This window comes from Caulobacter sp. GW822-FHT07D08, assembly GCF_058798735.1.
In genome coordinates this window covers 54,054-163,518 of sequence record NZ_JBXAKU010000003.1, presented here as the reverse complement: position 1 = coordinate 163,518, position 109,465 = coordinate 54,054, and the positions used below count along the sequence as shown (strand labels likewise).

Here is a 109,465-nt window from a genome sequence, read left to right as displayed (position 1 = left end):
GATGGCGTTCTGCAGGGCCTCGATCTCCTCGTCCACGAATTCGACGACCTTGCCGGTCTTCATGTCGATCAGGTGGTCATGGTGATGATCGGGCGTCTCTTCGTAGCGCGAGCGACCGTCACGGAAGTCGTGGCGCTCGATGATGCCGCTTTCCTCGAACAGGCGGACCGTACGGTAGACCGTGGCGATCGAGATGTGCGGGTCGATGGCGTGGGCCCGGCGGTGCAGTTCCTCGACGTCCGGGTGGTCGTCGGCCGACGACAGCACGCGCGCGATCACGCGGCGCTGGTCCGTCATGCGCATGCCCTTTTCGATACAGGCCTTTTCGAGTCGATCCACGGCGGAGCTCCGTCTTGAGTCGCGGCAAGATAGGCGGTCGGCCCTTAAGTGTTAAGCGCCCGCCGCATGACAAGCGCGTCCTTGGCCCCATCCGGGTGGGGATAATAGCCCTTGCGCAGGCCGACCTTGGCGAAACCGGTCGTCTGGTAGAGGGCGATGGCCGCCAGATTGTCCGTGGCGACCTCCAGGAACATCGCCTCGGCCCCCGTCTCGGCGGCGATTCCGGCGGCGATTTCCACCAGCGCCGCGCCCCAGCCGCGACGGCGGGCGGCCGGATCGACGGCGATGGTCAGGATCTCGGCCTCGCCGGCGATCGAGCGGCACAGGATGAAGCCCTTGCTTTCGGCCGGCTCACCGGCCTCGCCCAGAACGGCGAAAGCGCCGGGGGATTTCAAAAGGTCGTCGAACTCCGGCGCCGTCCAGGGCCGGTCGAAGGCCTTGTCGTGGAGATCGGCGAGATCGAAAGCGGCTTCGGAGCCGACGGGACGCAGGTTCATGATTGGGCGGCCGGCAAGGTCGCGTAGGGCGCGCGCAGATAGAGCGGCCGGGGCGAATGGCTCGGCGTGGGCTTGGCGGCGGCCAGGCGTGCGACGGCGACGGGATCCGGCGCGGCCAGGGTCAGCACGGTGACGCCGCTCAGCGTGTCGGCCAGCAGCGGCGCGCCGGAGCCGACCAAGGTCGCGGGGCCGCCGGAATAGAGCTCGGCCAGGCGCGCGGCGGCCTCGCCAAGGCCCAGGGCGTCCGGCGCCATCAGCGAGGCGCCGTCGGCGAAGACCTGGATATAGACCTGGTTCATCCGCGCGTCGATGACGGCGGCGACGAAGCCCTTGTGGCCGAACGCCAGACTCTCCAGCGTGTTGACGCCGACACACGGGATCGACAGCGCCGTGGCCAGGCCCTTGGCGAAGGCCAGGCCCACGCGCAGTCCGGTGAACGAGCCGGGGCCGACCGTCACGCCGATGCGGGTCAGATCCGTAAAGGCCACGCCGGCCTCGGCGGCCGCCTCGCGCGCCAGGACGCCGATCCGCTCCTGATGGCCGCGGGTCATGGGCTCGCTTCGGGCGGCCAGCACGCGCTCGCCGTCCAGCACGGCGACCGAGCTGGCGCCGAGACAGGTGTCAATCGACAGGATCATGGATCAGCCGGCGCCGACGACCGCGCCTTCGGCCGGACGCCAGATGAACGCATTCAGCTGACCCTTGGCCTTCAGGGTCGCCTCGGGCGGCACGGCCTTGCCGGTGTAGCCGGGGACGCCGAACACGTAGGAGACGTTCGGGGCCTCGGGACGGACGCAGATCGTCTGGTTGATCTCGCGGCCTTCGCCGGCCCGGCACTGGTCGACGGTGAAGCCGAGGCCGGCCCACTTGGCCAGGAGCTGCTCGTCCTTGGGGCCCCGTGCATCGCCGGCGTCGACCCGGACATAGGCGATCTCGGCCTCGTCGTTCTTGCCGATCTCGGCCAAGGGCGTGTTGTCCTGCTCGACAGTGATGATCGGCTGGGCTGGGCCTTCGCCGAAGTGCATGAAGGCCTGCTCGACCTTGGCCTTGGGGAACAGCACCTTCAACGTGGCCAGATCGAAGGCGACCGAGCTGTTGATCGGACCGACACCGTCGTTGCCGACTTTCAGCGGGCCGCCGGCATAGGGCGCGATGGCGACACGCACGGGGGCTTTCGCGCCAGTCTCGGCGGCGGGCGTCGCGCCAGGAGCGGGCTGAGTCTCGTCCTTCTTGGCCGGCCCGCAGGCGGCGAGCAGCACGAGCGGTAGGGCGAGGAGGGTGTGGCGGAGGGTCATGCGGGCGTTTTAACCCGACGCCCCTCCGCCGTCACCCAACCTGTCGGCAAAGCCGACAGGAGGCTGTCACTTCAAAGTCAAAGAATCTTCGCCGCCTCGTCGAAGGCGAGACGCGGATTGCGCGGGAACAGGCCCTCGTCCGTGCCGTGGCCGATCGAGACGATGAAGTTGCTCTTGATGTTCGTGCCCGCGAAGAACTCGGCGTCGACGCCGGCGTTGTCGAAGCCTGACATCGGACCGGCGTCCAGGCCAAGGGCTCTCGCGCCCAGGATCAGATAGCCGCCCTGCAGCGAGCTGTTGCGCAGCGCGCCCCACTCACGGGCCGTCATGTCGCTGAACCAGTCCTTGGCGCCCGGGGCGTGCGGGAACAGCTTCGGCAGGGTTTCCGGGAAATCGAGGTCGTAGCCGACGATCACCGTCACCGGCGCCTGCAGGATCTTCGGCGCGTTCGAGCCCGACGCGAGCTTGGCCAGGCGCTCCTTGGCCTCCGGCGAGGTCAGGAAATAGAAGCGGGCCGGGCTGGCGTTGGCGGCTGTCGGGCCGAACTTCACCAGCTCGTACAGCGCGTGCAGCGTCTCTTCCGGCAGGGGGGTCGGGTCCCAGCCGTTGCGGGTGCGGGCTTCGGTGAACAGCTGGGCGAGCGCGCCGTCTTCGAGCTTGGCCATGATCGATCCTTCGGGAGGCTATCTGTAACTCTATGGGTTACGATATAGCCGCCCACGCGACGGGATCAACCCTTCGCGCTCAGAGCGTCTGCTCGACCCGGGTCACTTCCGGCACATAGTGCTTGAGCATGTTCTCGACGCCGGCCTTCAGGGTCGCCGACGAGGACGGGCAGCCCGAGCAGGCGCCGCGCATGTGCAGCCAGACCACGCCGGTCTGCGGCTCGAAGCGCGAGAAGACGATGTCGCCGCCGTCCTGGGCCACGGCGGGACGGATGCGGGTGTCGAGCAGTTCCTTGATCTCGGCGACGATCTGCGAGGTCTCCTCGTCATAGACGCCGTCCTCGTCGTGGCCGCCACCACCATTGGCGCTCTGGTCGAGCAGGACCGGCCGACCGCTGGTGAAGTGGTCCATGATGGCCGCCAGGATCGGCGCCTTCAGGTGCGGCCACTGGGCGTCCTCGCCCTTGGTCACGGTCAGGAAATCGGGACCGAAGAACACCCGCGTCACGTCGCCCAGGTCGAACAGGGCCTTGGCCAACGGCGAGACATCGCCCTCTTCCGGGGTGCGGAATTCTCGCGCGCCCCCGCCTGAAGTATTTGAGCCCAGCACTTCGCGGCCGGGCAGGAACTTCAGGACCTCGGGGTTCGGGGTGGTTTCGGTCTGAATGAACATGACTCTGAAATGGACCTCGCGAGGTCGTGACGCAAGACCGGCCGCCGCGTTCACAAGACCGTAGACCGGCGAATTTTAAAAGTGACACAGGCGTCATTTTCTGGCGGTATGGCGGAATAACAATGGTCCGCGGGAGGATCCTGAAGATGAGCGATGGTTCGGTTGACCTGAAGGAAGCCGCGCGGGCTGAAGCCTACGCGATGCCCCTGGAAGACATCCACGTGGCCAGCCCGGCCCTGTTCCAGGCCGACGCCATGTGGCCCTATTTCGAGCGGCTGCGGAAAGAAGACCCCGTCCACTATTCCAAGGGCGACGAGGAGACAGGCCCCTACTGGTCGATCACCCGCTACAACGACATCATGACCGTCGACACGACCCATCAGGTCTTCTCGTCGGACGCGCACCTGGGCGGCATCACCATCCGCGACTTCGACGAGGACTTCGTCCTGCCGATGTTCATCGCCATGGACCAGCCCAAGCACGACATCCAGCGCAAGACGGTCAGCCCGATCGTCTCGCCGCAGAACCTGGGCCGGCTGGAAGGCGTCATCCGCGAACGGGTCTGCCAGATCCTCGACAACCTGCCGATCGACGAGCCGTTCGACTGGGTCGACAAGGTCTCGATCGAGCTGACCACCCAGATGCTGGCCACTCTGTTCGACTTCCCCTGGGAAGAGCGCCGCAAGCTGACCCGCTGGTCGGACGTGGCCACCGCCTCGCCCGAGAGCGGCATCATCGAGAGCGAGGACGCCCGCCGCGCCGAACTGCTGGAGTGCCTGGGCTACTTCACCAATCTGTGGAACGAGCGGGTCAACCAGACCGAGCCGGGCAACGACCTGATCTCGATGCTGGCTCACGGCGAGGCCACCCGCGACATGCCGCCGATGGAGTATCTGGGCAACGTCATCCTGCTGATTGTCGGCGGCAACGACACGACCCGCAACTCGCTGACCGGCGGTCTCTACGCCCTGTCCAAGAATCCGCAGGAAGAGGCCAAGCTGCGCGCCGACCCCAGCCTGATCCCGAACATGGTCTCGGAGATCATTCGCTGGCAGACCCCGCTGGCCCACATGCGCCGCACGGCGCTGGAGGACTACGAGCTGGGCGGCAAGACCATCAAGAAGGGCGACAAGGTCGTCATGTGGTACGTCTCGGGCAACCGCGACGACACGGTGATCGAGAACGCCGACGCCTTCATCATCGACCGGCCCAGCGCCCGCCGTCACCTGTCGTTCGGCTTCGGCATCCACCGCTGCGTCGGCAATCGCCTGGCCGAGATGCAGCTGAAGATCGTCTGGGAAGAGATCCTCAAGCGCTTCCCCCGGATCGAGGTGCTGGAAGAGCCCAAGCGAGTCTATTCGACCTTCGTGAAGGGCTACGAGCGGATGATGGTGCGGATCCCGGAGCGGCTTTAGCCGGCCGCCGCGCACCTAAGGCCTGTCCCGTTTAGCGGAGCCGCCTAACGGGACGAAAGGCTATAGAATCAAATATTTATATCCCTTTAGCTTTAGGTGACGCCACCTGAAGCTAAAGGGCTCCAGGCGCTATTTCACGCAGGTTTTGGGCGACACGGCCTGACGCTCCAGGCCCGCCAGCATGGCCAGCGCCTCGGCCTTGGCGACCGGATGCAAGGCGCCGCGCCCCTCCGCGACCTGGTAGTCGCAATCGAGAAGCTCGAACGGCGGCTTCTCGTCGGTCGCATGCCGCTCCACCAGCATCCGGTCGGCGGAGATCCAGACCGAGCTCACGTCGGTCACCAGGGTCTGGCGGTCGGGCGACCGGAGCCAGGTCTCGCCCTTGCCGCCGACCGAGACCTGGTAGCCATTCGGCAGGACCTGCTTGCTGGGCATCATCGAGCCGACCATCGAGGCGATGAACAGCCCGACCACGACCAGGACGATCAGGAAGATTATCTTCTGCCGGCTCACGGGGTCTCCAGACGTCATGTCTCGCGCGGGGGTGCGCTCTCAGGTCGCGGAGCTATCGCGTTAACGCGGCGTTGACCATACTCGCCGAACCTCTGTTAACCATGTTACAGTTCGCGTCATGAGCAACGTTCGCCCGGCCGGCTGGCCGTCCGTCCCGTCGAAACCCGCTTCCGCCCCCGCTACGGGTCCGGCGGCGCAGACACGCGCGGCGTTCTTCCAGCAGGCCCTGGGCGACGCGGCCCCGACCCGTCCGGCCGTCGCGCCGTCGACGGTGCAGATGCAGACCATGGCCCAGCCGCAACAGCGCCAGGCGCCGCAGAAGCCGTTCGTGCAGCCGGACGCCCAGCCCACGAGGATCCTGCGCCCCGGCTCGCTGCTGAATATCGTGGTCTAGCCCAGAGAGGCTCAGGCCGCCTTCTTCGCGGCCTTGTCCTTCTTGGGCTTCTTGTCCTTCTTGGGTTTTTCGGCCTTCGGCTTCTTGGCCTTGGGCTCCGGTTCGGCCGGGTGCAGCTCGGCGCCGGCCATGTCCGACAGCAGATCCAGGAAGCCCTCGCGCTTGCCGGGCTTCAGCAGGGCCAGGATACGCGCGTCGGCCATGCCGACCATCGGACGGATGGCCTCCAGGGCCTCGCGGCCGGCGTCGGTCAGGCGGACGCTGTTGGCGCGGGCGTCCTCGCTGGAGCGCTGGCGCTCCAGGTGACCCTTGGTGATCATGCGGGCGACCATGTCGGCCAGGGTCGAGCGGTCGATGCCGGTGGCGCGGACCAGGGCCGTCTGGGTGACGCCCTCGTTCTCGGCCACGGCGGCCAGCACGGCGAACTGGCGCTGGGTGACCCCGGCCTCGCCGCACTCCTCGGCGTAGATGTCGAGCGCCAGTTGCAGGACCCGGTGAAGCAGGTGGCTGGGCGAGCGCTCCAGGAGACCCCCGACCGTCTTTTCGCCCTTGCTCTTGGCCATGCTCGCGCCCCGTTTCCGCAGGCCGTGCTCGGCCGACGGACGAACGGTAGCACCTTTACACGTCGATTTGACGACAACGGTCCGTGGACGGCGGAAACGGCGCCTCTAGAAACCGGCGTCCGGCGGCTCGACCGCGGCCGGCTCGTCGCCCTTGGCCATGTGTTTCATCATGAACGGCACCTGGGTGGCGACGAACACAAGCGCCAAAGGCAAGAGACCAAGGCGGAACTTCACCCAGGTGTCGGTGTCCTGGGTATTGCGGACGATCTCGTTCAACAGAGCCACGACGCCGAAATAGCCGCCGTAGCGCAGGGTCAGGGTGCGCCAGGCCGCGTCGGACAGGTGCAGGGCCTCGCCCATGATCAGCTTCAGCGGCTGGCGGCCGGTGAAGACGCCGCCGAACAGGAAGCCGGCCAGGGCCAGGTTGATCACCGTGACCTTGATCTTCACGAACACGTCGGAGTGGAAGATCAGGCCCAGCGCGCCGAAAATCAGCGCCATCCCGCCGAAGAACAGCGGCAGCAGGGCCAGGCGCCGCTCGACCGCGAAGCCGATGGCCAGGGCCGCGGCCGAGGCGGCGACCAACACCCAGGTGGCCTTCTGGAAATCCTTGGTGACGAAATAGGCGACGCCGAAGGCAATGGCCGCGCCGTAGTCGACGACCGTCCGGACCCAGCCGTTGCTCTTCTTCGGAGTCTCTGCGGACGCTTCGCTCACGGATCAGTCCTTCAGGCCGACGAGGGAGCGCGAAAAGGCGCGGGCGTCGAACGGTTGCAGGTCTTCCACGCCCTCGCCGACGCCGATCAGCTTGATCGGGCTGTCGGAGGCGCGCGCCACCGGCACCAGCACCCCGCCGCGCGCGGTGCCGTCCAGCTTGGTCATGACAATCCCGGACACGCCAACCTGGTTGCCGAAGATCTTCTCCTGGGCCAGGGCGTTGCGGCCGACCGTGGCGTCCAGCACCAGCAGGGTCTCGTGCGGATAGTCGGGATCGACCTTCTTCACGACACGGATGACCTTGAGCAGCTCGTCCATCAGGCCCTGCTTGTTCTGCAGGCGGCCGGCGGTGTCGATCAGCACCACGTCGTAGTGCTCGGCCTTGGCGCGCTCGACGGCCTCGTAGGCCAGGGCGGCGGCGTCGGAGCCGGTGGGCTTGGACATGAAGTCGGCCCCGGCCCGATCGGCCCAGACCTTCAGTTGCTCGACGGCGGCGGCGCGGAAGGTGTCGCCGGCGGCGATCAGGACGCGGGCGCCCTTCTCGGTCAGGTCGGCGGCGATCTTGCCCAGGGTGGTGGTCTTGCCCGAACCATTGACGCCGATGAACAGCACCACATAGGGGCGCGGACCGCTCAGCGGGTCGAAATCGCCCTGGCGATCGGCCAGCTCGGCGGCGATCAACTCGGCCAGGGCTTCCTTGACCTCGTCGTCGGTCGACGACTTGCCGAAGCGCGACTTGCCGAAGGCCTCGGTGATGCGGGCGGCGATCTGCGGACCGAGATCGGCCTCGATCAGCATCTCTTCCAGCGCGTCCAGCTGTTCCTGGTCCAAGGGCTTCTTGGTGAAGACCCCGGTGACCTGGTCCGTCATCTGCTGGGACGACCGGGTCAGGCCGGACGTCAGGCGCTGGAACCAGCCTTTTTTCTGTTCGGGCTTCTCGCTCATCCGCGCCCCTTTAGTGGAACGGGCGAAAGTGTAAATCAGAGATTACCGGCGCGAGGTTAGCGCGGTCGCGCAACGCGTGCGAAGAAAGGGCATGGACTTGCAACTTGACCCACTGGGCGCGGCGCTTTTCTGGCTCGACTACGCCGCCGTGGCCGTTTTCGGGGCAACGGGCGCCCTCGCGGCCGCCCGACGCAAGCATGACATCATCACCTTCGGATTCTTCGCCGCCATCACCGGCGTGGGCGGCGGCACCCTGCGCGACCTGCTGATCGGCGCGCCGGTCTTCTGGGTGCAGCGGCCGGGCTACATCATCGCCTGCCTGGCGGCCGCCACGGTGGTCTGGCTGCTGGGCAAACGCGGATGGCGGTTCCGCGCCCTCCTCTGGCTCGACGCTCTGGGCATGGCCGCCTACGCCGTGGTCGGCACCGCCAAGGCCCTGGGCCTGGGCGTCCACCCGTTCAGCGCCGTGGTCATGGGCGTGCTGACCACCGCCTTCGGCGGCGTGATCCGCGACGTCCTGGCCGAGGAGCCGAACCTGCTGCTGCGCCGCGAGATCTACATCACCGCCGCCTTGCTGGGGGCGAGCGTGTTCGCGGTGCTGCAGCTGCTGGGCGCGCCGTTCTGGCCGGCGGGCGTCACGGGGTTCGTCGCCGCGTTCGGGCTGCGGGCCTGCGCGATCAAGTTCGGCTGGAGCCTGCCAGGCTTCGCGGGAGAAGAAGAGGCCCGCGACGCCTGACCTCTGGCGGCCTCGACCGCCTGACCTGAAGCAGGATGTCCCTACCCCTTCGGAGTCAGCCTGAAGGTGACCTTGTAGCCGTTGTGATCGGACAGCACCGGCTCGTCCGCGCCATCGAAGGTGGCCTCGACCGCTCTGGGCGTGACCTCGACCGCGTCGCCGCCCAGGAAGCCGATCAGGTCCTGGGTGTTCAGCCACGGCGCCTCGCCCGTGTAGGAGATCTGGGTGTCGCACGCGCCCGGGTTCTCGTGGCACCAGCGGCTGACCACCACGAAGGGGTAGTCGCTCATCATCTTGTCGAAGCGGTCGGGCGAGCGGCGGACATTGAAGTCGCCGCCGACGATCAGCGGCGCGCCGGGCGTGCGGCTGGCCTGCAGGAACCGGCCCAGCTCCTGGGTCTGCAGGGCGTGGGCCTCGTTGTAGCGCTTGCGCGGCACCTTCGAAGCCCCGTGCGAATTCATGTGGGTGTCGGCGATCTCGACCGAGGTCGGCAGGCCGGCGACCTGGATCGAGACCAGCATCACCCCCTTGTTGGCCAGGCAATCCAGGCCCGCGCAGTAACGGTAGGCGTGCGACTTGACCCAGTCGATCGGATGGTTGGACAGCACCCACAGGCCGCTGGAGCCCCACTTGCCCCAGCCCTCGCCCTGGCGGCGATACTTCACGCGCCGGTAGTCGGTCTTCTCGCTCTTCAGGTAATTCTCGTCGCGCTGACCCTTGCGCGGCCCCCGCGCGACGTACGGATAGCCGCTCTCGTCGATCAGATCCCAGGTCTCGTCGCGAAAGCCCTCCTGGATCAGGACGACGTCCGGCTCCTTGCCCTTGGCGCGCATGGCGGCCAGCTCGTGGCCGATCTGCTTCAGCGCCGTCCCGCGACCCTTGCGGACCAGCGAGGGCAGGCCCTCGATATTGTAGGTCATGACGCTGAGCGTCACCGGCTTGGGCTCGTCGGCGCGCGCCGGCGCGGCCGTCAGCAGGCAAAGCGCCAGAAGGGCCCAGGCTGACCGGATCAGTTTGCACGCTCCGCTATGACGTGAGCCCCGTCATGGCCGGTGATCGTGAAGGTTACAATCTCGCCCAGCGGCGCGGCGCCGGTGAAGCGGATCTCGGTGAAGTCGTCGGCGCGGGCGACGCCTTCCCGTTCGACCAAGCCCGGCAGGGTGCGGCCGATCTGGCGTTGCAGGTGGCGCTCCAGGCCGCGCTGGCCGGCTTCGCGCAGGCGCTTGGCGCGCGCCTTGATCAGCGGACCCTTCACCGGCGGCATCCGCGCGGCCGGGGTGCCGGGGCGGGCGCTGTAGGGGAAGACGTGCAGGAAGGCCAGACCCGCCTCCTCGACCAGGTCCAGCGTGTTCTGGAACGCCTCTTCGGTCTCGGTGGGGAAACCGGCGATCAGGTCGGCGCCGAAGGCGGTGTCCGGACGCACGCGGCGCACCTCGGCCACCAGCTTCAGCGCGTCCTCCCGACTGTGGCGGCGCTTCATGCGCTTGAGGATCATATTGTCGCCCGCCTGCAAGCTGAGGTGCAGGTACGGCATCAGACGCGGCTCGGTCTCGAGCAGCTTGAACAGGTCAGGATCGATCTCGGCCGCGTCGATCGACGAGAGCCGCAGCCTGGGCAGGTCCGGGACCATGCGCAGGATGCGGCCGACCAGTTGGCCCAGGGTCGGCTGGCCCGGCAGATCCGCGCCCCACGAGGTGACGTCGACGCCGGTCAGCACCACCTCGCGATAGCCCTCGGCGGCCAGCTTGCGAACCTGCTCGACGACCTCGCCGGCCGGCGCCGAGCGCGAATTGCCGCGACCATAGGGGATGATGCAGAAGGTGCAGCGGTGATCGCAGCCGTTCTGGACCTCGACATAGGCCCGGGCGCGATCCTTCAGGCCGTCGATCAGGTGACCGGCGGTCTCCTTGATCGACATGATGTCGTTGACCCGCACCCGGGCGGTCGTGTCCGTCATCGCGCCCGGCGCGGCCTTTTCGGCGTTGCCCAGCACGAGGTCGACTTCGGGCATGGCGGCGAAGGCGGCCGGATCGACCTGGGCGGCGCAGCCGGTGACGATGATCCGCGCGCCCGGCCGCTCGCGGCGCGCCTTGCGGATCGCCTGACGGGCCTGACGCACGGCCTCGTTGGTCACGGCGCAGGTGTTGAACACCACCGCGTCGGACAGACCGTCGGCGGCGGCGCGGGCTCGCATGGCCTCGCTCTCATAGGCGTTCAGGCGGCAGCCGAAGGTGACGACGTCGACGCCGTCCGGGCCAGACATGGTCGTGGCTGGACCGCCCTCCTCGCCCGCTTCCGGCCTGGGCTTCGGCGTCGCCTTGATGACGGTGTAGGTGGTCATGACCTCAAGCCGCGACCCGCTCCGGCAGCTTGCCGGCGAAATCCATGCTGACCGGGCCGGTCATGATCACGTGACCGTCGCTCTCGCGCCATTCGATGACCAGCGAGCCGGTCTCGAACTGGACGCGCGCCTTGCGGTCGGTCAGGCCGCGACGCACGGCGGCGACCTGGGCCGCGCAGGCGCCGGTGCCACAAGCGGCGGTCAGGCCCGCGCCCCGTTCCCAGACCTTAAGCTGGATATGATCGCGCGCCGCGATGTGTGCAAAGCCGACATTGACGCCTTCCGGGAACAGCGGGTGATGCTCGACCAGCGAGCCCGTGCCCGTGGCGAAGGCGTCGCTGACCGGGGCGTCGACGAAGAACACCACGTGCGGATTGCCCATCGAGACGCAGACCGGCGTATGCACCAGCGGCGCGTCGATCGGACCGACCTGCAGCTCGACCCGCTCGGTGTTCATCTCTTCGGACAGTGGAATCTGCGTCCAGTCCAGGCCCGGGACCCCCATGTCGACCGTCACCAGCTTCTCGCCCGCCGCGACGCCAGACAGGCGGCCCGCCACGGTGTCGAACGCCACGGCGTCCTTGCCGGACGACTGCATCAAGAGCCACGCCACGCAGCGGGCGCCGTTGCCGCAGGCGCCGGTCTCCTCGCCATCCGAATTCCAGAAGCGCACATAGGCCGACGCGCCCTCCGCCTTCGGCGGATCGATGGCGATGACCTGATCGCAGCCCACGCCGCCGTCTCCCCGTTTGGCGATCGCGCGGATCTCCTCGGGGGTCGGTTCAAAGGACTGGGTCTGGGTCTCGATGACGACGAAGTCGTTGCCCAGCCCGTTCATCTTCAGGAAGGTGCGGCTCATAGCCGGGCTATATAGTGGAAAGCAGAGCGAAATGCACCGCGACGAACAGGACCACGCCGGCCTTCGCCTGCGCGCGCGATTGCGGGCCCTCTATCACGGCGCCTCGCCGGTCGCGGTGCGGTTCCGCTACGGGATCATCCTGATCGACCTGGCGATCATCGCTTTCTTCATCGCCGCCCCGCTGATGCAGCGGCACGGCCTGACCTTCTATCTGATCGACTACGGGGTGGCGGCCTTCCTGGCGCTGGACCTGAGCGCCCGCGCCGTTGCGCACGGGGACATCAAGTCCTGGCTCAGGAAGCCGATCGTCTGGCTGGACCTGTTCGTGCTGGCCACCCTGCTGTTTCCCGCCTGGCTGTTCAACTTCGGCTTCCTGCGGGTGCTGCGCCTGTGGACCCTGATCCACAGCGAGTTCTTCTGGCGCACGGTCGGACGGCGCTACGACGACACCCGGATCGAGGACATCACCCGGGCGGCCAGCTCGCTGGTCACCTTCGTCTTCGTGGTCACGGGCTTCGTTTATTCCAGCTTCGCCGGCCGCCACGACGGGATCGGCGGGTATGTCGACGCGCTCTATTTCACCGTCACCAGCCTGACGACCACCGGCTATGGCGACGTCACCCTGCCGGGCGTGTGGGGCAAGCTGTTGTCGATGGCGGTGATGCTGGGCGGCGTGTCGCTGTTCATCGGCCTGATCCAGTCGATCCTGCGGCCGCACAAGGTCGTCTATCAGTGCCACGCCTGCGGCCTGCGCCGGCACGATCCGGACGCCGTCCACTGCAAGGCCTGCGGTGTCCTGCTGAACATTCCGGACGACGGGGCGTGATCGGCTCGGCCTAGCTCTGGCGCGGGGGAAATTTTCCGATACCGTCCCGCGCCATGACCCTGCTCCGCACCTGCTCGGCGATCGCCCTGGCCTTCGCCCTCGCCGCTCCCGCCCTCGCCCAGGACGCCGATCCGCACCTGGCGCTGGAGGCGGTGGAAAGCCCCGACTCCCTGGCCTGGGTGAAGACCCAGAACGACAAGACCTTGCCGGTCCTGTCGGGCGACCCGCGCTATGCGGGCCTGCAGAACCAGGCGCTGAAGATCCTGTCGACCAAGGACCGGATCGCCATGCCGACCTTCATCGGCAAGACGGTGTTCAACTTCTGGCAGGACGAGACCCATGTGCGCGGCGTCTGGAGGCGCACAAGCCTGGAGTCCTACAAGACCGCCGCCCCGCAGTGGGAAACGGTCATCGACCTGGACGCCCTGGCCAAGGCCGAGGGCAAGAACTGGATCTGGAAAGGCGCCGACTGCCGTCCAAAGACCCACGACCGCTGCCTGGTGAACCTGTCGAACGGCGGCAAGGACGCGGTCACGGTCCGCGAGTTCGACCTGACCACCAAGAGCTTCGTCGACCCCGGCGCGGGCGGCTTCGTGCTGCCCGAGAGCAAGCAGTCGATCGAGTGGCTGGACCCCGACACCCTGATCCTGACCCGCGACTGGGGTGAAGGCACGACCACGAAGAGCGGCTACGGCTTCGTCATCAAGACCCTGAAGCGCGGCCAGGCCCTGGACCAGGCGGTCGAGGTCTATCGCGGCCAGGCGGCCGACGTCTCCGCGCGGCCGAACGTGCTGCGCGACGCGGCTGGAAATCGGGTCGTGCTGATCTCGCGCGCCACCGACTTCTTCCACGACGAGACCTATCTGTGGGACGGCGCCAAGGTTGTTCCCCTGCCCTTGCCGCAGAAGCTGAGCGTGCGTGGCCTTCTGGCCGGCAAGCTGATCGTCAAGACCGAGGAGCCCTGGACCGTCACGGTGGCCAACACGCCCCGGACCTATCCGGCCGGCTCGATCGTCGCCGTGTCGCTGAAGGTCCTGGTTCCGTCGACCGATAACACGCTGGTCATCAGCAATGACTGTGATCCCTGCCAGCTCCTGGCCCCGGGTCCGCGCCAGTCGATCGACCAACTCACCGTCACCGACAACCGCGTCGTCGCCGTGGTCTACGACAATGTGCGCGGCAGTCTGGTCAGCTTGCGGTTGCGCGGCGAATTCGGCGTCACCTCCCAGCCCCTGCCGGTGATCGACAACGCCTCGGTGGCCCTGGTCTCGCATTCCGACGAAGGCGACGACGTCTTTTACACCAACGAGGGCTTCCTGACGCCGACCGAGCTGAAGCTGGCCGACGCCACCGGGACCACCGCCCAGACGATCAAGGCCCTGCCCGCCCAGTTCGAGACCAAGGACCTGGTGGTCGAGCAGAAATCGGCGACCTCGAAGGACGGCACGGCCATCCCCTACTTCCTGGTCCACAAGAAGGGCTGGAAGCTGGACGGCCAGAACCCCACCCTGCTGCACGCCTATGGCGGCTTCAACCTCTCCAAGCTGCCCGTCTACGACCCCCTGATCGGCAAGCTGTGGCTGGAACGCGGCGGCGCCTACGCCGTGGCCAATATCCGGGGCGGCGGCGAGTTCGGACCGGCCTGGCACGAGGCGGCGCTGAAGGCCAACCGCCAGCGGGCCTATGACGACTATTTCGCGGTCGCTGAGACGCTGATCGCCGCCAAGGCGACCACGCCGCGCCACCTGGGCGCCTATGGCCGCTCGAACGGCGGCCTGCTGATGGGCGTCGCCCTGACCGAACGTCCGGACCTGTGGAACGCGGTGGTGGTCGAGAGCCCGCTGCTGGACATGATCCGCTACACCTACCTGCCGGCCGGGGCCTCGTGGATCGGCGAGTATGGCGACCCGGCCATCCCCGCCGAGCGCGCCTGGATCGAGAAGTACAGCCCGTACCAGAACCTGAAGGCGGGCGTGAAATACCCGCTGGCCTACATCACCACCTCGACCAAGGACGACCGCGTCCATCCGGGCCACGCCCGTAAGTTCGCCGCCAGGATGGACGATCTGGGGGTCGACCACCTCTATTTCGAGAACACCGACGGCGGGCACGCCAATGGCGCCGACCCCAAGAACAACGCCCGCCGCTGGGCGCTGCACTACACCTACCTGTCGCGCCAGCTGATGGATCACTAAGTGGGTAAGCTGCTGACCGTTCTCATGGCCTCCACGAGTTTGATGACCATAACCCCCGCGATCGCCGCCGAAACCGACAAGCCCAAGGCCGCCGAAGAAGCCCGAACCCCGCTGACCGAGCTGGGCAAGAACGATCCCTATCTCTGGATGGAGGAGATCGAAGGGACTCGCGCCATGGACTGGGCCAAGGCCCAGAACGCCAGGACGCTGCCGGTGCTGCAGGGCGACAAGCGCTATGCGGACCTGGAGGCCAAGGCCCTGGCGATCCTGAACGCCAAGGACCGCGTGCCCGGCGTTTCGTTCGCCGGCGACGGCTCCCTGCGCAACTTCTGGCAGGACGCCGACCATGTGCGCGGCGTCTGGCGCCAGACCACGCTGGAGAGCTATCGCACCGAGACGCCGGCCTGGGAGACGATCCTCGACATCGACGCCCTGTCCAAGGCCGAGAACGCCAACTGGGTGTTCAAGGGGGCCTCGTGCCTGCCGCCCGAGGACACGCGCTGCCTCGTGACCCTGTCGGATGGCGGCAAGGACGCCGTGACGGTCCGCGAATTCGACACGGCGACCAAGAGCTTCGTCCCGGGTGGGTTCACCCTGCCCGAGGGCAAGCAGAACTACACCTGGCTCGACAAGGACACCCTGCTGGTCGGCCGCGAGTGGAAACCCGGCGAGCTGACCAAGTCCGGCTACGCCTATGTCCTGAAAACCGTGAAGCGCGGCCAGAGCCTGGACCAGGCGGTCGAGGTGTTCCGAGGGGCGGAGACCGACGTCTCGGTCAATCCGTTCGTGCTGCGCGACGCCGACGGCAAGGCCGTGGCGGTGATGGCCGGCAGAGGCGTGACCTTCTTCGAGGCCGAAACCTATCTGCTCGAGGGCGACAAGCCCGTGAAGCTCGATTTGCCGCTGAAGAGCTCGGTCCAGGGCTATGTCGCCGGTCAGATGATCGTGCTGATGGAGCAGGACTGGAAGGGCTTCAAGACCGGCGATCTGGTCAGCTTCGACCTGGCCAGGCTGAAGGCAGCGCCGGACAAAGCGGTGGCAACCCTGGTCCTGCGCCCGACCGCCCGTCAGTCGGTCGAGCAGGTGACCACCACCCGCACCAAGCTGATTGTCGGCCTGCTGGACAACGTCAAGGGCGCGGCGCTGGTGCTGACCCACGGCCCGAAGGGCTGGACGTCGCAGGCCCTGGGCCTGCCGGCCAACAGCGCCATCGGCCTGGGCTCGACCGCCGAGACGGATGAGCGCCTGTTCGTCACCGTCACCGGCTATCTGGCCCCGACCACCTACTGGCTGGCCGACGCCGGCTCGCTGAAGCTGGAGCAGGTCAAGGCCTCGCCGGCCCGTTTCGACGCTTCGACCCACGTGGTCGAGCAGTTCGAGGCGACCAGCACCGACGGCGCCAAGATCCCCTACTTCGTCGTGCGGCCCAAGGGCGTCAAGTACGACGGCCAGGCCCCCACCCTGCTCTACGCCTATGGCGGCTTCCAGGTGCCGCTGACCCCAGGCTATTCGGGCGTGATGGGCAAGCTTTGGCTGGAGCGCGGCGGCACATATGTCGTCGCCAACATCCGCGGCGGCGGCGAGTTCGGCCCGGCCTGGCACGAGGCGGGCCTGAAGGCCAACCGCCAGAAGGTCTATGACGACTTCTTCGCCGTCTCCCAGGACCTGATCACGCGGAAGATCACCTCGCCGCGCCGCCTGGGCATCATGGGCGGCAGCAACGGCGGCCTGCTGATGGGCGTGGCCCTGACCCAGCGGCCCGAGCTCTACAACGCCATCGTCGTTCAGGTGCCGCTGTTCGACATGATCCGTTACAGCCAGATCGGGGCGGGCGCCTCGTGGGTGGGCGAATATGGCGACCCGGCCATCCCGTCCGAGCGGGCGGTGATCGCCAAGTATGACCCCTACTCCAACCTCAAGGCCGGCCAGAAGTACCCCGAGGTGTTCATCGAGACCTCGACCAAGGACGATCGCGTCCACCCGGCCCACGCCCGCAAGGCGGCGGCCAAGCTGGAGGAACTGGGCTATCCGGTGCTCTATTACGAGAACATCGACGGCGGGCACGCGGCCAGCGCCAACCTGGCCGAAACCGCCCGTCGCCAGGCTCTGGAATATGTCTATCTCAGCCGCAAGCTGATGGATTGAGCAAAACGGCGCGGCGTTTCGGATAACGCCGCGCCGTCAACCCAAACGAAAGTTATCGACGCCAAGATGCGCTTCGACAAAGCTGTCGGACCCGTCACAGTGCCCATCCAAGTCGTCAAAGCCCTTGACCTTTCCCCCGCCGATATCGCGCGGTGGATGGAGCTGCAGCGTAGCCAGGCGCGGCTGGACTCGCCGTTCCTGTCGCCGCACTGGGCCGTAGCGGTCGCCCGCGCCCAGGGCGACAAGGGCGAGGCCGTCAAGGTCGCGATCGTGCGCGGCGCCGAGGGCGAGGCCCTGGCCTTCCTTCCAGCCCGCATCCGCCAGGGCGTGGCCATGCCGGCCGGCGCTCCGATGTGCGACTATCAGGCCCTGGTTTCGGCCCCGGGCGTCGCGGTCAATCCGCGCGACCTGCTGGCGGCTCTGCACGCCTCGCGCATCGACTTCTGTCACATGCTGGCCGACGACGAGACCCTGGCCCGCCACGGGCGTGGCCAGGCGGACTCCTGGATCATCGAACTGCCAGACGGCTACGAGGCCTACGCCGGCGAGCGCAAGGCCGCCAATGTCGGCGTGCTCAAGGACATCGACAAAAAGCGCCGCAAGGCCGAGCGCGAGGTCGGGCCCTCGCGCTACACGGCCATGTCGGAAAGCCGCGGCGACTTCGACCAGCTGATCGCCTGGAAGCGGGCCCAACTGCTGGCCACCGGCCAGACCGACCTCTTCAAGACGCCCTGGGTCAATGACCTCGTCGAGGCGCTGTTCCAGAACCGCGCCCCCCACTTCGGCGGCGGGCTCTACACCCTGCATCTGGGAGACCAGCTGGCCGCCGTGCACCTGCACCTGCGCGGTGAGCACACGCTCCACGGCTGGCTGATCGCCCATAATCCAGAGCTCGAGCGCTATTCGCCCGGCATGCTGCTGTTTCAGGACATCCTGAAGAGCATGGACGGCACGGACTATTCGCGTCTGGACCTCGGCACCGGCGACTACCGGTTCAAGCGTGAGCTGTCCAACGCCCGTCAGACGGTGGTGTTCGGCTTCCTGGGCTCGCCCTCGCTGCCGACCCTGGTCCGCCACGCCGCCTACGGCATGCGCAGCGTCGCCGAATCCCTGCCGCTGGGCCGGATCTCCGAAATCCCCGGCAAGGCCATGCGCCGCATCGACCTGCTGCGCGGCCTGCACTAGCGGGTCCGCGAACCTCGTCCTTCGACAAGCTCAGGATGAGGTTCTCTATCGACAGGCCTTTATTCTGATCCTCACCCTGAGCTTGTCGAAGGGCTAGGATCACGCGCTTAGTGGACAGCGTTGATCCGCATGGCCCGCGGATCAACCGAACCGGCCGCCCAGGCTCGGGTCCAACCGTATTTCAGCTCGCCCTCGCGGAAGGCGAAGCGGTCCAGGTGCTTGGCCACCACGTCCTCAAGCCGGGCCAGGCCTTCGAGGTCGGCGGCCTCGACGGTGATGTCGAGGCCATCGGGATGAGCAACCATCCGGCAGGTTCCCAACGGCAGCGGGAACAGGGCCGAGGTCTCGTCATAGGCGACCTCGAACCTGTGGGCCCAGTGCTTGGCCAGCTGGGTCATGTAGCGGGCCGCCTTGTCGGTGGCGACGCGAGCGTGGCTTTCCATCGCCGTTCGTCCCCTAGATGGTCTCGATGACCGCCGCGGCGTCGTCCATCGCCTTGGCGATGGCCGCGATCTGCTCGGCGCTCAGCTGGCCGCCGTGCAGCTTGAGCCGCAGCGCGGTCTTGAGGTTCTCGCGAGCCCGCATGATCTGCGGCGAGAAGGCGGCGCTGGCGGACGCGGCCTCGGCCATGCGCTCGAACAGCGAGCGGACGGGGGCGTCGTTGCTGGCCAGGAACGCCTCGCCTTCCGGCGTGATCGTGTAGAGCTTCTTGCCGCCGCCGGCGTCGCTGGCGGTGACGTAGCCCAACTCTTCCAGCAGGGTCAGGGTCGGATAGACCACGCCGGGGCTGGGCGTATAGGCGCCGCCGGCCGCGGTCTCGATGGCCTTGATCAGCTCGTAGCCATGACTGGGCTTCTCGGCGATCAGCTTGAGAACCACGAAGCGCAGGTCGCCATGATCGAAGAACCGGCCCATACGGCCGCCGCGACCGCGCGGGCCGCCATGATGACCGGCGGGACCGCCGTGGAAGCCGAAGGGATGACGGCCGTGATGCTCGTCGGCGTGGCCGCGCCAGTGACCGCGGTGATGGTGATGTCGTCCAAACATTGTGTTTTTAGATCCTGTTTCGTTATATCGGATTTATAGATATATCGGATTGCGACTAGGTCAAGAGCTATTTTCGATATATCTGATTGTATCGGAGAACCCGGCGGCGCGGCGCCGCCCTTTTCGTGGCCCGCCGCTTCAAGTCAGGGCGATTTGAAGCAAGGCCGACCCAACGTGGCCGAAATACAACGTAATCAGTCTTGATACGGATTGCGGCGTGAATACATGCCGGCGTGTAGACGCAGGAGCACGGGCTTGAACGACCAGGATAACGGCCTCCGCCGCAGGGCGACCGGTCGGCGTATCGCCGCCATGGGGCTTGCCGCGGCCGCCAGCCTGGCGACGTTCTCGCCGGCCCTCGCTCGGGAACAGGGCGTTAAGGGCCAGTCGGTCGGAACCACCGCGAACGTCGAGGCGGCCAACGATCCGCTGGAAGGCTTCAATCGGGGCGCCTTCAAGCTGGGCATGGGCCTGGATCACGTGATCCTGGCGCCGATCGCCCACGGCTACATGGCGGTCACGCCCCGCGTGGTCCGCAACCGGGTCAGCTCGGCCGTCTATAATCTGGGCGAGCCGAACACCGTCATGAACATGGTGTTGCAAGGAAAGCCCAAGCGCGCCATGCGCTCGACCACCCGCTTCGTGGTCAATTCAACCTTCGGCGTCCTGGGCCTGTTCGACGTCGCCGCCAAGATGAACCTGCCGCGTCGCGACTCCGACTTCGGCCAGACCTTCGGCAAATGGGGCGCCAAGCCCGGGGCCTATCTCTATGTGCCGCTGATGGGTCCGCTGAATGTCCGCGACGGCGTCGGCCGCGCGCTCGACTTCGTCACCGACCCCGTCTCGCTGTATGTCGGCGGCCTCTCCACCGACTTCGGCAAGGCCCGTACGGGCGCGACCATCGTCGATCTGCGCTCGAACACCGACCCGGCGTTCCAGGCCTTGAAGGACGCCGCCGACCCCTATGTCACCACCCGTTCGGCCTACACCCAGTATCGCGAGGCCTTCGTCCGCGACGCCACGGGCGACGCCGAGGTGCTGCCCGACTTCGACGCGCCGCCCCCGGAAGCTCCGCCTCAGGACGCTTCACCCGCGACGCCCAAACCATGACCGGTAAGACCATGACCAACACCCCCTCCACCCGGCGCGGCGCCAACGCCGCGCTTTTGGCGTTCTTCGGGGCCGTCGCGATCGGCGGCCCGGCCCTGGCCCAGAACAGCGCGCGCGACGCCGGCGCCGAGGCCTTCGTCCAGGCCAAGGCCCAGCGCGTGATCACCGTTCTGGCCAACAAGAGCATGAGCGACGCCCAGAAGACCCAGGTCTTCCACCAGGCGGTGGACGAGTTGGCCGACGTGCCGCGCATCACCAACTTCGTTCTGGGCAAGTACGCCCGCACCATCACGCCTGAGCAGCGCGCGCGCTTCACGCCGGTGTTCCGCACCTATGCCGAGAACGTCTATCAGAGCCGCATCGACGACTATCGCGGCGAGCAGCTGAAGGTGGTCGGCTCGGTGGTCAACAAGCCGGGCGACGTGACGGTCAAGACCGTGATCTCGGGCGGCCAGATCACTCAGCCCCTGCCGGTCTCCTGGCGCGTGCTGGGCGGCGGCCAGACCTGGAAGGTCGTCGATGTCCAGTTCAAGGGGATCTGGCTGGCCATCACCCAGCAGCAGGACTTCGTCTCGACGATCGACAACGCCGGCGGCAACATCGACGTGCTGATCAATCAACTCCAGAAGGGCGGCTCGGCGCCTTCTGGCCGTCGCAAGTAGCGACGGGACGACACGTTAAGGACCAAGGGGATTTGGCATTGCGCGAACAATGGGCCGAGACAGCCATGGGCGTCGTCGTCCTCGCCCTGGCGGCGGGGTTCCTGACCTATTCGCTGAGCGTGGGCGGCGTCCACATGAAGCGCGGAAACTATGAGATCAACGCCAAGTTCGGCGAGGCCGGTTCGCTGGCCCCGGGCGCGGCGGTGAGCGTGGCCGGCGTCAAGGTCGGCACGGTCTCGCAGATCACGCTGGAGCCGAAGACCTTCTTGGCCGTGGCCAAGCTGAGCATCGACCCGACCGTCAAGCTGCCGTCGGACTCGACCGCCAAGATCACCAGCGACAGCCTGCTGGGCGGCGCGCACGTCTCGATCGCGCCGGGCGCGGCCATGGACGACATCAAGCCGGGCGGCCAGATCGAGAACACGCAAGGCGCCGTGGACATCTTCGGCCTGATCGGCTCGGTGATCCGTCCGCAGGGCGGTTCGGATGCGGCGGCCTCGTCGGACGCACCCGCGCCGGACGCCTCGCAGCCCGCCGCGAGCTACTGACATGGCCGCGGCCGAGGCGACCCGGCAGGTCGCCCCTCGTTCTCTTGCCAACCCCGTCCGGGCTCTGGGTCGCTCGACACTGGCCGCCGTGCGCATGGTCGGGTCGGTCGGCGTCTTCGCCGTGCGCGGCGTCGCCGCCGCCCTGACCCCGCCCTGGTTCCTCGGCCAGCTGTGGCGCCAGTTCGTGGCCATCGGCTTCTTCTCGCTGCCGGTGGTGGGCCTGACCGCCATCTTCACCGGCGCGGCCCTGGCCCTGAACATCTTCACCGGCGGCGGGCGCTTCAACGCCGAGCAGGTAATGCCGCAGATCGTGGCCCTGGGGATCACCCGCGAGCTGGGCCCGGTTCTGGCGGCGCTGATGCTTGCCGGCCGGGTCTCGGCCGCCATCGCCGCCGAGATCGGCGCCATGCGGGCGACCGAGCAGATCGACGCCATGCGCACCCTGTCGACCGACCCGTTCCGCTATCTGGTCGGCCCGCGCCTGCTGGCCGGCGTCCTGATGACGCCGCTGCTGACCGCGGTGGCCGACACCATCGGCGTCGCCGGCGGCTGGCTGGTCGCCACGCGGGTGCTGGACTTCAGCTCGGCCGTCTACATCCGCAACACCATCGACTTCCTGCAGAGCTGGGACATCGTCTCGGGCCTGATCAAGGCCGCGGTGTTCGGGTTCATCGTGGCGCTGATGGGCTGCTACCACGGCTACAACGCCAAGGGCGGTGCGCGGGGCGTCGGCCGGGCCACCACCCACGCGGTGGTCTCGTCGGCGATCCTGATCTTCGGCTCCGACTACCTCCTGACCACCCTCTTCACCCACGCCTCATGACCGACGTGACCCCGAAACTCGCCTGGAAGGGCGTCACCAAGCGCTTCGAGGGCCGCGCGGTCCTCGACGGACTCGACCTGTCGGTCGCGCCAGGCCGGTCGCTGGTCATCATCGGCGGCTCCGGCCAGGGCAAGTCGGTGACGATCAAGACCGCGCTCGGCCTGATGCGCCCCGACGCCGGCAAGATCGAGCTGGACGGCAAGAACACCGTCACCCTGTCGGAGGGCGCCCGCCGCAAGCTGTTCTCCCGCGTCGGCGTGCTGTTCCAGGGCGCGGCCCTGTTCGACAGCCTGACCGTCTGGGAAAACGTCGCCTTCCGCCTGATCAACGCCGACGGCGCGCCGCGCAAGGAGGCCAGGGAAAGGGCGATCGAAGCCCTTGAGCAGGTGCGTCTGTCTCCCGACGTCGCCGATCGCTTCCCGTCCGAGCTGTCGGGCGGCATGCAGAAGCGCGCGGGTCTGGCCCGCGCCGTCGTCGCCCAACCCGAGATCCTGTTCTTCGACGAACCGACCACCGGCCTGGACCCCATCACGGCGGCGGCGATCAACGAGCTGATCTCCCACCAGGTGCGGCGCCTGGGTTCGACCGCCGTGTCGATCACTCACGACCTGGCCTCGGCCCAGACCATCGGCGATGAAATCGCCATGCTGCACGGCGGCAAGATCATCTGGCGCGGGCCGGCCGCCGAACTGCGCACAACCGACAATCCGTATGTCCGCCAGTTCGTCGAAGGCCGCGCCGAGGGTCCGATCTCGCACGCGGTCTAGTGTCCCGATTCCGAAGTTCGCAAGCGCTTGTGGCAAGCTCCGACGAACTCCAAATCCAGCACACTAGGATGTCGCGCGCCGCCACGCCGGCGGCGCGTTAAGCTTCGGTTTCTCGCAGGGTCTCGGCCAGCAGCCGCCCTTCGACGCCACGGCTGGAGCCTGCCCGCCAGGCCACCACGATCTCGCGACTGGGATGCTCGGTCGCCAGGGGACGGATCGTCAGCGCGGTCTTGTCGGTCAGGCCCGCGTGCACCGCCATGGCCGGCAGGAACGAGACGCCCAGGCCCGAGCCGATCATCTGCACCAGGGTCGGCAGCGAGGTGGCGGCGAAGGTCTCGTCGTCGCCGACGCCGCGCGGCGGCTCCAGGCCGCAGGCGGCCAGGGCATGGTCGCGCAGGCAGTGGCCATCTTCCAGCAGGATCAGGTCGTCGCCGCGCAGGCTGTCGGGATCGACCCGGGTCGAGGCGGCCATCGGGTGGTTGGCGGGCGCGGCGGCCAGCAGTTCGTCGTCCTCGACATGAGCCCAGTCCAGGCCGGACATGTCGTAGGGCAGGGCGATCAGCGCCGCGTCCAGCGCCCCGCTCTTCAGGGCCGCGATCAGCCGCTGAGTCAGGTCCTCACGCAGGAACAGCTTCAGCTTCGGGAACCTGTCGCGCAGGACGGGCAGGGCGCGCGGCAGCAGGTACGGAGCCACGGTCGGGATCACGCCCAGGCGGAAACGACCGGCCAACGGCTGGCCGGCGCCGCGCGCGGCCTGCACCAGGTCCTCGGCCCGCGCGAGGATATCCTCGGCTCGCCGCACCGCCTCCTGGCCGGCGGCGGTCAGGATCACGCCCGAGCGCGCGCGATCGACCACCGACGCGCCCAGGATCTTTTCCAGTTCCTGGATGCCGGCCGACAGGGTGGGCTGGGTGACATAGGCGCTCTCGGCGGCCCGGCTGAACGAGCCGTGCTCCGAGAGGAGTTTCAGATACTGCAGCTGGCGAAGGGTCGGGAGAAGCATGGCCTAGATATAGGCGTGATCTATCGGAAAGCCAAAAACTATCGATTGGCTATCTGATCGGTCAGCGCATACCTCTGTCTCGCGGTGAAGTTCCGGCGTGTCTCCCCCCACCGACGCCGGGCCCCAACCCGTTGAACCCGGTCCGCCCGCGTCTCCCCCTCCCAGCGGCGCGGACCGGGACGAACCTTTCCCGCGATGCTAAGCCCGCTCCAGATCTCACGGAGCGTCCCCATGTCGATCGAGGCCCTACGCGCCCAGCTGCCCGACTACGCCAAGGATATCGGGACCAATCTGGGCGCCCTGGCCGGCGAGACCGTGCTGAGCGACCAGGCGCGCTGGGGCTGCTTCGTCGCCAGCGCCTGCGCGGTCGGCGAGCCAGAGACCCTGAAGGCGATCACCATCGCCGCGCATGAGGCCAACATCTCGTCCGAGGCCTTCACCGCGGCCAAGACCGCCGCGGCGATGATGGCCATGACCAACGTCTATTTTCGCGCCGTTCACCTGATGAAAGCGCCCGAATACGGTGCGTTGGCCTCGCGTCTGCGGATGAACCGCCTGACCCATTCCGGCGTGGCGGCGGTCGACTACGAACTCTGGTGCCTCGCCGTGTCGGCGATCAACGGTTGCGGCGCCTGCCTCGAAAGCCATGAGACGGAACTGCGGAAGCGCGGCGTGGCGCCCGTCCAGGTCCAGGCCGCCCTGCGCATCGCCGCCGTGGTTCACGCGGTCGGCCGGGTGCTGGCGGTCGAAACGGTGGATCGTCCCCAGTTTTCGGGGTTCTGAGGCCCATGCGCGACGCCAGGTCGCGGCGTCCGCCCCTCGACATTCACCTTGCCAATAAACTAAGTTGTTAACCTCTGGGTAAGAGATTCGCGGCGTCCGCAAGGCGACTTTTGAAGTCGCGCTGGGGCCGCACGGGGTGAAGGTGGGCGATATGAGACTGCTGTCGAAGAATCCTCGCGATAACAAGAACGGCAAACCGGCCGTTCTGGGTGAAGAGGCCCGGGTCGAGGCCGTACAGCACCAGATCGAATCCACCCAGGCGATCGGCCAGCGCTACGAGACCATTCACGGCGGTCTCGACAGCATCGGCCGCGTGATGGAGCACCTGAAGGCCATCGAGCCGCTGATCGCCGAGATCCGTGGTCCGGTCGCCCAGGAGTTCGAAGCCCGCCGCGCCGAACACGCCGAGCTGATCGCCCTGCGCGCCAACTACGAGCACGCCCAGCGTCAGGTCACCCAGATCCAGGCCGAGGAACGCGAGGTCAGCGCCCGCCTGGCCGCCGCCGAAACCGCTCTTGGAGAGTCCGACGCCCGCCGCCAGACCCAGGACGCGGCGCTGGAAGACAACGCCCTCGAAATCGACCGCCTGCGCAACGCCCTGCTGCAGTCGGATCTGAAGGTCTCCAGCCTCGACGCCAGCCTGCGCGACTCCACCGCCCGCATCGAGCACCTGGTGCAGGACGTCGAGGGCCTGCGCCTTCAGGCCCAGGACATCGACACCCGCCGCGGCGACGCCGAGGCGGCGCTCGCCCGCGCCAACCAGGACAACGCCCTGCTGGGCGACGAAGTCTCGACCCTGAAGAAGCGTGTCGACCAGGCCGGCCTGGACGTCGCCCGTCTGTCGCGCATCGAAACCGACCTCGAGGCCCAGCTGGCCGGCGAGCGCGCCCGCGTGCAGGCGATCGAGAACGCCCTTTCGGCCCACCAGACCGACAGCGGCCGCACCATCCGTAACCTGGAAAGCCAGGTCGAGGCGGCCCGCGCCGAGATCTCGGCCCTGCAGACCCGCCTGGAGACCGCCACCGGTCGCGCCGACAAGCTGGAAGAGATGAACGGCCAGATCTCGGCTCGTCTCGCCGAATCTTCCGCGCACCAGAAGGCGGTCGAGCGCCGCGCCGGCGACCTCAACGTCGCCCTGGAACGCGCCCTGGAACGCATCCGCACGCTGGAGGAGGATTCCGAAGGCCTGCGTCAGCGCCACGCCGGTGTCGACACCGCCCGCGCCACGGCGATCGAGCGCGCCGACCAGCTGGCCAAGAGCGCCGTCGCCCAGGAAAAGGCGATGAAGCGCGCCGAGGAACGGGCTCAGCAACTGCGCACCCGCCTCGACGGCATGCAGGAAGCCCAGGACCAGCTCCGTCGCGAACACGAGGACAAGGTCGCCGAACTCCAGGCCACGATCGAGCGCCTCACCTCGGAAGCCGCCCTGGCCGAAGGCGCCCTGGAAGCGGCCCGCCGCGACCGATCGCGCCTGCAGATGGCCCTGCTGGGCGCCTCGGACGACGGCATGGCGGAAAGCGCCTAACTCAGACGTCCGATCTCCCCGGCGTAAAGCCGGGACCCAGATGCGAAAGCGCCCGCGTTCCAGACAGGATCGCGGGCGTTTCTGCGTTCGCCTCACAGCCCTGCGATCCAGGCCCCGGCTTTCGCCGGGGAGATCGGAGGAGGGCGGGCTACTTCGCCTCCGCCGCCGCCTTCAGCCCGGCCACCTGCTGGCCTAGCACCCCGTCGACGGGCGCGGCGATCTTGTCGAGCCCGCCCTTGAAATAGCCGCCGACATCGTAGGTGACGGTCACCGTCGTCTGGCCGTCCTTCTCGGCGAGCAGGAAGGTCAGGGCCCCGCTGGCGCCGGAGCTCTGCAGCGGACCGAGCGCGCCGACCAGCACCAGCTTCGTCCCAGGCGCGGCGTTGACCGTGGTCATGTGCAGCGCCGAGCCGCCGTTCGGCAGCCGCTCGCAGAAGCAGCCGCCCGAGGCCGCGCCCAGCGACAGGTTGGCGGCCGAGCCCGACCAGGTGTGGGCCGAGGCCCACCATTTCGCAGGCTGCACCAGCGTCGCCCAGACGGCGCTGGCTGGCGCGGCGATCACGACCTGATGCCTGACCTCGAATCCGTTGGGCTGGGCGTCCGCGACCTCGGCCCGCGCCGAACCGGCGGCCAGCAGCGCCAGGGCGGCGGCGATCATCGTCTTCATGTGAGGTCCCTCCCCGCCCGAGGTTGAGGGCAGGGGCGGGCAGGCGTCAACGATCCCCTACTCGACGGGCGAACTCACCGTCGCGCCGCCAGCCTTCAGCCGGTCCAGCACGCCGTTGGCCGGCAGCAGGAAGCCGAGATCGACCACCGCCACCGTGACGCCGGGACGCTTCAGCGCGTCGGTCATGGCGTCCGTCGTCTGGTCGACACCCTTCTCCAGCAGGGCTGGCCCCCCCGGCGCGCGCAGCAGGCAGCGCTGGGCGCCGCTGGCGCGGTAGCGGGCGCGCACCGAGCCGAGGTCGCCCTGCGCCCAATCCTGGCCGATCGTGGTGGAATGGGCCCCGTCATAGGCGATCTCGTCCAGCGCCACCCGCAGACAGTAGAGCTGGTCCTCGGGCGAGAGCTTGGAGACGATCGAGGTCACCGCGCTCATCCGGTACTGGCCGACCGACTTGACCTTGAGCTTGCGGGCCTTGGCCATGCGCTCGACCGTGCTGACCGGCTTGGCTTCGGACAGGCCGGCCGCCTGGCGGAAATCCGACAGCAGCAGGAAGCCGGCCACGCCCGGCTTCCAGTTCTTGTACTCGCCCGCTCCCTTGCGGGCCTGGTTGCGGGACTCCACGAAGCGCGCCTTGAGGTCGGGCGGCAACTGGTCTTCCAGGTTCTTGCCCATCGGCTGGCGCAGCCCGCCGCCGAAGCTGAGGATGAAACCCGCCGCCTGGGTGACGCCGACCGCCGCCTGAGGCGGGACCAGCACCAGGCTGGCCTTGTCCAAGGCCCTGTTCAGGCGCGGGCTTTCCCATTTCAGCTGATGGGGCAGGGGCGCGGCCGAGCCGAGGATATAGAGCTTGGCCCCGTCCTTCTCGACCAACCAGATCGCCGGCCCCTTGGGCTTGGCCACCACGGTCAGTTCGGCGACCACCGCGCTCTCGTCCTGAGCCGGGGCCTGGCCGATGTCGACCACGGGCGGAGAAGGCGCGGTCTGGGCGAGGGCAGGGGTGGCGAGGGCCAAGCAAAGGGCCAGAGGTACGAGCTTGGACGCAGCCATAGATACTCCTTCAGCCCCCCAGCCCATTTAGCCCTTCTCCCGTGGCGGGAGAAGGGCTTGGGTCAGGCGCCTAAGCCCCTGCCGGGACCGGGAAGCCGCGCTTGCGCATCAGGGCCCCGATCTTGACGTCGCGGCCGCGGAAGGCGCGGAACTGGTCGACAGGGTCGACCGCGTTGCCCTTCGACATGATCGTCTCGTAGAGGCGCTTGGCGGTCGGCTTGTCATAGAAGCCGCCGGGCGCCTGCTCGAAGGCCTCGGCGACGTCGGCGGTCAGGGTGTCGGCCCACAGGTAGCTGTAGTAGCCGGCCGAATAGCCGTCGCTCGAGAACACGTGGCCGAACTGCGGCGTGCGGTGACGCATGACGATCTCGTGCGGCATGTTCAGCTTGGCCAGCTCCTCGCGCTCGAACTTGTCCGGATCGATGTCGACGTCGCCGGCCAGGTGCAGCTTCATGTCGATCAGGGCGCTGGACAGGTACTCGGTCGTGCCGAAGCCCTCGCCGAACTTGCCGGCGGCCTCGATCTTGTCGACCAGGGCCTGCGGAATCGGCTTGCCCGTCTGGTAGTGCAGGGCGAACTGGTTCAGCACCTGCGGCGTCGGCAGCCAGTGCTCGTTCAGCTGGCTGGGGAACTCGACATAGTCGCGCGCCACGTTGGTGCCCGACACCGACGGATAGGCAGCGTTGGCGTTCAGGCCGTGCAGGGCGTGGCCGAATTCGTGGAACAGGGTGACGGCGTCGTCCCACGAGATCAGCAGCGGCTCGCCGGGCTTGCCCTTGATGAAGTTGGAATTGTTCGAGACGATCGTGGTGATCTCGCCCTTGAACCGCTCCTGGGTGCGGTAGGCGTTCATCCACGCGCCCGAGCGCTTGCCCGGGCGGGCATAGGGGTCGAAGTACCACAGGCCCACATGCTTGCCGGCGCGGGTCACCTCATAGACGGTGATGTCCTCGTGATAGACGGGGATGCCGTCCAGCTTCTGGAACTGGAAGCCGTAGAGCTGGCCCGAGGCCCAGAACATGCCCTCGCGCAGCTTGTCCAGCTGCAGGTACGGCTTCACCTCGTTCATATCGAGGGCGTACTTCGCCAGGCGGACCTTCTCGGCGTAGAAGCGGTAGTCCCACGGCTCCAATTTGAAACCGCCCCCCTCCTTGTCGATGATCGCCTGCATGTCGGCCACGTCGATGGCGACCTGGGCGATGGCCGGGGTCCACACCGCCTCCATCAGCGCCATGGCGTTCTCGGGCGTCTTGGCCATGGCGTTCTCGAGGCGCCAGTGGGCGTGGGTCTTGTAGCCCAGCAGCTTGGCGCGCTCGACGCGCAGCTTCAGGATCTTGCTGATGATGGCGTTGTTGTCGGTCGCCCCGCCGTTGTCGCCGCGATTGACGAAGGCGCGCCAGACCTTCTCGCGAGCCGAGCGGACCGGCGAAGCCGCCAGGAACGGGTCGACGCTGGAGCGGGTGTTGACGACGACGAACTTGCCCGGGAGCTTGCGCGCGGCGGCGTTCGAGGCGGCGGCGTCCTTCAGGCCCTGGGGCAGGCCGGCGAGATCGGCGTCGGAAAGTTCGATCCAGGTGCTTTCATCGGCCAGCAGGTTCTGGCTGAACTTGGTGTAGAGGCCGGCCAGCTCGGTGTTGATCGCGCCGACGCGGGCCTTGGCTTCGGGCGACAGCTTGGCGCCCGAGCGCACGAAGTTGGTGTAGTAGATCCACAGCACGCGCTGCTGTTCCGGCGTCAGCTTGGCCTTGTCCGGCGACGTGTAGACGGCCTCGATGCGGGCGAAGAGAGCGGCGTTCTGGTTGACCTTGTCGCCGTGGGCCGAGAGCTTCGGATCCATCTCCTCCTCGACCTTCTGGAACTCCGGCGTGCTCATGGTCGAGCCCCAGACGCCGTAATAGGTCGAGACGTCGTTCAGCATCCGGCCGGCGTCTTCCAGCGCGCCGATGGTGTTGTCGAAAGTCGGCGCGGCCTTGTTGGCGGTGATCGCGTCGATCTCGGCCAGGTTCTTGGCCATGGCCGTTTCCAGGGCCGGCTTGAAGTCGGCGACCTTGACCTTGTCGAAGGCCGGCACGCCGCCATAGGGGCCGACCCACTTCTGGGTCATCGGATTGCTTCCCGAAGACGTATTGGCTTGGGCCATGGACAAACTCGGATTGAGGGCGACGACCGCGCCGGTGGCGGCGGCCGAGGCCAGGAATGTACGACGTTGCACGGAGTGTCTCCGGTGAAGATTTGGAAGCGACCCTAACAAGGTTCCGGGGCGTGTCACATGACAGGCGCGTAACCTTTCAGGAACCGCGCCCCGTCCGTGGACGGCGCCCGCTTTGGGGACTAAAGCTTGGCCCATGATCGGCGTCTTCGACTCCGGCGTGGGCGGCCTTACGGTCCACCGCGCCCTCGTGCAGCGTCTGCCCCAGGCGGACTTCACCTATCTGGCCGACCAGGCCCACGCGCCCTATGGCGTGCGCACCGGCGAGGACATCGTCGAGCTGACCAAGGCCGGCTGCATCCGCCTGTTCGACCGCGGCGCCAGCCTGGTGGTCCTGGCCTGCAACACCGCCTCGGCCATCGCCCTGCGCCGCCTGCAGCAGACCTGGCTGCCGGGCTACCGCAAGGACATCGACCGGCCGGTCAACATCCTGGGCATCATCGTGCCGACCATTGAGAAGGCCACCGGCCTGCCGTGGGAGCACGAGGCCGAGCGGCGCGGCGAGAAGGTCGAGCAGCTGGACATCCTGGGCGTTTTCGCCACCCAGGCCACGGTCCGCTCGCGCGTCTACGAAATCGAGATCGACAAGCGCAAACAGGACCTGGCGGTGTTCTCCGAGGCCTGCCCGGAGCTCGTGCCCCTGATCGAGGGCGACGCCTCGGTGGTCGAGCTGGCCAAGGCGGTCGAGAGTCACGTCGAGACCCTGAAGACCCGCATCGGCCGCTATCCGCACCGCGTGGTGCTGGGCTGCACCCACTACGAGATCATCGCCGACCTGTTCCGCGCCGCCCTGCCGGCCGGCACGCCGCTGATCCAGCAGCCCGAAGCCACGGCCGACGCGCTGGAGCTCTATCTGCAGCGCCATCCGGACTATGCCACGGGAACCAAGGGCGGGCGGGTATTCCTGACCACCGGAACGCCGGGACCGCAGAACGGCCTGGTTCAGGGGTTCTGGGGTGGCCCGGTGACGTTCGAGGCGGCCTGAACATTGCCCGGATAACGCCCTGCGTCCTGGCGCATCCGCGACGTTGTGAATCATGTCCTGACGAACGCCGTAAACGCCTCTTAACGCTCTTCGGGCACAACATCGCGGTTCGACCCATTCTGAGGGTCAGACGACGAAGTTGAGTTCGGAGACTTTCATGGCGCGAGCCGCGCGGCGATCCACGACGGAGCTCCTCTGGGATGCGATCCGTTACGGCTGGGTCCAGCCCTGGACCGCCCGGTTCCGGGGCGGGATCATCACCGTGATCGGGGCCGTCCTGCTGCTGGCCATCGCCACTTACAACGCCACCGACCCCAGCCTGAACGCCGCCACCGGTGAGCCGGCCCGCAACGCCCTGGGCGCGCCCGGCGCGGCGATCGCCGACCTGTTGATGCAGTCGTTGGGACTGTCCGGCTGGGGCGTGGCCCTGTTCATGCTCGTTTTCGGCGTCACCCGCGTGGCCCAGGCCGACCCGGACGCCGAGCGCAAGGATCTGCGCCAGCGCGCCCTTGTCGGCGCCCTGGGCCTGCTGGCGCTCTCCGCCACCCTCGCGGCTCCGCCGCCGCCGGCGATCTGGCAGCTGGAGAAGGGCCTGGGCGGCTTCTGGGGCGACGCCCTGCTGCACATGGTGGCCGGAGTCCTGCGCTTCGCCCACATTCCCGGCGCGACGATCGTCGCCGCCATCCTGTTCGCCGTCGCGGCCATCGTCGCCCTGGGCTTCGCCATCGGCGTGCGCGAGGTTGATCCCGACGCCATCCACAGCGCCGTCAGCAACGCCCTGCAACCGCGGGTCCGCGCCGAGCCGGAACCGATGCCCGAGCCGGCCCCCAAGCCGGCCCGCGCCAAGAGGGAAAAGGCCGAGGCCCCGCCCCAGCGCGAGCGGCCGGGCCGCCTGCCGCCGATCGACGCCGATGACGACGAGGCCGTGGTCGCCGCTGCGCCGACCCCGGTGTCGCAGCGCGCGACGGAGCGCGCCTACACCCCGCCCCCGCAGGACGACGAGGACGCCTTCGAGGACTCGCTGGACGCCCGCCCGATGGCGATCGCCAAACCCAAGACCGTACCCAAGGAATCGGGTCGCGAGGCGCGCGAGCAGCAGAAGGCCTTCGATTTCGACGACGAGGCGGGCTTCCAACTGCCGGAGCTGGCGATGCTGGCCAAGTCCAAGCCACGCTCGTCAGAAGTCGACGCCGCCGCCCTGCGCCAGAACGCCCGCCTGCTGGAAAGCGTACTCGCCGAGTTCGGGGTGAAGGGCCAGATCGACCAGATCCGTCCCGGCCCCGTGGTCACCATGTACGAGCTGGTGCCGGCGCCTGGCGTCAAGACCGCCCGCGTCGTGGCCCTGGCCGACGACATCGCCCGCTCGATGAGCGTGATCTCGTGCCGCGTGGCCGTGGCCCAAGGCCGCAACGCCATCGGCATCGAGATGCCGAACTCCAAGCGCGAGACGGTCTATCTGCGCGACCTGCTCTCGAGCGCCGACTACGAGAAAGCCAGCCAGATCCTGCCCATGGCCCTGGGCGAGACCATCGGCGGCGAACCCTATATCGCCGACCTGGCCAAGATGCCCCACCTGCTGATCGCCGGCACCACCGGCTCGGGCAAGTCGGTCGGCGTCAACGCCATGATCCTGTCGATCCTGTACAAGCTGCCGCCCGACAAGTGCCGCTTCATCATGATCGACCCGAAGATGCTGGAACTGTCGGTCTATGACGGCATCCCGCACCTGCTGGCGCCCGTGGTGACCGATCCGAAGAAGGCCGTCGTCGCCCTGAAGTGGACCGTCCGCGAGATGGAGGACCGCTATCGCCGCATGTCGAAGATCGGCGTGCGCAACATCGGCGGCTACAACGAGAAGGCCAACGAGGCCCTGGACAAGGGCGAGCACTTCGAGCGCACCGTCCAGACCGGCTTCGACGACGCTGGCCGGCCGATCTACGAGACCGAGCAGATCCGTCCCGAGGCCATGCCCTATCTGGTCGTGGTCATCGACGAGGTCGCCGACCTGATGATGGTGGCCGGCAAGGACATCGAAGGCGCCGTCCAGCGCCTGGCCCAGATGGCCCGCGCCGCCGGCATCCACCTGATCATGGCCACCCAGCGCCCCTCGGTCGACGTCATCACCGGCACCATCAAGGCCAACTTCCCGACCCGGATCAGCTTCCAGGTCACCAGCAAGATCGACGCCCGCACCATCCTGGGCGAGCAGGGCGCCGAGCAGCTGCTGGGCCAGGGCGACATGCTCTACATGGCCGGCGGCGGCCGCATCACCCGCCTGCATGGTCCGTTCGTCTCGGACGGCGAGGTCGAGCAGGTCGCCAAGTTCCTGCGCGACCAGGGCATTCCGCAATATCTGGAAGAGGTCACCGCCGGCGGCGACGAGGAACAGGAAGAGGCCATCGAGGGCGCGTTCGCCGGCGAGGGCGGCTCCAACGACCTCTACGACCACGCCGTGGCCGTGGTCACCCGCGACCGCAAGGCCTCGACCAGCTACATCCAGCGCCGCCTGCAGATCGGCTACAACCGCGCCGCCTCGCTGATGGAGCGGATGGAGAAGGAAGGCGTCGTCGGCGCCGCCAACCACGCCGGCAAGCGCGAGATCCTGGCCCCGCCGCCACCGCCCATGTAATTTCTACTCCGCTCTCCCCGGCGAAAGCCGGGGTCCAGATCGAACCCAGAGCGCCCTTCGTCGAGCCTCGGCGGAGGGCGCTTCAACATCTGACGCTCAGGATGAATCTGGGCCCGGCTTTCGCCGGGGAGAGCGGGATGAGGGGAAACCTTGGCCGTTTGGACGCGTTCCCAGCATCCCAACCTGAACGGCGCTTCATCGGGGCGCCGGAAAATGGCCTCGCGGCGGCCTTCGCGCGGGCCAAGGTTGAGGCTAAGGAGATCGCATGACCACTCGCCGTATTCTTCTGGCGGCCGGCCTGGCCGCCGCCATCGCCTCTCCGGTTCTGGCGCAGGACGCCAAGCCCGTCCCGGCCGCCTTGACCACCGAACAGAAGGCCCTGCTGGACAAGGCCACCGCCTATATCCAGGGCCTGGGCTCGGCCAAGGGCCGCTTCGTGCAGACCGACGCGCGCGGGACCCAGACGCAGGGCGCCTTCTACATGCAGCGCCCGGGCAAGGCGCGGTTCGCCTATGACCCGCCCGCGGGCCTGCTGGTCGTCAGCAACGGCAATAATGTCAACATCTTCGATAGCCGGCTGAAGACCTATGAGAGCTATCCGCTCAGCAAGACTCCGCTGAACCTGCTGCTGGCCCGCGAGGTGCGCCTGGATCGCGGCGTGACCATCACCGACATTCGCCCGCTGGCCGACGGCTTCACCATCGTCGCCCAGGACGCCAAGCGCCAGGCGCTGGGCCGGATCTCGATGGACTTCTCCAATGCGCCGGTCGGCCTGATGGGCTGGACGGTCACCGACATCAAGGGCGGTCAGATCCGCGTGCGGCTGATCGATTTCGCCGAGACCTCGGACCTCGATCCCAAGCTCTTCGTGCTGACCGACCCCCGCCGCAAGGTCGGCAAACCCTAGCGCTGCCGAAATGTGACATTCTCACAACAGGCAAGAATCAACCTGATCCAGGGTTGACTTAAAGTTTTGAAGTGGCATATTTAACACGCATGGCGATGAGCGACCGACCCGCTCTTCGCAAACCGTGCCGGATCCTATCCCCTCCCGGCGGCGGCATGAGAGACTAGACTTTCGCCCCAACGCCCCTGCGTTGGGGCGTTTTTCTTTAGGAACGCCGGCCTGCGGCCGGCTGGGGCCCTGCGCTAGGGCGTTTTTCTTTTACAGCTCGCGTTTCCACGTTAGAGCCGTCGGATGCGCCTCCGTATCGCCACCTGGAACGTCAATTCCGTCCGCCTCCGCGCTGAACAGGCCGCCCGCTTCGTCGACGAGCAGGCGCCGGATGTCCTGTGCATGCAGGAGATCAAGTGCCAGGAGGGCGAGTTCCCGCGAGAGGCCTTCGAAGCCATGGGCCTGAAGCACCTCAAGATCGCGGGCCAGAAGGGCTGGCATGGCGTGGCCATCGCCTCGCGCCTACCGTTCGAGGATGTCCCGACCCTGATGAACTGTCGCGAGGGCCATGCCCGGTGCGTCGCGGTCAAGGTGGCCGGCGTCGACATCCAGAACTTCTACATCCCGGCCGGCGGCGATACGCCTGACCGCATCGGCAATCCGAAGTTCGACCACAAGCTGGACTTCTACGAGACCCTGACCGCCGCCCTGAAGAAGCGCGACCCCAAAGCGCCGCTGATCGTCACCGGCGACCTCAACATCGCACCAGGCGAGAACGACGTCTGGAGCCACCGCCAGATGCTGAAGGTGGTCAGCCACACCCCGGCCGAGCTCGAGGCCTTTGACGCGATGATAAAGTCGATGGACCTGCTGGACCTGCCGCGCCTGGCGACGCCGGAGCCGGAAAAACTGTTCTCCTGGTGGAGCTATCGCGCGGCCGACTTCCGCAAGTCCAACCGCGGCCTGCGCCTGGATCACATCCTGGCCAGCCCCGGCCTGCGCGACGCGGCGATCGTGGACGGCAAGGTCTCCTCGCGGGTCCACGACACCGTCCGGGAGTGGGAGCGACCCAGCGACCATGCCCCGGTGACGGCGGATTTGCGGCTGTAGGGCTGTCGTCGCGTTTCCGACCTAGCCAAAAGTACTATTTCCCGATTTTGAGTACACTTTACCCAAATCCGGAAAATGATAACGGTAACTTTCTTGTTGAGGTCGAAACCAAGACAAGTTGTCGCAGCTGCAAGAGCCTAGCGACCATCTTTGCTTAACTGCTTTGAGCGCCCCATGATCCTTGGTTAACTTGGTCAATCCTCTCCAGGGGCACGGTGTGCGAAAATTCCGCGATTTCTCGATCATGGCCAGGTTGCGACTGGTTATCCTGCTCACCGGATTGGGCCTCGCGGTGGCGATCGGCCTGGGCCTGGTGAAGCTGGGCGCGACCATGCACGCCGACATCGCCGAAAAGACCCGAAGCCAGGTCGAGACCGCCAGTTCGATCGTCGCGCACTACGCGGCCGAGGCCCGGACCGGGCGCATAACCCGCGCCCAGGCCCAGACCGCCGCCCGGGAGGCCGTGTCGGCGCTGCGCTATGGCGACCAGGAATATTTCTGGATCACCGACCTCGACACGCGAATGGTGCTGCACCCGTTCAAGCCAGCGCTGAATGGCCAGGATGTGTCCAACCTGCGCGATCCGAATGGCAAGGCGCTGTTCGCGGCGATGACCGAGGTGGCCAAGACCAAGGGAGAAGGCTTCGTCGACTACCAGTGGCCCAAGCCCGGCCACCAGGCGCCCCAGCCCAAGATCTCCTACGTCAAGCTGCTGCCTGCGTGGGGCTGGGTCATCGGTTCGGGCGTCTATGTCGATGACATTGAGGCCGCCGTGAACAAGGCCGCGCTGGAGCTCTCGGCCGTGGGCCTGGTTCTCCTTCTGGCCATGGCCGCCCTGGCCAGCCTGCTGGGCGGAACCATCTCGCGTCCGGTCAAGGCCCTCACGCTGCGAATGACCGCCCTGGCCCGCAACGACAAGGAAAGCCCGGTGCCGTTCGTCGATCGCTCGAATGAGGTCGGCCAGATGGCGCAGGCCCTGGAAGTCTTCCGCGAGGCCGCGGTGGAGAAGGACCGGCTGGAATCGGAAGCCGCGCTGCAACGGGCGGCCGCCGAGACCGCTCGCCACGAACGCGAGGCCGAGAACCTCGCGGCGGCGAGGATCCAGGAGCGCGTGGTGGCCGATGTCACCGCCGTCGCCGCCCGCCTGGCCGACGGAGACCTTACGATCCGGCTGGCCGCCGATTTCCCCGCGCAATACGCCGTGCTGCGCGAGAACTTGAACGCCGCCCTGGACCAGTTGGCCGACGCCATGAAGGTGGTGCAGGACAATTCCGCCGGCATCAGCAGCAGCGCCGACGAGATCGCCTCGGCGTCCAACGACATGTCGCGGCGCACCGAGCAGCAGGCCGCGACCCTGGAGGAGACCGCCGCGGCGCTGGGTGAGCTGACCGACGCGGTGAGCCGCTCGGCCAAGGGCGCGGGCCAAGCCCGCGCCGCCGTGGCCCAGACCCAGAAGCAGGCCGAATACAGCGGCGGCGTGGCCGAGCGGGCGATCGCCTCGATGAGCGAAATCGAGAACTCCTCGCAACAGATCCATCAGATCATCGGCGTCATCGACGAGATCGCCTTCCAGACCAACCTGCTGGCCCTGAACGCCGGCGTCGAGGCCGCCCGCGCGGGTGAAGCCGGCCGAGGCTTCGCGGTCGTCGCCCAGGAAGTCCGCGCCCTGGCCCAGCGCTCGGCGGATTCCGCCCGCGAGATCAAGAGCCTGATCGGTTCGACCACGGCCCAGATCGCCGAGGGGGTCGACCAGGTGCGCGTCATGGGCGCCGCCCTGGGCGACATCGTCTCCAAGGTCGCCGAGATCGACACCGTCGTCCGAGAGATCGCCGACCTGACCCAGGAACAGTCCCACGGCCTGGGCCAGATCAACATGGCCATGGGCCAGATCGACCAGACGACGCAACAGAACGCCGCCATGGTCGAGGAATCGACGGCCGCGGTGCACTCGCTGCGCAACGAGACCGTCGAGCTGGTGCGGCTGATGGGCCGTTTCCGTCTGGGCGAACAAGTCGGGCGCGCCGCCGGACGGGCCGGGCCCGCCCTGCGGGCGGCCGGCTAACCCTGGGCCGCGCCATGTTCCGCGACCGCGCCGCCCTGGCCGCGATGCTGGCGATGCTTGCCGTCCCGTCCCTGGCCCGGGCCGCCGACCCCCAGTTGGAGGCCCGGGTGCGCGAACTCGAAAGCGCCCTCGCCGACCTCAAGGCCCGGATGGCGGCCCGGGACGCCCAGGCCGCGCCGCCAGCTATCGTTCCAGCCGCTCGGCCGCCGTCCGATCCAACGGCTTCGACGGCTACGGACCGGCTCGAGCTGCGTTTCGGCGGCTATGTGAAGCTGGACGCCATGGCCACCCGGTTCCAGCGCGCCGATCCGGCGCTGGGCGATCCGATTCGCGACTTCTATTCGCCCGGGGCGATCCCGATCGCCGGGGCGGGAGAGGGCGCGAAGGTCGATTTCAACGCCCGCCAGACCCGTCTCTGGGCGAGCGCCAGCCGCCGACTGGGCGGTCACGACATCCAGGCCAGGATCGAGGGCGACTTCCAGACCCTGCCGGGCGGCGGCGACGCGCGCACCACCAATCCGTCGACCTTCGCGCTGCGCCGGGCCTATGTGTCGGTCGACGGCTGGCTGTTTGGCCAGGACTGGTCGACGTTCCAGAACATCGCGGTCCTGCCGGAAACCGCCGACTATCTCGGCCCGAGCGAGGGTCTCGTCTTCGTCCGTCAGGCGCAGATCCGGCGCTCGCGCGGACCGCTGACCCTGGCCCTGGAAAATCCCGAGACGACGGTCACCCCCGCTGGCGGCGGCGCCCGCCTCGTGGCCGACGACAATCGCCTGCCCGACCTGGTGGTTCGTCTCGACGGTCGCCGCCCGTGGGGAGACTGGTCGCTTGCCGCCCTGGGCCGCCGGCTCTCGGTCGACCAGGGCGGGCTTCGCGACGCCGCTTTCGGCTGGGGTCTCTCGGCCGCGGCGCGCGTGAAGGTCGGCGGGCGAGACGATATCCGGCTGATGATGACGCGCGGTCGAGGGATCGGACGCTATGTCGGTCTGAACTTCGCCAACGACGTCGCCGCGGACGGCGCCGGAGCCATCCGGCCGGTCGGCGTCACGGCCGGGTTCGTCGCCTACCGCCATCTGTGGAGCCCGGCCTTGCGGTCTAGCCTGTTCTATTCGACCCAGGTCGTCGACAATCCGGCCGTCTCGGGCCTCAACGTCAATCGTCGGGCCGAAAGTCTGCACGGCAACCTGATCTGGACGCCCGTGGCGGGCTTCGACGTGGGGATCGAGTACATGAAGGGCCGGCGGGTTCTGGAAAGCGGGGCCGACGGCGCGCTCGACCGGATCCAGGCGTTCGCCAAGTACGGCTTCTAGAGACGCGCGGTCCTAACCCTCGGCCGCGACGATGCCCTGCTTGATCCAGAGCGCCGAGTCCTTGAGGTTCTTGCGGATCCAGGCGGCGTGGACCTCGCGTTCGGCGTCGGTCGAGCGGGGCGCCAGCGGACGCGGCCGGGCGCCGTACGAGCCCTGGATCGCGGCCGAGATCGACAGGACCTCGACGTGAGTCAGTTCCAGGGCGCGTTCCTTGCCGCCCTGCAGTTCCAGATAGACTTCGGCCAGCAGGTGCGAGTCGATCAGCGCCCCGTGCTTGTCGCGGCTGTCCAGGCTGATCTTGAACCGCTTACACAGCGCGTCGAGCGAGTTGTACATGCCCGGAAAGCGCTTCTTGGCCATGGCCAGGGTGTCGATCCAGCGCTCCTCATGGATCGGCGCGCGACCGCACTTCTCCAGTTCGAAATTGACGAACGAGCGGTCGAAGGCGGCGTTGTGGGCGACCACGACGCTGTCGCCGACGAAGTCGATGAACCGGTCGGCGATCTCGTGGAACTTCGGCTTGCCGGTCAGGAAGGCCGACGACAGGCCGTGGACCTTTTCGGCCTCGGCCGGCATGTCGCGCAGTGGGTCGCAATATTCATGGAACGAACGGCCGGTCGGCATGAAGTCGACCACCTCGATGCAGCCGATTTCGACCAGGCGGTCGCCCGTCTTCGGATCGAAGCCGGTGGTTTCGGTGTCGAGGATGATTTCCCGGGCCATGATCCTTCAATGCCGCCGTTCGTGGCGAGCTTCAAGCGGGGCCGGGACTTCTCAACAGAGTCAGAAGGTCGCGGACCTGGGCGTGAGCGTGCTCGACGCCCTGGCTGGTATCGATCACGAAGTCGGCGCGGGCGCGTTTTTCGGCGTCCGGCGTCTGGCGGGCCAGGATCGCCTCGAACTTCTCCGGCGTCATTTCGGGGCGAGCCAGCACACGCTGCCGCTGGATCTCGGCGGGCGCCGAGACAACCACCACCTTGTCGACCTTCTTCTCGCCGCCGGTCTCGAACAGCAGGGGGATGTCCAGCACCACGATCTCGTGGCCCTCGGCCTGGGCTTTCTCGAAGAAACCGATGCGATGGGCGCCGACCAGCGGGTGGACGATCGCCTCCAGCTTGGCCAGGGCCTCGGAATTGCCGACCACCTGGGCGCTGAGCTTGGCCCGGTCGATCGCGCCGTCGACGACGACGCCGGGGAAGGCCTCTCCCACCGGCCCGACCGCCGCGCCGCCGCTGGCGTAGAGCGCGTGGACGGCGGCGTCAGAGTCGTAGACGGGCACGCCCTCGGCCTGGAACAGGGCCGAGGTCGTCGACTTGCCCATGCCGATGGAGCCCGTGAGACCCAGGATCAACATGTCAGGCCTCTCCGAGAAGGCGCAGCAACAGGCCACGCGCGTCGACTTCGGCTGGCGGCGTCACGCCATACATCCGCTCGAAGGTTGGGACGGCCTGGCGCAGCAGCATTTCCAGGCCATCGACGGTGCGGCGACCGGCGGCCTGGGCGCGACGGAGAAATTCGGTTCGCAGCGGCTTGTAGACCATGTCCATGATCACCGCCGTCTCCGGCGTCAGGGCCAGATCCGCCGCCGGGCCTTCGCCGCCGCCCAGGCCGAGCGAGGTGGCGTTGATGACGAGGCCCGCATCGGCCAGCAAGACCGAAAGGTCCGGCTCGCCGGCCGCCACGACCTTTTCGCCAAATGCGTCGGCCAGTTCTTGAGCCCTCTCGACGGTGCGGTTGACGATCCGGACCGTGGGCGCGCCGGCCAGCAGCAGGGCGGCGGTCGCGCCGCGCGCCGCGCCGCCGGCGCCGAGGATCACGACCGGCGCGGCCGAGACGGCGAAGCCTGGCGCCTGCTCTGCGATCGCGCCCAACAGGCCCGGCCCGTCGGTGTTGTCGGCATGGATCGAGCCATCGGCCTCGAAGATCAGCAGGTTCGCCGCGCCCGCCATGCTGGCGAGGTCGCTGGCGAGGTCGGCGACCGCGAGCGCGCGTTCCTTGAACGGGATGGTGACGTTGAGCCCCCGGATGGCGCCGCCTCGGAAGCCGTTCACGAAGGTCTCGAAATTGTCCACGCCGGGCGCGAACGGAACATAGGCCGCGTCGAGCCCCGCCGCCTGGATCCAGGCATTGTGGATCAGCGGGCTCATCGAATGCTTGATCGGGGCGCCGCAGACGCCGCCGACGATGGCGGCTCCCGAGATCCCCGAAGCCAGTTGGGAGGTCATGCGGCCAGGGCTCCGTGAAGACGCAGAAAGTCCAGAAGCCCGATCAACGGCAGGCCCAGGATGGCGAAATAGTCGCCGTCGACGGCGTCGAACAGCTGCACGCCCTCGCTTTCCAGCTCGTAGCAGCCGACCGACCACAGCAGGGCTTCGCCGCGCCGCTCCATGTAGGCGTCGAGCCAGGCCTCGCTGAACGGCCGCACCGACAGCTTGGCGGTCTCGACGATCCGCCAGATCGGCTGGCCGTCACGGGCCACGACCACGGCCGAGTGCAGCTTGTGGCTTGTCCCGCGGAGTTCCAGCAGGCGTTCGCGGGCTTCTTCCAGGGAATTGGCCTTGTCGATCAGCCGGCCCTTGAGGTCGAGCGTCTGGTCGGCGCCGATCACCAGGCCGGGCCGCCTGGTCGAGACCTTGACCGCCTTCATCTCCGCGAGCGCGTCGGCGATGTCGCGTGGCGTGACGTCTTCGGCCAGCAGACCGGCCTTGGCCGCGTCCTCGTCGACGCCGGGACTGACCGCCTCGAAGGCGACGCCGGCGTTCTTCAGGATCATCTGTCGCGCCGAACTCTTGGACGCGAGCGTTACGGGGGTCATCGCAGGACCTCGACCTTGCCGCGGCCGCCCGACAAGAGGTTGATGACCGCCGCCGCCGTCTCCTCGACCGAGCGACGGGTGATGTCGATGACCGGCCAGTTCATCCGCTCGAACAGGCGGCGGGCGGCGATGATCTCCTGGCGAACGGCGTCGCCGTCGACATAGTCACTCTCGCGGTTTTCCTTGAGGGAGAGCAGGCGGTTTCGGCGGATCTGGATCAGGCGATCGGGCGAGGTGATCAAGCCGACGATCAGGGTGTTCTTAAGCTCGAACAGATCCTGCGGCGGCGGCCGGCCCGGGACCAGCGGCACATTGGCGGCGCGCACGCCGCGGTGGGCCAGATAGATGCAAGTCGGGGTCTTGGAGGTCCGTGACACGCCGACCAGAATGACGTCGGCCTGGGTCAGGTCCTGGCCGCCCTGGCCGTCATCGTGGGCGATGGCGTAGTCCAGCGCCTCGATACGGTCGAAATAGTCGTTTGTCAGCGCGTGCTGGGCCCCGACCCGGGTCGAGATCCGCGCGCCCAGATAGCGGGACATAGCGCTGATCACCGGATCCAGCGCGGCGATGCAGGGCATTTCCAGCTTGCGGCAGCCTTCTTCCAGCGCCGCCCGCAGGCCCGGATCGACGATGGTGTGCATCACCACGCCAGGCGCGCCGCCGATCTCCTCGAGCGCCCGATCCAGCTGCCGCGTGGAGCGAACCAGCGCGTAGATATGTTCGATGGGCAGGATGTCGGTGAAGCGAGCACAGACCGCGCGCGCCATGGCGTTCAGAGTCTCGCCGGTTGAATCGGACACCAGGTGGATATGGAAGTAGGTGGCGAAGCGCGGTGGCAGCCGTTCCGCTTCCCCCCGAGCCAGACTCTCCTGTGGATCATCCGTTAACGGTTGCTTAACCACTTGTCCTGCCTCTGGGGACGCCCGGGCGCCGAATGGCCCAAGAGACGTCGTGTCATAGCGCCGCTGTGATCAACGGTCGCATTGCCCGCGTACCATCCCCAGGCTCGCCCCGCATCCCCCGATAAGTGAATCCCAACCGTCCAAGGCTCGGGACAGAGTCTCGCGAAGGGTCTTTCTCCCGCCTCGGCGTGTTAAGAATTCATTAAGACCTTCAAGGCGCTTACGGGTCTGTCCACATGATTAACAGATCCTTAACCCCATGTGGGAAGGGCTGGGGGTAACGAGGGAGCGGCTGTGCGAGTCACTCGCCCGTCAGGCGTTTTCCCCACTATGCAGTTGCCCTCCCACCCCCTCTTTCAAACTTAATTTCTTATTAAGATATGAGAGGAAGGTCTTAGGGGCCTTACGGGCTTGAGCCTGGACGCTCGCCGGGCTTTAACCCGTTCCATGACGTCTCCGACCCAACGCCCTGAAAATGGGACCCCGAAGTTTCTCTCCGCGCTGTCCGGCGAGAAGCACGCGAATCCTCCGATCTGGTTCATGCGTCAGGCGGGACGGTATCTGCCGGAGTACCGGGCGGTGCGCGCCACGGCTCCGGACTTCATCAGTTTCTGCTTCGATCCGGAGAAGGCGGCGGAAGTCACCCTGCAGCCGATGCGCCGGTTTCCCTACGACGCCTCGATCGTGTTCGCCGATATCCTGCTGATCCCGGGCGCTCTGGGCCAGAAAGTCTGGTTCGAGGCCGGCGAAGGCCCGAAGCTGGGTGAGATGCCGTCGATCGAGTCCATGGCCGAAAGGGCCGGGAATGCGGGCGAGGCCCTCAAGCTCGTCGGGGAGACGCTGACGAGGGTTCGCTCAGAGCTCGATCCGTCCAAGGCCCTGATCGGCTTCGCCGGCGCGCCCTGGACGGTGGCGACCTACATGATCGAAGGCGGCTCCAGCGATCGCAGCGGCGCGCGGACCTACGCCTATCAGAACCCTGAAAAGCTGGACGCCCTGATCCAGGTGCTGGTCGACTCGACGGTCGACTATCTGGCCATGCAGGTCGACGCCGGGGCCCAGGCCCTGAAGCTGTTCGAGAGCTGGGCCGAGGGCCTTTCCGAGCCGCTGTTCGATCGGCTGGTCACCCAGCCGCACATCCGGATCATCGAGGGCTTGCGGGCGCGCGGCGTGACCGTGCCGATCATCGGCTTCCCGCGTGGCGCCGGGACGCTGGTCGAGGACTACGCGGCCAAGGTTCCGGTGCAGGGCGTGGCGCTCGACACCTCGGCCTCGGCCAAGCTGGGTCAAGCGATCCAGAAGACCAAGACCATCCAGGGCGCGCTCGATCCGCTGCTGCTGCGGGCCGGTGGCGATGCGCTGCTGCGTCGCGTCGACCAGTTGCTGGAACAGTGGAACCAGGGTCCCTACATCTTCAATCTGGGACACGGCATCCTGCCCGACACGCCGATCGCCAATGTCGAGCTGGTGCTGGAGCGGGTGACCGGCCATAAGGTTGGCGGATGACCCGCAAGCTCGCCGTCGTCCTGTTCAATCTCGGCGGGCCGGACGGTCCGCGCGCGGTGCGACCGTTTCTGTTCAACCTGTTCCGTGATCCGGCCATCATCGGCTTGCCGGCCATCTTCCGCTATCCGCTGGCGGCGCTGATCTCGACCAGCCGTGAAAAGATGGCCAAGGCCAACTACGCGATCATGGGCGGCGGCTCGCCGTTGCTGCCGGAGACGGAGAAGCAGGCCAGCGCGCTGGAGGCCGAACTGGCCAGGAGCTTGCCGGGCGTCGAGGCCAAGTGCTTCATCGCCATGCGCTACTGGAACCCGCTGACGGCTGAGACCGCCAGACAGGTGAAGGCCTTCGCGCCGGACGAGATCGTGCTGCTGCCGCTCTATCCGCAATATTCGGAGACCACGACTGGCTCGTCGCTGAAGGCCTGGGCGAAGAGCTATTCGGGTCCCGGGCGTCAGACCACGGTCTGCTGCTATCCGAACGAGACCAGGCTCGTCGAAGCGCATGCCCGCTTGATCCGCGACACCTGGGAGAAGGCCGGTTCGCCGGCGAATGTCCGCCTGCTGTTCTCGGCCCATGGCCTGCCGGAGAAGGTCATCCTGGGCGGCGACCCGTACCAGAAGCAGATCGAGGCCACGGCCGCCGCGGTGGCGGCCAGGCTGCCGGCGGGCCTGGATTGGACCGTCAGCTATCAGAGCCGGGTGGGGCCGATGAAGTGGATCGGTCCTTCGACCGACGACGAGATCCGCCGCGCGGGCGCCGAAGGCAAGGGCTTGATCGTCACCCCAATCGCCTTCGTCTCCGAACACGTCGAGACCCTGGTCGAACTGGACCACGAATACGCCGAGCTGGCGAAGGCGGTCGGCGTCGCGCCCTATATCCGCGTACCGGCCCTGGGCGTCGCGCCGGAGTTCATAGCCAGCCTGGCCGGAATGGTCCGTCAGGCCCTCGCCAGCAATGGCGTCGTTCCCGGCGGCGACTGGCGCTGCGGCGCGTTCAACTGTCCGTGCAACGAGGCGGCCTCGGCATGACCGATTTCCTGGTGGCGCACTTCAACGTCGTGCGGGGCCTGCACATCCTGTCGGTCATCGCCTTCATGGCCGGGATGCTCTACCTGCCGCGCCTGTTCGTCTATCACAGCAAGGCAACGCCGGGCTCGGAGATGCACGAGACCTTCACGGTCATGGAGCGGCGTCTGCTGCGCGGCATCATCAATCCGGCCTCGATCGCCACGGCGCTGTTCGGTCTTGGTCTGATCCTGGCCGACGCCCAGATCCGCGGCTGGAGTTTCCTGGTCGAGCCCTGGATGGCGACCAAGCTGGTGGCCCTCGTCGGGCTCTACGGCTTCCACGGCTTTCTGTCGGCCTCGCGCAAGAAGTTCGAGAAGGGCGAATATCCCCGGTCCGAAAAGTTCTGGCGGATGGTCAACGAGATCCCGTTCGTGCTGGCGATCGTCATCGTCCTGTCGGTGACGACCAAGTTCCTGAACCACTGAGTCCGGCCGGCGGCTTGACCGCCGGTTCGCCGCGTGGTTTGCATCCAGGGAAGTTCGGATTTTCCGAACTCCCTCTCTACGGACCGGCGCCCGTCCTGGCGCGCCCCGCGAGCGATCCGCTCCAAGGTCCGTCCCCCGAACGATCCGCGTCATCGTCAATCGACGCGCTCGCCTGGTCCGTCCGCATGGGCGGACCGGTGTGACTATCGAAGTCTTACCGGCCGGACTCCGTCTTGGGGTCCGCGCCCACTCTTGAGTCTTGTCATGACCGAAGAAACCGAAAACGAAATTCTCGCCTCGGATGGTGGGACCGCCGAAGAGGCGACCCCCGAAGAGAGCTCCGTCGATATCGATACGACGGTGGAGGCCGCGTCCGCCGACGCGGAAGCCGAGGCCGAAGGCGAAGACGATGGCTCCGGGATCGCCGAAGCCGTCGCGGCGCTGGGCCTGAAGTCCATGTCCCTGCAGGAGCTGAAGGAGAAATCCCCGGCCGACCTGCTGGCGTTCGCCGAGACCTTCGAGGTCGAGAACGCCAACTCCATGCGCAAGCAGGACATGATGTTCGCCATCCTGAAGACCCTCGCCGAAGAAGGCGTGGAGATCTCGGGCTCGGGCACCATGGAAGTGGTGCAGGACGGCTTCGGCTTCCTGCGCTCGCCGGAAGCCAACTACCTGCCGGGCCCGGACGACATCTATGTCTCGCCCTCACAGATCCGGAAGTATGGCCTGCGCACCGGCGACAGCGTCGACGGCGCCATCCGCTCACCGCGCGAAGGCGAGCGCTACTTCGCGCTGACCAGCGTGGCGAAGATCAATTTCGAAGCGCCTGACAACGTCAAGCACAAGATCCACTTCGACAACCTGACGCCGCTCTATCCCGACGAGCGCCTGAACATGGAACTGCCCGATCCGACCATCAAGGATCGCTCCGGCCGCGTCATCGACATCGTCGCTCCGCTCGGCAAGGGCCAGCGCTGCCTGATCGTCGCCCCGCCGCGCGTGGGTAAGACGGTCATGCTGCAGAACATCGCCAAGTCGATCGAGACCAACCACCCCGAGTGCTACCTGATCGTCCTGCTGATCGACGAGCGCCCGGAAGAAGTCACCGACATGCAGCGCACGGTGAAGGGCGAGGTCATCGCCTCGACCTTCGACGAGCCGGCGACGCGCCACGTGCAGGTGGCCGAGATGGTCATCGAGAAGGCCAAGCGCCTGGTCGAGCACAAGCGCGACGTCGTCATCCTGCTGGACTCGGTCACGCGTCTGGGCCGCGCCTACAACACCACCGTCCCGTCCTCGGGCAAGGTGCTGACCGGCGGTGTCGACGCCAACGCCCTGCAACGCCCCAAGCGCTTCTTCGGCGCGGCGCGCAACGTGGAGGAGGGCGGCTCGCTGTCGATCATCGCCACGGCCCTGATCGACACCGGCAGCCGCATGGACGAAGTGATCTTCGAAGAGTTCAAGGGCACCGGTAACTCGGAAATCGTCCTGGATCGCAAGGTCGCCGACAAGCGCATCTTCCCGGCCATCGACGTGCTCAAGTCCGGCACCCGCAAGGAAGAACTCATCACGCCGCGCGACCAGCTGCAGAAGACGTATGTGCTGCGCCGCATCCTCAACCCGATGGGCGCATCGGACGCGATCGAGTTCCTGCTCGACAAGCTGCGTCAGTCGAAGACCAACGGCGACTTCTTCCAGTCGATGAACACCTGAGTCCAAACGGACTCACATTTTGGCTTTTGGCCGATACGAGAAAGGCCCCGGTGCTACCGGGGCCTTTTTTGTTGGGCCCTACTGGTTTGGTCGGGCCGGGTTCGGCCCTACGGAATGAGCACGGTGGCGCCGGTCGTACGGCGGCCTTCGAGCGCTTCATGCGCCGCGCGGGCCTCGGCCAGCGGGAAGGTCTGGCCGATGTCGATCTTCACCGCGCCGGAGCCGAGGACGGCGAACAGCGCCTGGGCGCTCTCATCCAGTTCCTGGGTCGTGGCGATGTAGTCGAACAGGCGAGGTCGGGTGACGTACAGCGACTTGCCCGACAGCTCCAGCGGCGCGAAGGCCGGGACCGGGCCAGAGGCGTTGCCGAAGGTGACCAGCATCCCGCGCCTGGCCAGGCTCTTGAAGCTGGCGTCCCAGGTGTCCTTGCCGACCCCGTCATAGACGACCGTCACGCCCTTTCCGCCGGTGATCTCGGCGACCCGGGCGGCGACATCCTCGTGGCGATAGTCGATGACATGGTCCGCGCCAAGCTGGCGGGCGAGGGCCAGCTTGGCTTCGCCGCCAGCCGTGGCGATCACCGTCGCGCCCAGGGCCTTGCACCACTGGACCAGGATCTGGCCGACGCCGCCGGCGGCCGCGTGGATCAGGACAAGGTCGCCAGGTTTCACGTGGAAACATCGCCGCACCAGAAACTCGGCGGTCATGCCCTTGAGCAGGACGGCGGCGGCGGTTTCCGAGCTGACGCCCTCCGGAACCTTCACCGCGCGCTCGGCCGGAACGACCGCCGCTTGGCTATAGGCCCCCAGGGTTCCGTTGTAGGCGACGCGGTCCCCGACCTGGAACCGGGTGACGCCGTCGCCTATGGCCTCCACGGTCCCGGCCGCCTCCAGTCCGATCACCGCCGGCATCTTCAGCGGGTAGAGGCCTGAACGGTGGTAGGTATCGATGTAGTTCAGGCCCACGGCTTGGTGACGCACGAGGATCTGTCCGGTGGCAGGCGCGGGGACGAGAAGCTCCACGGCTTCCAGAACCTCCGGACCGCCCGTTCGAACAGCCTGGATCGCGAGCATTAGCCCAGCGCCTTCTGGAAGAAGGTTAGGCTGCGGCCATTGGCCTTGGCAGCGTCAGCCGCGTCGTAGTGGGCGCCGCCCTCGCGGGCGAAGGCATGGTCGCGGCCGGCGTAGGTGTGCAGCTCGATCTGGGGGTGATCCTTCAGGGCGCTCAGGATCAGCTGCTGGGCTTCCGGCGGGACGAACTGGTCCTTCTCGGCGATGTGCATCAGCAGCGGATGGGTCAGCTTCTCGGCCTCGTTCACGTGCTTCTCGATGCCGACGCCGTAGTAGGAGACGCTGGCGTCGACGTCCGTGCGGGTCGCGGTCAGGAAGGCCAGCAGGCCGCCCAGGCAGTAGCCGACCGCGCCGACCTTGCCGTTGACGCCCGGCAGTTCGCGGGCCTTGGTGATGGTGGCGGCGATGTCGCCGATACCAGCGTCCACGTCGAACGTGTTGAACAGCTCGAACGCCCGCTTCCACTCGGCTTCGGACTGGTCGGTGATGTCGATGCCGGGCTCGATCCGCCAGAACAGGTCGGGCACGATCGCGACATAGCCCTGGGCGGCCAGGCCGTCGGCGATGTCGCGCATCACCTTGTTGACGCCGAAGATCTCCTGGATCACGACGATGGCCGGCGCGCTCTCGGCCTTGGGCCGGGCGACATAGGCCGAGAAGTCGCCATCGGGCGTGGTGATCGTGAGGGTCTCACTCATCGCGGGTCTCCGTCCTTACTGTGTCCCAAGTCAGACCGATGTGACTTTCGACCAAAGCGCTCTAACCTGAGCCGACGGGGCTTGGCCCATAACAATATCGTGCCCTACCCGAAGGGAACCTCCGCATGAAGATGACCATCGAGATCGACTGCACCCCTGTAGAAGCCCGCAGCTTTCTGGGGCTGCCCGACGTCAGCACCTTGAACGAGCATCTGGTGAAGGAGATGCAGAACCGCATGGACGCCAACATGGCCATGCTGGCGCCCGAGGAGCTGATGAAGAACTGGATGGCGTTCGGCACCGGCGCCCAGGAGCAGTTCCGCAAGCTGATGACGGCGGCGGCGGGCGCGGCGGCCGGCAAGCGCGACTAAGCCATGACGGATACGATTTTCGCGCCCGCCACCGCGGCGGGGCGCGCGGCCGTGGCCGTCGTGCGGGTCTCGGGTCCCGCGACCTTGTCGGTGGTCGAGGCGTTGACCGCCCGCCCGCCCAAGGCGCGGATGGCGGCGCTGCGTACCCTGCATCATGGCGGGGTGGATCTGGACGAGGCTCTCGTCCTGCGCTTCGAGGGACCGGCCAGCTATACCGGTGAGGACAGCGCCGAGTTTCACGTGCACGGCGGTCGCGCCGTGGTCGAGGCGTTGCTGTCGGCGCTATCGGACCTGGGTCTGCGGCTGGCTGAGCCCGGGGAGTTCACCCGTCGGGCTTTCGAGAACGGCAAGCTCGATTTGACTCAGGCCGAGGGCGTCGCTGACCTGATCGACGCCGAAACCGAGGCTCAGCGCAAGCAGGCGCTCGGCCAGGTCGGCGGGGCGCTGGGTCAGCGCTATGACCGCTGGCGTGATCTACTGATCCAGTCTCTGGCCATGCTGGAAGCGGCCGTCGACTTCCCGGATGAGGATTTGCCGGAAGCGGTGGCTGAACGTGCGCGCCCGGGACTGCGCACCCTCAGCGCCGAGCTCGACACAGCGCTGGCCGATGTCTCCCGTGGGCGGCGGGTGCGAGACGGCTTCCGCATCGCGCTGGTCGGCGCGCCGAACGCCGGGAAGAGCACATTGCTGAACGGGCTTGTCGAGCGAGAAGCGGCGATCGTGACGGACACACCGGGTACGACCCGGGACGTCATCGAGGTTCCTCTGGTTCTCGCCGGCTACAAGGTTCTTGTCGCCGACACGGCAGGTCTTCGCGAGACGACCGACGCCATCGAAGCTGAGGGCGTCCGCCGCGCGCGAGCCTGGGCTGAAGAAGCTGACCTAAGGCTTTGGGTCGTCGATGGTTTTCACGTGAAACATACGGTGAAGCTTCAAGAGGCGGTTCGGCCTGGGGACTGGCTGATATTGAACAAGGCCGACATCGCCGAGGGTTCCGCGCTCGATGAGGCAGCCGCGCGCTGGGCGGGGGAGGGGCTGAAAGTCGTTCGTCTGTCCGCGCGCTCGACGGCCGCGGTGAGCGAAGTTCGAGAGGCGCTGTCCGCGCACGTCGCCGAGGCCCTCTCCGGCGCCGAGTTCCCTGCCGCCACCCGCCTGCGTCACGCTGAACGTCTTAGGGAGGCCCAAGGTCATCTTCTTCGGGCTCTTTCCGAAGTCGGTCTGGAGGTCGAACTGGCCGCTGAAGATGTGCGGCTTGCCGCCCGCGCGCTGGAAAAGATCACGGGGCGGGTCGACCCGGAGGACGTGCTCGGCCGCGTCTTTTCGACCTTCTGCATCGGCAAATGATGTTCCACGTGAAACATCCCCAATATTATCCACAGCGCGCTCACAGCTGGGGTGGGGGTGTTTCACGTGGAACGCCGCTAAGTCACATCGACCGCCTCGCCTGATTGGCGTATAGATCGAGTCCAACGCCCCCGCAGTATCCCGGGGGCGTTCGCATTGAGGCGAGTCCGTTGTCCAACACCTGGGATGTCATTGTCATCGGCGGCGGTCACGCCGGCTGCGAGGCGGCGGCCGCCTCGGCGCGCACCGGCGCGCGCACCCTGCTGCTGACTCACAAGCTGGAAACCATCGGCGAGATGTCCTGCAACCCGGCCATCGGGGGCCTGGGCAAGGGCCATCTCGTGCGTGAGATCGACGCCCTGGACGGCGTCATGGGCCGCATGGCCGACAAGGGCGGCATCCAGTTCAGGATGCTGAACCGCTCTAAAGGCCCGGCCGTTCGCGGTCCGCGCGCCCAGATCGACCGCAAGCTCTATCGCGAAGCGATGCAGGCGGAACTGGCCGCCACGGAAAACCTCGACATCATCGCCGCCGCCGCCGAGGACCTGATCGTCGAGGAGGGTAAGGTCGCTGGCGCGATTGACGGGGAAGGGCGGTCATACCGCGCGCCGCGGGTCATCCTGACCACTGGCACCTTTCTGAAGGGCGTCATTCATCTGGGTGAAACCCGCATCCCGGCCGGCCGCGTCGGCGACCAACCGGCGATCGGCCTGTCGGATCGACTCTATGGCCTGGGCTTCCAGATGGGTCGCTTGAAGACTGGCACGCCCGCGCGCCTGGACGGCTCAACCATCGCCTGGGATCGCCTGGAGATGCAGCCCGGCGACGACGAGCCCGTACCATTCTCGTTCCTGAACGATCGGATCGAGACCCCGCAGATCGCCTGTGGCATCACCTTCACGACCGCCGAGACCCACCAGATCATCGCCGACCGCCTCAGCGAGTCGCTGGTCTACGGCGGTCGCGCCACCGGGATCGGCCCGCGCTATTGCCCGTCGATCGAGGACAAGGTCGTCCGCTTCGCCGACAAGACCAGTCATCAGGTGTTCCTCGAGCCGGAAGGCCTGGACGACACCACCGTCTATCCGAACGGGATTTCCACCTCGGTCTCGGAAGAGACCCAGCTGCTGTTCCTGCGGACCATCCCCGGCCTGGAGGCCGTGGAGGTCAAGCGTTACGGCTATGCGATTGAGTACGACTATGTGGATCCGCGCGAGCTGTACGCCACGCTGGAGACCAAGCGCCTGCCGGGTCTCTATCTGGCCGGCCAGATCAACGGCACGACCGGCTATGAAGAGGCCGGGGCCCAGGGCCTGGTCGCCGGCTTGAACGCCGCGCTGGCGGAGCAGGGCAGGGAGCCCGCCGTCTTCGCGCGCGACGAGGCCTATATCGGCGTGATGATCGACGACCTGGTCACCCGGGGCGTCACCGAGCCCTATCGGATGTTCACCAGCCGGGCTGAGTTCCGCCTGACCTTGCGGGCCGACAACGCGGACCAGCGCCTGACCGATCGCGGGATCGCGCTGGGCGTGGTTGGGGAGCGTCGCGCCGCCGCCTGGGGCGAGAAAAAGGCGCGTCTGGAAACGGCCCGAGCCTTTGCCCGCTCGGTCAGCCTGACGCCGAACGAGGCGGTAAAGGTCGGCTTCAAGGTCAATAGCGACGGTGTGCGCCGCGACCTGTTCGCCATGCTGGCCTATCCGGAGGTGACGCTGGACGACCTCGGCGCCGTATGGCCCGAGGTTTTCACGTGGAACACCGACGTCAGGGAGCAGATCGAGATCGAGGCCGCCTATGCCGGCTATCTCGACCGCCAGCGCGCCGACGCCGAGTCGCTGCGCAAGGACGAGGATCTGCGCCTGCCCGCCGATCTGGACTATGCCGACATCGGCAGCCTGTCGAACGAGGTCCGCGAAAAGCTGACCCGTGTGCGTCCGCTGACCCTGGGCCAGGCGGCCCGCATCGAGGGCGTCACCCCCGGCGCGTTGACCGCGCTGCTAGCCCATGTGAGGCGCGGCCGTGCAGCCTGAAGCCATGATTGCTGAACCTCCGGTGCTGGACGCGGTTGGTTACCAAGCCCTTACCAGCGCCTCAGACGCCCAGATGGCCGATCTGACACGCTTCCAGGACCTGCTGGCGGAATGGAACGCGGTCATGAACCTTGTCGGGCCGCTGACCATCGCCACCTACTGGACCCGCCATGCGCTGGACAGCTCGCAGCTGTTGGCCCTGGCGCCGGGGGCGCGGACCTGGGCCGACCTCGGAGCCGGCGCCGGTCTGCCCGGGGTCGTGCTGGCCATACTGCTGAAGGGCCAGGATGGGGCCAAGGTCCATCTGGTGGAGAGCATGGCCAAGCGTTGCCGCTTCCTCGAGGTCGCGGCCAAGGCGCTGGATCTGCCCGTCGAGATCCACAATGTCCGGGCCGAAGAGCTGAAGCTGAAAGTCGATGTGGTCACGGCCCGCGCCTGCGCGCCGATGACCAGGCTGCTGGGCTTCGCCGAACCTTATCTCTATCGCGGCGCGACCGGTCTGTTCCTCAAGGGTCAGGATGTCGCGACCGAGCTGACGGAGGCCCGCAAGGCCTGGTCGTTCGCCAGCGAGCTGCTCCCCAGTCAAAGCGACCCTCGCGGCCGCATCGTTCAAGTGAAGAGGCTTTCCCGTGCCCGCTAATCCTCTCCGCGTCTTCGCCATCGCCAACCAGAAGGGCGGCGTCGGCAAGACCACGACGGCTATCAACCTGGGCACCGCCCTCGCGGCTTGCGGCGAGCGCGTGCTGCTGATCGACGCCGATCCACAGGGCAACTGCTCGACGGGTCTGGGCATCACCCGGATCCAGCGCCGGACCACGCTCTATGACGTGCTGATGGGCGAGTCGCCGGTGATCGACGCCGCGGTGAAGACCGAGCTGCCCGGCCTGGACGTCATACCGGCCGACGCCGACCTGTCGGGCATCGAGATCGAACTGGGTCAGACCGCCCGACGGTCATACCGTCTGCGCGACGCCCTGGAGGCGATCCGCGCCAACGGGCCCTACACCTATGTGCTGATCGACTGCCCGCCGTCGCTGAACGTGCTGACCGTCAACGCCATGACCGCCGCCGACGCGGTGTTCGTGCCGCTGCAGTGCGAGTTCTTCGCGCTGGAGGGCCTGACCCAGCTGATGCGGACCATCGAGCGCATCCGGGGTAGCCTCAATCCGCGCCTGGAGATCCAGGGCGTGGTGCTGACCATGTACGACCGCCGCAACAGCTTGTCCGAGCAGGTGGCGCGCGACGTCCGCGACTATTTCGGCGACAAGGTCTATGACGCGGTCATCCCGCGTAACGTCCGCGTCTCGGAGGCGCCGTCATTCGGTAAGCCCGTGCTGCTGTATGACCTGAAATGCGCCGGCAGCCAGGCCTACCTGAAGCTGGCCCGAGAGGTGATCAGCCGCGAGCGCGACCGCCAGGTCCAGGCTGCCTAAGCCTTTTTCGAATATTGATCCGAACTAGAACGAGAAGAAGATGGAGTCAGTGGTGGCTGAGGCGAGTGGTTCCGAAGGGCGTCGTGGTCTGGGGCGGGGGCTTTCCGCCCTGCTGGGCGAGGTCGAGAACGCGCCGGCCCAGGCGCCGGGCGATAACGCTCCCGGCTCGCGCGAAGCGCCGATCGAGATTCTGAAGCGCAATCCCGACCAGCCGCGCCGCACCTTCCGCGAGGAAGACCTGGAGGAACTGTCCAACTCGATCCGCGAGAAGGGCGTCCTGCAGCCGATCCTGGTCCGCCCGGCGCCCGGTGCGCCCGGAGAATATCAAATCGTCGCCGGCGAGCGCCGTTGGCGTGCGGCTCAGCGCGCCGGCCTGCGCACCGTGCCGATCATGGTGCGCGAGCTGGACGACCTGGCGGTGCTGGAAATTGGCATCATCGAGAACGTCCAGCGCGCCGACCTGAACGTGCTGGAGGAGGCGCTCTCCTACAAGGTGCTGATGGAGAAGTTCGAGCGCACCCAGGAGGCCATCGCCCAGACCATCGGCAAGAGCCGCAGCCACGTCGCCAACACGATGCGCCTGCTGGCCCTACCGGACGAGGTGCAGTCCTACCTGGTCAGCGGCGAGCTTTCGGCCGGTCATGCCCGCGCCATCGCCGCGGCGGCCGACCCCGTGGCCCTGGCCAAGCAGATCATCGACGGCGGCCTATCGGTTCGCGAGACCGAAGCCCTGGCGCGTAAGGCGCCGACCGCCACGCCGTCGAAGAACAAGGGCGGCCGTCCGCCGCGCGTGAAGGACACCGACACTCAGGCGCTCGAGGCGGACCTCTCATCGGTGCTCGGCCTCGATGTCTCGATCGACCATCGCGGGGCGGGAGGCGCCCTGACCATCACCTACGCGACGCTCGAGCAGCTCGACGATCTCTGCAACCGCCTGACGCGCGGGGTCTGATCAGTCGCACCCAAAAGCGTGCGGATGATCGGATTTTAGGCCCGTCTAAAATCGCCCCTGTCACGCACCGAACGGCGCCTTCCCGTACCCGCGGAGGCGCCGTTTTCGTGAGAGGAGATCGGTTCACAGCGATTTCCGCCACAAACCCTTCTGTCGAAAGGCTTTCTTAAGAAACGTCCACAGGCGCGCAAAGGGCCTGTTTTGCGGCGCTTTCGGGCTTAGAGGCCCAAGCGCCGCGCGCGACCGGCGATCATCAGCGCCAGGCGCTCGGAGATCAGCTGATCGGGCGATCCGGACGTCTTGCAGGCGCGGTCGGCGTTGAGAACCTCGCCCTGAATCTCCAGGATGGCCTCCAGGTTCCAGGCGCGGGCTTGGCGGAGGAACTCACGCTCCTGTTTCCAGAAGACGCCCGAGGCCTTGGCGGCGGCCTGCAGGTCGACGCCGTTCTTGTGCAGGGTCAGCACGCGGCGCAGGCGGCCCAGATAGTAGCTCATGGCCCGGACAGCGGCCGGACCGCCTTCGCCCTCGGCGGCGGCGCGGCGCAGGGCCTGCTGGGCAGGACCGGCCTTGCCGCCGAAGGCGTCGGCGGCGGCGTCGCTGAGCGAGGCCTCGGGCTCGACGCCCAGGAAATCGGTCAGGTCGGCGGCGGTGGCGGTGACGCCGCTATTGGGGCCGAGATAGAGGGCCAGCCGTTCGATCTCGGCGCGGGCCACGCCGCGCTCCTTGGGCAGACGCGAGACGAAGAGGTCCAGGGCCTCGCTGTTCAGCCCCACCTTGTCGTTGGCCAGGGTGTCGCGGGTCAGGCGGGCCAGGTCGCCGGCCTCGTCCTCGTAGCAGGGGATGACGGCGCAGCCATTGGCTTTTTCGCCGACCTTGCGCAGCTGGGAGTCGCGACCCAGCGCCCCGGCCTCGACCAGGAAGAAGGCGTCGGGATTGAGCTGGCCCTCGACGTGGCGGGTCAGGGCTTCGGCGGCCTGCTTGTCGGGTCCGGCCTTCTCGCCGGCCAGGCGCAGGCGCACCAGACGCCGGCCGCCCATCAGCGACATGGCCGACAGCTCGTCCTCCAGCTTGGCCGGATCGGCGTCCAGGTCGCCGTCGGTGAGCATGGCGGTGTCGAAGGGGTCGTCCGGCCGCGCGACCACGCGCTTAGCCAGCGCGTTGGCGCGGTCACGCACCACGCCCCGATCCTTGCCGTAGATGACCACGGCCCGGATGTCCGGGGCCGGCTCCCGCAGGAAGCGTTCGACGTCCGGACGCTTGGAGAGGATCATCGGCCGCGGCCCTTAAGCCGGCTTCTTCTTGCCCGCCGCCAGCCAGGTGGCGAGATCCAGCTGGATCTTGCGGGCCGCTTCGGTCGCCGCCCGCTCCTGGCCGTCGTTCTGGGCCGCGATGGCCGCATAGGGCTGGTCGGCGGAGTCGTAGGTCACCGACACCTCGGTGTTGCCGTTGGTGGCTTCCTTACCGGTCTTGGCGTCCATCAGGCGCCAGCCGACGGTCATCCGCAGTTCGTAACGGTTGGCGACGTTGTCGAGACGCACGCCCCGGGCGAAGCGGAACTCCTTGACCGAGAAATAGAGCTTGTAGGCGGCGGCGTCGCCCTGCTTGTGACCCAAGGCGTCGTCCAGCTGCTCGCGCAGCAGGTAGCCGCCCCGGCCCTCGGCCGCGACGGTCTCGATGCTGGAGAGACCGCCCTCGACGCCCGGCCGGCCGTACAGCGGCGTGAAGCCGGCGCAGGCCGAGAGGACGAGGGTCGAGAGCGCGAAAGCGCCAGCCGCCAGGGTGCGTTTCATAGAGGTCCCTTGGGGTCTCAGTTGGCCACGATGTTGACGATGCGGTCCTTGACCACGATCACCTTGCGGACCGTGACGCCCTCAAGGTGGGCCAGGACGTTGGGATCCGCCAGAGCGATTTTCTGGACCTCGTCTTCCGGCGCGCCAGCCTTGACCTTGATCTCGCCGCGACGCTTGCCGTTGATCTGGATCGGCAGGACGCGCTCGTCGTCCGCGGCCAGGGCCGGATCGGCCTTGGGCCAGGGCGCGTCGACGACCATGCCTTCACCGCCGATACGGGCCCAGGCTTCTTCGGCCAGGTGCGGCGTGAAGGGCGCGACCAGGCGGGCCAGGATGTTCAGGGCCTCGGCGCGGGCCGCCAGGACGGCGTCCGAAGCGCCTTCAGCCGGAGCGGCCTTCAGGGCGTTCAGGAACTCGTACAGGCGCGCCACGCCGCTGTTGAAGCGGAAGCCCTCGATGCTGTCGGTGACGAAGCCGATCAGCTTGTGGGCCGCCTTGCGCAGGGTGAGCGCCGCTTCGTCGCCGTCGTCGTGGGCGAAGTCGCCGGCCGGCTGGCTGTCGAACTCGTTCCACAGGCGGTGGGTGAAGCGCCAGCTGCCCTCAACGCCCGAATTGGTCCACTGGACATCGCGTTCCGGCGGGCTGTCGCTCATCACGAACAGGCGCGCGCTGTCGACGCCATAGGCCTCGAAGATGTCCTCGGGGGCGACGACGTTCTTCTTGGACTTCGACATCTTCTCGACGTCGCCGATGATGATCGGGGCGCCGGTCGTGGCGTGGACCGCCGAGCGGCTATTGCCCTCGACGGTGATGCGGATGTCCGACGGCTCGACCCACTCGCCAGCCTCGTTCTTGTAGGCCTCGTGGGTGACCATGCCTTGGGTGAACAGGCCCGCGAACGGCTCCTCGACCGACAACAGACCCTCGTCCTTCAGGGCGCGGGTGATGAAGCGGGCATAGAGCAGGTGCAGAATCGCGTGCTCGACGCCGCCAATATACTGATCCACCGGCAGCCAGTGGTCGGCCGCGTCCTTGCCCACCGGCTCGGCGGCGTGGGTGTCGGCGAAACGGGCGAAGTACCAGCTGGAGTCGATGAACGTATCCAGCGTGTCGGTCTCGCGCTCGGCCTTGCCGCCGCACGAGGGACAGGTGGTGTGGCGCCAGGTTGGGTGGCGCAGCAGCGGGTTGCCCGGCTTGTCGAAGGTGACGTCCTCGGGCAGGGCGACCGGCAGCTGGTCTTCCGGCACGGGCACGACGCCGCAGGCCTGGCAGTGGACCACCGGAATAGGGCAGCCCCAGTAGCGCTGGCGCGAGACGCCCCAGTCGCGCAGGCGATAGACCGTCGCGCCCTGACCCTGGCCGGCCGCCTCGATGCGGGCGACCGCTTCAGCCTTGGCGGTCTCGACGTCCATGCCGTCCAGGAATTCCGAATTGAAGATCTTGCCGGGGCCGACATAGGCCTCCTTGCCGACCTGGAAGGTCGCCGGATCCTCGCCGTTCGGCAGGACGACGGGCTTGACCGGCAGGCCGTACTTGCGGGCGAAGTCCAGGTCGCGCTGGTCGTGGGCCGGGCAGGCGAAGATCGCGCCGGTGCCATAGTCCATCAGGATGAAATTGGCGATCCAGACGGGCAGGGTGATCGACGGATCCAGCGGGTGCTTCACCCGCAGGCCGGTGTCGTAGCCCAGCTTTTCGGCGCTCTCGATCTCGGCTTCCGAGGTGCCGCCCTTGCGGCAGTCGGCGATGAACTGCTGGATCTCGGGATTTTCGATCGCCAGGCGCTCGGCCAGCGGATGCTCGGGCGCGATGCCGACGAAGCTGGCGCCGAACAGGGTGTCGGGACGGGTGGTGTAGACCTCCAGCCCCGCCGTCAGATCTTCCTGGATTAGCTTCAGGAATTGGGCGGGGGTCGCGGTGTCGAATTTGAACTTGAAGCGTAGGCCCTTGGAGCGGCCGATCCAGTTCTCCTGCATCAGGCGAACCTTGTCGGGCCAGCGGTCCAGGGTCTTCAGGCCGTCGATCAGGGCGTCGGCGTAGTCGGTGATGCGCAGGAACCACTGGGTCAGCTTGCGCTTCTCCACCGTGGCGCCCGAGCGCCAGCCCTTACCGTCGATGACCTGCTCATTGGCCAGCACGGTCATGTCGATCGGGTCCCAGTTGACCGAGGCTTCCTTGCGATAGACTAGGCCGCGCTTCAGCAGGCGCAGGAACCAAGCCTGCTGCTTGCCATAGTATTCCGGGTCGCAGGTGGCGAACTCGCGCGACCAGTCGACCGAAATGCCCAGCGACTTCAGCTGCTCGCGCATGGCGGCGATGTTGTCGTAGGTCCAGCCCTTGGGATGGACGCCGCGCTCCATGGCCGCGTTCTCGGCCGGCATGCCGAAGGCGTCCCAGCCCATCGGGTGCAGCACGTTGAAGCCCTGGGCGCGCTTGTAGCGGGCCACCACGTCGCCCATGGCGTAGTTGCGGACGTGGCCCATGTGGATGCGGCCCGACGGATACGGGAACATCTCGAGCACGTAGTATTTCGGACGGCCGTCGTTGATCTCGCCGGTCTTGAAGACGTCGGCCTTCGCCCAGGCTTCACGCCACTTGGGCTCGGTGTCTTTGGGATTGTAGCGGGCCATCGGAAACCAGGGTCTTGGATGCAGGAACGCGCCCCAAAGGCGCGTCCGCGACAAATTAAGCGGTTTCGCGGCTGGAGCGCGCAGGAAATATAGGGTGTCACAAGGGTTCTCGCCGCGTCGACGAGAACCCTTGGAAGGGCCTTAGCCCTTGATGTTCGAAAGCCGAAGCTGTCGGGCGCGGGTCAGGATCGCGTTCTCGAGGTCGGTCGCGGTCTGGTCGGAGACCGGAGCATCGACCCAGGCGCCGTTGATGTCCTTGGACTGCTTGAACACCGTGACGTTCAGGCCGTCGGCGCGCAGGCGGGTGTCGAGGATGTAGACCGTGGCCTTGAAGCGCTCGGCCGGGGTTTCCGGGTTCACGTACCAGTCGGTGATGATCACGCCGCCGTATGGATCGGCCGAAGCCAGCGGCATGAAGGCCAGGGTGTCGAGGCTGGCGCGCCACAGGTAGCCATTGACGCCGATGGAGCCTTCCGAGGCCGGAGTGTCCTTCGAGCCGCCGATGCCCAGGAAACCCTTCTTCTCGCCTTGGGTCGAGAACGTCTTGGGGGCCTTGTTGCTGGCGCATGCGGTCATGCCCAGCATCGACAGAGCCAGGACGCCCGCGGCGAGGCCGCGCATCACAGACCCACGTTCAAACGCCATAGTACCTCGCTCCAAATATTTCGCGGGCGCTCGCGCGCACCCTGGCGCGCCCCCGCGGCCGGGAGCCGGTCTATAGCATGGCTGCGCCGCCTCAAAACAGGAATCGCGTGACCTCGTGGCAACAGGACTCGATTGAATCGCCCAATATGGCGCCGGGTGCGACCGAAGCGAGGTTGACCGCGTTCCGCTCCAGCCTTTAATCGCAATGTAAGGGCCCCGTTCCTAAATGGGATGGGTAGGGACAACTGAGTATAGGCGGCGAGTGGTGATGACCGCGACGCGTTTCTTTCTGGCGGGGACCGCCGCGCTGATCCTGACGGGATCGGCGTCGATGGCGTTCGCCCAGGCCAAGCCGCATGCCGTCACCCCCGATTTCTCGGTCAAGAACGACTTCACCAGCGCCGCCGCCGGCGTCCAATATCCGCAGGATGACAAGCGCACCCTGCGTTGGGACGCCAAGAAGGGCCGCTGGGGTCTGAAGCTGGATCTCGACCAACCGTCCAGCCGTGAAATGGAAATGCAGGACGTCCAGGCCGGAGCCTATTTCAAGGTGACCCCGTCGATCCGCGTCGGCGGCGCCGTGAGCCTGGGTGAATCCAACCCGGCGCTCGCCGCCCGCAAGGCTCAGCAGCCCGATCCGGCCCCGCGCGTCCGCCTCGAGACCGCTTTCAAATTCTAAGAACCGGCCAACGCCTCCACGGCCGCGATCCCGACAATCCCGCTGCCGAACAGCCGCGAGACCGTGCGCGCACGCACCCCGCCCAGCGCATAGACGGGCAGCGACGTCGTCGCGACCAGATCCTTCAAACCCTCCGCGCCCAGCGGTTCGCCGGCTGACGGACTGTTGCTGGGAAAGATCGGCGAGACGACGACCGCGTCGGCGGCCACTCGCTCGGCCGCCTGGAGCGCGCCACGATCATGGGCCGCGACGGTGATCAGCCAGCGGGCGTGCTCGGCCCGCAGGCGAGGGATCTCGGCCGAAAGCCGCTCCGGCATGTGCAGGCCATCGGCGCGGACGCCCTCGGCCAGGCCCGGATGGGCGCCGACCAGCAGCAGCAGGCCGCGCTCCGTGGCGATAGCCCGCAGGCGGCGTCCGCGCGCGATGGCGTCCTCGGCGCCGAACGCCCGGTAGACGATCCCCGCGCCGGCCGGCAGGCGCTCGGCGACGGCCTCGGGGTTCGGGACGCGTTGTGGATCGGTGAAGAACAGCAGGCTGGGCAGGGTCCGGCCGCGCACGATCCTTGGCGGAAAGGCCGCGGCGGCACTAGACAGGACTTCCAGTTCGCTCACGTTCCCGTCCAAGGCTACCCCCCAATGTCCCACGCCCTCGCTCGGATCCAGGACCGCATCGCCGCCGCCGAGAGGCGCGCCGGACGGCCGGCCGGATCGGTGACTCTGGTGGCGGTGTCCAAGACCCAGCCCTGGGAGCATATCGCGCCCGTGCTGGAGGCGGGACAGAAAGTCTATGGCGAGAACCGCGTCCAGGAAGCCATGGATCGCTGGGGCCCGCGCCGCGCGGGCCTGGAGCTGCGCCTGATCGGTCCGCTGCAGACCAACAAGGCCCGCGAGGCGGTCGGCTTCTTCGACGTCATCGAGACGCTCGACCGCGAGAAACTGGTCCGCGTGCTGACCGAGGAAATCCAGCGGGCGGGCAAGGCCCCGCGCCTCTACGTCCAGGTCAATATCGGCGAAGAGGCCCAGAAGGCCGGCATCGCGCCCGCGGAGGCCGACGCCTTCCTCGCCGCCTGCCGCGAGACCTACGGCCTGACGATCGAGGGCCTGATGTGCATCCCGCCTGTCGGCGCCGATCCCGCGCCCTATTTCGCGTCCTTGCGGACCATCGCCGCGCGCAACGGCGTGGAGAAGCTGTCGATGGGCATGAGCGACGACTTCGAGATCGCCATCGCCGAAGGCGCGACCTCGGTCCGGGTGGGATCGGCGCTGTTCGGCGGCCGCAACTACGGTTAGTCGGCCACGATCTGGACCGCGTCGCCGGGCTTGGCGATCGCCAGCACCGCCTCGAGGTCCGGTCGCGCCAGGGCCACGCAGCCCTCGGTGCCCGGATAGCCGTCGCGGGCCAGGTGCATGAAGATCGCCGAACCCATGCCTGGCACGGGCGGACGGTCGTTATGGCCCAGGATAATGACCAAATCGTAGACGTGGTCGTCACGCCACATCCGTTCAGCGCTGGCCGGGTAAGGCAGCAGGACGGGGCGGTTGTAGTTCGGATCGCCCGGGGAGTCGCACCAGCCGTCGTCGGGCCGGGTGGCGTGGACGGGCAGGGCGGTGTTCGGACCGCCTTTATAGACGTCGGGCCGGTACCAGACCTCGCGCATGACCCAGGTCCCGGCCGGGCTCTTGTTGTCGCCCTCGCGCTTGTCGGCGGCGGCGATCGCGCCGGCCTTGCCGATCGCGCAGCGCAGGGTGCGGCCATTCAGTTCGAAGCGGCCATCGGCGTGGGCCCGGAACAGCATCAATGGTCGTCTCCCAGACTTCTCTGTTTGGCGCTCAGTCGCCGCCGAAACCGGCTACCACTTTCGGCTATTGAGCTTAAGGCCCCGCTCGGGGTTGTCCCCGAGGGCCGCAGCGGTGCATGTTCCGCCTTATGGCGCAACGCAAGACGCTTCTGCTGATCGACGACGATGAGGACCTGCGCGGCGCCCTGGCCGAGCAATTGGCCCTGCACGAGGAATTCGCCGTGGCCGAGGCCGCGACGGCCGGCGAGGGCGTGAAGATGTCGCGCGAGGTCAAGCCCGACCTGATTCTGCTGGATGTCGACCTGCCCGACATGGACGGTCGCGAGGCCTGCCGCCTGATGCGCAAGAACGGGGTCACGGCCCCGGTGATCATGCTGACGGCAGCGGTCAGTGACAGCGACACCATCCTGGGCCTGGAGTCCGGGGCCAACGACTATGTCACCAAGCCCTTCCGCTTTGGCGTTCTGCTGGCCCGAATCCGCGCCCAGCTGCGCAGCTACGAAGCATCGGAAGACGCGCTGTTCCGCATCGGTCCGTACGAATTCCGCCCCTCGGCCAAGTTGCTGGTCGACGAGAAGCAGAAGAAGGTGCGGCTGACCGAGAAGGAAACCAACATCCTCAAGTACCTCTACCGCGCCGGTTCGAAGCCCGTGTCGCGCGAGGAGCTGCTGACCGAGGTATGGGGCTACAACGCCGGGGTCACAACCCACACGCTGGAGACCCACGTCTACCGCCTGCGCCAGAAGATCGAACCGGATCCGGCGGCGGCCAGGATCCTGATCACCGAGATGGGCGGCTACCGCCTGCAACCGTAACAAAAAAGGCCCGGTCAGCGATGACCGGGCCTTCTTGCATTTTCGCGGTGGCGTTCGAAGCTAGGCGTTGCCCATCACGCCGCCGGCTTCGGCCTGGGCCTTGCGCGCGGCGTAGACGCCGGCGAAGTCGATCGGATCGATCAGGAAGGGCGGGAAGCCGCCTTCGGCGGTGACGTCCGAGATCAGGCGACGCGCGTACGGGAACAGGAAGCGCGGGCATTCGATCAGCAGCACCGGCTCCAGGTCTTCCTCGGCGACGCCGGCGATGTGGAACAGGCCGCCATAGACGACTTCGATGTGGAACACCGCCTGCTCTTCGCGCGTGGCGCGGGCCGAGAGCTTCAGATCGACTTCGAACAGGCCATCCGGGCGACCGCGGGCGTTCATCTCGACGCCCATGTCAATGGCGGGCTGGGCCGCGCCGGCCCGCAGGCTGTCGGGCGCCAGGGGGTTCTCGAACGAGAAGTCGCGGACGAATTGGGCCAGGATACGGATGCCCGATTGCGCGGCGGCGTTGTCGTCCGAAGTCGCCTCGGGGGCGCCATTGGGGGCGCCATTGGGGGCGGTTGTGTCGGTCATTAGGATAAAATCCGTAATCGGCGTCTAAAACGCCTAAGAAAGGTGGGCGCTGCTACCATGAGGGCCCGTCCGGCGCAACGCTGGGCGCCTGACGGGAGAACGCGTCTCACCTATATAGAGATGATATCCTGGGCCCAAAGCCCGTTGCCGGACCTTGAAGTGCTCCAGATCCTGTTCCTCGCCGCGGTCGCCGCGGTCGTCCTGTATCAGCTGTACGCCACCCTGGGGCGCCGCACGGGCCGTCAGCCCGAGGACGTGGTGACGGCTCAGCCCGGCGCGGCCCCGGCGCCGGCCGATACGCATCCGATCCTGCGCACCGAAGGCCTGGCCGCCCTGAAGTCGAAACAACCGGACTTCGATCCGACCAAGTTCCTGGCCGGCGCCCGCTCGGCCTATGAGCAGATCGTCAAGGCCTACGCCGAAGGCGACCGCGAGACGCTGAAACCGCTGCTGGCCCCGGACGTCATGGCCAATTTCGAGCAGGCCATGGCCGCGCGCGAGACCGCCGGCCGCAGCGAGAAGGTCGAGTTCATGGCTCCGCCGCGCCTGGACCTCGAGCGGATCGACGTGGTCGGCGACCTGGCCAAGGCCGTGGTGCGGATTCTGGCCGAGGTGCGCACCCGCACTAAGGACGAGCGCGGCGAAGGCGTCGACGATCGCCGCACCGCCGAGCTCTGGACCTTCGAGCGCGAGGTCAAGAGCGGCAATCCCAACTGGCGCCTGGCCTTCGTCGCCGCCGCCGAGGCGTAATGGCCAAGATCCGCCGCGCCCCAACCGCCTTCGCCCCCCTGGCCCTGGCGGGTCTGCTGCTGGGCGCCTGCGCCAGCACGACGACGGCGCCGCCCGTCCCGACCGGGCCGACGATCTCGCCACCGGCGATCGGCGCCACGCCGTCGCCTTCGACCCCGCCCGCGTCGGCGCTGTCCTTCGCCAGCCTGGCCGGCTGGGCCGAAGAGGATCATGTGGCGGCCCTCGACGCCTTCCGCGCCGGCTGCGGCGTCGCCAGGGAGCCGGCCATGGCCCGCGTCTGCGGCCTGGCCCGCAACGCCACCGTCCGGGACGAGCCCGGCGCGCGGGCGTTCCTGGAGACCAATTTCCGGATCGAGCCGGTTCGCCAGAAGGAGGGAGGCGACGAGGGCCTGCTGACCGCCTATTTCGCCCCCCAGTATGAGGCGCGGATGTCGCGCAACGCCGAGTTCACCGTCCCGGTGCGCGGCCTGCCGGCCGATCTGGTCGTGCTGGACCTCGGCGCGTTCGAGCCCAGCTTCGTCGGCAAGAAGATCACCGGTCACGTCGAGGGCGCGACCTTCGCGCCCTATCCGGACCGCGCCGAGATCGAGGCGACCCCGACCGACAGACCCCTGGCGTGGATGCGACCGGAGGAGCTGTTCTTCCTGCAGATCCAGGGCTCGGGGGTGCTCGTCCTGCCCGATGGCCGCCGGGTGCGCGCCGTGTTCGCCGCCACGAATGGCCGACCGTTCGTGGGCGTGGCCAACGCCATGCGCGACAAGGGCCTTTTGCCCGACAATAACACATCCGGCGACGCCATCCGCGCCTGGCTGGCCGACCATCGCGGGCCTGAGGCCGACGCGGTCATGCAGCTGAACCCGCGCTATGTGTTCTTCAAGACGCTCCCCGATGACGGCAAGGAGCCCGTCGGCTCGGCCGGCGTGCCGCTGCCGCCGGGGCGGGCCATCGCCATCGATCCCAGCCGCCACGCCATGGGCGAGCTCTACTGGCTGGACGCCGCCGCGCCGAAGTTGTCGGGCGCCTTTCCGGCCTATCGCCGCCTGGCCATGACGCTGGACACCGGCGGGGCGATCAAGGGCGACGTCCGCGCCGATCTTTACATGGGCACGGGCGCGGCCGCCGGCGCCGAGGCCGGCCGTGTGCGCCACGCCCTGCGCCTGTACCGGCTCGTACCGCGCTGACATGGTCAGGAAGCCGCCGCCCGGGCCCGAGGACGACAAGCGCCTCTGGAAGCTCGTCGCCTCGACCGTGACGCCGCGCGCGCCGGAAAAGCCCGAGAAGATGCGCTCCAAGGCGCGGATCCGGCCGGTGAAGAGCGACACGGCCATTCCGGTGGAGCAGCCCACGCACCTGGCCTCGATCGCGCCGCTGCGCGTCAGTCCCGAGGAGCTCAAGCCCGCTCCGGCCAAGGCCCTGAAAGGTCCCGCCCACCGCATCGAGCCCAACCGCAAGCGCCGCATAGCCAAGGAGCACGACCCGATCGGCGCGCGCCTGGACATGCATGGCCTCGACCAGGACCAGGCGAGGGCCACGCTCGAGGGGTTCATCCGACGGGCCTATGATGACGGCCACCGGGCGGTGCTGGTCATCACCGGCAAGGGCAGGGTCGGCCACGGCGTGCTGAAACAGCGAACGCCGGAGTGGCTGGCGGGGCCGGCCGTGCGCGAGATGATCGCTGGGGTCTCGACCGCCGATCAGCGGCACGGCGGTGACGGGGCGCTGTATGTGGCGCTGAAGCGCAAGGGTTAGCGCGAGGCCTCGGGCCCCTCAGCTCTTCCGCGAAGCTTTTTCCGCGATGCCTGAGGTCCCTTCGCGGGCCTCCAGCTTCTCGGCCACGGCGTCCAGGGACACCCCCGACGCCGCCATCAGCGCCAGCCAGTGGTAGAGCAGGTCGGCGCTCTCCGCCGCCAGGGCGTCCGGATCCTGAGCCACGGCGGCGATCACCGTCTCGACGGCTTCCTCGCCCAGCTTCTTGGCGGCCAGGGCGGGGTCGTTGAGCAGCTTGGCGGTGTAGGACACCGACGGATCACCGCCCTTGCGGGCCGCGATCGTGGCGGCGAGGCGTTGCAGGACGTCAGTCAGGCGCTGGCTCATGCGGCGCTCCGGTCCAGGCGCACGGGGATGCCGGCGTCGGCCATGGCCTGCTTGGCCTCGCCGATGCTGATCTCGCCGAAGTGAAAGATCGACGCGGCCAGCACGGCGGCGGCGTGGCCGTCGCGGGCGGCTTCGACCAGGTGTTCGGTGGTCCCCGCGCCGCCCGAGGCGATCACCGGCACGGACACCGCGCTGGTCACGGCCTTCAGCAGCGGGATGTCGTAGCCGATCTTGGCCCCGTCGCGGTCCATCGAGGTCAGAAGAATCTCGCCCGCCCCGCGCTCGACGACCTTGGCGGCCCAGTCGACCACGTCGAGGCCGGTGTCCTTGCGGCCGCCATAGGTCCAGACGTTCCAGCCCGAGCCGTCCTCGCGCAGCTTGGCGTCGATGGCCACGACCACGCACTGGGCCCCGAAGGCGTCGGCGCCGGCGGCGATCAGGTCGGGGTTCTCGACGGCGGCGGTGTTGGTCGAGACCTTGTCGGCCCCGGCCAGCAGCAGGCGGCGCATGTCCGACACCTGACGCACGCCCCCGCCCACCGAGACGGGCATGAAGCAGACCTCGGCGGTGCGGGAGATGACGTCCAGGATCAGGCCGCGGCCCTCGCTGGAGGCGGTGATGTCCAAGAACATCAGCTCGTCGGCGCCGGCGGCGTCATAGGCGCGGGCCTGCTCTACCGGATCGCCGGCGTCGCGCAGGGAGACGAAGTTGACCCCCTTGACCACCCGCCCGTCCTTCACGTCGAGGCAGGGAATGATCCGGGTCTTCAGCATCAGGCGGCCGCCGCGATCAGGGCTTCGGACGGCTTGATCGTGCCGGCGTAGAGCGAGCGGCCCAGGATGGCGCCGGCGATCTCGACGCCCGGGCGGGCCTTGAGGCGCTCGATGTCGGAGACAGCGGCCACGCCACCGGAGGCGATGACGGGAATGGAGACCGCGTCGGCCAGTTCGCCCACGCCCTCGACATTGACGCCGGTCAGGGCGCCGTCGCGGCTGATGTCGGTGATGATCAAGGCGGCGACGCCGACGTCCTCGAAGCGGCGCGACAGGTCGATGGCCGACAGGTCCGACAGGCCGGTCCAGCCGTCGATGGCGACCTTGCCGTCACGCACGTCGACGGCCACGGCGATCTGCTCGGGCCATAGGCGCGCGGCCTTGCGGACCAGGTCCGGGTCGTGGACGGCCACGGTGCCGAGGATGACGCGGCTGACGCCGGCCTCGATCCAGGCCTCGACGCCTTCCAGCGTGCGGATGCCGCCGCCCAGCTGCACGGGGATCGAGATCGACTCCAGGATCGACTCGACGGCGGCGGTGTTGACCGACTTGCCCTCGATGGCGCCGTTCAGGTCGACGACATGCAGCCACGAGAAGCCGTCCTTGACGAAGCGCTGGGCCTGGTCGGCGGGCGAGGTGTTGAAGACCGTGGCCTTCTCCATGTCGCCGTGCAGCAGGCGCACGCACTGGCCGTCCTTCAGGTCGATGGCGGGATAGAGGATCATGGGCGCCATTCCAGGAAGTTGGCGAGCAGGGCGAGCCCTGAAGCTTGTGACTTTTCGGGGTGAAACTGTACGCCCGCGACATTGTCCTTGGCCACCGCCGCGACGAACGGGCCGCCGTGGTCGGTGGTGGCCACGACATCGGCCGGGTCGGCCGCGTCCAGGGCGAAGGAGTTGGCATAGTACATGTGGGCGCCGTCCTCGATCCCCGCGAACAGGGCGTGAGGGCGGACGAAGCTGATGGCGTTCCAGCCCATGTGCGGGATGGTTAGGGCCGGGTCGTTGGGCTCGAGCTTCTTCACCTGGCCGGCGATCCAGTCCAAGCCCGGCGTGACGCCGAACTCCAGGCCTTCGGTCGCCAGCAGCTGGTGGCCGACGCAGATGCCCATGAAGGGAACACCGCGGCGGTGCACGGCGTGGTTCATCGCTTCGTAGACGCCGGTGGCGTCCAGGCCCGCGCGGCATGAGGCGAAGGCCCCGACGCCGGGCAGGAAGACGCGGTCGGCCTCGGCGACGAGGTCGGGGTCGGCGGTGACGACGATCTCGGCGTCGAGCGCGCGGCGACGGGCCGCCTCACGCAGGGCCTTCTCGGCCGAACGCAGGTTGCCCGACCCGTAATCGATCAGGGCGACGGTCTGCATGGAGGATCCTTACAGCACGCCCTTGGTGGACGGAGCCTGGCCGCCGGTCTTCGGGTCGATCTCGACCGCCTGACGCAGCGCCCGGGCGAGGGCCTTGAAGCCGCTTTCGGCCACATGGTGGGTGTTGTCGCCGTACAGGGTCTCCAGATGGACGCACGCCCCGACGTTCATGGCGAACGCGTGGTGGAACTCCTTGAAGAGCTCGGTGTCCATCTCGCCGACCTTGGGCCGCTTGAAGTCGACCTTCCAGATCAGATACGGCCGGTTGGACAAGTCGATGGCGCAGCGCGTCAGGGTCTCGTCCATCGGGATATAGGCGTGGCCGAAGCGCCGGACGCCCTTGAAGCCGTCCAACGCCTGCTTGATCGCCAAGCCGAGAACGATGCCCGTGTCCTCGACCGTGTGGTGCATGTCGATATGCAGGTCGCCCTTGGTCTCGACCTTGAGGTCGAAGCCGCCGTGGCGCGCGAAGCTCTCCAGCATATGGTCGTAGAAACCGATGCCGGTGGAGATCGTCGAGGCGCCGGTCCCGTCGAGATCGATCCAGACCCGGATCTGGGTCTCCTTCGTCTCGCGGACCACTTCAGCGGTGCGGGCCATCTGCGTCCTTACAGTCGGTTCTTGCCTAAAGACCGTTTTGGGCGGCCAGCTCGCGCAGGGAAACCTGCGGGCGCGGACCGTAGTGATCGATCACCTCGGCGGCGGCCAGGGAGCCCAGCTGGCCGCAGACCGGCAGCGCGAGACCCTGGGTCAGGCCGTAGAGGAAACCTGCGGCGTATTGGTCGCCCGCGCCGGTCGTGTCCACGATTTTTTCCACGGGGTAGGCCGAGATTTCGTGAAGTTGCCCGCCCGAGGCCACGACCGAACCCTTTTCGCTGCGGGTGACGGCGGCGATCTCGACCATCCCGGTCAGCGCCTTGGTCGCGGCGTCGAAGTCGTCGGTCTCGAACAGGGCGCAGACCTCGGCGGCGTTGGCGAAGACGATGTCGCACTGGGTCTGGATGAAGCCCAGCAGGCCGGCGCGGTGGCGTTCGACCACGAAGCTGTCCGACAGGGTGATCGCGATCTTGCGGCCGGCGCCGTGGGCCAGGGCGGCGGCCTTGGCGAAGGCGCGGCGGGCTTCCGGCGGATCGAACAGATAGCCTTCCAGATACGAGACCTGGGCGGCCTCGATAATCTCGGGATCGACATCGGCGCTGGACAGCTCGACGCAGGCGCCGAGATAGGTCGACATGGTGCGCTGGGCGTCGGCGGTGACGTTGATCAGGCTCTGGGCGGTGGCCGGACCTTCGGCCAGCGAGGGCGTGGTGAACACGCAGCCGATCGCCTTCATGTCGTGGCGGAACACGCGGCCCAGCTGGTCGTCGGCGACCTTGCCGATATAGGCGGCCCTGCCGCCGAAGCTGGCGATGCCGGCCATGGTGTTGGCGACGCTGCCGCCCGAGGCCTCGATGCCGGAGGCCATGGCGTCATAGAGGCTCGCGGCCCGCGCCGGGTCGATCAGGGCCATCGAGCCCTTGGTCAGGCCTTCCTGGGCGAGGAAGGCGTCGTCGCACTGAGCGATGACGTCGACGATGGCGTTGCCGATGCCGGCGACGTCGTAGAGCGCGGTCATGGAGCGGAACAAACCTTTGAAAGAACAGGGCGGGGAAGCCACAAACACTTGGCGATTAAAGGAAGTGGGGGCTCAAGGCAACGCAAGGCTTGCCGCGCGTGTCGCGACATCTTAGCTGCGAGGCTTCGTTGAACGCGAGTATGCCGATGGCCGACGTCCTGATCCTGGTCCCCGCCCGCGACGAGCACCGCTACGGCGACAGCTGGACGCCGCTGCTGGAGCGCCTGGCGACGCCGCTGCGCCGCCACGGCCTGACCATCGCCGCCCAGCCGTGGACGGATCCGGTGGGCAAGGATCAGGCGCGCCTGGTCATGCCTTCCCTGGCCTGGGGTTATCACGCGCGCCAGGCCGACTGGTTCGCCCAACTCGATGCGTTCGAAGCCGCCGGCTTGCGCATGGTCAATCCGCCATCGGTGCTGCGCTGGAATTCGACCAAGACCTATCTGGTGGAGCTGGCCGGGAAGGGCGCGCCGGTCGTACCGACCCTTGCCTGCGACGCCTTGACGCTGGAGCATGTCGAGGCCGCCTTCGACGCCTTTGGGGTGGACGAGGTGGTGGTCAAGCCGCAGATCTCGGCCGGCTCGCACGAGACCATCCGGGTCAAGCGCCACGATTCGCTGGAGGGCGGCCCCAGCGGTCCGGCTCTGATCCAGCCGTTCCTGCCGGCGGTCGGGGAAGAGGGTGAGCTTTCCCTGTTCTATTTCGACGGTGTCTTCAGCCACGCCGTGGCCAAGGTCGCCGTGGAGGGCGACTTCCGCGTCCAGCCGCAGTTCGGCGGCAGGGTGACCGAGATCGCGCCTGAGCCCGAGGCCCTGCGCGCGGCCGAGATGGTGCTGGAGGCGGCCGGCGCGCCGCTGACCTACGCCCGCGTGGACCTGATCCGGGGCCTGGAGCACACCCCGCAACTGATGGAGCTGGAGGCGATCGAGCCGGATCTCTTCCTGGAACATGCGCACGACCGAGGCGAGGCCTTCGCTCGGGCGGTGATCAAGGCGATCGGCTAAGCCCCCAGGAACAGCTCCCGCGACGGGCACAGGTCGCTGATCTTGCAGATCTCGCACTTCGGTTTCCGCGCCACGCAGACATAGCGCCCGTGCAGGATCAGCCAATGGTGCGCCCGGGTCTGGTAGGGCGGCGGCACAATCCGCATCAGGTCCTGTTCGACCGCGTCGGGCGTCTTGCCGGCCGACAGCTTCAGGCGGTGCGCGACGCGGAAGACGTGGGTGTCGACGGCGATGGCGGGCTCGATGTCCAGCTCGTTCAGCACCACGCTGGCGGTCTTGCGGCCCACGCCGGGCAGGGCTTCGAGATCTTCGCGGTTCAGCGGGACCTGACCGCCGTGCTTGTCCATCAGGATATGGGCGGCGGCGATGACGTTCTTGGCCTTGGTGCGGAACAGGCCGATGGACGCGATGTACCTGATCAGCCCCTCCTCACCGAGCTCCAGCATCTTCTCGGCGCTGTCGGCGACCTGGAACAGCGGGCCGGTGGCCTTGTTGACCTGGACGTCCGTCGCCTGGGCCGAAAGGGCCACGGCGGTCACCAGTTCGTAGGGGTTGGCGTAGTTGAGCTCGGTCTTGGGATGCGGCTCCAGGCTTTCGAAGCGCGCGAACAGAACCTCGACCCGCTCGCGTTCGGCGGGGCTGACGCGTTTCTGGGCGGGTTTCTTTTTCTTCGCGAGCGCGGGCTTGGCCATGGCGCGGACCATGCCGTGATGCGCCAGAAACGCCAAGAAGGACGGCTCGCCAAGCGCGGCCGACGGTCGTAAATTCCCGCCATGGCCCCGCCGATCTACATGGACCGCGTGATCGCGCCCCACCGCTCGCTGACGCCGCGGGGCGCCGTGGTGCTGTTGGCGGTGGTCATGGCCTTCAACGTGATGGTGGCGATCTTCCTGCTGGTGGTCGGCGCGCCGCCGGTCCTGCCGTTCCTGGGACTGGACGTCCTGGCCCTGTGGCTGGCGCTGCGGGCCTCGGACCGCGCCGCTCGGCGGGTGGAGCGGGTCCAGGTCACGGCGGAGGCCGTCACGGTCAGCCGCGAGGACGAGAAGGGCGCACGCACCGTCTGGACATCACCGACCGCCTTCACCCGGGTCGGCGTCGACCATCTTGGCGAGCATGAGACCCGCGTCCGCCTGATGATCTATCGCAAGCGCCTGACCCTGGCCCGGTCGCTCGGTCCCGACGAACGCACCCGCTTCGCCAGCGCCTTGCAGGACGCCATCCGCGCGGCCCGAGACGAGCGCTGGTCATGACCGCCCCGAAACCGACTGCCCGGACACCAACAGCAAGAACCGGGCGGACACCGTTTTCCGCGGGCCGTAGCCTATGAGCATGGCATACGACGCATCCCCTATCGCGACCGCGATCCCGGAGACGGCCAGCCAGGAGCTGGTTCGTCTGGCCGAACGCTCGGTCGACTATCATCGCATGGCCAAGGCGCTCGACTGGCTGGCCGAGCGGTGGTCGGATCATCCCTCGCTGGACGAGGCCGCTCAGGCCGTGGGCCTGTCGCCGTTCCACTTCCAGCGCGTCTTCACCCGCTGGGCCGGGGTCAGCCCCAAGAGCTTCGTCTCGGCCATAGCCCACGCCGAGGCCCGACGCTCGCTGGAGGCCGGCGGCACGGTGCTGGACGCGGCCTTCGACGCCGGGCTGTCGGGCCCTTCGCGGCTGCACGACCTGTTCATCGCCCAGGAGGCCGCGACCCCTGGCGAGGTGCGCCGGCGCGGCGCGGGCATGCGGCTGCGCTGGGGCTGGGCCCCGACGCCGTTCGGCAAGGGCCTGTTCGTAATGGCCGAGCGCGGCCTGGCGGGCCTGGCCTTCTCGGACGGCGACGACGAGGCGACCTTCGCCGACATGCACCGCCGTTTCCCGGCCGCCGACTGGCGGCGCGACGACGAAGCCGCCCAGGCCACGGCGATCCACGCCTTCACGGGCGGGGAAGGGCCGTTGCCGGTGGTGCTGATCGGCTCGCCCTATCACGTGCAGGTCTGGAAGGCCCTGCTGCGGATCCCGGCCGGCGAGACCGCCACCTACGGACAAGTGGCGTGCTGGGCCGGCAAGCCCAGGGCGTTCCAGGCCACCGGCGGGGCCATCGGCGCCAACCCGATCTCGCTGCTGATCCCCTGCCACCGGGCGATCGGCAAGAGCGGCAAGCTGACCGGCTACCACTGGGGCCTGGCCCGCAAGGCGGCGATCCTCGGGATGGAGGCGGTCGCGGTCGCCTCATGAAACCCAGGGTCCGTCCTCGCCCTTCGACAGGCTCAGGGCGAGGACTACTCTTGCCGCCGATCAGTAGAAAACCTCACCCTGAGCTTGTCGAAGGGCGGGGTTTTCGGTCGCCCTAGAGGATGAACCGGCTCAGGTCGGCGTTGGCCGCCAGGGCGCCGATCCGCTCCTGGACATAGGCCGCGTCGATCGCCACGGTCTCGCCGCTACGATCGGCCGCCGAGAAGCTGATCTCCTCGACCACCTTCTCCAGGATCGTCTGCAAACGCCTGGCGCCAATGTTCTCGACCGAGTTGTTCACGGCCACGGCCGCGTCGGCGAGGGCGTCGATGGCCTCGTCGGTGAAGGTCAGGGTCACGCCCTCGGTCAGCATCAGGGCCTGGTGCTGACGGATCAGGTTGGCCTCCGGCTCGGTCAGGATTCGGCGCATGTCGTCGCGCGACAGGCCCTTCAGCTCGACGCGGATCGGCAGGCGGCCCTGCAGCTCGGGCAGCAGGTCCGACGGCTTGGCCACGTGGAAGGCGCCCGAGGCGATGAACAGGATGTGGTCGGTCTTCACCGGTCCGTACTTGGTCGAGACCGTCGTGCCCTCGATCAGCGGCAGCAGATCGCGCTGCACGCCCTCCCGGGAGACGTCGGCGCCCGAGCGCTGGGCGCTGCTGGCGACCTTGTCGATCTCGTCCAGGAAGACGATGCCGTGGTTCTCGGTCAGCTCCAGGGCCTCTTGAGTCAGGGCTTCCTGGTCGAGCAGCTTGTCGCTTTCCTCGGCGATCAGCGGGGCCCAGGCGCCGGTGACGGTGGTCTTGTGGGTCTTGGTGCGACCGCCGCCGAACGACTTCATCATTTCCGACAGGTTCAGCACCTGGGCGCCGGGCTGGCCGGGGATCTCGAAGCTGGCGCCGCCGCCCGTGTCGGCCAGCTGCAGCTCGATTTCCTTGTCGTCCAGCTCGCCGGCGCGGAGCTTCTTGCGGAAACTGTCGCGGGCGGCGGTCGAGCCGGGGCCGGTCATGGCGTCGAGGATGCGCTCCTCGGCGGCGGCTTCCGCTTTCGCCTTCACGGCGGCGCGCCGCTTGTCGCGGACCATGGCAAGCGCGCTTTCCACGAGATCGCGAACGATCTGGTCGACGTCGCGGCCGACATAGCCAACCTCGGTGAACTTGGTGGCCTCGACCTTGAGGAACGGCGCCTGGGCCAGCTTGGCCAGGCGGCGGGCGATCTCGGTCTTGCCGACGCCGGTGGGGCCGATCAGCAGGATGTTCTTGGGGGTGACCTCGTCACGCAGATCGGCCGGCACGCGCCGGCGGCGCCAGCGGTTGCGCAAGGCCACGGCGACGGCCTTCTTGGCCTCGGCGTGACCGACGATGTAACGGTCCAGTTCGGAAACGATCTCGCGGGGGGAAAACTCGGTCATCGGTCGTTGATCAGGGTCTCGAAGATCAGGCGCCACCCGTTGGGCCGCCTTTGCCAGACATGCATATAGTGTGCGGCGACGGCTTTTTGACCCTCCGACCACGCGGCTTCGCCATGGGTCCAGACGAAATCGCCGGCCTTGGCGGCGCCGCCGCCCCGTAAGGTCAGGGTCATGGCCGTCGGACGCTGTTCCAAGCGTTCCGCGATCGCCGTTGGGAGCAAGGCGCGGGTTCCGCGCGGACCGATCAAATGGGCGTCGGCCGACAGAACGGCCTTGTAAGCCTGGGGCGCGTCCTTCTCAGCCGATTGGCTCAGCATCGCCTCGGCCGCCCGCACGGCGTCGAAGGCCTTGGCGGCCGAGCCTTCGCCAGTCTTGGACATTGGCCCTTTCCGCGCCGGCGTCGTCTGGACGGGAGCCGAGACCGGGTCGGCGGCGTTGCCGCCGTCATAGATCCAGCGCCAGACATTGTCGGCGTCCTTGCGCCAGATGCTGGAGTACCAGCCGCCCGGCTTGCCGTCGAAAAAGGACGGGCCGGTGGAAAGGGCCAGGTCTCCGGACCGGGCGGCGACCACCCAGGCCGGCCACCATTCCAGCTTGGGCCCATTGTCGCGCGCCCGACTTTCGTGGAAGGCGCGAGCGTTGGCCGGCGTGGGCGTGAAGATGATGGCGTCGTCGGCCATATGCTTCAGGAACGCGCGCTTCACGCCCAAGGCCAGGCCGTCGGCCGCGAAGGCGCGCTCGGCGGCCTCCACCTGGTCGGCGGGGTTCTTGGACTCGGCCTGAACGGTGCTGGCGCCGGCCAACGCAACGCAAGCGATCAAAAGGGTCTTCAGCATGGCGGGATCCTCCCCGCGCCTAGCCAAGCGCCGGGAGAATTCGCCGCGCATCTCGTTTGCGACGAAAACCCGCTGGGCCTCGCCCTAAAGCGCTTCGACCGTGAGATTGCCGTTGGTGTAGACGCAGATCTCGGCGGCGATGGCCATCGCCTTGCGAGCGATCTCCTCGGCCGAAAGGTCCTGGTCGAGTAGTGCTTTACCCGCCGCCAAGGCATAATTGCCGCCCGAGCCGATCGCCGCCACGGCGTTGCCGTCGGCGCTTTCGCCCGGTTCCAGCACGTCGCCGACGCCGGTGACGGTGTAGATGGCGGTCTTGTCGGCCACCAGCAGCATGGCTTCCAGCCGACGCAGATAGCGGTCGGTGCGCCAGTCCTTGGCCAGATCCACGCAGGCGCGGGCCAGCTGGTCGGGATATTGCTCCAGCTTGGCCTCGAGGCGCTCGATCAGGGTGAAGGCGTCGGCCGTGGCCCCGGCGAAGCCCGCCACCACCTTGCCGCCGGCCAGGCGGCGCACCTTACGGGCGTTGCCCTTGACGACGGTTGGCCCCATGGAGACCTGTCCGTCGCCGGCGATCACGGTCTGTCCGTTCTTGCGCACCGCCAGAATGGTCGTGCCGTGCCAGTCGGGGAAGGAAGTCGAGCTTTGCATGGCTTCGCATGTGGCGAGGCCGGGCCGGAGGGTCAAGCGCCATGAGTTTTTCAGAGGCCGAGGTCGAGCGCTACGCCCGCCATCTGGTGCTTCGCGAAGTCGGCGGTCCGGGTCAGCAAAAGCTGAAAGGCGCGCGCGTGCTGATGGTCGGGGCCGGGGGCCTCGGCGCGCCGGCGGCGCTGTACCTGGCCGCCGCCGGGGTCGGGACGATCGGCCTGGTGGATCCCGACGCCGTCTCGCTGTCGAACCTGCAGCGCCAGGTGCTCTACGCCACCGCCGATGTCGGCCGGCCCAAGGTCGTGGCGGCGGTCGAGCGTCTGGCCGCCCTGAACCCGCACACCGTCGTGGAAACCCACCCGGTATGGCTGGACTCCGCCAATGCCGGCGACATCGTCGGCCGGTATGACCTCGTCCTGGACGGCACCGACGACTTCGCCACTCGCTTCGCCGTCAGCGACGCCTGCCTGGTCCACGGCAAGCCACTGGTCAGCGGGGCCCTGGGGCGCTGGACCGGTCAGGTCGGGATTTTCCACGGCAGGCCGTGCTACCGTTGCCTGGTGCCGGAAACCCCGCCGGACGCCGAGACCTGCGCCTTGGTCGGTGTGGTCGGCGCGTTGGCGGGGGTGATCGGATCGATGATGGCCCTGGAGGCGATCAAGCTGGTCGTCGGCGCAGGCGAACCCTTGTCGGGCAAGCTGTTGATCTATGACGCCCTTTCGGCCGAAACCCGCACCGTGCGGATCGGAGCCGATCCCCATTGTCCGTCGTGCGGCGCTTGACGCGGAACGACGTTCGTCCAAATTCCGAAGCTGGGGTTCAGGCGCCGGGAGGGGCGGGATGAAGACGCTGGCGCGCGGCCTCGCGACCGCTCTTGGACTGATCGTGGTGCTGGCGACCGCCGGCTGGCTTCTGCTGCAGCGGCCGGACATACCCTACGCCGCGCTGGAAGCGCGGTATGGCTACGCCGATTCCCAGTACATGGATCTGCCGGGCGGCGTTCGGGCGCACTATCGCGATCTCGGCCCGCGCGAGGCCCCGGCCGTCGTGCTGGTGCATGGCTTCTCGGCCTCGACCCATGCCTGGGACGCGTGGGCCAAGGCGCTGTCGAGCGACTATCGCGTGGTTGTCCTCGACCTGCCCGGCCATGGCCTGACCCGTACGCCCCCGGGCTATGCGGCCGGGCGAGACGGCTTCGACGCTGTTGTCGACGGGGTGACGGTCAAGCTGGGCCTGACCCGCTTCACCCTCGGCGGCAACTCGATGGGCGGCGGGGTGGCCTGGGCCTATGCGCTGAACCATCCGGACAAGGTCCAGCGCCTGGTCCTGGTCGATGCGGCCGGCTGGCCGATGAGCAAGGCCGGAGGGGCCTCGATCTTCGCGATCCTGCGCAATCCGCTGGGAAGAAAGCTGTTGCGAAACATCGACGCCCGGCCGCTGGTCGCCCAGGGCCTGCGCGCGGCCTATCTGGATCCCAGGCTGGTCACCCCGGCGCTGATCGATCGCTATGTCGACCTGGCGCGCGCGCCGGGTCACCGGGATATCCTGCTGGGCCTGCAGACCGGCCCGCGCCGCCTGGCCTCGGCGTCCGAGCTGTCGCGGATCCATGTTCCCACCCTGGTGATGTTCGGCCAGGACGACCGGCTGATCCCGGCCCTGGACGGCGAGAAATTCCACAAGGCCATACCGGGCGCGACCCTGATCCTCTATCCGGGAGTCGGCCACGTGCCGATGGAGCAGATTCCAGACCGATCGGTGGCCGATCTGAAGGCGTGGCTGGCGACGCACCCCGTCACATATTGACCACCGCGGGCTAATACGGGACAGACACCGGCCCGACGGCCAAGCTAAGCCTTCGGCATCCTGTACGGAGGCTTGGAAGATGAGCGGATCACGGATCGGACTGGAGAGCCTGGCGGCCAGGATCATGCCGGCCGAAGCGGCCGCGGCGTTGATCGCGCCGGGCGAGACGGTGGGCATGAGCGGCTTTACCGGATCGGGCTATCCCAAGGCCGTGCCGATGGCCCTGGCCAGCCGCATCGAAGCCGAGCACGCGGCTGGAAACCCCTTCCGCCTGAGAGTTTGGACCGGGGCCTCGACGGGGCCGGAGCTGGACGGCGCCCTGGCCAAGGCCGACGGCATCGAATTCCGCCTGCCGTACAACTCCGATCCCATCGCCCGCGACAAGATCAATCGCGGCGAGATGGACTATTTCGATATGCACCTGTCCCAGGTCGCGCCGATGGCCTGGCAGGGGTTCCTGGGTCCGCTGGATACGGCGATCATCGAGGTCAGCGGCATCCGCCCCGACGGCGCGCTGATCCCGTCCTCGTCGGTGGGCAACAACAAGACCTGGATCGACCGGGCCTCGAAGGTGATCCTGGAGGTCAACCGCTGGCAGAATCCGGCGCTGGAAGGGATGCACGACATCTATTACGGCACCGCCCTGCCGCCGAACCGCGTGCCGATCCCGCTGGTGCGGCCCGACCAGCGCATCGGCGAGGCCTATTTCCGCTGCGACCCCTCCAAGATCGTCGCCATCGTCGAAACCGACTCCCCCGACCGAAATCTGCCGTTCGACGCCCCGGGCGAGGATCACCGCGCCATCGCCGGCCATCTCCTGGAATTCTTCCGTCACGAGGTCGCGCGCGGCCGCCTGCCGGCCAGCCTTCTGCCGCTGCAGTCAGGCGTGGGCAACATCGCCAACGCGGTGATGTCAGGCCTGGTCCACGGTCCGTTCGACAACCTGACCGCCTTTACCGAGGTGCTGCAGGACGGGATGCTGGAGCTGATGGAATCCGGCAAGCTGCTGACCGCCTCGGCCACCGCGTTCTCGTTGAGCCCCGAGGCGGCCGCCGCCCTGAACGCCGACATGGCCCGCTTCCGCGATCGGCTGGTGCTGCGGCCCCAGGAGATCAGCAATCACCCCGAGCTGATCCGCCGCCTGGGCTGCATCGCCATGAACGGCATGATCGAGGCCGACATCCACGGGGCGGTGAACTCGACCCACCTGATGGGCTCGCGCATCCAGAACGGCATCGGCGGCAGCGGTGACTTCGCCCGCAACGCCTATGTCTCGATCTTCATGGCCCCCTCGACCGCCAAGGGCGGCAAGATCTCGACCATCGTCCCGAAGGCGCCGCACGTCGACCACATCAATCAGGACGTCCAGATCCTGGTCACCGAGCAGGGCCTGGCCGACCTGCGCGGCCTGTCGCCCCGCCAGCGGGCCGAGGTGATCATCGAGAACTGCTCGCACCCGGACTACCGTCCGGCCCTCAAGGACTATCTGGCCCGCGCCCGCCGCGACTCCTACGGTCAGCAATCCCCGACCCTGCTGGACGAGGCCTTCGCCTGGCACCAGCGGTTCGTCGAGACGGGCGACATGCGCGGCTAGGTTCGCGCGACGGGCTTGAGGGGGATCAAGGCGCGGTCGGTCGATCGCGTCGATCCTGCCGGTTTCGAGTCCGGAGCCTTCGATGACCGTTCAACAGACCGCCTTCGACCAGATCGGCGGCGCCGCCCGCGTCAACGCCCTGGTCGAGGCCTTCTACGACCTCGTCGAGACCGATCAGGCCTATGCGGCACTGCGGGCCATGCACGCGCCCGACATGACCAACGTGCGCGCCGCGCTGAAGGGTTGGCTGACCGGCTGGCTGGGCGGCCCGCGCGACTGGTTCGTCGCGAACCCAGGCGTCTGCATGATGTCCATGCACCGCGCGATGCCGATCGACGCCGCCACGGTGGGGCAATGGACGGAGGCGATGCGCCGCGCCTTGGACCAGGTTCAGGTCGATCGCGAGATGGCCGGGGCGCTCAACGACGTCTTCGGGCGCATGGCCGCCAACATGACAACCCGCTGAGCCTTTACAGCATCGCCGGGATCACCCGGTCTGGCGGCCGGTGGCCGTCCATGAAGGTCTTCACGTTGACGATGACCTTCTCGCCCATGTCGATCCGGCCCTCGACCGTCGCCGAGCCCATGTGGGGCAGCAGCACGACATTGGGCAGCTTCAAGAGTTTGGGGTTGATCGCGGGCTCGTGCTCGTAGACGTCGAGGCCCGCGCCGGCGATCTCGCCCTTGGCCAGCATGTTGGCCAGCGCGCCTTCGTCGATCACCTCGCCGCGGGCGGTGTTGACCAGCACCGCGTGCGGCCGCAGCAGCTTCAGGCGGCGAGCCGACAGCAGGTGATAGGTGGCCGGGGTGTGTGGGCAGTTGACCGAGACGAAGTCCATCCGGGCCAGCATCTGGTCGAGGCTTTCCCAGTAGGTGCAGCCCAGCTCCTCGGCGATGCGGGGGCTGACGGGCTTGCGGTTGTGATAGTGCACCTGCATGCCGAAGGCCTTGGCGCGCCGAGCCACGGCCTGACCGATGCGGCCCATGCCGATGATGCCCAGGCGCTTGCCCCACAGGCGGCGGCCCAGCATCCAGGTCGGCGACCAGCCGTGGAAGCCGCCGGACTTGACCACCTCGGCGCCTTCGACGATCCGGCGCGAGGCGGCCATGATCAGGGTCATGGTCAGGTCGGCGGTGTCCTCGGTCAGGACCCCCGGCGTATTGGTGACGATGATGCCGCGCGCATTGGCCGTGGCGACGTCGATATTGTCGACACCGGCCCCGAAATTGGCGATCAGCTTGAGCCGATCGCCGGATCGCGACAGAAGGCGCGAGTCGATACGATCGGTGATCGTCGGCACCAGCACGTCGGCGCGGCTCATGGCCTCGACCAGTTCATCCGCCGTCAAGGGTTTGTCGGAGACGTTCAGTTCGGTATCGAACAGTTCGCACATTCGCGTCTCCACCGGATCGGGGAGTTTGCGGGTGACGATGACTTTGAGCTTGCGGGCGGCCATGGGCGGTTTGAAAAGCTCTCACTGACGGGCGTTTGAAAGCTGTAGCAAAGGGGCCCGAGGGGGCCAAGCAACATGCCGTCGAAAACAAAACAAGGTTCGTTTCATGTCGTTCTTGGGGCGATCGTCGGTCTGCTGGCGGGTCCGGCCCTGGCGGAGGGCCCCAAGATCACGCCGTCGGGCCTGGAGGTGCCACGTTATGTGTCGCTGAAATACGCCGAGGTCAACGCGCGCAACGGCCCGGACGAGGCCCATCGGCTGCTCTGGATCTACCACGCCAAGGGCCTGCCGGTGCAGGTGGTGGCCGAAACCCGCGAGTGGCGGCGGATCTGCGATCCGGAAGGCGGACTGGCCTGGGTGCACAAGCGGACCACCGACGGCCGCCGCTCGGCCATGCGCGTGCAGCCGACCAACCTGCCTCTGCTCGGCGCCCCCCGGGATGGAGCCAAGGTCAGCGCCTATCTGAAGGGCCGCTCGGTCGCCCAGCTCGACAAGTGCGAAGAGGGCTGGTGCAAGCTGCGCGCCGACGGCTCGTCCGGCTGGGCCAAGGAAAGCGACATCTGGGGCGCGGATCCGGCCGTGCAGTGTCGCAAGGGTTAGGCGCCCGTCCGCCCGGCGTCGGAACACCCCCCGTCAGGGAAACGTTGAGACCTGACCCGCCGCCGTGCTAGGGCGTCCCCATGCAGAAGAACGCCTACACCTTCGAAGAACTCCTGGCCTGCGGCCGCGGCGAGCTGTTCGGTCCCGGCAACGCCCAGCTTCCGGCCCCGCCGATGCTGATGTTCGATCGCATCGTCCGGATCGAGGCCGAGGGCGGCAAGCACGGCAAGGGCTATGTCGAGGCCGAGTTCGACATCAATCCCGACCTTTGGTTCTTCGGCTGTCACTTCATCGGCGATCCCGTCATGCCCGGATGCCTGGGCCTGGACGCCATGTGGCAGCTGGTCGGGTTCTTCCTGGGTTGGTCGGGTGGTCCCGGCCGTGGCCGCGCCCTGGGCGTCGGCGAGGTCAAGTTTACGGGCCAGGTGACGCCGGACGTCAAGAAAGTCGTCTATAAGATCGACCTGAAGCGGGTGATCATGCGTAAGTTGGTCATGGGAATCGCCGACGGCGTCCTGGAAGCCGACGGCAAGGCCATATACGAAACCAAGGACCTCAAGGTCGGGCTGTTCACGCCCGAACAGATGGCGTCCTGATCCGTTAGACGAGACCGGCCATTCCGGGAGCGGCGACGCCGCGCTCGGGGATTTGGGAGAGCTGGCCCCTGGCGGATTTCGAGGGGGAGAAGAGGATTTACGATATGCGTCGCGTCGTCGTCACCGGACTGGGGATCGTCTCGTCCATCGGCAACAACGCCAATGAGGTGTTGGCGTCCCTGAAGGAAGCCAAGTCCGGCGTGATCGCCGCGCCGGAATATGCCGAGCTCGGCTTCCGCTGTCAGGTCCACGCCGCGCCCCAGATCGAGTGGGAGCCGCTGGTCGACCGCCGCGCCGCCCGCTTCCTGGCGCCCGGCACGGCCTACGCCCACATCGCCATGGAACAGGCGATCGCCGACTCCGGCCTTGAGGAGAGCGACATCTCCAACGAGCGCACCGGCCTGATCGTCGGCTCGGGCGGCCCGTCCACCCGCGTCATCGTCGAGGCCGCCGCCACGACGAGGGAGAAGGGTCCCAAGCGGATCGGTCCGTTCGCGGTGCCCAAGGCCATGAGCTCGGGTCCGTCGGCGGTGCTGTCGACCTGGTTCAAGATTCGCGGGATCAACTATTCGATCAGCTCGGCCTGCGCGACCAGCGCCCACTGCATCGGCGCGGGCGCCGAGCAGATCCAGATGGGCAAGCAGGACATCATCTTCGCCGGCGGCTGCGAGGAGCTGGACTGGACCCTGTCGAACCTGTTCGACGCCATGGGCGCCATGAGCAGCAACTTCAACGACCGCCCGGCGGTGGCCAGCCGCGCCTACGACAAGGACCGCGACGGCTTCGTGATCGCCGGCGGCGCGGGCGTCGTGGTGCTGGAGGAGTACGAGCACGCCAAGGCGCGCGGGGCCAAGATCTACGGAGAACTCGTGGGCTATGCGGCCAATTCCGACGGCTACGACATGGTCGCCCCGTCGGGCGAGGGCGCGGCGCGCTGCATGAAGCTGGCCATGGCCGACGCCGGCGGCCGGACCATCGACTACCTGAACCCGCACGGCACCTCGACGCCGGTCGGCGACAGCAAGGAGATGGGCGCGGTGCGCGAAGTGTTCGGCGACAAGGCCCCGATGATCTCGTCGACCAAGTCGCTGACCGGGCACAGCCTGGGCGCGGCCGGCGCGCAGGAGGCCATCTACTCGATCCTGATGCTCAACAACGGCTTCGCCTGCGAGAGCGCCAACATCGAGACGCTGGATCCCGAGTTCGCCGACCTGCCGATCCTGCGCCAGCGCGTCGACAAGCCGCTGCAGACGGTGATGTCCAACAGCTTTGGCTTCGGCGGCACCAACGGCACGTTGATCTTCAGCCGCGCCGACTAGGTTGGGGAGGGTTCCGCCCGGCGGAGCCGCCTGCTAACCAGCGGTCAACGACTTCCGGAAAGGGCCCGACACATGGCCGACGAATACGCGTTCCCCAAGGGCGAGCTGATGCGGGGCAAGACGGGCCTCGTCATGGGCGTGGCCAATCACAACTCGATCGCCTGGGGCATCGCCAGCCAGCTGGCCGCCCAGGGCGCCGAGATGGCCTTCACCTATCAGGGCGAGGACCTGGAGCGCCGTGTGCGCCCGCTGGCCGAGAGCATCGGCGTCAAGACGATGATCCCCTGCGACGTCACCGATGACGCCTCGATGGACGCGGCCTTCGCGCTGATCGAGAAGGAGTTCGGCACGCTGGACTTCGTGATCCACTCGGTGGCCTTCGCCAACAAGAACGAGCTGAAGGGCTCGTTCGTGGACAACACCACCCGCGAAGGCTTCCTGACGGCCATGAACATCTCGGCCTTCAGCTTCGTGGACGTCGCCAAGCGCGCCAGCAAGATCATGCCGAACGGCGGCTCGCTGGTGACCATGACCTATCTGGGGTCGGAGCGGACGATCCCGAACTACAACACCATGGGCGTGGCCAAGGCGGCTCTGGAAGCCTCGACCCGCTACATCGCTCGCGACCTTGGCCCCAAGGGCATCCGCGCCAACGCCATCTCGGCCGGCGCCATGCGCACCCTGTCGCTGGCCGGCATCTCGGGCGGTCGCGGCATGATCGCTCAGGGCCGCGCCTTCTCGGCGATGAAGGAAGACACCTCGATGGAAGGCGTCGCGGGCTGCGCCCTGTGGCTGGCCTCGGACCTTGGCAAGTCGACCACGGGTGAAGTCGTCCACGTCGACGCCGGTTTCCACATGATGGGCATGCCGGACCCCGAAGAGGCGTAGGGCGACTTGCTGAGCCGTTGTGCGTCTTCGAGGCGCGCTCAGGAGCGCGCACCTCAGGATGAGGTTGTTCTGAATTCCTCATCCCGAGGCGCCCGCAAAGCGGGCCTCGAAGGACGCCAGACCTCTACGGCGCGTAAGCCCGCATGAACCTCTCGGCCGCCTCCCTCGCGAGGCGGCCGTACTGTTCCGGGGTCTTGTCGGACGGCAGGCGCAGCAGGGACCGCAGCTGGCCGTGGCCCATGACCATGCCGGAGAAGAACTCCGCGGCCTGGTCGAAATCCTCGACCTTCATCCGGCCCAGCTCGGTCTCGGTCTTCAGGAACGCCGCCAACTGCCGGCGGGCGCTCAAGGGACCGGCCTCGAAGACCTCCTGGGCGACGTCGGGCATCTCCCCGGACCCCAGCATGATCACCCGCATCATCGAGTAGCTCTTGCTAGTGATCACCGTCTCCAGCACCGAGCGGGCATAGGCCTCCAGGGCCTCGGTGGGATTCTCGATGGCGCCGGGTTCCCGAAGGGGGGCGGTGATGGCCTCCACGCGGCGATTCATCAGGGCTCGCATCAGCTCGGCCTTGGAGCCGTAGTGGTTGTAGACCGTCTGCTTGGAGACCCCCGCCCGACGGGCGATCGCCTCCATCGGAGCGGCCAGGCCGCGTTCGCCGATCACCTCGACGGCGGCGTCGAGGATGGCTTCGGTCTTGGCGACGTCGATCTGTCCGGGCACCCTTGGCATCAGAAAACTCCGGGCATCAGTGAGCGTCCGAGGGCGGCGGGGCGGCGTTCTTGACCGGCGCGGCCAGCAGCGAGACGCCGGCGGCGACGAAGCAGCCGATGGCCAGCAGGGTGAAGCTGTCGCCGAAGGCCATGACCGTGGCCTGCTGCTGCAACATGCCGCCGATGGCCTTGCGCGCCGCGCCGCCGGGGTCGGCGACGCCCAGCTGCTGCATCCGCTCCATCAGGCCCGCCATCATGCCGGCCGTCGCGCCGCCCTGGGTCACCTTCGAGGTCAGGTCGTCGTAGTAGAGCGCCGTCTGCTGGGAGATCGAGGTGGCGAGCAGGGCAAGGCCGATGGCCCCGCCGGTGTTGCGCGACAGGTTCACCAGGCCGGAGGCGTTCTTGACCATATGCGGGGGCAGGGTGCTCATCGTGATCTGCTGGGTGGCGATCATGGCGATCATGACCCCGACGCCGCGACAAGCCTGGACGCCGGCGAATTCCCAGAAACCCCAGTCCTTGGTCACGCCGTGGGCCATGTACATGCCCCAGCCGGCCAGAATGAAGCCGATGAACATCGGCACGCGCGGGTCGGTCTTGCGCACCAGGCGGCCGGCGATCGGCCCGGTCAGGAACATCGACAGGCCCGACACGATCATCGTCGTGCCGACCTCCGACGCCGAATAGTGGCGCACCCGACCCAGGAACTGCGGCAGCAGGAAGGTGCCGCCGAACAGGCTGGCGCCCGAGACGGCCGTCATCAGCACGCCGACCGAAAAGTTGCGATTGGCGAAGGCGCGCAGTTCGACGATCGGGTTCCTGTAGGTCAGCTGTCGCCAGATGAAGGTCACCCCGCCCAGGACGGCGACCACGGTCAGCCACAGGATGCCGCTGTCGTCGAACCAGTCGTCCTTGGCGCCCTCTTCCAGCACGAACTGCATGCTCATCAGGAAGATCGCCATGACGATCAGCCCGAACCAGTCGAAGCCCTTGGCCAGGCTGGGATCGCCCTTGTCGAAGTCGGCCCAGCGATAGACGCCGAACAGCACCACCAACCCGGTCGGGACGTTGATGAAGAACAGCCAGCGCCAGCTCAACGCCTCGGTCAGGTGTCCGCCCAGGGTGGGACCGACCGTCGGGGCCAGGGTGACGATCAGGCCCATGATCACGCTGGCGGTGATGCGCCGCTCGGGCGGGAAGGCGGTGAAGGCCACGGCGAACACCGTCGGGATCATCGCCCCGCCGATGAAGCCCTGCAGAGCCCGCGTCAGGATCATCATGTCGATCGACGAGGACAGGCCCGTCAGCACGCTCATCACGATGAAACCCGTGCACGAGATCAGATAGAGGCGCTGGGTGCCCCACAGGCGCGACAGGTATCCCGACAGCGGGATCATCACGACCTCGGGGATCAGATAGGCCGTCTGGATCCAGCTGATCTGGTCGGTGCTGGCCCCGACGCCGGCCTGGATCTGCGGCAGCGAGGCCGCCACGATCTGGATGTCCAGGATGGCCATGAACTGGCCGATGACCATGGCGCCGAAGCCGAGGAACAGCTTGGTCCAGTCGACCTCGGGTTTTGTCGGGGCCTTGGAAACGGTGGTGGCGGGCAGGGCGGCGTCGGTCATGACGCGCTCCTTCGCTCTAGCGGTCCACGCCCTGGCGGGCGACCTGCGGCGTGGCTTGGCCGGCCTCGGCGAACGAGGGGCCCGACCGGTCGCGGACGTCGACCTTGATCTCGACCGACAGGCCCGGACGCAGGGCCTGGCCCAGCTGGCTGCGGTCGACCACGATCTTGACCGGCAGGCGCTGGGTGATCTTGGTGAAATTGCCGACGGCGTTCTCGACCGGGATCAGGGCGAACTCCTGGCCGGTGGCGGGGGCGAAGCTGTCGACCTTGCCGACGATCTTCTGCTTGCCGAAGGCGTCGGCCTTGATCTCGACCGGCTGGCCGACGCGGATGCGCGAGACCTGGGTCTCCTTGAAGTTGGCGACGATATAGGCCTGGCCCAGCGGCACGATCGACATCAGCGCCACGCCCGGCTGGACCAGCTGACCCGGACGAACCGAGCGGGCCCCGACTACGCCGCCGGCAGGCGCGCGGATCACGGTGCGCTCCAGATCCAGCTTGGCCTGCTCCACGGCGGCGTGGGCGGCGGCGGCCTGGGCGATGGTCTGGGCCTTGGCCGAGCCCAGCGACTGGGCGGCGCGCTTCTCGGCCTCGAGAGCGGCCTGGGCGCTGGCGACGCCGGCCGCGGTCTGGGTGGCTCCGGCGCGCTCAGTCTGGACCTTCTGTTGCGAGACCCAGCCTTGCTTGGCCAGGGCGTCGTAGCGCTCGAGGTCGGCCTTGGCGCGCCCGGCGTCGGCCTGGGCGCTGGTCACGCCGGCCGCCTTCTGGGCGATCATCGCCTGCTCCAGGCTGGCCTTGTCGTCGATGGCGCGGATGGCCGCGTCGGCGGCGCTGGCGTTGGCGATCGCCTGGTCAAGGCGCGCCTGGAAGGTCGACGGATCGATCTTGGCCAGCACCTGGCCAGCCTCGACCCGCTGGTTGTCGGCCACCAGCACCTCGGCGACATAGCCGGAGACCTGCGGGCTGACCGAGACGGTGTCAGCCTGGACGAAGGCGTTGTCGGTGCTCTCGAAGTGCTGCTTGTCGAGGAACCAGAACGTCCCGCCGACGACCACGCCGGCCAGGATGGCCCCCCCGGCGATCATCGGAACCAGCTTGCTCTTCCTGTTCGCGGAGGTTTCCGGCGAGGCCATGATCTGTTCCGATCGAAAGTTCGAAGGCGCCGGATACTGGGGTCCGGCGCGCCCTTCAAGGGATAAATGGACGCACCCGTCCAAAAATCAACGATCGAAGAAAGGTTCCCGGACATCGTCGAGCCGACGGGCCGTCGCGGTCTTGGCAGCCGTGAGCCTGACCCTGCGACGACACGCCACGATTTTTCTTGCGCCGGAATCACGACAGATTAAAAGCCGCTCCCCAACGGCAACCAACGGTTCGGGAGCGCGTATCTCCTCCGGCGTCAGTATTCGCCGGCCCCGCTGAAGGTCGCAGGAGGTTCAGATGAAGTCCCACCCCCAGACGCCGCTCGACATGATCCGCCCGGTGCTCTGGATGGCCGCGGCTGCTTTCGCGGCCGGCTTTGGCGGCTATCTGATGCTGGGCCTTCGGGCTATCCACCCGGCCGTCTGAGCGATTGCCAAAGGTGACCGCCATTTTTGGCGGCCACCGCGCGATCCAGGAAAAGTCTAGACGCCCGTCGAGCCGAAGCCGCCCGCGCCTCGGTCGGTGGCGTCCAGGTCGTCGACCTCGACCAGCGTCCATTGCGGGGCCGCCGCGATCACGCCCTGGGCGATGCGGTCGCCCCGGCGGATGGTGAAATCCTCTTCGCCCAGATTGATCAGCAGCACGCAGACCTGGCCGCGATAGTCGCTGTCGACGGTGCCCGGGGCGTTGACCACCGTGACGCCGTTCTTGAAAGCCAGGCCCGAGCGTGGGCGCACCTGCATCTCATAGCCGTCCGGAATGGCCACCGAGAAGCCGGTCGGGGCCATGCAGCGCGAGCCCGGCTTCAGGACGATCGGCTCGTGCTCCGGCACGTGGGCCCTAAGATCGAAGCCGGCCGCGCCCGCGGTGGCGTAGGCCGGAACCGGCAGGTCGGCATTGCCGTCCCAGCGCTTGAAGCGGATGGCGAGGCCGGCGGGGATGGCGGACATGCGGGCGGTTCCTGGGAGAGCGTGGCAGCCGAAAGTGTGTGCGGTTTCGGCGTTCGCCACGCTCTCTATGTTAGAGTGAGCCTATCCATAGGATAGGCGCGGGAAAGGTCGGCCCGGCTGTAGCTGATTTGCCGGGCCTCCGGCCAGCGCCGCTTAAGCGAGGGCGTCGGCGATCCGCTTCGCGATTTGGGCCGCCACCTGATCCTTGGCCGCGCGGTCCCAGCGCTCAAGCCCGTCCTTGGTGATCAACAGCACGGCGTTCTCGGTCCCGCCCATCACGCCCGGTTCGGTGACGTCGTTGGCGATGATCCAGTCGCAGCCCTTGCGGGCCAGCTTGGCGCGGGCGTGCTCCTCGACATGGTCGGTCTCGGCCGCGAAGCCGATGACCAGCTTGGGCCGCCGCGGGCCAGTGGCCGAGAGGGTGGCCAGGATGTCGGGGTTCTCGACGAAGGTCAGGGCCGGTGGTCCGCCCTTCTCCTTCTTCAGCTTGGTCCCGAACGCCTCGTCCACCCGCCAGTCGGCGACGGCGGCCACGAACACGCCGACGTCGGCGGGCAGGGCCGCCTGGCTGGCCGCCAGCATCTGGCGGGCGGTCTCGACATCGATGCGCTTGACCCCCACCGGGGTCGGCAGGGCGACCGGGCCGGCGATCAGGGTGACCTCGGCGCCGAGTTTCGCCAGCGCCTCGGCGATCGCGAAGCCCTGCTTGCCGCTGGAGCGGTTGGTGATCCCGCGCACCGGGTCGATCGGCTCGAAGGTTGGGCCGGCGGTGACCAGGGCCTTCTTCCCGGCCAGCGGCCGGGCGGCCTTTCCTTCAAGGAGCGCCATGATCGCCGCGAAGATCTCTTCCGGCTCGGCCAGGCGGCCGGGGCCGAACTCGCCGCAGGCCATGGCGCCCTCGTCCGGCCCGACGAAGCTGACGCCGTCGGCCTTCAGGGTCGCGATGTTGCGCTGGGTGGCGGGGTGCAGCCACATCCGCACGTTCATGGCCGGGGCCATCAGCACCGGCTTATCGGTGGCCAGCAGGGTGGTGGAGGCGAGATCCCCGGCCAGGCCGTGGGCCGCCTTGGCGATCAGGTCGGCCGTCGCGGGGGACACGACGATCAGGTCGGCCGAGCGTGACAGCTCGATATGACCCATCTCGTGCTCGTCGGTCAGGGAGAACAGCTCCTGATAGACCTTGTCCTCGGCCAGGGCGGCCAGGGACAGCGGCGTGACGAACTCGGCGCCGGCCTTGGTGAGGATCGGCCGCACGCCGACGCCCGCCTTGCGGAGGAGCCGTGTCAGCAGCAGCGCCTTGTAGGCCGCCACCCCGCCGCCAACGATCAGAAGAACCCGTTTTCCGCTCACGTCGCGCTCCGTTTTCCGCGTTCGTCTCGTCCCCTGCACATGCCCACGCTCGAACCAAAGCGCCAGAGGCAATTCGAGCGGCAATCACAAGGCGAAGATAGGACTCGACTCTCGTTCCGCTTTCGTTCAGTAATCGCATAGATAGAGTTATGGGGCGAATACGATCATGAAGGTTGTACGACATATCTCGGCGGGCGTTGTGGCCGCGCTCGGCCTGATGAGCCTTTCGGCCTGCGATAGCGGGGCGTCGGCGGTCAAGGCGCCCAAGGCTGGCGAGCGCGCCAGCGTCGAGGCTGGCGCTCCGGCCGAGACCACCGACGGCGGCAGGGGCGAGGGCGCCCGCCGCGCCGATCCGCGCGATGCGCCGGTCAAGCTGGTGGCGGGCAAGCCGTACTGGGCCGCCAACCGCACCCGCACCGCGGAGGAAAACGCCGAGCGTTCGTTCCAGAGCAACGGCAAGACCTTCGACGCCCGGTCAACCGACGACTATGTCGCCAAGGTCCACGCCTTCGTCAGCGACCCGCCCAAGGGCGCGGAGACGCTCAAGCGCGCGAATGGCGACCTGCTGATCTACGATCCCAAGGGCAATGTCTTCGCGGTGGTGTCGCGCGAAGGCGCGCCGCGCACGATGTTCAAGCCGGACGAGGGCGCGGCCTACTGGGACGAACAGAAGACCCGCGAGGCGCGCCGGGCTTCGGCGGCCAAGCGGCGGGAACAGGCGGAAGGGTAGGGCTCTACCGCGCCAGCAGCAGGCCCGTCACGAACGCCGCGCCGGCCGTCGCCGCGCCGACCAGGAACCACAGCAGCGGCCAGGTCTGGTCACGCTCGACCTTGACCGGGAGGGGCGTCGGCGGGGCCTCGGCCAGGCGGGCGAGGGCACGGATCGCGCGCAGGGCTTCTTCGGCGAAGTCACGGGCCTTGGCGGCGGGCGAGAGCTCGCGGCCGATCCAGCGGCGCACCACCGGGTCGGCGGCGGCCCACAGGTCGTGAGTGGGGTCGATGCGACGGGCGACGCCCTCGACCGTGACCATGGTCTTCTGCAGGAGCACCAACTCCGGCCGCAGGGCCATGTCGAACAGGGCGGTGATCTCGAACAGCTGGGCCAGGAGCCGGCCCATCGAGACCTCGCGGGCGTTGCGGCCGAAGACCGGCTCGCCGACGGCGCGCAGGGCCTGGGCGAAGGCGTCCATGTCCTGATGGGCGGGGACATAGCCGGCGTCGAAATGGATCTTGGCCACCCGCGCGTAGTCGCGGTTCAGGAAGCCGTAGAGGATCTCGGCGAGATAGCGGCGCTCGCCGGGACCCAGGCGACCGACGATGCCGTAGTCGACGGCGACCACCTCGGCCGGCGCGGCGACGAACAGGTTGCCCTCGTGCAGGTCGGCGTGGAACAGGCCGTGGTCCAGGGCCTGGGCGAGAAAGCCGCGCGTGACGTTCTCGGCCAGGGCCTTGCGATCCAGGCCGGGCAGTTCCAGCGCGGCGGGGTCCGAGAGGGGCGTTCCTTCGGCCCAAGCCAGGGTCAGGACCCGCTTGCCGACGCCCTCCCAGCAGACCAGCGGCGCGCGCATATAGGGATCGACCGCCATGGCCTCGCCCAGCTCGGCGCAGCCGGCGGCCTCGAAGCGCAGATCCATCTCCAGGTCCAGCGACCGGATCACGACCTCGACGAATTCGGTCGGGCGCAGGCGGCGCGCGGCGGGGGCCAGTTTCTCGGCCAGGCGCGCGGCCAGCCGCAGGACGGCGCTGTCCTGGGCGACCTGGCGCTCGACGCCGGGCCGCAGCACCTTCACCGCCACCTTGCGGCCGTCCAGCAGGGTGGCCGGATGGGCCTGGGCCAGGGAGGCGGCGGCGACCGGCTCCCCGATCTCGGCATAGACCTCGTCGAGCGGCTTGCCGAGGTTGCGGACGATCTCGGCCTTAGCCGTTTCCAGCGGGAACGGCGCAAGACGATCCTTCAGATGCGACAGATCCTCGGCGAAGGCGGTTCCGAAGATATCGGCTCGCGTCGACAGGAACTGGCCCATCTTGATCGCCGCGGGTCCCTGCTTTTCCAGCACCCGCGCCAGGCGCTCGCCCGGACGGCCGCGCCTGGCCGACCCGCCGGCGAACAGGCGCAGCAGCCGCCCCGCCAACTTGGCCGACGGCGGCAATTGCGGCTCGACCTCGCGCGGGATCAGGGCGTCGGCCCGGACCAGGGCCCAGCCCGCGCCGGTCAGGCGTAGAAGCGCGGAGAAGTTTGTCACTTGGCGCGCCCCTTCCCTTCACCCCGATCTTCCCGGCGAATGCCGGGATCCAGATACAGCCTGAGCGCTGACCAAACCTGGCGCAGCTCAGCCCCATGATCTGGGCCCCGGCATTCGCCGGGGAAGTCGGGAGAAAAAAAGGCCATCAGCAAATCAGAGCGCCCAGCCCTGGTGCAGGGCCGCGACGCCGCCGGTGAAGTTGGTGAAGGTCACCCGCTTGAAGCCGGCGTTTTCCATCATGCCGGCGAAGGTGCGCTGGTCGGGGAAGCGGCGGATGCTCTCGACCAGGTACTGATAGGCCTCGCGGTCCTTGGCGACCCACTCGCCGACCTGCGGGATGACCTTGAAACTGTAGGCGTCATACGCCTTGGCCAGGGCCTCGGTCACCGGACGCGAGAACTCCAGGCACAGGAAGCGGCCGCCAGGCTTCAGCACCCGGCGGGCCTCGCGCAAGGCCGCGTCGATGTCGGTGACATTACGGATGCCGAACGAGATCACATAGGCGTTGGCATAGGCGTCCGGCAGCGGCAGGCGTTGGGCGTCGCCGACGGTCCAGGTGATCTCCGGTTCGCCGCCGCGCTCGATGCCGGCCATGATCATCTCGGCATTATAGTCGATGATGTTGATCGTCGCGTCCGGACCGCCGCGCCGCTCCTGGGCGTTCCGGGCCATCTTGGCGAAGCGGCGGGCCATGTCGCCGGTGCCGCCGGCGCAGTCGATGATCACCTCGCCCGGCTGCGGATTGAGCCGCGCGGCGACGGCGTCCTTCCAGAGGCGGTGCACGCCGCCGCTCATCAGGTCGTTCATGATGTCGTAGTTCTTGGCGACGCGATCGAACACGCCGCGCACCATCCCGGCCTTCAGCGAGGCGTCGACATCCTTGAAACCGAAGCTGGCGGAGGTGTTGCTCATGACGTCTTTGGGCCGCGCTCTTTATATGACAGGACGCTCTTAGCTTGCGCCTCGCGCCACGTCATCGCCTTAAGGAATGATCCTTGCCCGAATTGCCCGAAGTCGAGACCGTGCGACGCGGTCTCGAGCCTGTCCTCTCCGGCGCGCGCCTGGCCCGCGTTCGCGCCAACCGGCCTGACCTGCGCTTTCCCCTGCCGGATGGCTTCGTCCAGCGGCTGACGGGCGCGAAGATCCTGCGCCTCGATCGCCGGGCCAAGTACATCCTCGCCCCGCTGGACCGGGGCGACACCCTGGTGATGCATCTCGGCATGACCGGCCGCTTCGAGATCGCCGCGCCGGAGGGCGCTGTCCGTCCCGGCGACTTCGCCCGCGAGGTCAAGCCGGACGACAAGCACGCCCACGTCGTCTTCGAGACCGAGGCGGGCGCGATGGTCACCTATTATGATCCGCGCCGGTTCGGCTTCATGGACCTGATCCCCACCGATCGCGTCAGCCATCATCCCTGGTTCGCCACCATGGGACCTGAGCCGCTGGGCGAGGGCTTCGACGCCAAAACGCTGGAAAAGGCGTTCGCCAACCGCAAGCAGGGACCCAAGACCCTGCTGCTGGACCAACGCACCGTCGCGGGCCTGGGCAATATCTATGTGTGCGAGGCCCTGCACCGGTCGTGTATCTCGCCGTTCAAGCCGTCGGGCGGGATCGCGAAGAAGCGTCTCGCGCCCCTGACCCTCGCGATCAAGGAGGTGCTGGCCGAGGCCGTCGAGGTCGGCGGCTCCACCCTGAAGGACTTCGCCGCCGCCGACGGGGCGCTAGGCTATTTCCAGCATCGCTTCCGCGTCTACGACCGCGAGGGCGAGCCCTGCCCGACGCCGGGCTGCGAGGGCGTCATCGCCCGCCAGGTCCAGGCCGGCCGCTCGACCTTCTTCTGCCCTGTCTGCCAGGTGTGAGGGGCTAGGGGGCGCCCAAAGCCTTGATCAGCAAGAGTGTCATCAGGCCGCTATTCCATTCGCGGTCCGGATAGCAATCGGCTTGGCGGTACCCGCGCGCGAAATAGAAAGCCCGTGAGCGGGTGTTGAAGGTGTCTGTCTCCAATCGCGCCGTGAAAAAGCCGGCGCTGGCGATTTCGGCCTCGGCCTTGTCCATGAGGCGGGCGCCGATCCCCATGCGGGCATGACTGGTCCGCACATGGAGCGCGTTTATGAAGTCCGCCTCCCAATCCGCGAAGCCGACGACCTGGTCGTTCAGCTCGGCGACCCAGAACCGGGCTCCATGCTCGGCGACATAGGCGGCGGGCCGCCTCTCGTCCCGGAAGACACGAGCGGCCTCGGGCGACAGCTGAGGAAGCCAAGTGCTTTCATACGTATCGAGAAGCACCTGCTCGAGCGCCATCGTATCCGAACGCGCGGCTCTGCGGATCAATACGTTCAAGCGCGTCCGCATGGGGCTCCCTTCCCGAGCGGAAGCAGGGAAAGGGAGTCTGATGAGGCCACCAAGCCCCCTCCCCAACGCCGCCCGGCTCTCTATAAATGCACCGCTCAAGCAGGAGAGACCCATCGATGGCCGAGTACCAGACCCTGATCGTCGAGACGCCGGAAAGCGCGCCGGGTGTGACCTTGATCCGGCTGAACCGGCCCGAGGCCTTGAACGCCCTCACCACCCAGTTGTTGGGCGAGCTGGCCCAGGCGCTGACCGCGGCGGAGGCCGACGACGCGGTGGGGTGCATCGTGCTGACCGGCTCGGCCAAGGCCTTCGCGGCCGGCGCCGACATCAAGGAGATGTCGGACAAGAGCTACGCCCAGATGTTCAAGGCCGACTTCTTCACGGCCGGGGCGCGGGCGGTCGAGCAGTGCCGCAAGCCGATCATCGCCGCCGTCGCCGGCTACGCCCTGGGCGGAGGCTGCGAGCTGGCCATGATGTGCGACTTCATCCTGGCGGCCGACACCGCCAAGTTCGGCCAGCCCGAGATCACGCTGGGCGTCTCGCCGGGCATCGGCGGCACGCAGCGCCTGACCCGCTTCGTCGGCAAGTCCAAGGCCATGGACATGATCCTGACCGGCCGGATGATGGGCGCCGAGGAGGCCGAGCGCTCGGGTCTGGTCTCGCGGGTCTTCCCGGCCGACACGCTGATCGACGAGGTTCTGGCCGTCGCGGCGAAGATCGCCGCCCAGTCGCCGCTGGCCGTGGCCATGAACAAGGAACTGGTCGAGGCCGCTTATGAGACGACCCTGACGACGGGCGTGGCGCTGGAGCGGCGCCTGTTCCATTCGCTGTTCGCCTTCGAAGATCAGAAAGAAGGCATGGCCGCCTTCGTCGAGAAACGAAAGCCGACGTTCAAGGGCGCGTGATGCTCCCGCATGTCCTTTTATGCGGGATGGTCGCCGGGACCGGGTTCCACTTCCGGCTGTCACGCCTGCGAAACGATTGCGTCAGGATGGCTCGCAGGATTCCGCCTGTGGACCGTTGACCCCGGCCGGCGCTTCCCGTATATCCGCGCGCTCTATTTTCCCTGCTTCGCGGCCGCCCGCGTGGCTGTCCGTTTGAAGGTCCGACCTAATGGCCAATAATCCCGGCGCCAAGAAAGCGATCCGCAAGATCGCTCGCCGCACCGAAGTCAACACCGCTCGTCGCTCGCGCGTGCGCACCTTCCTGCGCAAGTTCGAAGACGCCATCGCCAAGGGCGATGTGGCCGTCGCCAAGGCCGCTTTCGTGGAGGCTCAATCGGAGCTGATGCGCGCGGTTTCGAAGGGCGTGGTTCACCCCAACACGGGCTCGCGCAAAGTGTCGCGTCTGGCGGCCCGTCTGAAGAAGCTGGACAAGGCCGCCGCCTAGTCCAGATTTTGGACGAACGCCGTTCGTCTAACGATTTCAAGTATTTACAAAAGCCGATCAGGTCCGCCTGGTCGGCTTTTGCTTTGAATCCAACGCCCTATTCCTGTCGTTGCAATCTGTGATCTGAGCAGCTGTCTTCACTATTCCCTTGCCGGGCGAGGGGCTCTCGCGAGTCAACAGAAATATCCGGGCTCGGACGCAAGTTTTCCGTTTGACCGGCCCCCGCCGGTGGCTAGTTTAAGCGTCTCAGCGCTTCTCCAGTCTTGGAAAAAACGAGGCGGCGGCGGAACCATTGCGTTCGCCGGGTAAGAACCTGTGTGCGTTGAGAAGACCGGCCGTACGCCATGGGGGGCGGGCGGCAGGAATGGTAGCGGCGGTTGTTTTTGTGCGAGGCGGTGGACGAATGACGATGAAGGGCGGGGCGGCCAGCCAGGACTTCTCGACAGTGATCGCGGCGGCTGTAGAGCCGGCGACGAGTGTGTGGTCGAAGGTTTGCGTGGCTCTGAAACGCGAGCTTGGCGATGCGGCCTTCGGGTCATGGATCGCTCCGGCGGCTCTGCGCGAGGCCGCGGCCGGCGATGTCGTCCTGGTCACGTCGACGGGCATCGCCCGCGACTGGATCCGTCGCAGCGCCTGGCGCCGCATCGGCGAGCTGTGGGCCGCCAACGACCCGACCGCCCGTCGCATCGACCTGAAGTCGCGCCTGGAGTTCGAGGCCGCTCTGGCCGGTAACGGCGCCGCCTATGTCGAGGCCGCCCCCAAGGCCGTGGCCGCCGAGCCCATCGAGATCGTTCTGCCGGTGTCCAGCGACGTGCCGGCCCCGATCACCAAGTCGACCCGCACCCAGGGCCTGCAAGAGCGCTTCACCTTCGAGACCTTCGTCCCGGGTCCGGCCAACGAGTTCGCCCACGCCGTGGCGCGCCGGATCGCCAACTGGGCCGACGGCCACTTCAATCCCGTGCTGTTCCACGGCCCCTACGGCTTCGGCAAGACCCACCTGCTGAACGCCCTGGCCTGGGAAGCCATGCGCAACGCGCCGGAAAAGCGCGTCGTGTATCTGACCGCCGAACGCTTCCTGTCGACCTTCGTGCGCGCCCTGATGGATCGCCAGACGGCGGCCTTCAAGGAAGAGCTGCGCGCCGCGGACCTGCTGATCATCGACGACGTGCATTTCATCGCCGGCAAGCAGTCGACCCAGGAAGAGCTGTTCCACACCCTGACCGCCCTGGTCGGCGACGGCGGCCGGGTGGTGTTCTCGGCGGACCGTCCGCCGTCGGCCATGACCGAGATGGACGCCCACCTGCGCTCGCACCTGTCGGCGGGCCTGGTGTGCGGCCTGGAGCCCGCCGACCGCAACCTGCGCCTGGGCATCCTGGAGCGTAAGATCCAGACCCTGGCCGTGGCCCACGGCTTCGAGCCGACCATGCGTCCTGACGTGCTGCAGTTCCTGGCCGACCGCTTCACCGACAGCGTCCGCGAGCTGGAAGGCGCGCTGAACACCCTGTCGGCCCGCGCGGGCGAGGGCCTGTCGCGCATGACCCTCGACGAGGTGCAGGCGGTCCTGCGTCCCCACCTGCGGTCGGGCGAGAAGCGCATCACCATCGACGACATCCAGAAGGCGACGTCCGACCACTACGGCATGAAGCAGGCCGATCTGCTGTCGGAGCGCCGCAACCGCGCCATCGCCCGTCCGCGCCAGGCCGCCATGTGGCTGGCCAAGCAGCTGACCACCCGTTCGCTGCCGGACATCGGCCGTCGCTTCGGCGGTCGCGACCACACGACCGTCCTGCACGCCGTGCGCCGCATCGAGGCCCTGCGCGCCGAGGACAGCACCCTGAACCACGACCTGGAAGTCATCACCCGCAAGCTGCGCGGCTGATCCGGCCTCAGATCGGCGTCGACAAGAAGGCCGCTCCGAAAGGGGCGGCCTTCTTCGTTGTGGGCGAGGCCCTACAGGGCTCGTCTAAGCGTCAGGTTGATCCGACCGCCGCCCGGTACGAGGCCCGATGAACCGGCCAGGATCCGGTCGACGCCGTGGAAGGCGAGCCTCGCCGGGCCGGACAATCGGCACACATCGCCCGAGCCCAACCGCAGGCTCCGCGTCGGATCCTTGCGGCTGATCCCGCCGATCCGGAACACCGCCGTGTCCCCCAGCGAGATCGACAGTACCGGAAAGGCTGGATCGGCCTCGTCGCGATCCTGGTGCAGACCCATGCGCGCGTCGCCGCGATAGAGGTTCACCAGGCAGGAGTCCGGCGGGGTGTCGGGGTCGCCCAGCGTCTTCCAGAGATCGAGCAGAGCTTGCGGCATCTCGGGCCAGGCCTGGTCCGTGCCCGGATGGCGTTCGGCGTAGCGGTATCCCGCCCTGTCGCTGGTCCAGCCCAACGGACCGAAGGCGGTCATGGCCACGCTCATCGCCTTGCCATAGGCCGTGTCGTAGTGCGCGAACGGCGCGGCTTGGGCGGCGTCCATCACCGCGTCGATCAGCGCGCGCTGGGCCGACAGGTCCAGCAGGCCGGGCCAGAGGTCGAAACCGGGAATAACGGAGAGGGGCTGAAACATTACTGAAATTTAAGACGCGCCATAGGGACGGAAGGTGTTGGTTTGCGCCTCCGGCGCGGACGCCGGACTAATTTTCCATATCAGGACTGTACATGCGCCGTCTTATGTCCTCCGCGGCCGTCGCCGTGATTTTGTTCGCCGCCGGCGCCGTGTCCGCCGCGTCCGCCGCGACCGTCGTGAAGACCAGGCCGGCCGCCGCCGCCGCCCAGGCCGGGAGCAAGGGCGCGACCTTCGCCTCGGTGACGACCCAGCTCCCACGCGCTGTCCGGCCCACGCACTACGACCTGTCGATCACGCCCGACGCCGACAAGATGACCTTCGCCGCCAGCGTGAAGATCGCCATCGAGGTGGTCGAGCCGACCGCGACCGTCACCCTGCAGGCCGCCGACCTGGCGTTCTCCAAGGCCGAGATCGCTGGCGTGGGCGTCGCGAAGGTCAAGGTCGACGACGAGGCCCAGACCGCCAGCTTCACGTTCGCCAAGGTCCTTCCGAAGGGCAAGTACGTCCTGGCCCTCGACTATACGGGTAAGATCTACACTCAGGCCGCCGGCCTGTTCGCGCTCGACTACGAGACCGAGACCGGCAAGAAGCGCGCGATCTACACCCAGTTCGAGAACTCCGACGCCCGCCGCTTCATCCCCTCGTGGGACGAGCCGTTCTACAAGGCGACCTATAGCGTCGAGGCGACGATCCCGACCGGCCAGATGGCGCTGGGCAACATGCCGATCGCCGCGTCCAAGGACCTGGGGAACGGCAAGACCCTGGTGAAGTTCGCGACGTCGCCGAAGATGTCGACCTACCTGCTGTTCTTCGGCCTGGGCGAGTTCGATCGCGCCTCGGTGAAGGCCGCCGGCGCCGACGTTGGCGTGGTCACCAAGAAGGGCGACACCCCCAAGGCGCAGTTCGCCCTGAAGGCGGCCGCCGACATCCTGCCCTGGTACAACGACTATTTCGGCACCCCGTACCCGCTGCCGGTCCTGGACAACATCGCCGCTCCGGGCCGCAGCCAGTTCTTCAGCGCCATGGAGAACTGGGGCGCGATCTTCTACTTCGAATACGCGCTGCTGCTGGACCCGAAGATCTCGACCGAGAGCGACAAGCAGACCGTCTTCACCACCGTGGCCCACGAGATGGCCCACCAGTGGTTCGGCGACCTGGTCACCATGGCCTGGTGGGACGATCTGTGGCTGAACGAGGGCTTCGCCTCGTGGATGGAGGGCCGGGCGACCGAGCACTTCCACCCGGAATGGAACGCCAACCTGAACGCCGTGGGCGGCCGCGAATACGCCATGGGCCTGGACGCCCTGTCGACCACCCATCCGGTGGTTCAGCATGTGACCACCGTCGAGCAGGCCAGCCAAGCCTTCGACGGCATCACCTACCAGAAGGGCGAGGCCGTCATCCGCATGCTGGAAAGCTATGTGGGTCACGACGCCTGGCGTGACGGCGTGCGCGCCTACATGAAGAAGCACGCCCACGGCAATACGGTCAGCGACGATCTGTGGTCGTCGGTCGAGGGCGCGGCCAGGAAGCCGATCACCGCCATCGCCCACGACTTCACCCTGCAGCCCGGCGTGCCGATGATCACCGTCGACGCGGCGACCTGCGCGGCCGGCAAGACCACCCTGACCCTGACGCAGGGCGAGTTCAGCAAGGACATGCCGGGCAAGACGCCGCTGCTCTGGCGCGTGCCCGTCACCGTTCAGGCTATCGGCGGCGGCGAGGCCAAGACGCTGGTCACTGGCGGCAAGGGCTCGGTCACGGTCGACGGCTGCGGCCCGGTCGTGGTCAATGCCGGCCAGAATGGCTATTTCCGCACCCAATACGGCGCCGAGCGCTTCGGCGGCATCGTCCAGAGCTTCGCCAAGCTGCCGGCGATCGACCAGTTGGGCGTGATGAGCGACGCCTGGTCGATGGGCCTGGCCGGCTACCAGCCCGCCACCGACTTCCTCGACCTGGCCAAGGCCACGCCGGCCGACGCCGACCCGCAGGTGTTCTCGAAGATCGCCGGCGTCTATTCCAGCATCGACAACTATTACGAGGGCATGCCGGCCGAACGCGCTGCGTTCCGCAAGCTGGCCGTCGCCAAGCTGCGCCCGCTGCTGGCCAAGGTGGGCTGGACCGCCCAGTCGGGCGAGCCCGACAGCACCGCCATCCTGCGTGGCGAACTGATTGGCACGCTGGGCGGCCTGGGTGACCCGGAGGTCGTGGCCGAGGCCACCCGCCGGTTCAACGCCGAGAAGACCGATCCGTCGGCCATCCCCGGTCCGCTGCGCAAGACCATCCTCAGCGTCGTGGCCCGTCACGCCGACGCCGCCACCTGGGACGCCATCCATGCCCAGGCCCTGGCCGAGAAGACCCCGCTGATCCGCGCCCAGCTGTTCTCGCTGCTCGCCTCGGCCGAGGACGAGACCCTGGCCAGGAAGGCATTGGAGCTGGCCCTGACGCCGGAGCCGGGCGAGACCATGTCCAGCACGATGATCTCACGCGTCGCCGGCGCGCATCCGGACATGACCTTCGACTGGGCCGTGGCCAACAAGGACAAGGTCAACGAAAAGGTCGACTCCACCTCGCGCACCCGGTTCATCCCCGGTCTGGGCGCCGGCTCGTCGAACCCGGCCATGGCCGAGAAGATCAAGGCCTGGGCCGCGGCCAATCTGGCGGAAGGTTCGCGCAAGGAAGCCGACAAGGCCGCCGCCTCGGTGCTGAACCGCGCCAAGATCCGCCAGCAGCGCCTGCCGGCCATCACCGCCTGGGTGGGCAAGAACAGCTAAATCCTCGATAACGTGATATATTTCCTGGCCGCGCTCCACAGGGGTGCGGCCATTTTTCTTTGTCTTGAGGACAGAATCCCCCTCGCGGTATGGGGTTATGGCCTTGCACCCCGCTACCCATCCCCCATATCCGGCTTCGAAGCGGGGTTGACGGGCTCGTCAAGTTCGCACAACGCATTTTGCCCGCTCGGCTTTCACCGGCGGAGCAGGATGTGGATCTAACCGTAGAGCGTACGAACCCATCGGGGACGGGAACGAGAAAAACCGGGGCGCTTCCGAGAAGGCCCTCGTCACCACCGTCCGCCTAAAGGAGCGAACAGGTACCAAAATGAGCAAGATTATCGGCATCGACCTTGGCACCACGAACTCGTGCGTGGCCATCATGGACGGCAAGAACCCGAAGGTGATCGAGAACGCCGAAGGCGCTCGCACCACGCCGTCGGTCGTGGCCTTCCTGGAAGACGGCGAGCGCCTTGTCGGCCAACCCGCCAAGCGCCAGGCCGTGACCAACCCGACCAACACGCTGTTCGCGATCAAGCGCCTTATCGGCCGCAACGCCAGCGATCCGGTGGTCGAAAAGGACAAGGGCATGGTGCCCTACGAGATCGTCAAGGGCCCGACCGGCGACGCCTGGGTCAAGGCCCACGGCAAGGACTACAGCCCGCAGGAAGTGTCGGCCTTCATCCTGCAGAAGATGAAGGAAGCCGCCGAAGCCCACCTGGGCGAGCCGGTGACCAAGGCGGTCATCACCGTTCCGGCCTACTTCAACGACGCCCAGCGTCAGGCGACCAAGGACGCCGGCAAGATCGCCGGCCTGGAAGTCCTGCGCATCATCAACGAGCCGACCGCGGCGGCCCTGGCCTACGGCCTGGACAAGAACGACGGCAAGAAGATCGCCGTCTATGACCTGGGCGGCGGCACGTTCGACGTCTCGATCCTGGAAATCGGCGACGGCGTCTTCGAGGTGAAGTCGACCAACGGCGACACCTTCCTGGGCGGCGAGGACTTCGACCTGCGGATCGTCGACTACCTGGCCGACGAGTTCAAGAAGGAGCAGGGCGTCGACCTGCGCAAGGACAAGCTGGCCCTCCAGCGCCTGCGCGAAGAAGCGGAAAAGGCCAAGAAGGAGCTGTCCTCGACGGCCCAGTACGAGGTCAACCTGCCGTTCATCAGCATGAACGCCTCGGGCCCGCTGCACCTGAACATCAAGCTGTCGCGCGCCAAGCTGGAAGCCCTGGTCGACGACCTGATCGCCCGCACCATCGGTCCGTGCGAACAGGCCCTGAAGGACGCCGGCCTGAAGAAGAGCGACATCGACGAAGTGATCCTGGTCGGCGGCATGAGCCGCATGCCCAAGGTCCAGCAGGCGGTGCAGGACTTCTTCGGTCGCGAACCGCACAAGGGCGTGAACCCCGATGAAGTCGTGGCGCTGGGCGCGGCCGTCCAGGCCGGCGTGCTGCAAGGCGACGTCAAGGACGTGCTGCTGCTGGACGTGACCCCGCTGACCCTGGGCATCGAGACCCTGGGCGGTGTGTTCACCCCGCTGATCGAACGCAACACCACGATCCCGACCAAGCGCTCGCAGACCTTCTCGACCGCCGACGACAACCAGTCGGCCGTGACGATCCGCGTGTTCCAGGGCGAACGCCCGATGGCCGTCGACAACAAGGTCCTGGGTCAGTTCGACCTGGTCGGCATCCCGCCGGCGCCGCGCGGCGTGCCGCAGATCGAGGTCACCTTCGACATCGACGCCAACGGCATCGTGCAAGTCCACGCCAAGGACAAGGCTACCAACAAGGAGCACTCGATCCGCATCCAGGCCAACGGCGGCCTCTCGGACAGCGACATCGAGCGCATGGTCAAGGAAGCCGAGGCCAACAAGGCCGCGGACGAGAAGAAGAAGCAGCTGGTCGAGGCCAAGAACCAGGGCGAGGCGATCCTGCACTCGACCGAGAAGGCTCTGGCCGAGCATGGCGACAAGGTCGGCGCGACTGAAAAGACCGCGATCGAGACCGGCGTCACCGAGCTGAAGACCGCCCTGGAAGGCGAGGACGTCGAGGCCATCCAGGCCAAGACCCAGGCGCTGATCCAGGCGTCGATGAAGCTGGGCGAAGCCATGTACGCTTCGCAGCAGGGTTCGGCCGAAGGCGCTGACGGCGCTGGGGCCGCGGACGATGGCGTCGTCGACGCCGAGTTCGAAGAAGTCGACGACAACAAGCCGGCGAACTAATCGCCATGCGCGCGCCGCGGAACATCAGCGACAGCCCTGTTCCGCGGCCGCGACCTCTTGCCGCTTCGCCCGAGGACGCCTTGCGCCGGGCCGCGTGCTATCCCACCTCTTCCTTCATCAACGCCACTTTCGTGGGCCTTTTGGGCGCCAGACGCTGATTATGCGCGACTATTACGAAATTCTCGGCGTGACCCGGACCATCGACGATGCTGGTCTGAAGTCCGCGTTCCGCAAACTGGCGATGGAACACCACCCGGACCGCAACGGGGGCTGTGAGAACGCCACTGGCCGGTTCAAGGAAATCAACGAGGCCTATTCGGTCCTCTCCGATCCGCAGAAGCGCGCGGCCTATGACCGCTTCGGCCATGCCGGCGTCAACGGCGGCCAAGGCGGCGCGGGCGGTTTCGGCGGCCAGGGCTTCGACGCCGGCGACATCTTCAACGATGTCTTCGGGGACGTGTTCGGCGAGATGTTCGGCGGCGGTCGTCGCCAGTCGAACGGCCCGCAGCGCGGCCAGGACCTGCGCTATGACCTGGAGATCGCCCTCGAGCAGGCCTATGCCGGCGCCGAGGTCGAGATCAAGGTGCCCGCCGCCATGACCTGCGAGGTCTGCGAGGGCTCGGGCGCCAAGCCCGGCACCAGCCCCACCGTCTGCGGTACGTGCGGCGGCGCCGGCCGGGTCCGCGCCACCCAAGGCTTCTTCGCGGTCGAGCGCGGCTGCCCGCGCTGCGGCGGCTCGGGCCGCCTGGTCCTGGATCCCTGCACCAACTGCCATGGCCACGGTCAGGTGCGCCGCGAGCGCATCCTGTCGGTCCGCATCCCCGCCGGCGTCGACGACGGCGCCCGGATCCGTCTGGCGGGCGAGGGGGACGCGGGCGCGCGCGGCGGGCCGCGCGGCGACCTCTACATCTTCCTGTCGGTGATCCCGCACGAGCTGTTCGAGCGCGATGGCCTGGACCTGCTGTGCACCGTGCCCGTGCCGATGACCACCGCGGCCCTCGGCGGCGAGATCGAGGCCCCCTGCCTGCTGGGCGGCGAGGCTTGCGACGGCGAGTGCAAGATCACCGTCGCCGTCCCCGAAGGCGCCCAGACCGGCAAGACCGTCCGCCTCAAGGGCAAGGGCATGCCGTCCCTGCGCAGCCGCCAGCGCGGCGACCTGGTGGTCGAGCTGTTCGTCGAAACCCCGACCCACCTGTCCGCCCGTCAGAAGGAACTGATGCGCGAGCTGGCCGGCCTGTGCGGCGAGAAACAGAACCCCAAGTCCGCCAATTTCGTCGGCAAGGCGAAGAGGTTCTGGGAAGAGGTCACGGGGAATTAGGGCGCGCTTGGCGCTCTAGCAGGATTTCGGAATCGTTCTATAATTGTTCTGATCTGGCCTGCGAGCCGGGTGCCTACTCGCTGAGGTGCCTTCCTGATGTCTGATGATCCCGAGCACGCTCGTAAAATCGCCGACTTGGCATTCAACGAAGCGCTTCAGAAACTTTCTCAGGATCACCCTCACGCTCCCCCGGAGCCTATCCCCGTGCGGCGGGCCGAGGAAACGATAGAAGGGTTGATGGCGGCGTTCGAAGCTGCCGCTCAGCTCGACGCTAACGGTAGCGAGTACTGGTTCGGCCGCGATCTGCAGATCCTGCTTGGGTACACCAAGTGGGACAACTTTCTCGCTGTCATCGCTAAGGCCAAGGACGCGTGCGTTGAAGCCGGTCATCGACGTGAAGACCATTTTGCCGGCGTCGGAAAAATGGTCCAACTCGGTAGCGGAGCAGAGCGCGAGATCGATGACATCGTTCTCAGCCGCTACAGCCCTTTGTATCCTTCGGTCTGAAAGATCGCGAATTCCACCCCCTCACGAACACCCGCGTTCTTCGCCGCACTCGCTAGGTGCTTGTTGTGAGTCTTGATCTCATCACGAAGAAGAACCCTCCGCTCGTCCTCGGACAGCGGTAGATACCCTTGGGCTTCTTGGTCCGCGATCTCCTGACGGCGCGTCTGGATTGCGAAGTAGGTCTGCGCGAAGGCTATCGGTCGTTTTCGGCCGTCACCATTCTGAGCCGTCAGATAGCAAGCGTATGGTGGACTGGATGTTGCGGGCATTCGCCTACGTAAGAGTTTGACGGCCAAGCAAGCCATTCTTGATCACATGGGCAGCACAGAGCTCGCGGCAAATCTCTTTCGCGCTACGCAAACTGAAGAGAAGCTGCGCCGCGAAGGCATCAAGGGCCGATTGGCTGCCAATCGCGCGCACTTTGATGTCGGAGCGAAGGTTCGCCAAACCATCAAGGACATTGGTGGGCAGATGCCAGAGGCGCTTCCTGCTGCCGAAGACATCAAGAAAGTGGGGCGCAGGCTTCAGAAGGCCATCAAGAATACGGGAAGGGGTTTGAAGTGAGCGCGTTCGGTTCTTGAGAGCGCTGGTTCGGAGCATTGTGCAAAAAATGCAAATTGCTCCCCATGTGGATAACCCTTTCCAACCCCTTAACGCCACCCGCGACGCTCTGTAGTTTCGGGCGTCATGAACGCCCACGCCACGCCGACCCCTGCCCACCTGCTCGATCCCGCCGGCGCGACGCCGGTGATGCAGCAGTTCTTCGAGATGAAGGCGCGGCAGCCCGATGCGTTGATCTTCTTCCGCATGGGCGACTTCTACGAGCTGTTCTTCGACGACGCCTACAAGGCCGCCGCCGCGCTGGGCATCAGCCAGACCTTCCGGGGAACCCACAACGGCCAGCCGATCCCGATGGCCGGCGTGCCGCAGCACGCGGCCGAGGCCTATCTGTCCAAGCTGATCCGCCTGGGCTTCAAGGTCGCCGTCTGCGAGCAGATGGAAGACCCGGCCGAGGCCAAGAAGCGCGGCTCCAAGTCGGTCGTTCGTCGCGACATCGTCCGGGTCGTCACGCCGGGCACCCTGACCGAGGACGGCCTGCTGGACGCCCGCGGCGCCAATCGCCTGGCCGCCGTCGCCATCCGTGCGGGCCAGGCGGCGGTGGCCTCGGTCGAGCTGTCGACCGGCGAGGTCGAGGTGTTCGCGGTGGCCAAGGAGGCCGTGGCGCCGATCCTGGCCGCCCTGGCCCCGTCCGAGACCCTGGTCGCCGACCGCCTGCTGTCGGACGACGCCCTCTCCCAGACCCTGAAGATCTGCGGCGGCCTGGTGCAGCCGATGCCCTCGGCCCTGTCCGAGCCGCAGGCGTCCGAAGCGCGCGTCAAGCGCCTCTACGGCGTCGAGACCCTGGATGGCTTCGGCGGTCTCACCCCGGCCGAGATCGGGGCCCTGGGCCTGATCGCCGCCCACCTTGAGATGACCCAGGCCGGCAAGCTGCCGGCCCTGCGCGCGCCGCGCCGCGCCGCCGACGCCGACGTCATGGCCATCGACCCGGCCACGCGCGGCAGCCTGGAGATCGACCGTACCCAGACCGGCGACCGCAACGGCTCGCTCTTGGCCTGTATCGACCGCACGGTGACGGCCGGCGGCGCGCGGATGCTGGCCTCGCGCCTGGCCCGGCCGCTGCTGGACGTCGCCGCCATCGATCAGCGACTGGACGCCGTGGAGTGGTTCGTCGAGCACCGCCCTCTGCGCCAGCGCCTGCGCGAGGTGCTGAAGGGTTCGGGCGACATGGCCCGCGCGCTTTCCCGTCTTGCCCTGGGTCGAGGTGGGCCGCGCGATCTGGGTTGCCTGCGCGACACTCTGAAGTGCGGCGAGCGTCTGGCCGGCATGGCGGGCGGTTCGCCTGATCCGCTGTCGCCGCCGCCGTTCGAGCTGGAGCACGCCTTCAAGGCCCTGACCCCGTCGCTGCACGAGGGCCTGTCGCAATTCCTGAACACCCTGGAGCAGGGCCTGGGCCCCGATCTCCCGGCCCTGGCCCGCGACGGCGGCTTCGTAGCCGCCGGCGTCCGGCCCGAGCTGGACCAGGCGCGGGGCCTGCGCGACGACAGCCGCAAGGTGATCATCGCCCTGGAAGCCCAGCTGATGGCCGAGAGCGGCGTGCCGCTGAAGATCCGCCACAACGGCGTGCTCGGCTATTTCGTCGAGGCCACCGCCGGCAAGGCCGACCCGCTGTTCCAGCCGCCGCTGAACGCCACCTTCATCCACCGCCAGACCCTGGCCAACCAGGTGCGCTTCACCACGGTGGAGCTGGCCGATCTGGACGCCCGCATCGCCCAGGCCGCCGAGCGGGCCCTGGCCATGGAGGTCGCCGCCTTCGAGGACTGGCGCGAACAGGCCCGCGCCCACGCCGACGCCATCCAGATCGCCGCCGAGGCCCTGGCCCGACTGGACGTCGCCGCCGCCCTTGCCGAGTGGGCCGAGGACGCCGGCGCGGTGCGGCCGATTGTCGACACGTCCTACGCCTTCGACGCCAAGGGCGCTCGCCACCCGGTGGTCGAGGCCGCCGTCAAGCGCGCCGGGGATCCCTACACTCCAAA

General features: G+C 67.7%; 113 protein-coding genes and 2 pseudogenes (2 of these 115 only partly in view). 60 read left to right on the top strand and 55 right to left on the bottom strand.

All coding sequences use genetic code 11. From position 1 onward, the window contains the following. The 6 genes from AC1RJ9_RS07360 to AC1RJ9_RS07335 all read right to left on the bottom strand — a co-directional run. Nucleotides 1–339, bottom strand: the 5' portion of a protein-coding gene (locus AC1RJ9_RS07360; protein WP_125158899.1) for a Fur family transcriptional regulator. It extends 69 nt beyond the left edge of the window; the window shows 339 of its 408 coding nt (coding positions 1–339); its start codon is at nt 337–339; its stop codon lies off the left edge, out of view. 44 nt (nt 340–383) lie between these two features. Beyond that, nucleotides 384–836: a ribosomal protein S18-alanine N-acetyltransferase gene (rimI, locus tag AC1RJ9_RS07355; RefSeq protein WP_492838875.1), complete on the bottom strand. Its 453-nt coding sequence runs from the start codon at nt 834–836 to the stop codon at nt 384–386. Next, nucleotides 833–1,474: a tRNA (adenosine(37)-N6)-threonylcarbamoyltransferase complex dimerization subunit type 1 TsaB gene (gene tsaB, locus AC1RJ9_RS07350; protein ID WP_492838877.1), complete on the bottom strand. Its 642-nt coding sequence runs from the start codon at nt 1,472–1,474 to the stop codon at nt 833–835. Before tsaB ends, rimI begins: the two co-directional genes overlap by 4 nt. A gap of 3 nt (nt 1,475–1,477) precedes the next feature. Further along, nucleotides 1,478–2,131 carry a DUF1131 family protein gene (locus AC1RJ9_RS07345; RefSeq protein WP_492838878.1) on the bottom strand — a complete coding sequence of 218 codons (654 nt, stop codon included), beginning with the start codon at nt 2,129–2,131 and terminating at the stop codon, nt 1,478–1,480. A 77-nt stretch (nt 2,132–2,208) separates the two neighbouring features. Next, nucleotides 2,209–2,796, bottom strand: coding sequence for a malonic semialdehyde reductase (locus tag AC1RJ9_RS07340; RefSeq protein ID WP_492838879.1), 588 nt, complete (start codon nt 2,794–2,796; stop codon nt 2,209–2,211). A 79-nt stretch (nt 2,797–2,875) separates the two neighbouring features. After that, entirely contained in the window at nt 2,876–3,469 is a 594-nt protein-coding gene (locus AC1RJ9_RS07335) for a NifU family protein (RefSeq protein WP_492838881.1), read from the bottom strand. A 146-nt stretch (nt 3,470–3,615) separates the two neighbouring features. Between AC1RJ9_RS07335 and AC1RJ9_RS07330 the strand changes: the two genes are divergently transcribed. Next, nucleotides 3,616–4,884, top strand: coding sequence for a cytochrome P450 (locus AC1RJ9_RS07330; RefSeq protein WP_492838883.1), 1,269 nt, complete (start codon nt 3,616–3,618; stop codon nt 4,882–4,884). Between the two features lie 129 nt (nt 4,885–5,013). Here AC1RJ9_RS07330 and AC1RJ9_RS07325 read toward each other — a convergent pair whose 3' ends face one another. Then, a complete protein-coding gene (locus AC1RJ9_RS07325) occupies nt 5,014–5,397 on the bottom strand; it encodes a hypothetical protein (protein WP_492838885.1) in 384 nt (127 codons plus the stop codon). Between the two features lie 118 nt (nt 5,398–5,515). Between AC1RJ9_RS07325 and AC1RJ9_RS07320 the strand changes: the two genes are divergently transcribed. Beyond that, complete coding sequence (locus AC1RJ9_RS07320; protein ID WP_125158907.1) at nt 5,516–5,791, top strand: hypothetical protein; 276 nt, start codon at nt 5,516–5,518, stop codon at nt 5,789–5,791. Between the two features lie 11 nt (nt 5,792–5,802). Here AC1RJ9_RS07320 and AC1RJ9_RS07315 read toward each other — a convergent pair whose 3' ends face one another. The 3 genes from AC1RJ9_RS07315 to ftsY form a co-directional block, all read right to left on the bottom strand. After that, entirely contained in the window at nt 5,803–6,354 is a 552-nt protein-coding gene (locus AC1RJ9_RS07315) for a MarR family winged helix-turn-helix transcriptional regulator (RefSeq protein ID WP_125158908.1), read from the bottom strand. A gap of 105 nt (nt 6,355–6,459) precedes the next feature. Continuing rightward, the gene (locus AC1RJ9_RS07310) at nt 6,460–7,071 is read right to left on the bottom strand and encodes an inner membrane-spanning protein YciB (protein WP_492838888.1); all 612 of its coding nucleotides are present in this window, start codon (nt 7,069–7,071) and stop codon (nt 6,460–6,462) included. A 3-nt stretch (nt 7,072–7,074) separates the two neighbouring features. Then, on the bottom strand, nt 7,075–8,016 hold the full coding sequence (gene ftsY / locus AC1RJ9_RS07305; protein WP_492838890.1) for a signal recognition particle-docking protein FtsY: 942 nt from the start codon (nt 8,014–8,016) through the stop codon (nt 7,075–7,077). Nucleotides 8,017–8,107: 91 nt separating this feature from the next. On the opposite strand from ftsY, the gene AC1RJ9_RS07300 reads away from it, so the two are divergent. Continuing rightward, nucleotides 8,108–8,752, top strand: coding sequence for a trimeric intracellular cation channel family protein (locus AC1RJ9_RS07300; RefSeq protein WP_492838892.1), 645 nt, complete (start codon nt 8,108–8,110; stop codon nt 8,750–8,752). A gap of 41 nt (nt 8,753–8,793) precedes the next feature. On the opposite strand, the gene AC1RJ9_RS07295 is transcribed toward AC1RJ9_RS07300, so the two are convergent. From AC1RJ9_RS07295 to dapF, 3 genes are all read right to left on the bottom strand, one after another. Then, the gene (locus AC1RJ9_RS07295) at nt 8,794–9,687 is read right to left on the bottom strand and encodes an endonuclease/exonuclease/phosphatase family protein (RefSeq protein ID WP_492838894.1); all 894 of its coding nucleotides are present in this window, start codon (nt 9,685–9,687) and stop codon (nt 8,794–8,796) included. Between the two features lie 74 nt (nt 9,688–9,761). After that, nucleotides 9,762–11,093, bottom strand: coding sequence for a tRNA (N(6)-L-threonylcarbamoyladenosine(37)-C(2))-methylthiotransferase MtaB (gene mtaB, locus AC1RJ9_RS07290; RefSeq protein ID WP_492838896.1), 1,332 nt, complete (start codon nt 11,091–11,093; stop codon nt 9,762–9,764). Between the two features lie 4 nt (nt 11,094–11,097). Further along, nucleotides 11,098–11,952: a diaminopimelate epimerase gene (gene dapF, locus AC1RJ9_RS07285; RefSeq protein ID WP_492838898.1), complete on the bottom strand. Its 855-nt coding sequence runs from the start codon at nt 11,950–11,952 to the stop codon at nt 11,098–11,100. Between the two features lie 31 nt (nt 11,953–11,983). Between dapF and AC1RJ9_RS07280 the strand changes: the two genes are divergently transcribed. The 4 genes from AC1RJ9_RS07280 (at nt 11,984) to AC1RJ9_RS07265 (ending at nt 18,303) form a co-directional block, all read left to right on the top strand. Next, nucleotides 11,984–12,778 carry a potassium channel family protein gene (locus AC1RJ9_RS07280; RefSeq protein ID WP_492838900.1) on the top strand — a complete coding sequence of 265 codons (795 nt, stop codon included), beginning with the start codon at nt 11,984–11,986 and terminating at the stop codon, nt 12,776–12,778. Nucleotides 12,779–12,831: 53 nt separating this feature from the next. Then, nucleotides 12,832–14,973: a prolyl oligopeptidase family serine peptidase gene (locus AC1RJ9_RS07275; protein ID WP_492838902.1), complete on the top strand. Its 2,142-nt coding sequence runs from the start codon at nt 12,832–12,834 to the stop codon at nt 14,971–14,973. Nucleotides 14,974–14,997: 24 nt separating this feature from the next. After that, nucleotides 14,998–17,118 (top strand): prolyl oligopeptidase family serine peptidase, encoded by a 2,121-nt coding sequence (locus AC1RJ9_RS07270; protein WP_492839139.1) that lies wholly within the window; start codon nt 14,998–15,000, stop codon nt 17,116–17,118. Between the two features lie 99 nt (nt 17,119–17,217). Beyond that, the gene (locus tag AC1RJ9_RS07265) at nt 17,218–18,303 is read left to right on the top strand and encodes a GNAT family N-acetyltransferase (protein ID WP_492838903.1); all 1,086 of its coding nucleotides are present in this window, start codon (nt 17,218–17,220) and stop codon (nt 18,301–18,303) included. 13 nt (nt 18,304–18,316) lie between these two features. On the opposite strand, the pseudogene AC1RJ9_RS07260 reads toward AC1RJ9_RS07265, so the two are convergent. The 3 genes and pseudogenes from AC1RJ9_RS07260 to AC1RJ9_RS07250 all read right to left on the bottom strand — a co-directional run. Further along, nucleotides 18,317–18,396 (bottom strand): annotated as a pseudogene (locus tag AC1RJ9_RS07260) (hypothetical protein); the annotation flags it as partial. 14 nt (nt 18,397–18,410) lie between these two features. After that, nucleotides 18,411–18,746, bottom strand: a complete 336-nt coding sequence (locus AC1RJ9_RS07255) for a DUF2218 domain-containing protein (protein WP_492838904.1) — start codon at nt 18,744–18,746, stop codon at nt 18,411–18,413. Between the two features lie 13 nt (nt 18,747–18,759). Then, on the bottom strand, nt 18,760–19,350 hold the full coding sequence (locus AC1RJ9_RS07250) for a PadR family transcriptional regulator (protein WP_492838906.1): 591 nt from the start codon (nt 19,348–19,350) through the stop codon (nt 18,760–18,762). A 225-nt stretch (nt 19,351–19,575) separates the two neighbouring features. Between AC1RJ9_RS07250 and AC1RJ9_RS07245 the strand changes: the two genes are divergently transcribed. From AC1RJ9_RS07245 to AC1RJ9_RS07225, 5 genes are read left to right on the top strand one after another with little or no spacing between them, the layout of a single operon-like run. Then, entirely contained in the window at nt 19,576–20,460 is an 885-nt protein-coding gene (locus AC1RJ9_RS07245; protein ID WP_492838908.1) for an MlaA family lipoprotein, read from the top strand. Next, a complete protein-coding gene (locus AC1RJ9_RS07240) occupies nt 20,457–21,122 on the top strand; it encodes an MlaC/ttg2D family ABC transporter substrate-binding protein (RefSeq protein WP_492838910.1) in 666 nt (221 codons plus the stop codon). Before AC1RJ9_RS07245 ends, AC1RJ9_RS07240 begins: the two co-directional genes overlap by 4 nt. A 32-nt stretch (nt 21,123–21,154) precedes the next feature. Then, complete coding sequence (mlaD, locus tag AC1RJ9_RS07235) at nt 21,155–21,670, top strand: outer membrane lipid asymmetry maintenance protein MlaD (protein ID WP_492838911.1); 516 nt, start codon at nt 21,155–21,157, stop codon at nt 21,668–21,670. Between the two features lies 1 nt (nt 21,671). Then, a complete protein-coding gene (locus AC1RJ9_RS07230) occupies nt 21,672–22,493 on the top strand; it encodes an MlaE family ABC transporter permease (protein WP_492838913.1) in 822 nt (273 codons plus the stop codon). After that, a complete protein-coding gene (locus AC1RJ9_RS07225; RefSeq protein ID WP_492838915.1) occupies nt 22,490–23,260 on the top strand; it encodes an ABC transporter ATP-binding protein in 771 nt (256 codons plus the stop codon). The genes AC1RJ9_RS07230 and AC1RJ9_RS07225 overlap by 4 nt, the downstream gene beginning before the upstream one ends. 97 nt (nt 23,261–23,357) lie before the next feature. Here the strand turns inward: AC1RJ9_RS07225 and AC1RJ9_RS07220 are convergent, their stop codons facing one another. Next, complete coding sequence (locus tag AC1RJ9_RS07220) at nt 23,358–24,263, bottom strand: hydrogen peroxide-inducible genes activator (protein ID WP_492838917.1); 906 nt, start codon at nt 24,261–24,263, stop codon at nt 23,358–23,360. Between the two features lie 231 nt (nt 24,264–24,494). On the opposite strand from AC1RJ9_RS07220, the gene ahpD reads away from it, so the two are divergent. Next, the gene (gene ahpD, locus AC1RJ9_RS07215) at nt 24,495–25,046 is read left to right on the top strand and encodes an alkylhydroperoxidase, AhpD family (RefSeq protein WP_492838919.1); all 552 of its coding nucleotides are present in this window, start codon (nt 24,495–24,497) and stop codon (nt 25,044–25,046) included. Between the two features lie 151 nt (nt 25,047–25,197). Further along, on the top strand, nt 25,198–26,571 hold the full coding sequence (creS, locus tag AC1RJ9_RS07210; protein ID WP_492838921.1) for a crescentin: 1,374 nt from the start codon (nt 25,198–25,200) through the stop codon (nt 26,569–26,571). Between the two features lie 148 nt (nt 26,572–26,719). On the opposite strand, the gene AC1RJ9_RS07205 is transcribed toward creS, so the two are convergent. The 3 genes from AC1RJ9_RS07205 to AC1RJ9_RS07195 form a co-directional block, all read right to left on the bottom strand. Continuing rightward, complete coding sequence (locus AC1RJ9_RS07205) at nt 26,720–27,238, bottom strand: SRPBCC family protein (RefSeq protein WP_492838923.1); 519 nt, start codon at nt 27,236–27,238, stop codon at nt 26,720–26,722. A gap of 57 nt (nt 27,239–27,295) precedes the next feature. Continuing rightward, nucleotides 27,296–28,285 (bottom strand): TraB/GumN family protein, encoded by a 990-nt coding sequence (locus AC1RJ9_RS07200; RefSeq protein ID WP_492838925.1) that lies wholly within the window; start codon nt 28,283–28,285, stop codon nt 27,296–27,298. 70 nt (nt 28,286–28,355) lie between these two features. Beyond that, nucleotides 28,356–30,497 carry a M3 family metallopeptidase gene (locus AC1RJ9_RS07195; RefSeq protein WP_492838927.1) on the bottom strand — a complete coding sequence of 714 codons (2,142 nt, stop codon included), beginning with the start codon at nt 30,495–30,497 and terminating at the stop codon, nt 28,356–28,358. Between the two features lie 133 nt (nt 30,498–30,630). On the opposite strand from AC1RJ9_RS07195, the gene AC1RJ9_RS07190 reads away from it, so the two are divergent. The 6 genes from AC1RJ9_RS07190 to AC1RJ9_RS07165 all read left to right on the top strand — a co-directional run bounded on the left by AC1RJ9_RS07190 (nt 30,631) and on the right by AC1RJ9_RS07165 (nt 39,485). Then, the gene (locus tag AC1RJ9_RS07190; protein ID WP_492838929.1) at nt 30,631–31,479 is read left to right on the top strand and encodes a glutamate racemase; all 849 of its coding nucleotides are present in this window, start codon (nt 30,631–30,633) and stop codon (nt 31,477–31,479) included. A gap of 139 nt (nt 31,480–31,618) precedes the next feature. Beyond that, nucleotides 31,619–34,108 (top strand): FtsK/SpoIIIE family DNA translocase, encoded by a 2,490-nt coding sequence (locus AC1RJ9_RS07185; protein WP_492838931.1) that lies wholly within the window; start codon nt 31,619–31,621, stop codon nt 34,106–34,108. 265 nt (nt 34,109–34,373) lie between these two features. Further along, nucleotides 34,374–35,015, top strand: coding sequence for an outer-membrane lipoprotein carrier protein LolA (locus AC1RJ9_RS07180; RefSeq protein WP_492838933.1), 642 nt, complete (start codon nt 34,374–34,376; stop codon nt 35,013–35,015). A 291-nt stretch (nt 35,016–35,306) separates the two neighbouring features. Continuing rightward, the gene (locus AC1RJ9_RS07175; protein WP_492838935.1) at nt 35,307–36,113 is read left to right on the top strand and encodes an exodeoxyribonuclease III; all 807 of its coding nucleotides are present in this window, start codon (nt 35,307–35,309) and stop codon (nt 36,111–36,113) included. Nucleotides 36,114–36,330: 217 nt separating this feature from the next. Beyond that, nucleotides 36,331–38,175: a methyl-accepting chemotaxis protein gene (locus tag AC1RJ9_RS07170; protein WP_492838937.1), complete on the top strand. Its 1,845-nt coding sequence runs from the start codon at nt 36,331–36,333 to the stop codon at nt 38,173–38,175. Nucleotides 38,176–38,189: 14 nt separating this feature from the next. Continuing rightward, nucleotides 38,190–39,485 (top strand): DcaP family trimeric outer membrane transporter, encoded by a 1,296-nt coding sequence (locus tag AC1RJ9_RS07165; RefSeq protein ID WP_492838939.1) that lies wholly within the window; start codon nt 38,190–38,192, stop codon nt 39,483–39,485. A gap of 12 nt (nt 39,486–39,497) precedes the next feature. Here AC1RJ9_RS07165 and dnaQ read toward each other — a convergent pair whose 3' ends face one another. Genes dnaQ through AC1RJ9_RS07140 form a run of 5 tightly spaced genes read right to left on the bottom strand, consistent with a single transcriptional unit; the run spans nt 39,498 to nt 43,202 of the window. After that, nucleotides 39,498–40,208 carry a DNA polymerase III subunit epsilon gene (dnaQ, locus tag AC1RJ9_RS07160; RefSeq protein WP_492838941.1) on the bottom strand — a complete coding sequence of 237 codons (711 nt, stop codon included), beginning with the start codon at nt 40,206–40,208 and terminating at the stop codon, nt 39,498–39,500. A gap of 31 nt (nt 40,209–40,239) precedes the next feature. Further along, nucleotides 40,240–40,839, bottom strand: a complete 600-nt coding sequence (gene coaE / locus AC1RJ9_RS07155) for a dephospho-CoA kinase (RefSeq protein ID WP_492838943.1) — start codon at nt 40,837–40,839, stop codon at nt 40,240–40,242. Between the two features lies 1 nt (nt 40,840). Next, complete coding sequence (gene aroE / locus AC1RJ9_RS07150; protein WP_492838945.1) at nt 40,841–41,710, bottom strand: shikimate dehydrogenase; 870 nt, start codon at nt 41,708–41,710, stop codon at nt 40,841–40,843. Next, nucleotides 41,707–42,300 carry a Maf family protein gene (locus AC1RJ9_RS07145; protein WP_492838946.1) on the bottom strand — a complete coding sequence of 198 codons (594 nt, stop codon included), beginning with the start codon at nt 42,298–42,300 and terminating at the stop codon, nt 41,707–41,709. The genes aroE and AC1RJ9_RS07145 overlap by 4 nt, the downstream gene beginning before the upstream one ends. Continuing rightward, nucleotides 42,297–43,202: a pyruvate, water dikinase regulatory protein gene (locus tag AC1RJ9_RS07140; protein WP_492838948.1), complete on the bottom strand. Its 906-nt coding sequence runs from the start codon at nt 43,200–43,202 to the stop codon at nt 42,297–42,299. The genes AC1RJ9_RS07145 and AC1RJ9_RS07140 overlap by 4 nt, the downstream gene beginning before the upstream one ends. Nucleotides 43,203–43,649: 447 nt before the next feature. On the opposite strand from AC1RJ9_RS07140, the gene hemE reads away from it, so the two are divergent. From hemE to rho, 4 genes are all read left to right on the top strand, one after another. Continuing rightward, entirely contained in the window at nt 43,650–44,708 is a 1,059-nt protein-coding gene (gene hemE, locus AC1RJ9_RS07135; protein ID WP_492838949.1) for a uroporphyrinogen decarboxylase, read from the top strand. Beyond that, nucleotides 44,705–45,736, top strand: coding sequence for a ferrochelatase (hemH, locus tag AC1RJ9_RS07130; protein ID WP_492838950.1), 1,032 nt, complete (start codon nt 44,705–44,707; stop codon nt 45,734–45,736). The genes hemE and hemH overlap by 4 nt, the downstream gene beginning before the upstream one ends. Then, nucleotides 45,733–46,200: a CopD family protein gene (locus AC1RJ9_RS07125; RefSeq protein WP_492838952.1), complete on the top strand. Its 468-nt coding sequence runs from the start codon at nt 45,733–45,735 to the stop codon at nt 46,198–46,200. Before hemH ends, AC1RJ9_RS07125 begins: the two co-directional genes overlap by 4 nt. Nucleotides 46,201–46,464: 264 nt before the next feature. After that, nucleotides 46,465–47,913: a transcription termination factor Rho gene (gene rho, locus AC1RJ9_RS07120; RefSeq protein WP_492838954.1), complete on the top strand. Its 1,449-nt coding sequence runs from the start codon at nt 46,465–46,467 to the stop codon at nt 47,911–47,913. Nucleotides 47,914–48,020: 107 nt separating this feature from the next. On the opposite strand, the gene AC1RJ9_RS07115 is transcribed toward rho, so the two are convergent. Together AC1RJ9_RS07115 and AC1RJ9_RS07110 are read right to left on the bottom strand one after the other, a co-directional pair. Beyond that, entirely contained in the window at nt 48,021–48,986 is a 966-nt protein-coding gene (locus AC1RJ9_RS07115) for a quinone oxidoreductase family protein (RefSeq protein WP_492838956.1), read from the bottom strand. Continuing rightward, the gene (locus tag AC1RJ9_RS07110) at nt 48,986–49,681 is read right to left on the bottom strand and encodes a dienelactone hydrolase family protein (protein ID WP_492838958.1); all 696 of its coding nucleotides are present in this window, start codon (nt 49,679–49,681) and stop codon (nt 48,986–48,988) included. Before AC1RJ9_RS07110 ends, AC1RJ9_RS07115 begins: the two co-directional genes overlap by 1 nt. Before the next feature lie 125 nt (nt 49,682–49,806). Between AC1RJ9_RS07110 and AC1RJ9_RS07105 the strand changes: the two genes are divergently transcribed. From AC1RJ9_RS07105 to AC1RJ9_RS07080, 6 genes are all read left to right on the top strand, one after another. Continuing rightward, a complete protein-coding gene (locus AC1RJ9_RS07105; RefSeq protein ID WP_492838959.1) occupies nt 49,807–50,052 on the top strand; it encodes a DUF6489 family protein in 246 nt (81 codons plus the stop codon). 3 nt (nt 50,053–50,055) lie between these two features. Further along, nucleotides 50,056–51,396 (top strand): tRNA uridine-5-carboxymethylaminomethyl(34) synthesis GTPase MnmE, encoded by a 1,341-nt coding sequence (gene mnmE / locus AC1RJ9_RS07100; RefSeq protein WP_492838961.1) that lies wholly within the window; start codon nt 50,056–50,058, stop codon nt 51,394–51,396. Between the two features lie 170 nt (nt 51,397–51,566). Continuing rightward, on the top strand, nt 51,567–53,423 hold the full coding sequence (gene mnmG, locus AC1RJ9_RS07095; RefSeq protein ID WP_492838963.1) for a tRNA uridine-5-carboxymethylaminomethyl(34) synthesis enzyme MnmG: 1,857 nt from the start codon (nt 51,567–51,569) through the stop codon (nt 53,421–53,423). Between the two features lie 4 nt (nt 53,424–53,427). After that, nucleotides 53,428–54,063, top strand: a complete 636-nt coding sequence (gene rsmG / locus AC1RJ9_RS07090) for a 16S rRNA (guanine(527)-N(7))-methyltransferase RsmG (RefSeq protein WP_492838965.1) — start codon at nt 53,428–53,430, stop codon at nt 54,061–54,063. Beyond that, complete coding sequence (locus tag AC1RJ9_RS07085; protein WP_492838967.1) at nt 54,053–54,856, top strand: ParA family protein; 804 nt, start codon at nt 54,053–54,055, stop codon at nt 54,854–54,856. The genes rsmG and AC1RJ9_RS07085 overlap by 11 nt, the downstream gene beginning before the upstream one ends. Nucleotides 54,857–54,896: 40 nt before the next feature. Continuing rightward, entirely contained in the window at nt 54,897–55,808 is a 912-nt protein-coding gene (locus AC1RJ9_RS07080) for a ParB/RepB/Spo0J family partition protein (protein WP_492838969.1), read from the top strand. Nucleotides 55,809–56,026: 218 nt separating this feature from the next. Here AC1RJ9_RS07080 and holA read toward each other — a convergent pair whose 3' ends face one another. From holA to AC1RJ9_RS07060, 4 genes are all read right to left on the bottom strand, one after another. Beyond that, nucleotides 56,027–57,079 carry a DNA polymerase III subunit delta gene (gene holA, locus AC1RJ9_RS07075; protein ID WP_492838971.1) on the bottom strand — a complete coding sequence of 351 codons (1,053 nt, stop codon included), beginning with the start codon at nt 57,077–57,079 and terminating at the stop codon, nt 56,027–56,029. A gap of 12 nt (nt 57,080–57,091) precedes the next feature. Continuing rightward, complete coding sequence (gene lptE, locus AC1RJ9_RS07070) at nt 57,092–57,598, bottom strand: LPS assembly lipoprotein LptE (protein WP_492838973.1); 507 nt, start codon at nt 57,596–57,598, stop codon at nt 57,092–57,094. Between the two features lie 17 nt (nt 57,599–57,615). Further along, nucleotides 57,616–60,225 (bottom strand): leucine--tRNA ligase, encoded by a 2,610-nt coding sequence (gene leuS / locus AC1RJ9_RS07065; RefSeq protein ID WP_492838975.1) that lies wholly within the window; start codon nt 60,223–60,225, stop codon nt 57,616–57,618. A gap of 141 nt (nt 60,226–60,366) precedes the next feature. After that, complete coding sequence (locus AC1RJ9_RS07060) at nt 60,367–60,885, bottom strand: DUF3576 domain-containing protein (RefSeq protein ID WP_492838976.1); 519 nt, start codon at nt 60,883–60,885, stop codon at nt 60,367–60,369. A gap of 253 nt (nt 60,886–61,138) precedes the next feature. Between AC1RJ9_RS07060 and AC1RJ9_RS07055 the strand changes: the two genes are divergently transcribed. Further along, entirely contained in the window at nt 61,139–61,549 is a 411-nt protein-coding gene (locus AC1RJ9_RS07055; RefSeq protein ID WP_199743570.1) for an NtrZ family periplasmic regulatory protein, read from the top strand. Here the strand turns inward: AC1RJ9_RS07055 and AC1RJ9_RS07050 are convergent. Next, entirely contained in the window at nt 61,546–62,151 is a 606-nt protein-coding gene (locus AC1RJ9_RS07050) for a thiamine phosphate synthase (protein WP_492839140.1), read from the bottom strand. The genes AC1RJ9_RS07055 and AC1RJ9_RS07050 overlap by 4 nt on opposite strands. A 33-nt stretch (nt 62,152–62,184) precedes the next feature. On the opposite strand from AC1RJ9_RS07050, the gene AC1RJ9_RS07045 reads away from it, so the two are divergent. Next, nucleotides 62,185–62,838 carry a YggS family pyridoxal phosphate-dependent enzyme gene (locus AC1RJ9_RS07045; RefSeq protein ID WP_492838977.1) on the top strand — a complete coding sequence of 218 codons (654 nt, stop codon included), beginning with the start codon at nt 62,185–62,187 and terminating at the stop codon, nt 62,836–62,838. On the opposite strand, the gene AC1RJ9_RS07040 is transcribed toward AC1RJ9_RS07045, so the two are convergent. Continuing rightward, the gene (locus AC1RJ9_RS07040) at nt 62,835–63,344 is read right to left on the bottom strand and encodes a L,D-transpeptidase family protein (protein ID WP_492838978.1); all 510 of its coding nucleotides are present in this window, start codon (nt 63,342–63,344) and stop codon (nt 62,835–62,837) included. The two genes, AC1RJ9_RS07045 and AC1RJ9_RS07040, sit on opposite strands and share 4 nt — an antisense overlap. 131 nt (nt 63,345–63,475) lie before the next feature. Here AC1RJ9_RS07040 and AC1RJ9_RS07035 point away from each other — a divergent pair, with 131 nt between their 5' ends. Continuing rightward, nucleotides 63,476–64,162, top strand: coding sequence for a response regulator transcription factor (locus AC1RJ9_RS07035; RefSeq protein WP_492839141.1), 687 nt, complete (start codon nt 63,476–63,478; stop codon nt 64,160–64,162). Between the two features lie 60 nt (nt 64,163–64,222). Here the strand turns inward: AC1RJ9_RS07035 and secB are convergent, their stop codons facing one another. Continuing rightward, nucleotides 64,223–64,741, bottom strand: a complete 519-nt coding sequence (gene secB / locus AC1RJ9_RS07030; protein WP_492838980.1) for a protein-export chaperone SecB — start codon at nt 64,739–64,741, stop codon at nt 64,223–64,225. A gap of 144 nt (nt 64,742–64,885) precedes the next feature. Here secB and timA point away from each other — a divergent pair, with 144 nt between their 5' ends. From timA to AC1RJ9_RS07015, 3 genes are read left to right on the top strand one after another with little or no spacing between them, the layout of a single operon-like run. Continuing rightward, entirely contained in the window at nt 64,886–65,491 is a 606-nt protein-coding gene (gene timA, locus AC1RJ9_RS07025) for a TIM44-related membrane protein TimA (RefSeq protein ID WP_492838981.1), read from the top strand. Next, nucleotides 65,491–66,672, top strand: coding sequence for a murein transglycosylase A (gene mltA, locus AC1RJ9_RS07020; protein ID WP_492838983.1), 1,182 nt, complete (start codon nt 65,491–65,493; stop codon nt 66,670–66,672). Before timA ends, mltA begins: the two co-directional genes overlap by 1 nt. Nucleotide 66,673: 1 nt before the next feature. Continuing rightward, nucleotides 66,674–67,240: a Smr/MutS family protein gene (locus AC1RJ9_RS07015; protein ID WP_492839142.1), complete on the top strand. Its 567-nt coding sequence runs from the start codon at nt 66,674–66,676 to the stop codon at nt 67,238–67,240. A gap of 18 nt (nt 67,241–67,258) precedes the next feature. On the opposite strand, the gene AC1RJ9_RS07010 is transcribed toward AC1RJ9_RS07015, so the two are convergent. From AC1RJ9_RS07010 to AC1RJ9_RS06985, 6 genes are read right to left on the bottom strand one after another with little or no spacing between them, the layout of a single operon-like run. After that, nucleotides 67,259–67,585, bottom strand: a complete 327-nt coding sequence (locus tag AC1RJ9_RS07010) for a phosphoribosyl-ATP diphosphatase (protein ID WP_492838984.1) — start codon at nt 67,583–67,585, stop codon at nt 67,259–67,261. Further along, a complete protein-coding gene (gene hisF / locus AC1RJ9_RS07005) occupies nt 67,582–68,358 on the bottom strand; it encodes an imidazole glycerol phosphate synthase subunit HisF (protein ID WP_492838985.1) in 777 nt (258 codons plus the stop codon). Before hisF ends, AC1RJ9_RS07010 begins: the two co-directional genes overlap by 4 nt. Next, nucleotides 68,358–69,092 (bottom strand): 1-(5-phosphoribosyl)-5-[(5-phosphoribosylamino)methylideneamino]imidazole-4-carboxamide isomerase, encoded by a 735-nt coding sequence (gene hisA, locus AC1RJ9_RS07000; RefSeq protein WP_492838987.1) that lies wholly within the window; start codon nt 69,090–69,092, stop codon nt 68,358–68,360. Before hisA ends, hisF begins: the two co-directional genes overlap by 1 nt. Next, nucleotides 69,080–69,721 (bottom strand): imidazole glycerol phosphate synthase subunit HisH, encoded by a 642-nt coding sequence (hisH, locus tag AC1RJ9_RS06995; protein ID WP_492838989.1) that lies wholly within the window; start codon nt 69,719–69,721, stop codon nt 69,080–69,082. Before hisH ends, hisA begins: the two co-directional genes overlap by 13 nt. 9 nt (nt 69,722–69,730) lie before the next feature. Further along, nucleotides 69,731–70,321, bottom strand: coding sequence for an imidazoleglycerol-phosphate dehydratase HisB (hisB, locus tag AC1RJ9_RS06990; RefSeq protein ID WP_492838991.1), 591 nt, complete (start codon nt 70,319–70,321; stop codon nt 69,731–69,733). A gap of 25 nt (nt 70,322–70,346) precedes the next feature. Beyond that, nucleotides 70,347–71,336 (bottom strand): adenosine kinase, encoded by a 990-nt coding sequence (locus tag AC1RJ9_RS06985; RefSeq protein WP_492838993.1) that lies wholly within the window; start codon nt 71,334–71,336, stop codon nt 70,347–70,349. 146 nt (nt 71,337–71,482) lie between these two features. Between AC1RJ9_RS06985 and AC1RJ9_RS06980 the strand changes: the two genes are divergently transcribed. Next, entirely contained in the window at nt 71,483–72,340 is an 858-nt protein-coding gene (locus AC1RJ9_RS06980; protein ID WP_492838995.1) for an ATP-grasp domain-containing protein, read from the top strand. Here the strand turns inward: AC1RJ9_RS06980 and nth are convergent. After that, on the bottom strand, nt 72,337–73,044 hold the full coding sequence (nth, locus tag AC1RJ9_RS06975; RefSeq protein ID WP_492839143.1) for an endonuclease III: 708 nt from the start codon (nt 73,042–73,044) through the stop codon (nt 72,337–72,339). The genes AC1RJ9_RS06980 and nth overlap by 4 nt on opposite strands. A gap of 69 nt (nt 73,045–73,113) precedes the next feature. Between nth and AC1RJ9_RS06970 the strand changes: the two genes are divergently transcribed. The 3 genes and pseudogenes from AC1RJ9_RS06970 to AC1RJ9_RS06960 all read left to right on the top strand — a co-directional run. After that, nucleotides 73,114–73,590 carry a DUF2244 domain-containing protein gene (locus AC1RJ9_RS06970; protein ID WP_492838996.1) on the top strand — a complete coding sequence of 159 codons (477 nt, stop codon included), beginning with the start codon at nt 73,114–73,116 and terminating at the stop codon, nt 73,588–73,590. 73 nt (nt 73,591–73,663) lie between these two features. Next, nucleotides 73,664–74,566: a methylated-DNA--[protein]-cysteine S-methyltransferase gene (locus AC1RJ9_RS06965; RefSeq protein ID WP_492838998.1), complete on the top strand. Its 903-nt coding sequence runs from the start codon at nt 73,664–73,666 to the stop codon at nt 74,564–74,566. Nucleotides 74,567–74,572: 6 nt separating this feature from the next. After that, nucleotides 74,573–74,670, top strand: a pseudogene (locus AC1RJ9_RS06960) (hypothetical protein); the annotation flags it as partial. Between the two features lie 8 nt (nt 74,671–74,678). On the opposite strand, the gene hslU reads toward AC1RJ9_RS06960, so the two are convergent. The 3 genes from hslU to hslV form a co-directional block, all read right to left on the bottom strand. After that, on the bottom strand, nt 74,679–75,974 hold the full coding sequence (hslU, locus tag AC1RJ9_RS06955) for an ATP-dependent protease ATPase subunit HslU (protein WP_492838999.1): 1,296 nt from the start codon (nt 75,972–75,974) through the stop codon (nt 74,679–74,681). Beyond that, the gene (locus AC1RJ9_RS06950; protein WP_492839001.1) at nt 75,971–76,810 is read right to left on the bottom strand and encodes a DUF4440 domain-containing protein; all 840 of its coding nucleotides are present in this window, start codon (nt 76,808–76,810) and stop codon (nt 75,971–75,973) included. The genes hslU and AC1RJ9_RS06950 overlap by 4 nt, the downstream gene beginning before the upstream one ends. Before the next feature lie 84 nt (nt 76,811–76,894). Further along, nucleotides 76,895–77,494 carry an ATP-dependent protease subunit HslV gene (hslV, locus tag AC1RJ9_RS06945; RefSeq protein ID WP_492839003.1) on the bottom strand — a complete coding sequence of 200 codons (600 nt, stop codon included), beginning with the start codon at nt 77,492–77,494 and terminating at the stop codon, nt 76,895–76,897. Between the two features lie 5 nt (nt 77,495–77,499). On the opposite strand from hslV, the gene AC1RJ9_RS06940 reads away from it, so the two are divergent. The 4 genes from AC1RJ9_RS06940 to AC1RJ9_RS06925 all read left to right on the top strand — a co-directional run bounded on the left by AC1RJ9_RS06940 (nt 77,500) and on the right by AC1RJ9_RS06925 (nt 81,318). Further along, nucleotides 77,500–78,237: a HesA/MoeB/ThiF family protein gene (locus AC1RJ9_RS06940; protein ID WP_492839004.1), complete on the top strand. Its 738-nt coding sequence runs from the start codon at nt 77,500–77,502 to the stop codon at nt 78,235–78,237. A gap of 58 nt (nt 78,238–78,295) precedes the next feature. Beyond that, on the top strand, nt 78,296–79,258 hold the full coding sequence (locus AC1RJ9_RS06935) for an alpha/beta fold hydrolase (protein WP_492839006.1): 963 nt from the start codon (nt 78,296–78,298) through the stop codon (nt 79,256–79,258). Nucleotides 79,259–79,337: 79 nt separating this feature from the next. Continuing rightward, entirely contained in the window at nt 79,338–80,852 is a 1,515-nt protein-coding gene (gene scpC, locus AC1RJ9_RS06930) for a succinyl-CoA:acetate CoA-transferase ScpC (RefSeq protein ID WP_492839007.1), read from the top strand. An 82-nt stretch (nt 80,853–80,934) separates the two neighbouring features. Next, a complete protein-coding gene (locus AC1RJ9_RS06925; protein WP_492839008.1) occupies nt 80,935–81,318 on the top strand; it encodes a group II truncated hemoglobin in 384 nt (127 codons plus the stop codon). A gap of 4 nt (nt 81,319–81,322) precedes the next feature. On the opposite strand, the gene AC1RJ9_RS06920 is transcribed toward AC1RJ9_RS06925, so the two are convergent. Then, nucleotides 81,323–82,309, bottom strand: coding sequence for a 2-hydroxyacid dehydrogenase (locus AC1RJ9_RS06920; RefSeq protein ID WP_492839009.1), 987 nt, complete (start codon nt 82,307–82,309; stop codon nt 81,323–81,325). 72 nt (nt 82,310–82,381) lie between these two features. On the opposite strand from AC1RJ9_RS06920, the gene AC1RJ9_RS06915 reads away from it, so the two are divergent. The 4 genes from AC1RJ9_RS06915 to AC1RJ9_RS06900 all read left to right on the top strand — a co-directional run bounded on the left by AC1RJ9_RS06915 (nt 82,382) and on the right by AC1RJ9_RS06900 (nt 85,709). Further along, on the top strand, nt 82,382–82,906 hold the full coding sequence (locus AC1RJ9_RS06915) for an SH3 domain-containing protein (protein WP_492839011.1): 525 nt from the start codon (nt 82,382–82,384) through the stop codon (nt 82,904–82,906). Between the two features lie 80 nt (nt 82,907–82,986). Next, on the top strand, nt 82,987–83,502 hold the full coding sequence (fabA, locus tag AC1RJ9_RS06910) for a 3-hydroxyacyl-[acyl-carrier-protein] dehydratase FabA (protein WP_125158983.1): 516 nt from the start codon (nt 82,987–82,989) through the stop codon (nt 83,500–83,502). 104 nt (nt 83,503–83,606) lie between these two features. Further along, nucleotides 83,607–84,821, top strand: a complete 1,215-nt coding sequence (gene fabB / locus AC1RJ9_RS06905; RefSeq protein ID WP_492839013.1) for a beta-ketoacyl-ACP synthase I — start codon at nt 83,607–83,609, stop codon at nt 84,819–84,821. 72 nt (nt 84,822–84,893) lie between these two features. Continuing rightward, entirely contained in the window at nt 84,894–85,709 is an 816-nt protein-coding gene (locus AC1RJ9_RS06900; RefSeq protein WP_492839014.1) for an enoyl-ACP reductase FabI, read from the top strand. Nucleotides 85,710–85,833: 124 nt separating this feature from the next. Here the strand turns inward: AC1RJ9_RS06900 and AC1RJ9_RS06895 are convergent, their stop codons facing one another. From AC1RJ9_RS06895 to AC1RJ9_RS06885, 3 genes are read right to left on the bottom strand one after another with little or no spacing between them, the layout of a single operon-like run. Next, a complete protein-coding gene (locus AC1RJ9_RS06895) occupies nt 85,834–86,442 on the bottom strand; it encodes a TetR/AcrR family transcriptional regulator (protein ID WP_492839015.1) in 609 nt (202 codons plus the stop codon). 16 nt (nt 86,443–86,458) lie between these two features. Beyond that, the gene (locus AC1RJ9_RS06890) at nt 86,459–88,051 is read right to left on the bottom strand and encodes a DHA2 family efflux MFS transporter permease subunit (RefSeq protein WP_492839016.1); all 1,593 of its coding nucleotides are present in this window, start codon (nt 88,049–88,051) and stop codon (nt 86,459–86,461) included. 16 nt (nt 88,052–88,067) lie between these two features. Further along, entirely contained in the window at nt 88,068–89,186 is a 1,119-nt protein-coding gene (locus AC1RJ9_RS06885; RefSeq protein ID WP_492839017.1) for an HlyD family secretion protein, read from the bottom strand. Between the two features lie 307 nt (nt 89,187–89,493). Between AC1RJ9_RS06885 and AC1RJ9_RS06880 the strand changes: the two genes are divergently transcribed. Next, nucleotides 89,494–89,622 (top strand): hypothetical protein, encoded by a 129-nt coding sequence (locus AC1RJ9_RS06880; RefSeq protein ID WP_492839018.1) that lies wholly within the window; start codon nt 89,494–89,496, stop codon nt 89,620–89,622. Between the two features lie 56 nt (nt 89,623–89,678). Here AC1RJ9_RS06880 and dut read toward each other — a convergent pair whose 3' ends face one another. Beyond that, nucleotides 89,679–90,146 carry a dUTP diphosphatase gene (dut, locus tag AC1RJ9_RS06875; protein WP_492839019.1) on the bottom strand — a complete coding sequence of 156 codons (468 nt, stop codon included), beginning with the start codon at nt 90,144–90,146 and terminating at the stop codon, nt 89,679–89,681. Nucleotides 90,147–90,299: 153 nt separating this feature from the next. After that, nucleotides 90,300–91,496, bottom strand: coding sequence for a bifunctional phosphopantothenoylcysteine decarboxylase/phosphopantothenate--cysteine ligase CoaBC (gene coaBC / locus AC1RJ9_RS06870; RefSeq protein WP_492839021.1), 1,197 nt, complete (start codon nt 91,494–91,496; stop codon nt 90,300–90,302). 166 nt (nt 91,497–91,662) lie between these two features. On the opposite strand from coaBC, the gene AC1RJ9_RS06865 reads away from it, so the two are divergent. Beyond that, nucleotides 91,663–92,226, top strand: a complete 564-nt coding sequence (locus AC1RJ9_RS06865; RefSeq protein ID WP_492839023.1) for a hypothetical protein — start codon at nt 91,663–91,665, stop codon at nt 92,224–92,226. Between the two features lie 4 nt (nt 92,227–92,230). Here AC1RJ9_RS06865 and ubiB read toward each other — a convergent pair whose 3' ends face one another. Then, nucleotides 92,231–93,739, bottom strand: a complete 1,509-nt coding sequence (gene ubiB, locus AC1RJ9_RS06860) for a 2-polyprenylphenol 6-hydroxylase (protein ID WP_492839024.1) — start codon at nt 93,737–93,739, stop codon at nt 92,231–92,233. Between the two features lie 153 nt (nt 93,740–93,892). Next, nucleotides 93,893–94,651 carry a class I SAM-dependent methyltransferase gene (locus AC1RJ9_RS06855; protein ID WP_492839026.1) on the bottom strand — a complete coding sequence of 253 codons (759 nt, stop codon included), beginning with the start codon at nt 94,649–94,651 and terminating at the stop codon, nt 93,893–93,895. Nucleotides 94,652–94,734: 83 nt separating this feature from the next. On the opposite strand from AC1RJ9_RS06855, the gene mutM reads away from it, so the two are divergent. Continuing rightward, the gene (gene mutM / locus AC1RJ9_RS06850) at nt 94,735–95,598 is read left to right on the top strand and encodes a bifunctional DNA-formamidopyrimidine glycosylase/DNA-(apurinic or apyrimidinic site) lyase (RefSeq protein ID WP_492839027.1); all 864 of its coding nucleotides are present in this window, start codon (nt 94,735–94,737) and stop codon (nt 95,596–95,598) included. A 4-nt stretch (nt 95,599–95,602) separates the two neighbouring features. Here mutM and AC1RJ9_RS06845 read toward each other — a convergent pair whose 3' ends face one another. Then, entirely contained in the window at nt 95,603–96,040 is a 438-nt protein-coding gene (locus tag AC1RJ9_RS06845) for a GNAT family N-acetyltransferase (RefSeq protein WP_492839028.1), read from the bottom strand. 167 nt (nt 96,041–96,207) lie between these two features. Between AC1RJ9_RS06845 and AC1RJ9_RS06840 the strand changes: the two genes are divergently transcribed. The 3 genes from AC1RJ9_RS06840 (at nt 96,208) to dnaA (ending at nt 99,359) form a co-directional block, all read left to right on the top strand. After that, nucleotides 96,208–96,996 carry an enoyl-CoA hydratase gene (locus tag AC1RJ9_RS06840; RefSeq protein WP_492839029.1) on the top strand — a complete coding sequence of 263 codons (789 nt, stop codon included), beginning with the start codon at nt 96,208–96,210 and terminating at the stop codon, nt 96,994–96,996. 208 nt (nt 96,997–97,204) lie between these two features. Beyond that, nucleotides 97,205–97,480, top strand: a complete 276-nt coding sequence (gene rpsT / locus AC1RJ9_RS06835) for a 30S ribosomal protein S20 (protein WP_004617408.1) — start codon at nt 97,205–97,207, stop codon at nt 97,478–97,480. Nucleotides 97,481–97,883: 403 nt separating this feature from the next. Further along, on the top strand, nt 97,884–99,359 hold the full coding sequence (gene dnaA / locus AC1RJ9_RS06830) for a chromosomal replication initiator protein DnaA (protein WP_492839030.1): 1,476 nt from the start codon (nt 97,884–97,886) through the stop codon (nt 99,357–99,359). 71 nt (nt 99,360–99,430) lie between these two features. On the opposite strand, the gene AC1RJ9_RS06825 is transcribed toward dnaA, so the two are convergent. After that, the gene (locus tag AC1RJ9_RS06825; RefSeq protein ID WP_492839031.1) at nt 99,431–100,042 is read right to left on the bottom strand and encodes an alpha-ketoglutarate-dependent dioxygenase AlkB; all 612 of its coding nucleotides are present in this window, start codon (nt 100,040–100,042) and stop codon (nt 99,431–99,433) included. A 92-nt stretch (nt 100,043–100,134) separates the two neighbouring features. On the opposite strand from AC1RJ9_RS06825, the gene AC1RJ9_RS06820 reads away from it, so the two are divergent. The 4 genes from AC1RJ9_RS06820 (at nt 100,135) to AC1RJ9_RS06805 (ending at nt 106,871) form a co-directional block, all read left to right on the top strand. Beyond that, nucleotides 100,135–102,816, top strand: coding sequence for a M1 family metallopeptidase (locus AC1RJ9_RS06820; RefSeq protein ID WP_492839032.1), 2,682 nt, complete (start codon nt 100,135–100,137; stop codon nt 102,814–102,816). Nucleotides 102,817–103,144: 328 nt separating this feature from the next. Continuing rightward, nucleotides 103,145–105,046: a molecular chaperone DnaK gene (dnaK, locus tag AC1RJ9_RS06815; protein WP_492839033.1), complete on the top strand. Its 1,902-nt coding sequence runs from the start codon at nt 103,145–103,147 to the stop codon at nt 105,044–105,046. Between the two features lie 160 nt (nt 105,047–105,206). Continuing rightward, nucleotides 105,207–106,364 (top strand): molecular chaperone DnaJ, encoded by a 1,158-nt coding sequence (dnaJ, locus tag AC1RJ9_RS06810; protein ID WP_492839034.1) that lies wholly within the window; start codon nt 105,207–105,209, stop codon nt 106,362–106,364. Nucleotides 106,365–106,460: 96 nt separating this feature from the next. Further along, complete coding sequence (locus tag AC1RJ9_RS06805) at nt 106,461–106,871, top strand: hypothetical protein (protein WP_492839035.1); 411 nt, start codon at nt 106,461–106,463, stop codon at nt 106,869–106,871. Here the strand turns inward: AC1RJ9_RS06805 and AC1RJ9_RS06800 are convergent. Next, nucleotides 106,844–107,140 carry a hypothetical protein gene (locus tag AC1RJ9_RS06800; protein ID WP_492881598.1) on the bottom strand — a complete coding sequence of 99 codons (297 nt, stop codon included), beginning with the start codon at nt 107,138–107,140 and terminating at the stop codon, nt 106,844–106,846. The genes AC1RJ9_RS06805 and AC1RJ9_RS06800 overlap by 28 nt on opposite strands. Between AC1RJ9_RS06800 and AC1RJ9_RS06795 the strand changes: the two genes are divergently transcribed. After that, complete coding sequence (locus AC1RJ9_RS06795) at nt 107,124–107,435, top strand: hypothetical protein (RefSeq protein ID WP_492839144.1); 312 nt, start codon at nt 107,124–107,126, stop codon at nt 107,433–107,435. The two genes, AC1RJ9_RS06800 and AC1RJ9_RS06795, sit on opposite strands and share 17 nt — an antisense overlap. 123 nt (nt 107,436–107,558) lie before the next feature. After that, nucleotides 107,559–109,465 carry the 5' portion of a DNA mismatch repair protein MutS gene (gene mutS / locus AC1RJ9_RS06790; protein ID WP_492839037.1) on the top strand. 799 nt of this gene lie beyond the right edge of the window, so only the first 1,907 of its 2,706 coding nucleotides appear in the window; its start codon is at nt 107,559–107,561; its stop codon lies off the right edge, out of view.

Coding starts and splice junctions, on each gene's coding strand:
- rpsT (WP_004617408.1), top strand. CDS start 97,205: ATGGCCAATAATCCCGGCGCCAAGAAAGCGATCCGCAAGATCGCTCGC.
- AC1RJ9_RS06940 (WP_492839004.1), top strand. CDS start 77,500: ATGAGTTTTTCAGAGGCCGAGGTCGAGCGCTACGCCCGCCATCTGGTG.
- AC1RJ9_RS07015 (WP_492839142.1), top strand. CDS start 66,674: ATGGTCAGGAAGCCGCCGCCCGGGCCCGAGGACGACAAGCGCCTCTGG.
- AC1RJ9_RS07280 (WP_492838900.1), top strand. CDS start 11,984: ATGCACCGCGACGAACAGGACCACGCCGGCCTTCGCCTGCGCGCGCGA.
- dnaJ (WP_492839034.1), top strand. CDS start 105,207: ATGCGCGACTATTACGAAATTCTCGGCGTGACCCGGACCATCGACGAT.
- AC1RJ9_RS07300 (WP_492838892.1), top strand. CDS start 8,108: ATGGACTTGCAACTTGACCCACTGGGCGCGGCGCTTTTCTGGCTCGAC.
- rsmG (WP_492838965.1), top strand. CDS start 53,428: ATGATTGCTGAACCTCCGGTGCTGGACGCGGTTGGTTACCAAGCCCTT.
- AC1RJ9_RS06855 (WP_492839026.1), bottom strand. CDS start 94,651: ATGAGCAACACCTCCGCCAGCTTCGGTTTCAAGGATGTCGACGCCTCG.
- AC1RJ9_RS06865 (WP_492839023.1), top strand. CDS start 91,663: ATGAAGGTTGTACGACATATCTCGGCGGGCGTTGTGGCCGCGCTCGGC.
- AC1RJ9_RS06840 (WP_492839029.1), top strand. CDS start 96,208: ATGGCCGAGTACCAGACCCTGATCGTCGAGACGCCGGAAAGCGCGCCG.
- lptE (WP_492838973.1), bottom strand. CDS start 57,598: ATGAAACGCACCCTGGCGGCTGGCGCTTTCGCGCTCTCGACCCTCGTC.
- AC1RJ9_RS06920 (WP_492839009.1), bottom strand. CDS start 82,309: ATGGCCGCCCGCAAGCTCAAAGTCATCGTCACCCGCAAACTCCCCGAT.
- mltA (WP_492838983.1), top strand. CDS start 65,491: ATGGCCAAGATCCGCCGCGCCCCAACCGCCTTCGCCCCCCTGGCCCTG.
- AC1RJ9_RS06805 (WP_492839035.1), top strand. CDS start 106,461: ATGTCTGATGATCCCGAGCACGCTCGTAAAATCGCCGACTTGGCATTC.
- AC1RJ9_RS06800 (WP_492881598.1), bottom strand. CDS start 107,140: ATGCCCGCAACATCCAGTCCACCATACGCTTGCTATCTGACGGCTCAG.
- AC1RJ9_RS07320 (WP_125158907.1), top strand. CDS start 5,516: ATGAGCAACGTTCGCCCGGCCGGCTGGCCGTCCGTCCCGTCGAAACCC.
- dnaQ (WP_492838941.1), bottom strand. CDS start 40,208: ATGGCCCGGGAAATCATCCTCGACACCGAAACCACCGGCTTCGATCCG.
- AC1RJ9_RS07240 (WP_492838910.1), top strand. CDS start 20,457: ATGACCGGTAAGACCATGACCAACACCCCCTCCACCCGGCGCGGCGCC.
- AC1RJ9_RS07055 (WP_199743570.1), top strand. CDS start 61,139: ATGACCGCGACGCGTTTCTTTCTGGCGGGGACCGCCGCGCTGATCCTG.
- dut (WP_492839019.1), bottom strand. CDS start 90,146: ATGTCCGCCATCCCCGCCGGCCTCGCCATCCGCTTCAAGCGCTGGGAC.
- hisF (WP_492838985.1), bottom strand. CDS start 68,358: ATGCTGAAGACCCGGATCATTCCCTGCCTCGACGTGAAGGACGGGCGG.
- AC1RJ9_RS06950 (WP_492839001.1), bottom strand. CDS start 76,810: ATGCTGAAGACCCTTTTGATCGCTTGCGTTGCGTTGGCCGGCGCCAGC.
- creS (WP_492838921.1), top strand. CDS start 25,198: ATGAGACTGCTGTCGAAGAATCCTCGCGATAACAAGAACGGCAAACCG.
- AC1RJ9_RS06825 (WP_492839031.1), bottom strand. CDS start 100,042: ATGTTTCAGCCCCTCTCCGTTATTCCCGGTTTCGACCTCTGGCCCGGC.
- fabB (WP_492839013.1), top strand. CDS start 83,607: ATGCGTCGCGTCGTCGTCACCGGACTGGGGATCGTCTCGTCCATCGGC.
- AC1RJ9_RS07230 (WP_492838913.1), top strand. CDS start 21,672: ATGGCCGCGGCCGAGGCGACCCGGCAGGTCGCCCCTCGTTCTCTTGCC.
- rimI (WP_492838875.1), bottom strand. CDS start 836: ATGAACCTGCGTCCCGTCGGCTCCGAAGCCGCTTTCGATCTCGCCGAT.
- holA (WP_492838971.1), bottom strand. CDS start 57,079: ATGATCCTCTCCAAGCGTCCGGACGTCGAACGCTTCCTGCGGGAGCCG.
- AC1RJ9_RS07105 (WP_492838959.1), top strand. CDS start 49,807: ATGAAGATGACCATCGAGATCGACTGCACCCCTGTAGAAGCCCGCAGC.
- AC1RJ9_RS07220 (WP_492838917.1), bottom strand. CDS start 24,263: ATGCTTCTCCCGACCCTTCGCCAGCTGCAGTATCTGAAACTCCTCTCG.
- AC1RJ9_RS07110 (WP_492838958.1), bottom strand. CDS start 49,681: ATGAGTGAGACCCTCACGATCACCACGCCCGATGGCGACTTCTCGGCC.
- AC1RJ9_RS06885 (WP_492839017.1), bottom strand. CDS start 89,186: ATGGCCTCGCCGGAAACCTCCGCGAACAGGAAGAGCAAGCTGGTTCCG.
- AC1RJ9_RS07190 (WP_492838929.1), top strand. CDS start 30,631: ATGATCGGCGTCTTCGACTCCGGCGTGGGCGGCCTTACGGTCCACCGC.
- AC1RJ9_RS07180 (WP_492838933.1), top strand. CDS start 34,374: ATGACCACTCGCCGTATTCTTCTGGCGGCCGGCCTGGCCGCCGCCATC.
- rho (WP_492838954.1), top strand. CDS start 46,465: ATGACCGAAGAAACCGAAAACGAAATTCTCGCCTCGGATGGTGGGACC.
- hisB (WP_492838991.1), bottom strand. CDS start 70,321: ATGGCCCGCACCGCTGAAGTGGTCCGCGAGACGAAGGAGACCCAGATC.
- ahpD (WP_492838919.1), top strand. CDS start 24,495: ATGTCGATCGAGGCCCTACGCGCCCAGCTGCCCGACTACGCCAAGGAT.
- AC1RJ9_RS06980 (WP_492838995.1), top strand. CDS start 71,483: ATGGCCGACGTCCTGATCCTGGTCCCCGCCCGCGACGAGCACCGCTAC.
- AC1RJ9_RS06965 (WP_492838998.1), top strand. CDS start 73,664: ATGAGCATGGCATACGACGCATCCCCTATCGCGACCGCGATCCCGGAG.
- AC1RJ9_RS07330 (WP_492838883.1), top strand. CDS start 3,616: ATGAGCGATGGTTCGGTTGACCTGAAGGAAGCCGCGCGGGCTGAAGCC.
- AC1RJ9_RS07335 (WP_492838881.1), bottom strand. CDS start 3,469: ATGTTCATTCAGACCGAAACCACCCCGAACCCCGAGGTCCTGAAGTTC.
- AC1RJ9_RS07255 (WP_492838904.1), bottom strand. CDS start 18,746: ATGGAAAGCCACGCTCGCGTCGCCACCGACAAGGCGGCCCGCTACATG.
- mnmE (WP_492838961.1), top strand. CDS start 50,056: ATGACGGATACGATTTTCGCGCCCGCCACCGCGGCGGGGCGCGCGGCC.
- coaE (WP_492838943.1), bottom strand. CDS start 40,839: ATGTTGATCCTGGGTCTCACGGGCTCCATCGGCATGGGCAAGTCGACG.
- ftsY (WP_492838890.1), bottom strand. CDS start 8,016: ATGAGCGAGAAGCCCGAACAGAAAAAAGGCTGGTTCCAGCGCCTGACG.
- hisA (WP_492838987.1), bottom strand. CDS start 69,092: ATGGCGCCCATGATCCTCTATCCCGCCATCGACCTGAAGGACGGCCAG.
- leuS (WP_492838975.1), bottom strand. CDS start 60,225: ATGGCCCGCTACAATCCCAAAGACACCGAGCCCAAGTGGCGTGAAGCC.
- secB (WP_492838980.1), bottom strand. CDS start 64,741: ATGACCGACACAACCGCCCCCAATGGCGCCCCCAATGGCGCCCCCGAG.
- hslU (WP_492838999.1), bottom strand. CDS start 75,974: ATGACCGAGTTTTCCCCCCGCGAGATCGTTTCCGAACTGGACCGTTAC.
- hemE (WP_492838949.1), top strand. CDS start 43,650: ATGACGTCTCCGACCCAACGCCCTGAAAATGGGACCCCGAAGTTTCTC.
- AC1RJ9_RS07035 (WP_492839141.1), top strand. CDS start 63,476: ATGGCGCAACGCAAGACGCTTCTGCTGATCGACGACGATGAGGACCTG.
- nth (WP_492839143.1), bottom strand. CDS start 73,044: ATGGTCCGCGCCATGGCCAAGCCCGCGCTCGCGAAGAAAAAGAAACCC.
- AC1RJ9_RS07340 (WP_492838879.1), bottom strand. CDS start 2,796: ATGGCCAAGCTCGAAGACGGCGCGCTCGCCCAGCTGTTCACCGAAGCC.
- dapF (WP_492838898.1), bottom strand. CDS start 11,952: ATGAGCCGCACCTTCCTGAAGATGAACGGGCTGGGCAACGACTTCGTC.
- AC1RJ9_RS06820 (WP_492839032.1), top strand. CDS start 100,135: ATGCGCCGTCTTATGTCCTCCGCGGCCGTCGCCGTGATTTTGTTCGCC.
- aroE (WP_492838945.1), bottom strand. CDS start 41,710: ATGACCTCCCAACTGGCTTCGGGGATCTCGGGAGCCGCCATCGTCGGC.
- AC1RJ9_RS06845 (WP_492839028.1), bottom strand. CDS start 96,040: ATGGCGCTCGAGCAGGTGCTTCTCGATACGTATGAAAGCACTTGGCTT.
- AC1RJ9_RS07175 (WP_492838935.1), top strand. CDS start 35,307: ATGCGCCTCCGTATCGCCACCTGGAACGTCAATTCCGTCCGCCTCCGC.
- AC1RJ9_RS07275 (WP_492838902.1), top strand. CDS start 12,832: ATGACCCTGCTCCGCACCTGCTCGGCGATCGCCCTGGCCTTCGCCCTC.
- AC1RJ9_RS06970 (WP_492838996.1), top strand. CDS start 73,114: ATGGCCCCGCCGATCTACATGGACCGCGTGATCGCGCCCCACCGCTCG.
- fabA (WP_125158983.1), top strand. CDS start 82,987: ATGCAGAAGAACGCCTACACCTTCGAAGAACTCCTGGCCTGCGGCCGC.
- AC1RJ9_RS07040 (WP_492838978.1), bottom strand. CDS start 63,344: ATGCTGTTCCGGGCCCACGCCGATGGCCGCTTCGAACTGAATGGCCGC.
- AC1RJ9_RS06985 (WP_492838993.1), bottom strand. CDS start 71,336: ATGACCGCGCTCTACGACGTCGCCGGCATCGGCAACGCCATCGTCGAC.
- AC1RJ9_RS06890 (WP_492839016.1), bottom strand. CDS start 88,051: ATGACCGACGCCGCCCTGCCCGCCACCACCGTTTCCAAGGCCCCGACA.
- AC1RJ9_RS06925 (WP_492839008.1), top strand. CDS start 80,935: ATGACCGTTCAACAGACCGCCTTCGACCAGATCGGCGGCGCCGCCCGC.
- mtaB (WP_492838896.1), bottom strand. CDS start 11,093: ATGACCACCTACACCGTCATCAAGGCGACGCCGAAGCCCAGGCCGGAA.
- AC1RJ9_RS06880 (WP_492839018.1), top strand. CDS start 89,494: ATGAAGTCCCACCCCCAGACGCCGCTCGACATGATCCGCCCGGTGCTC.
- AC1RJ9_RS07245 (WP_492838908.1), top strand. CDS start 19,576: ATGCCGGCGTGTAGACGCAGGAGCACGGGCTTGAACGACCAGGATAAC.
- AC1RJ9_RS07205 (WP_492838923.1), bottom strand. CDS start 27,238: ATGAAGACGATGATCGCCGCCGCCCTGGCGCTGCTGGCCGCCGGTTCG.
- AC1RJ9_RS07010 (WP_492838984.1), bottom strand. CDS start 67,585: ATGAGCCAGCGCCTGACTGACGTCCTGCAACGCCTCGCCGCCACGATC.
- AC1RJ9_RS07315 (WP_125158908.1), bottom strand. CDS start 6,354: ATGGCCAAGAGCAAGGGCGAAAAGACGGTCGGGGGTCTCCTGGAGCGC.
- AC1RJ9_RS07200 (WP_492838925.1), bottom strand. CDS start 28,285: ATGGCTGCGTCCAAGCTCGTACCTCTGGCCCTTTGCTTGGCCCTCGCC.
- AC1RJ9_RS07250 (WP_492838906.1), bottom strand. CDS start 19,350: ATGTTTGGACGACATCACCATCACCGCGGTCACTGGCGCGGCCACGCC.
- dnaK (WP_492839033.1), top strand. CDS start 103,145: ATGAGCAAGATTATCGGCATCGACCTTGGCACCACGAACTCGTGCGTG.
- AC1RJ9_RS06935 (WP_492839006.1), top strand. CDS start 78,296: ATGAAGACGCTGGCGCGCGGCCTCGCGACCGCTCTTGGACTGATCGTG.
- AC1RJ9_RS07225 (WP_492838915.1), top strand. CDS start 22,490: ATGACCGACGTGACCCCGAAACTCGCCTGGAAGGGCGTCACCAAGCGC.
- hisH (WP_492838989.1), bottom strand. CDS start 69,721: ATGCAGACCGTCGCCCTGATCGATTACGGGTCGGGCAACCTGCGTTCG.
- tsaB (WP_492838877.1), bottom strand. CDS start 1,474: ATGATCCTGTCGATTGACACCTGTCTCGGCGCCAGCTCGGTCGCCGTG.
- scpC (WP_492839007.1), top strand. CDS start 79,338: ATGAGCGGATCACGGATCGGACTGGAGAGCCTGGCGGCCAGGATCATG.
- AC1RJ9_RS06915 (WP_492839011.1), top strand. CDS start 82,382: ATGCCGTCGAAAACAAAACAAGGTTCGTTTCATGTCGTTCTTGGGGCG.
- AC1RJ9_RS07080 (WP_492838969.1), top strand. CDS start 54,897: ATGGAGTCAGTGGTGGCTGAGGCGAGTGGTTCCGAAGGGCGTCGTGGT.
- AC1RJ9_RS06900 (WP_492839014.1), top strand. CDS start 84,894: ATGGCCGACGAATACGCGTTCCCCAAGGGCGAGCTGATGCGGGGCAAG.
- AC1RJ9_RS07125 (WP_492838952.1), top strand. CDS start 45,733: ATGACCGATTTCCTGGTGGCGCACTTCAACGTCGTGCGGGGCCTGCAC.
- AC1RJ9_RS06895 (WP_492839015.1), bottom strand. CDS start 86,442: ATGCCAAGGGTGCCCGGACAGATCGACGTCGCCAAGACCGAAGCCATC.
- AC1RJ9_RS07345 (WP_492838878.1), bottom strand. CDS start 2,131: ATGACCCTCCGCCACACCCTCCTCGCCCTACCGCTCGTGCTGCTCGCC.
- AC1RJ9_RS07165 (WP_492838939.1), top strand. CDS start 38,190: ATGTTCCGCGACCGCGCCGCCCTGGCCGCGATGCTGGCGATGCTTGCC.
- AC1RJ9_RS07045 (WP_492838977.1), top strand. CDS start 62,185: ATGTCCCACGCCCTCGCTCGGATCCAGGACCGCATCGCCGCCGCCGAG.
- AC1RJ9_RS07270 (WP_492839139.1), top strand. CDS start 14,998: ATGGCCTCCACGAGTTTGATGACCATAACCCCCGCGATCGCCGCCGAA.
- dnaA (WP_492839030.1), top strand. CDS start 97,884: ATGACGATGAAGGGCGGGGCGGCCAGCCAGGACTTCTCGACAGTGATC.
- AC1RJ9_RS07145 (WP_492838946.1), bottom strand. CDS start 42,300: ATGACCCCCGTAACGCTCGCGTCCAAGAGTTCGGCGCGACAGATGATC.
- AC1RJ9_RS07115 (WP_492838956.1), bottom strand. CDS start 48,986: ATGCTCGCGATCCAGGCTGTTCGAACGGGCGGTCCGGAGGTTCTGGAA.
- hemH (WP_492838950.1), top strand. CDS start 44,705: ATGACCCGCAAGCTCGCCGTCGTCCTGTTCAATCTCGGCGGGCCGGAC.